This window comes from Arthrobacter sp. Y3221159 (assembly GCF_059089885.1).
In genome coordinates, this window is record NZ_JBNHFC010000016.1 from 1 (window position 1) to 105,076 (window position 105,076).

100 protein-coding genes, 7 tRNA genes, 1 other RNA gene, 3 pseudogenes and 1 riboswitch are annotated in these 105,076 nt (G+C 66.2%); of the genes and pseudogenes, 80 read left to right on the forward strand and 31 right to left on the reverse strand.

The genetic code is table 11. The annotated features are described in order from the left end of the window. The first annotated feature begins 522 nt into the window (after nt 1-522). The 5 genes from AC5RT3_RS15680 to AC5RT3_RS15700 all read left to right on the forward strand — a co-directional run bounded on the left by AC5RT3_RS15680 (nt 523) and on the right by AC5RT3_RS15700 (nt 2,936). On the forward strand, nt 523-942 hold the full coding sequence (locus AC5RT3_RS15680) for a DUF3052 domain-containing protein (RefSeq protein ID WP_494050666.1): 420 nt from the start codon (nt 523-525) through the stop codon (nt 940-942). Further along, entirely contained in the window at nt 939-1,433 is a 495-nt protein-coding gene (locus tag AC5RT3_RS15685; RefSeq protein ID WP_494050665.1) for a peroxiredoxin, read from the forward strand. Before AC5RT3_RS15680 ends, AC5RT3_RS15685 begins: the two co-directional genes overlap by 4 nt. Nucleotides 1,434-1,439: 6 nt before the next feature. Next, the gene (locus tag AC5RT3_RS15690; protein WP_494050664.1) at nt 1,440-2,360 is read left to right on the forward strand and encodes an NAD-dependent protein deacetylase; all 921 of its coding nucleotides are present in this window, start codon (nt 1,440-1,442) and stop codon (nt 2,358-2,360) included. Nucleotides 2,361-2,467: 107 nt separating this feature from the next. Next, nucleotides 2,468-2,543: transfer RNA gene (locus tag AC5RT3_RS15695), tRNA-Val, on the forward strand. A gap of 102 nt (nt 2,544-2,645) precedes the next feature. Continuing rightward, a complete protein-coding gene (locus AC5RT3_RS15700) occupies nt 2,646-2,936 on the forward strand; it encodes a hypothetical protein (RefSeq protein WP_494009437.1) in 291 nt (96 codons plus the stop codon). Between the two features lie 184 nt (nt 2,937-3,120). Here AC5RT3_RS15700 and AC5RT3_RS15705 read toward each other — a convergent pair whose 3' ends face one another. After that, nucleotides 3,121-3,846, reverse strand: coding sequence for a FadR/GntR family transcriptional regulator (locus AC5RT3_RS15705; RefSeq protein WP_494009436.1), 726 nt, complete (start codon nt 3,844-3,846; stop codon nt 3,121-3,123). Between the two features lie 191 nt (nt 3,847-4,037). On the opposite strand from AC5RT3_RS15705, the gene gnd reads away from it, so the two are divergent. After that, nucleotides 4,038-5,474, forward strand: coding sequence for an NADP-dependent phosphogluconate dehydrogenase (gene gnd / locus AC5RT3_RS15710; protein WP_494050663.1), 1,437 nt, complete (start codon nt 4,038-4,040; stop codon nt 5,472-5,474). A 103-nt stretch (nt 5,475-5,577) separates the two neighbouring features. Next, nucleotides 5,578-6,411: an oxidoreductase gene (locus AC5RT3_RS15715; protein WP_494050662.1), complete on the forward strand. Its 834-nt coding sequence runs from the start codon at nt 5,578-5,580 to the stop codon at nt 6,409-6,411. On the opposite strand, the gene epsC is transcribed toward AC5RT3_RS15715, so the two are convergent. The 3 genes from epsC to msrA form a co-directional block, all read right to left on the reverse strand. Continuing rightward, nucleotides 6,412-6,996 carry a serine O-acetyltransferase EpsC gene (gene epsC / locus AC5RT3_RS15720; protein WP_009372911.1) on the reverse strand — a complete coding sequence of 195 codons (585 nt, stop codon included), beginning with the start codon at nt 6,994-6,996 and terminating at the stop codon, nt 6,412-6,414. It abuts the gene before it with no gap. Between the two features lie 39 nt (nt 6,997-7,035). Then, entirely contained in the window at nt 7,036-7,971 is a 936-nt protein-coding gene (cysK, locus tag AC5RT3_RS15725) for a cysteine synthase A (protein ID WP_494009433.1), read from the reverse strand. 64 nt (nt 7,972-8,035) lie between these two features. Then, nucleotides 8,036-8,560 carry a peptide-methionine (S)-S-oxide reductase MsrA gene (msrA, locus tag AC5RT3_RS15730; RefSeq protein ID WP_494050661.1) on the reverse strand — a complete coding sequence of 175 codons (525 nt, stop codon included), beginning with the start codon at nt 8,558-8,560 and terminating at the stop codon, nt 8,036-8,038. A gap of 100 nt (nt 8,561-8,660) precedes the next feature. On the opposite strand from msrA, the gene AC5RT3_RS15735 reads away from it, so the two are divergent. Both AC5RT3_RS15735 and AC5RT3_RS15740 read left to right on the forward strand, forming a co-directional pair. Next, on the forward strand, nt 8,661-9,596 hold the full coding sequence (locus tag AC5RT3_RS15735) for a Nif3-like dinuclear metal center hexameric protein (protein WP_494050660.1): 936 nt from the start codon (nt 8,661-8,663) through the stop codon (nt 9,594-9,596). Nucleotides 9,597-9,682: 86 nt separating this feature from the next. Then, nucleotides 9,683-10,420, forward strand: coding sequence for a zinc ribbon domain-containing protein (locus AC5RT3_RS15740; protein WP_494124628.1), 738 nt, complete (start codon nt 9,683-9,685; stop codon nt 10,418-10,420). Nucleotides 10,421-10,432: 12 nt separating this feature from the next. Here the strand turns inward: AC5RT3_RS15740 and AC5RT3_RS15745 are convergent, their stop codons facing one another. Next, nucleotides 10,433-11,197 carry a YaaA family protein gene (locus AC5RT3_RS15745; protein ID WP_494050658.1) on the reverse strand — a complete coding sequence of 255 codons (765 nt, stop codon included), beginning with the start codon at nt 11,195-11,197 and terminating at the stop codon, nt 10,433-10,435. A 56-nt stretch (nt 11,198-11,253) separates the two neighbouring features. Here AC5RT3_RS15745 and rnpB point away from each other — a divergent pair. From rnpB to AC5RT3_RS15770, 5 genes are all read left to right on the forward strand, one after another. After that, nucleotides 11,254-11,643, forward strand: an RNA gene (gene rnpB, locus AC5RT3_RS15750) — RNase P RNA component class A. A 44-nt stretch (nt 11,644-11,687) separates the two neighbouring features. Beyond that, complete coding sequence (locus tag AC5RT3_RS15755) at nt 11,688-12,230, forward strand: TspO/MBR family protein (RefSeq protein WP_494050657.1); 543 nt, start codon at nt 11,688-11,690, stop codon at nt 12,228-12,230. 245 nt (nt 12,231-12,475) lie between these two features. Beyond that, the gene (locus AC5RT3_RS15760) at nt 12,476-13,954 is read left to right on the forward strand and encodes a glyceraldehyde-3-phosphate dehydrogenase (RefSeq protein ID WP_494050656.1); all 1,479 of its coding nucleotides are present in this window, start codon (nt 12,476-12,478) and stop codon (nt 13,952-13,954) included. A 71-nt stretch (nt 13,955-14,025) separates the two neighbouring features. Further along, nucleotides 14,026-14,235 carry a hypothetical protein gene (locus AC5RT3_RS15765; RefSeq protein ID WP_494050655.1) on the forward strand — a complete coding sequence of 70 codons (210 nt, stop codon included), beginning with the start codon at nt 14,026-14,028 and terminating at the stop codon, nt 14,233-14,235. Nucleotides 14,236-14,348: 113 nt separating this feature from the next. Beyond that, nucleotides 14,349-15,146: an HNH endonuclease family protein gene (locus AC5RT3_RS15770; protein WP_494050654.1), complete on the forward strand. Its 798-nt coding sequence runs from the start codon at nt 14,349-14,351 to the stop codon at nt 15,144-15,146. 29 nt (nt 15,147-15,175) lie between these two features. Here the strand turns inward: AC5RT3_RS15770 and def are convergent, their stop codons facing one another. The 3 genes from def to orn form a co-directional block, all read right to left on the reverse strand. Continuing rightward, nucleotides 15,176-15,748 (reverse strand): peptide deformylase, encoded by a 573-nt coding sequence (gene def, locus AC5RT3_RS15775; protein WP_494050653.1) that lies wholly within the window; start codon nt 15,746-15,748, stop codon nt 15,176-15,178. 122 nt (nt 15,749-15,870) lie between these two features. Then, nucleotides 15,871-15,943: transfer RNA gene (locus AC5RT3_RS15780), tRNA-His, on the reverse strand. Nucleotides 15,944-16,072: 129 nt separating this feature from the next. Continuing rightward, nucleotides 16,073-16,702 carry an oligoribonuclease gene (gene orn, locus AC5RT3_RS15785; RefSeq protein ID WP_494009423.1) on the reverse strand — a complete coding sequence of 210 codons (630 nt, stop codon included), beginning with the start codon at nt 16,700-16,702 and terminating at the stop codon, nt 16,073-16,075. 158 nt (nt 16,703-16,860) lie between these two features. On the opposite strand from orn, the gene mptB reads away from it, so the two are divergent. Further along, nucleotides 16,861-18,417 (forward strand): polyprenol phosphomannose-dependent alpha 1,6 mannosyltransferase MptB, encoded by a 1,557-nt coding sequence (gene mptB / locus AC5RT3_RS15790; RefSeq protein ID WP_494124629.1) that lies wholly within the window; start codon nt 16,861-16,863, stop codon nt 18,415-18,417. Here mptB and AC5RT3_RS15795 read toward each other — a convergent pair. Beyond that, nucleotides 18,410-19,123 carry a DNA alkylation repair protein gene (locus AC5RT3_RS15795; protein ID WP_494124630.1) on the reverse strand — a complete coding sequence of 238 codons (714 nt, stop codon included), beginning with the start codon at nt 19,121-19,123 and terminating at the stop codon, nt 18,410-18,412. The two genes, mptB and AC5RT3_RS15795, sit on opposite strands and share 8 nt — an antisense overlap. Before the next feature lie 80 nt (nt 19,124-19,203). On the opposite strand from AC5RT3_RS15795, the gene AC5RT3_RS15800 reads away from it, so the two are divergent. Then, nucleotides 19,204-20,106, forward strand: a complete 903-nt coding sequence (locus tag AC5RT3_RS15800; RefSeq protein WP_494124631.1) for an aldose 1-epimerase family protein — start codon at nt 19,204-19,206, stop codon at nt 20,104-20,106. Between the two features lie 27 nt (nt 20,107-20,133). On the opposite strand, the gene AC5RT3_RS15805 is transcribed toward AC5RT3_RS15800, so the two are convergent. Together AC5RT3_RS15805 and AC5RT3_RS15810 are read right to left on the reverse strand one after the other, a co-directional pair. Next, entirely contained in the window at nt 20,134-20,916 is a 783-nt protein-coding gene (locus AC5RT3_RS15805) for an alpha/beta hydrolase (protein WP_494124632.1), read from the reverse strand. Beyond that, nucleotides 20,913-21,986 carry a LacI family DNA-binding transcriptional regulator gene (locus tag AC5RT3_RS15810; protein WP_494124633.1) on the reverse strand — a complete coding sequence of 358 codons (1,074 nt, stop codon included), beginning with the start codon at nt 21,984-21,986 and terminating at the stop codon, nt 20,913-20,915. The genes AC5RT3_RS15805 and AC5RT3_RS15810 overlap by 4 nt, the downstream gene beginning before the upstream one ends. A 169-nt stretch (nt 21,987-22,155) precedes the next feature. Between AC5RT3_RS15810 and AC5RT3_RS15815 the strand changes: the two genes are divergently transcribed. From AC5RT3_RS15815 to AC5RT3_RS15825, 3 genes are read left to right on the forward strand one after another with little or no spacing between them, the layout of a single operon-like run. After that, nucleotides 22,156-23,325 carry a Gfo/Idh/MocA family protein gene (locus AC5RT3_RS15815; protein ID WP_494124634.1) on the forward strand — a complete coding sequence of 390 codons (1,170 nt, stop codon included), beginning with the start codon at nt 22,156-22,158 and terminating at the stop codon, nt 23,323-23,325. Next, entirely contained in the window at nt 23,325-24,539 is a 1,215-nt protein-coding gene (locus tag AC5RT3_RS15820; RefSeq protein ID WP_494050645.1) for a dihydrodipicolinate synthase family protein, read from the forward strand. Before AC5RT3_RS15815 ends, AC5RT3_RS15820 begins: the two co-directional genes overlap by 1 nt. Then, the gene (locus tag AC5RT3_RS15825; RefSeq protein WP_494124635.1) at nt 24,536-25,375 is read left to right on the forward strand and encodes a sugar phosphate isomerase/epimerase family protein; all 840 of its coding nucleotides are present in this window, start codon (nt 24,536-24,538) and stop codon (nt 25,373-25,375) included. The genes AC5RT3_RS15820 and AC5RT3_RS15825 overlap by 4 nt, the downstream gene beginning before the upstream one ends. Nucleotides 25,376-25,495: 120 nt before the next feature. Here AC5RT3_RS15825 and xylB read toward each other — a convergent pair whose 3' ends face one another. Together xylB and xylA are read right to left on the reverse strand one after the other, a co-directional pair. Continuing rightward, nucleotides 25,496-26,914 (reverse strand): xylulokinase, encoded by a 1,419-nt coding sequence (gene xylB / locus AC5RT3_RS15830; protein ID WP_494124636.1) that lies wholly within the window; start codon nt 26,912-26,914, stop codon nt 25,496-25,498. 3 nt (nt 26,915-26,917) lie between these two features. Beyond that, complete coding sequence (xylA, locus tag AC5RT3_RS15835; protein ID WP_494124637.1) at nt 26,918-28,105, reverse strand: xylose isomerase; 1,188 nt, start codon at nt 28,103-28,105, stop codon at nt 26,918-26,920. Between the two features lie 178 nt (nt 28,106-28,283). Here xylA and AC5RT3_RS15840 point away from each other — a divergent pair, with 178 nt between their 5' ends. After that, on the forward strand, nt 28,284-29,453 hold the full coding sequence (locus tag AC5RT3_RS15840; RefSeq protein WP_494103390.1) for an ROK family protein: 1,170 nt from the start codon (nt 28,284-28,286) through the stop codon (nt 29,451-29,453). A 56-nt stretch (nt 29,454-29,509) separates the two neighbouring features. Here the strand turns inward: AC5RT3_RS15840 and AC5RT3_RS15845 are convergent. Next, nucleotides 29,510-29,582: transfer RNA gene (locus AC5RT3_RS15845), tRNA-Arg, on the reverse strand. Between the two features lie 216 nt (nt 29,583-29,798). Between AC5RT3_RS15845 and AC5RT3_RS15850 the strand changes: the two genes are divergently transcribed. From AC5RT3_RS15850 to ettA, 3 genes are all read left to right on the forward strand, one after another. Continuing rightward, entirely contained in the window at nt 29,799-30,359 is a 561-nt protein-coding gene (locus AC5RT3_RS15850; protein WP_494124638.1) for a single-stranded DNA-binding protein, read from the forward strand. 118 nt (nt 30,360-30,477) lie between these two features. Continuing rightward, nucleotides 30,478-31,050, forward strand: coding sequence for a DUF6993 domain-containing protein (locus AC5RT3_RS15855; protein WP_494124639.1), 573 nt, complete (start codon nt 30,478-30,480; stop codon nt 31,048-31,050). A 49-nt stretch (nt 31,051-31,099) separates the two neighbouring features. Next, a complete protein-coding gene (ettA, locus tag AC5RT3_RS15860) occupies nt 31,100-32,782 on the forward strand; it encodes an energy-dependent translational throttle protein EttA (RefSeq protein WP_494050639.1) in 1,683 nt (560 codons plus the stop codon). 64 nt (nt 32,783-32,846) lie between these two features. On the opposite strand, the gene AC5RT3_RS15865 is transcribed toward ettA, so the two are convergent. Continuing rightward, complete coding sequence (locus AC5RT3_RS15865; protein ID WP_494050638.1) at nt 32,847-33,827, reverse strand: acyl-CoA thioesterase; 981 nt, start codon at nt 33,825-33,827, stop codon at nt 32,847-32,849. Between the two features lie 63 nt (nt 33,828-33,890). On the opposite strand from AC5RT3_RS15865, the gene AC5RT3_RS15870 reads away from it, so the two are divergent. Then, entirely contained in the window at nt 33,891-34,550 is a 660-nt protein-coding gene (locus AC5RT3_RS15870; RefSeq protein ID WP_494050637.1) for a DUF8185 domain-containing protein, read from the forward strand. A 22-nt stretch (nt 34,551-34,572) separates the two neighbouring features. Here the strand turns inward: AC5RT3_RS15870 and AC5RT3_RS15875 are convergent, their stop codons facing one another. Continuing rightward, complete coding sequence (locus AC5RT3_RS15875) at nt 34,573-35,025, reverse strand: globin (protein WP_494050636.1); 453 nt, start codon at nt 35,023-35,025, stop codon at nt 34,573-34,575. A gap of 2 nt (nt 35,026-35,027) precedes the next feature. Next, nucleotides 35,028-35,714 carry a mechanosensitive ion channel family protein gene (locus tag AC5RT3_RS15880; RefSeq protein WP_494124640.1) on the reverse strand — a complete coding sequence of 229 codons (687 nt, stop codon included), beginning with the start codon at nt 35,712-35,714 and terminating at the stop codon, nt 35,028-35,030. A 66-nt stretch (nt 35,715-35,780) separates the two neighbouring features. Here AC5RT3_RS15880 and AC5RT3_RS15885 point away from each other — a divergent pair, with 66 nt between their 5' ends. After that, entirely contained in the window at nt 35,781-36,767 is a 987-nt protein-coding gene (locus AC5RT3_RS15885) for an NAD-dependent epimerase/dehydratase family protein (protein ID WP_494124641.1), read from the forward strand. On the opposite strand, the gene AC5RT3_RS15890 is transcribed toward AC5RT3_RS15885, so the two are convergent. Beyond that, on the reverse strand, nt 36,764-37,237 hold the full coding sequence (locus AC5RT3_RS15890) for an OsmC family protein (protein ID WP_494124658.1): 474 nt from the start codon (nt 37,235-37,237) through the stop codon (nt 36,764-36,766). The genes AC5RT3_RS15885 and AC5RT3_RS15890 overlap by 4 nt on opposite strands. A 24-nt stretch (nt 37,238-37,261) precedes the next feature. Next, nucleotides 37,262-39,814: an aminopeptidase N gene (gene pepN / locus AC5RT3_RS15895; RefSeq protein ID WP_494124659.1), complete on the reverse strand. Its 2,553-nt coding sequence runs from the start codon at nt 39,812-39,814 to the stop codon at nt 37,262-37,264. Nucleotides 39,815-39,973: 159 nt separating this feature from the next. Here pepN and AC5RT3_RS15900 point away from each other — a divergent pair, with 159 nt between their 5' ends. The 3 genes from AC5RT3_RS15900 (at nt 39,974) to AC5RT3_RS15910 (ending at nt 42,516) form a co-directional block, all read left to right on the forward strand. Further along, nucleotides 39,974-40,990: a hypothetical protein gene (locus tag AC5RT3_RS15900; protein WP_494124642.1), complete on the forward strand. Its 1,017-nt coding sequence runs from the start codon at nt 39,974-39,976 to the stop codon at nt 40,988-40,990. 78 nt (nt 40,991-41,068) lie between these two features. After that, on the forward strand, nt 41,069-41,563 hold the full coding sequence (locus AC5RT3_RS15905) for a ribose-5-phosphate isomerase (RefSeq protein WP_494050632.1): 495 nt from the start codon (nt 41,069-41,071) through the stop codon (nt 41,561-41,563). Then, the gene (locus AC5RT3_RS15910; protein WP_494124643.1) at nt 41,563-42,516 is read left to right on the forward strand and encodes an Fpg/Nei family DNA glycosylase; all 954 of its coding nucleotides are present in this window, start codon (nt 41,563-41,565) and stop codon (nt 42,514-42,516) included. The genes AC5RT3_RS15905 and AC5RT3_RS15910 overlap by 1 nt, the downstream gene beginning before the upstream one ends. A 164-nt stretch (nt 42,517-42,680) precedes the next feature. On the opposite strand, the gene AC5RT3_RS15915 is transcribed toward AC5RT3_RS15910, so the two are convergent. Further along, nucleotides 42,681-42,754: transfer RNA gene (locus tag AC5RT3_RS15915), tRNA-Gly, on the reverse strand. A 141-nt stretch (nt 42,755-42,895) separates the two neighbouring features. Between AC5RT3_RS15915 and AC5RT3_RS15920 the strand changes: the two genes are divergently transcribed. The 6 genes from AC5RT3_RS15920 (at nt 42,896) to AC5RT3_RS15945 (ending at nt 48,145) form a co-directional block, all read left to right on the forward strand. Then, a tRNA-Pro gene (locus AC5RT3_RS15920) sits at nt 42,896-42,970 on the forward strand. Nucleotides 42,971-43,052: 82 nt separating this feature from the next. After that, nucleotides 43,053-44,444 (forward strand): trigger factor, encoded by a 1,392-nt coding sequence (gene tig / locus AC5RT3_RS15925; RefSeq protein WP_494103175.1) that lies wholly within the window; start codon nt 43,053-43,055, stop codon nt 44,442-44,444. Between the two features lie 231 nt (nt 44,445-44,675). Beyond that, nucleotides 44,676-45,299: an ATP-dependent Clp protease proteolytic subunit gene (locus AC5RT3_RS15930; protein WP_494009452.1), complete on the forward strand. Its 624-nt coding sequence runs from the start codon at nt 44,676-44,678 to the stop codon at nt 45,297-45,299. Between the two features lie 38 nt (nt 45,300-45,337). Then, complete coding sequence (locus tag AC5RT3_RS15935) at nt 45,338-45,997, forward strand: ATP-dependent Clp protease proteolytic subunit (RefSeq protein WP_494009401.1); 660 nt, start codon at nt 45,338-45,340, stop codon at nt 45,995-45,997. A 177-nt stretch (nt 45,998-46,174) separates the two neighbouring features. After that, nucleotides 46,175-47,455, forward strand: coding sequence for an ATP-dependent Clp protease ATP-binding subunit ClpX (gene clpX, locus AC5RT3_RS15940; RefSeq protein ID WP_009372875.1), 1,281 nt, complete (start codon nt 46,175-46,177; stop codon nt 47,453-47,455). Nucleotides 47,456-47,530: 75 nt separating this feature from the next. Next, nucleotides 47,531-48,145, forward strand: coding sequence for a mycothiol-dependent nitroreductase Rv2466c family protein (locus tag AC5RT3_RS15945; protein ID WP_494050629.1), 615 nt, complete (start codon nt 47,531-47,533; stop codon nt 48,143-48,145). A gap of 323 nt (nt 48,146-48,468) precedes the next feature. Here AC5RT3_RS15945 and valS read toward each other — a convergent pair whose 3' ends face one another. Further along, nucleotides 48,469-51,090: a valine--tRNA ligase gene (gene valS, locus AC5RT3_RS15950; RefSeq protein ID WP_494124644.1), complete on the reverse strand. Its 2,622-nt coding sequence runs from the start codon at nt 51,088-51,090 to the stop codon at nt 48,469-48,471. Nucleotides 51,091-51,267: 177 nt separating this feature from the next. On the opposite strand from valS, the gene AC5RT3_RS15955 reads away from it, so the two are divergent. Beyond that, nucleotides 51,268-52,026 carry an SDR family oxidoreductase gene (locus AC5RT3_RS15955; protein ID WP_494050627.1) on the forward strand — a complete coding sequence of 253 codons (759 nt, stop codon included), beginning with the start codon at nt 51,268-51,270 and terminating at the stop codon, nt 52,024-52,026. A 21-nt stretch (nt 52,027-52,047) separates the two neighbouring features. Here AC5RT3_RS15955 and AC5RT3_RS15960 read toward each other — a convergent pair whose 3' ends face one another. After that, the gene (locus tag AC5RT3_RS15960; RefSeq protein WP_494124645.1) at nt 52,048-53,064 is read right to left on the reverse strand and encodes an endonuclease/exonuclease/phosphatase family protein; all 1,017 of its coding nucleotides are present in this window, start codon (nt 53,062-53,064) and stop codon (nt 52,048-52,050) included. Between the two features lie 367 nt (nt 53,065-53,431). Between AC5RT3_RS15960 and ileS the strand changes: the two genes are divergently transcribed. The 4 genes from ileS (at nt 53,432) to ndk (ending at nt 59,080) form a co-directional block, all read left to right on the forward strand. Beyond that, on the forward strand, nt 53,432-56,758 hold the full coding sequence (ileS, locus tag AC5RT3_RS15965) for an isoleucine--tRNA ligase (RefSeq protein ID WP_494124646.1): 3,327 nt from the start codon (nt 53,432-53,434) through the stop codon (nt 56,756-56,758). 3 nt (nt 56,759-56,761) lie between these two features. Beyond that, complete coding sequence (locus AC5RT3_RS15970; protein WP_494050624.1) at nt 56,762-58,120, forward strand: bifunctional folylpolyglutamate synthase/dihydrofolate synthase; 1,359 nt, start codon at nt 56,762-56,764, stop codon at nt 58,118-58,120. A gap of 2 nt (nt 58,121-58,122) precedes the next feature. Next, on the forward strand, nt 58,123-58,587 hold the full coding sequence (locus AC5RT3_RS15975) for a DUF4233 domain-containing protein (RefSeq protein WP_494050623.1): 465 nt from the start codon (nt 58,123-58,125) through the stop codon (nt 58,585-58,587). A gap of 79 nt (nt 58,588-58,666) precedes the next feature. Beyond that, a complete protein-coding gene (gene ndk, locus AC5RT3_RS15980) occupies nt 58,667-59,080 on the forward strand; it encodes a nucleoside-diphosphate kinase (protein WP_494050622.1) in 414 nt (137 codons plus the stop codon). A gap of 71 nt (nt 59,081-59,151) precedes the next feature. On the opposite strand, the gene AC5RT3_RS15985 is transcribed toward ndk, so the two are convergent. Beyond that, nucleotides 59,152-59,820, reverse strand: coding sequence for a vitamin K epoxide reductase family protein (locus AC5RT3_RS15985; RefSeq protein ID WP_494124647.1), 669 nt, complete (start codon nt 59,818-59,820; stop codon nt 59,152-59,154). Nucleotides 59,821-60,258: 438 nt separating this feature from the next. Between AC5RT3_RS15985 and AC5RT3_RS15990 the strand changes: the two genes are divergently transcribed. The 13 genes from AC5RT3_RS15990 to AC5RT3_RS16050 all read left to right on the forward strand — a co-directional run bounded on the left by AC5RT3_RS15990 (nt 60,259) and on the right by AC5RT3_RS16050 (nt 73,784). Next, entirely contained in the window at nt 60,259-63,600 is a 3,342-nt protein-coding gene (locus AC5RT3_RS15990) for an Rne/Rng family ribonuclease (protein ID WP_494124648.1), read from the forward strand. Between the two features lie 151 nt (nt 63,601-63,751). Continuing rightward, nucleotides 63,752-63,849, forward strand: a riboswitch (TPP riboswitch). Between the two features lie 7 nt (nt 63,850-63,856). After that, entirely contained in the window at nt 63,857-65,407 is a 1,551-nt protein-coding gene (gene thiD / locus AC5RT3_RS15995) for a bifunctional hydroxymethylpyrimidine kinase/phosphomethylpyrimidine kinase (protein ID WP_494051327.1), read from the forward strand. A gap of 262 nt (nt 65,408-65,669) precedes the next feature. Further along, a complete protein-coding gene (rplU, locus tag AC5RT3_RS16000; RefSeq protein WP_142045052.1) occupies nt 65,670-65,978 on the forward strand; it encodes a 50S ribosomal protein L21 in 309 nt (102 codons plus the stop codon). Between the two features lie 58 nt (nt 65,979-66,036). Next, nucleotides 66,037-66,300: a 50S ribosomal protein L27 gene (gene rpmA, locus AC5RT3_RS16005; RefSeq protein WP_009372867.1), complete on the forward strand. Its 264-nt coding sequence runs from the start codon at nt 66,037-66,039 to the stop codon at nt 66,298-66,300. A 115-nt stretch (nt 66,301-66,415) separates the two neighbouring features. Beyond that, nucleotides 66,416-68,005, forward strand: a complete 1,590-nt coding sequence (obgE, locus tag AC5RT3_RS16010) for a GTPase ObgE (protein ID WP_494124649.1) — start codon at nt 66,416-66,418, stop codon at nt 68,003-68,005. Then, nucleotides 67,995-69,146 carry a glutamate 5-kinase gene (gene proB / locus AC5RT3_RS16015; RefSeq protein WP_494124650.1) on the forward strand — a complete coding sequence of 384 codons (1,152 nt, stop codon included), beginning with the start codon at nt 67,995-67,997 and terminating at the stop codon, nt 69,144-69,146. Before obgE ends, proB begins: the two co-directional genes overlap by 11 nt. 26 nt (nt 69,147-69,172) lie before the next feature. Further along, the gene (locus AC5RT3_RS16020) at nt 69,173-70,549 is read left to right on the forward strand and encodes a glutamate-5-semialdehyde dehydrogenase (protein ID WP_494050617.1); all 1,377 of its coding nucleotides are present in this window, start codon (nt 69,173-69,175) and stop codon (nt 70,547-70,549) included. Between the two features lie 80 nt (nt 70,550-70,629). Then, complete coding sequence (locus AC5RT3_RS16025) at nt 70,630-70,860, forward strand: hypothetical protein (protein WP_494009386.1); 231 nt, start codon at nt 70,630-70,632, stop codon at nt 70,858-70,860. 13 nt (nt 70,861-70,873) lie between these two features. Further along, nucleotides 70,874-71,530: a nicotinate-nucleotide adenylyltransferase gene (gene nadD / locus AC5RT3_RS16030; protein ID WP_494050616.1), complete on the forward strand. Its 657-nt coding sequence runs from the start codon at nt 70,874-70,876 to the stop codon at nt 71,528-71,530. A gap of 7 nt (nt 71,531-71,537) precedes the next feature. Continuing rightward, complete coding sequence (locus AC5RT3_RS16035; RefSeq protein ID WP_494050615.1) at nt 71,538-72,872, forward strand: hypothetical protein; 1,335 nt, start codon at nt 71,538-71,540, stop codon at nt 72,870-72,872. Nucleotides 72,873-72,911: 39 nt separating this feature from the next. Then, the gene (gene rsfS, locus AC5RT3_RS16040; protein WP_479771346.1) at nt 72,912-73,313 is read left to right on the forward strand and encodes a ribosome silencing factor; all 402 of its coding nucleotides are present in this window, start codon (nt 72,912-72,914) and stop codon (nt 73,311-73,313) included. A gap of 115 nt (nt 73,314-73,428) precedes the next feature. Beyond that, nucleotides 73,429-73,501, forward strand: a tRNA-Ala gene (locus AC5RT3_RS16045). Nucleotides 73,502-73,711: 210 nt separating this feature from the next. Further along, nucleotides 73,712-73,784, forward strand: a tRNA-Ala gene (locus AC5RT3_RS16050). Between the two features lie 81 nt (nt 73,785-73,865). Here the strand turns inward: AC5RT3_RS16050 and AC5RT3_RS16055 are convergent. Continuing rightward, nucleotides 73,866-75,188, reverse strand: a complete 1,323-nt coding sequence (locus AC5RT3_RS16055) for a class I SAM-dependent methyltransferase (RefSeq protein WP_494050614.1) — start codon at nt 75,186-75,188, stop codon at nt 73,866-73,868. Between the two features lie 116 nt (nt 75,189-75,304). On the opposite strand from AC5RT3_RS16055, the gene AC5RT3_RS16060 reads away from it, so the two are divergent. The 6 genes from AC5RT3_RS16060 (at nt 75,305) to AC5RT3_RS16085 (ending at nt 82,227) form a co-directional block, all read left to right on the forward strand. Then, on the forward strand, nt 75,305-76,387 hold the full coding sequence (locus AC5RT3_RS16060; RefSeq protein ID WP_494050613.1) for an FAD-dependent oxidoreductase: 1,083 nt from the start codon (nt 75,305-75,307) through the stop codon (nt 76,385-76,387). Between the two features lie 62 nt (nt 76,388-76,449). Beyond that, a complete protein-coding gene (locus AC5RT3_RS16065) occupies nt 76,450-77,616 on the forward strand; it encodes a class I SAM-dependent methyltransferase (RefSeq protein WP_494050612.1) in 1,167 nt (388 codons plus the stop codon). Between the two features lie 185 nt (nt 77,617-77,801). After that, a complete protein-coding gene (locus AC5RT3_RS16070; protein WP_494051326.1) occupies nt 77,802-79,004 on the forward strand; it encodes an ROK family transcriptional regulator in 1,203 nt (400 codons plus the stop codon). Between the two features lie 116 nt (nt 79,005-79,120). Continuing rightward, nucleotides 79,121-80,473: an extracellular solute-binding protein gene (locus AC5RT3_RS16075; RefSeq protein ID WP_494050611.1), complete on the forward strand. Its 1,353-nt coding sequence runs from the start codon at nt 79,121-79,123 to the stop codon at nt 80,471-80,473. 3 nt (nt 80,474-80,476) lie between these two features. Next, nucleotides 80,477-81,358, forward strand: coding sequence for a carbohydrate ABC transporter permease (locus AC5RT3_RS16080; RefSeq protein ID WP_494050610.1), 882 nt, complete (start codon nt 80,477-80,479; stop codon nt 81,356-81,358). Further along, the gene (locus AC5RT3_RS16085) at nt 81,355-82,227 is read left to right on the forward strand and encodes a carbohydrate ABC transporter permease (protein WP_494050609.1); all 873 of its coding nucleotides are present in this window, start codon (nt 81,355-81,357) and stop codon (nt 82,225-82,227) included. The genes AC5RT3_RS16080 and AC5RT3_RS16085 overlap by 4 nt, the downstream gene beginning before the upstream one ends. A 7-nt stretch (nt 82,228-82,234) precedes the next feature. Here the strand turns inward: AC5RT3_RS16085 and AC5RT3_RS16090 are convergent, their stop codons facing one another. Further along, complete coding sequence (locus AC5RT3_RS16090; protein WP_494050608.1) at nt 82,235-82,438, reverse strand: hypothetical protein; 204 nt, start codon at nt 82,436-82,438, stop codon at nt 82,235-82,237. A gap of 139 nt (nt 82,439-82,577) precedes the next feature. Here AC5RT3_RS16090 and AC5RT3_RS16095 point away from each other — a divergent pair, with 139 nt between their 5' ends. From AC5RT3_RS16095 to metE, 8 genes are all read left to right on the forward strand, one after another. Continuing rightward, nucleotides 82,578-83,585 (forward strand): AAA family ATPase, encoded by a 1,008-nt coding sequence (locus AC5RT3_RS16095; protein WP_494124651.1) that lies wholly within the window; start codon nt 82,578-82,580, stop codon nt 83,583-83,585. A 7-nt stretch (nt 83,586-83,592) separates the two neighbouring features. Further along, nucleotides 83,593-84,489 (forward strand): DUF58 domain-containing protein, encoded by an 897-nt coding sequence (locus AC5RT3_RS16100; protein ID WP_494050606.1) that lies wholly within the window; start codon nt 83,593-83,595, stop codon nt 84,487-84,489. Then, nucleotides 84,479-84,949, forward strand: a complete 471-nt coding sequence (locus AC5RT3_RS16105) for a hypothetical protein (protein ID WP_494050605.1) — start codon at nt 84,479-84,481, stop codon at nt 84,947-84,949. Before AC5RT3_RS16100 ends, AC5RT3_RS16105 begins: the two co-directional genes overlap by 11 nt. Next, nucleotides 84,940-85,950: a vWA domain-containing protein gene (locus tag AC5RT3_RS16110; protein ID WP_494050604.1), complete on the forward strand. Its 1,011-nt coding sequence runs from the start codon at nt 84,940-84,942 to the stop codon at nt 85,948-85,950. Before AC5RT3_RS16105 ends, AC5RT3_RS16110 begins: the two co-directional genes overlap by 10 nt. Next, nucleotides 85,947-86,936 carry a VWA domain-containing protein gene (locus AC5RT3_RS16115; protein WP_494050603.1) on the forward strand — a complete coding sequence of 330 codons (990 nt, stop codon included), beginning with the start codon at nt 85,947-85,949 and terminating at the stop codon, nt 86,934-86,936. Before AC5RT3_RS16110 ends, AC5RT3_RS16115 begins: the two co-directional genes overlap by 4 nt. Next, entirely contained in the window at nt 86,933-87,691 is a 759-nt protein-coding gene (locus tag AC5RT3_RS16120; protein ID WP_494124652.1) for a hypothetical protein, read from the forward strand. The genes AC5RT3_RS16115 and AC5RT3_RS16120 overlap by 4 nt, the downstream gene beginning before the upstream one ends. A 400-nt stretch (nt 87,692-88,091) precedes the next feature. After that, a complete protein-coding gene (locus tag AC5RT3_RS16125; RefSeq protein ID WP_494050601.1) occupies nt 88,092-89,054 on the forward strand; it encodes a methylenetetrahydrofolate reductase in 963 nt (320 codons plus the stop codon). A gap of 114 nt (nt 89,055-89,168) precedes the next feature. Beyond that, nucleotides 89,169-91,499 carry a 5-methyltetrahydropteroyltriglutamate--homocysteine S-methyltransferase gene (gene metE / locus AC5RT3_RS16130; RefSeq protein WP_494124653.1) on the forward strand — a complete coding sequence of 777 codons (2,331 nt, stop codon included), beginning with the start codon at nt 89,169-89,171 and terminating at the stop codon, nt 91,497-91,499. 128 nt (nt 91,500-91,627) lie between these two features. Here metE and AC5RT3_RS16135 read toward each other — a convergent pair whose 3' ends face one another. Together AC5RT3_RS16135 and AC5RT3_RS16140 are read right to left on the reverse strand one after the other, a co-directional pair. Next, nucleotides 91,628-92,134 (reverse strand): DUF2004 domain-containing protein, encoded by a 507-nt coding sequence (locus tag AC5RT3_RS16135; protein WP_494009368.1) that lies wholly within the window; start codon nt 92,132-92,134, stop codon nt 91,628-91,630. Between the two features lie 45 nt (nt 92,135-92,179). Further along, nucleotides 92,180-93,097 (reverse strand): LysR family transcriptional regulator, encoded by a 918-nt coding sequence (locus AC5RT3_RS16140; protein ID WP_494009367.1) that lies wholly within the window; start codon nt 93,095-93,097, stop codon nt 92,180-92,182. 476 nt (nt 93,098-93,573) lie between these two features. Between AC5RT3_RS16140 and nrdH the strand changes: the two genes are divergently transcribed. From nrdH to AC5RT3_RS16205, 13 genes and pseudogenes are all read left to right on the forward strand, one after another. Next, a complete protein-coding gene (nrdH, locus tag AC5RT3_RS16145) occupies nt 93,574-93,819 on the forward strand; it encodes a glutaredoxin-like protein NrdH (RefSeq protein ID WP_013601222.1) in 246 nt (81 codons plus the stop codon). Between the two features lie 109 nt (nt 93,820-93,928). Beyond that, nucleotides 93,929-94,399, forward strand: a complete 471-nt coding sequence (gene nrdI / locus AC5RT3_RS16150) for a class Ib ribonucleoside-diphosphate reductase assembly flavoprotein NrdI (RefSeq protein WP_494051325.1) — start codon at nt 93,929-93,931, stop codon at nt 94,397-94,399. A 20-nt stretch (nt 94,400-94,419) separates the two neighbouring features. Next, nucleotides 94,420-96,540, forward strand: coding sequence for a class 1b ribonucleoside-diphosphate reductase subunit alpha (gene nrdE / locus AC5RT3_RS16155; protein WP_494051324.1), 2,121 nt, complete (start codon nt 94,420-94,422; stop codon nt 96,538-96,540). A gap of 88 nt (nt 96,541-96,628) precedes the next feature. Further along, a complete protein-coding gene (gene nrdF / locus AC5RT3_RS16160; RefSeq protein ID WP_494050598.1) occupies nt 96,629-97,603 on the forward strand; it encodes a class 1b ribonucleoside-diphosphate reductase subunit beta in 975 nt (324 codons plus the stop codon). 93 nt (nt 97,604-97,696) lie between these two features. Then, nucleotides 97,697-98,050, forward strand: a complete 354-nt coding sequence (locus AC5RT3_RS16165; protein WP_494124654.1) for a hypothetical protein — start codon at nt 97,697-97,699, stop codon at nt 98,048-98,050. A 9-nt stretch (nt 98,051-98,059) separates the two neighbouring features. Continuing rightward, nucleotides 98,060-98,524, forward strand: a pseudogene (locus AC5RT3_RS16170) (ATP-binding cassette domain-containing protein); the annotation flags it as partial. After that, nucleotides 98,517-98,759: a hypothetical protein gene (locus AC5RT3_RS16175; protein ID WP_494051366.1), complete on the forward strand. Its 243-nt coding sequence runs from the start codon at nt 98,517-98,519 to the stop codon at nt 98,757-98,759. The pseudogene AC5RT3_RS16170 and the gene AC5RT3_RS16175, both read left to right, overlap by 8 nt. Beyond that, nucleotides 98,732-98,962: a hypothetical protein gene (locus tag AC5RT3_RS16180; protein WP_494051365.1), complete on the forward strand. Its 231-nt coding sequence runs from the start codon at nt 98,732-98,734 to the stop codon at nt 98,960-98,962. Before AC5RT3_RS16175 ends, AC5RT3_RS16180 begins: the two co-directional genes overlap by 28 nt. Beyond that, entirely contained in the window at nt 98,959-99,420 is a 462-nt protein-coding gene (locus AC5RT3_RS16185; protein WP_494124655.1) for a hypothetical protein, read from the forward strand. The genes AC5RT3_RS16180 and AC5RT3_RS16185 overlap by 4 nt, the downstream gene beginning before the upstream one ends. Then, nucleotides 99,417-100,028 carry a hypothetical protein gene (locus AC5RT3_RS16190; protein WP_494050595.1) on the forward strand — a complete coding sequence of 204 codons (612 nt, stop codon included), beginning with the start codon at nt 99,417-99,419 and terminating at the stop codon, nt 100,026-100,028. The genes AC5RT3_RS16185 and AC5RT3_RS16190 overlap by 4 nt, the downstream gene beginning before the upstream one ends. Then, nucleotides 100,025-100,660: a hypothetical protein gene (locus AC5RT3_RS16195; protein ID WP_494050594.1), complete on the forward strand. Its 636-nt coding sequence runs from the start codon at nt 100,025-100,027 to the stop codon at nt 100,658-100,660. The genes AC5RT3_RS16190 and AC5RT3_RS16195 overlap by 4 nt, the downstream gene beginning before the upstream one ends. Before the next feature lie 19 nt (nt 100,661-100,679). After that, nucleotides 100,680-101,069 carry a hypothetical protein gene (locus AC5RT3_RS16200; protein WP_494050593.1) on the forward strand — a complete coding sequence of 130 codons (390 nt, stop codon included), beginning with the start codon at nt 100,680-100,682 and terminating at the stop codon, nt 101,067-101,069. Between the two features lie 79 nt (nt 101,070-101,148). Further along, a pseudogene (locus AC5RT3_RS16205) lies at nt 101,149-101,796 on the forward strand (PspA/IM30 family protein); the annotation flags it as partial. A 411-nt stretch (nt 101,797-102,207) separates the two neighbouring features. Here the strand turns inward: AC5RT3_RS16205 and AC5RT3_RS16210 are convergent. Then, on the reverse strand, nt 102,208-102,723 hold the full coding sequence (locus tag AC5RT3_RS16210; RefSeq protein WP_494050591.1) for a hypothetical protein: 516 nt from the start codon (nt 102,721-102,723) through the stop codon (nt 102,208-102,210). A 65-nt stretch (nt 102,724-102,788) separates the two neighbouring features. Between AC5RT3_RS16210 and AC5RT3_RS16215 the strand changes: the two genes are divergently transcribed. Then, nucleotides 102,789-103,073 carry a hypothetical protein gene (locus tag AC5RT3_RS16215; protein WP_494050590.1) on the forward strand — a complete coding sequence of 95 codons (285 nt, stop codon included), beginning with the start codon at nt 102,789-102,791 and terminating at the stop codon, nt 103,071-103,073. A 73-nt stretch (nt 103,074-103,146) separates the two neighbouring features. On the opposite strand, the pseudogene AC5RT3_RS16220 reads toward AC5RT3_RS16215, so the two are convergent. The 3 genes and pseudogenes from AC5RT3_RS16220 to AC5RT3_RS16230 form a co-directional block, all read right to left on the reverse strand. Further along, nucleotides 103,147-103,509 (reverse strand): annotated as a pseudogene (locus AC5RT3_RS16220) (AMIN-like domain-containing (lipo)protein); the annotation flags it as partial. Between the two features lie 340 nt (nt 103,510-103,849). Next, nucleotides 103,850-104,128 carry a hypothetical protein gene (locus AC5RT3_RS16225; protein WP_494124656.1) on the reverse strand — a complete coding sequence of 93 codons (279 nt, stop codon included), beginning with the start codon at nt 104,126-104,128 and terminating at the stop codon, nt 103,850-103,852. Between the two features lie 572 nt (nt 104,129-104,700). After that, on the reverse strand, nt 104,701-104,856 hold the full coding sequence (locus tag AC5RT3_RS16230) for a hypothetical protein (protein WP_494124657.1): 156 nt from the start codon (nt 104,854-104,856) through the stop codon (nt 104,701-104,703). Nucleotides 104,857-105,076: the final 220 nt, after the last annotated feature.

Genomic DNA, 105,076 nt, shown 5'->3' on the forward strand with positions numbered 1-105,076 from the left:
GGACTCAACCCACTCGGCAGTCTCTTCCGGATCACGATCAGGCAGCTGGTTAGTCAACCCGCTGAGGATATGGGAGGTATCTTCTCCTGCAGCCACGTCCAACCTCTCTTTGCGCGCATGAATCGGCGCACTCAGGCCAGGCAGGGTGACTGCCCGGCGTATATACGCCGTGTGCGACGTATCGGTTACAACAGCCCGGTCATGTGTGCCGGGCAGGGTCCTAGAGCTCCTATGTCTGCACGGAGTTACAAGGTTGTTGTCCCGCAGGCATAGTTGTCACCAGCCACTCTAGCCCTCACCGCAAGGCGATGCGTAGCCGCAGGGTGGGCACTTCAGTTGTATTTCGCCGTCATACTGGTTCTGTGACGAAAAGCCGCTGCAAAGCGGGCGGCCGCACCCATGTGACGCAGAATATGCCGCACGGCGGGGGCGGCAGCTTGAAGCGCAGGCACAAAGGGTGTTGGCTTGGGGAGTAATGGAAATCACTATGCGCACTGCATATCTAAGGCATTGGAGGAACACGTGAGCGAGGCCGACGCCGCCACTTCGGTAAATGTGGCGGAAAAATTGGGTTTCAAGAACGGGGATCTGATTCAGGAGTTCGGTTACGACGACGATGTCGATTTCGACTTGCGTGACGATATAGAGGACCTCACCGGTTCGGAGTTGCTGGACGAGGATGACCACGAGGTTGCGGACGCCGTCATCTTCTGGTGGCGCGATGGCGACGGCGACCTGGTGGACAGCCTCATGGATTCGCTGACGACGCTGAGCGAGACCGGCGTCGTCTGGCTGCTGACCCCCAAGTCCGGCCGCGACGGCTACGTCTCACCGGCGGACATCCAGGAAGCCGCGCCCACCGCCGGCCTGCACGTCACCACGTCCGCAGGTGTGTCCAAGGACTGGAGCGCCAGCCGCCTGGTGAGCAGGAAGAACAAGTGACGGCAGCGCTTGCCGCTGCCTCTGCTGCTGTCCCTGCGGTTGGCGGGACAGCCCCTGACTTTGAGCTGTCAAACCAGTATGGCGAGCCGGTCCGGCTTTCGTCGTTCCGGGGCCAGAACGTGGTCCTGGTTTTCTATCCCTTCGCCTTTTCGGGCATTTGCACCGGTGAGCTGTGCGAGATCCGGGACAACCTGGCTGTGTTCGAGGACGCGGACGCCACGGTCCTGGCAGTATCGGTTGACAGCAAGTTCAGCCTCCGGGCCTACGCTGAGCAGGAAGGATACGGATTCGACCTGCTGGCGGACTTCTGGCCCCACGGCGGCGTCGCTTCCTCCTACGGGGTTTTCGACGAGGAGACCGGAATGGCCAGGCGCGGCACGTTCATCATCGATGCGGCCGGAACAATCCGGTACACCGTGGTGAACCCGAGGGGCCAGGCAAGGGACTTCGAGGAGTACCGCGCGGCACTTGCCGGCCTGGCGGAGGCCTGAGCTGCCATGGAAGGGCAGCGGCACGGGGTAGGCCTGACGGGCTTTGCCAGCATGCCGCCTGCACCCCATGCCAGCCCCTCCGGCGAAGACCTTGAGGTCCTGGGCAGGATCCGTGACCTCCTGGGCGGAATGCGCTTCGCGCTGCTGACGGGCGCCGGGCTCAGCACTGATTCGGGCATCCCCGACTACCGGGGCCCGGGCTCGCCGCCCCGGACCCCCATGACGTATCAGGAGTTCATTCGCGATGCAGCGAACCGGCAGCGGTACTGGGCGCGGAACCACATCGGCTGGTCGCATCTCCGGCACGCGGATCCGAACCCGGGGCACTTTGCGGCCGCCCACCTCGAACGGCGGGGTTACCTCACGGGCCTGATTACGCAGAACGTGGACCGCCTGCATGAGGATGCCGGCAGTGCGAATGTCATCGACCTTCACGGCAGGTTCGACCAAGTGGTCTGCCTTGACTGCGCCCGCACCTATTCGCGGAAGCTCCTGGCCGGAATGCTGGGGGAACTCAATCCGGACTTCCTGGAGCGCGCGGCGGCCACGGGGCTTGTGGAAATGGCGCCTGATGCCGACGCCACCGTCGAGGACAGGGCGTTGATCAGCAGTTTCGTGGTCGCTGCCTGCCCGGCATGCGGCGGAACCCTGAAGCCGGATTTCGTCTATTTTGGCGAGAACGTTCCTAAGGAGCGGGTGGAGAAGGCCTACGCGATAGTGGACGAGGCCGCCGCGCTGGTGGTTGCGGGTTCCTCACTGACCGTGATGAGCGGTCTGCGGTTCGTGCGGCACGCGGCCAAGGACGGCAAACCCGTGGTGATCATCAACCGGGGCGAAACCCGCGGGGACGACAAAGCCACCATCAAGCTGGAAGCGGGCGTTTCGGAGTCGCTCACCTGGCTTGCCGGGAACCTGCCACCGCTTTGACATGCGGGCTCGTGCTTGCGGCCCCTGTGCCGATTCGCGTTTGGGGCTCCGCGTCAGGTAGAGTCTATGTTCGTTGGTTGCGGCGGAAACGCCGGATTCAGCACCTTGGGTCTTTAGCTCAGCTGGTAGAGCGCCACGTTTACACCGTGGATGTCATCGGTTCGATCCCGGTAGGACCCACCAGAAAAACCCCGTGTTTCCGGCCTTTCCAGGCCTATGGAGATGCGGGGTTTTGTCGTTGGCGGCACAGCCGGAATGTCAGACCCCCGCCGTAGCTTTTCAGTCATGGAACACGTGATAGTCCGCAGGGGCGGGGATGGAATGCCGACGGCGGTGGTCTGCCGGGGGCGGGAATGGTCCGTGGGTGCCGAGCCGGTGAGATGGTTCGAGCGGATCAATTGGTGGGAAACCCATCGGAGGATGCCAAGGGGTAGAAGCCGGGTGGATGTGGAGGTCCTGCAAGTCCAGGTGCGCTTGGGAAGCAATAGGAATTCCGCCCTGACCACCATGGTGCTGGAACGTGACGGACTCGGGGGCGGCTGGCGCCTGCGGGAGTCCCTGGCCGGCGCGGCCTAGCACCGGTCCTAAGGGAAGGGCCTGCCTGCGGGCATTGGAAAACCCTCCACCGCGACTATTGGGGGATGCCGCGGTGGAGGGTCTGAAATGAATATACCGTGAACTCCAGGAAACAAAAAGTTACTACTGAATGTGTCTGGAGCGTTACCTGGGGCCGATTACCTGGCGTTCGGGGGCAGGGCCGTCAGCGGCGGACCGGGATGAAGACGCGCGGCTGCTCGGTCCAGGTGTCCGCCATTCGGGCCATGGTCCGGCGAAGGATCCGGTCGGATCCCTCCCTCGCGGCTGCGGCGTCGCCCCTTGCGATCGCTTCCGCCACGTCCACATGCCACTGCAGGGCAGCCTCGTTGGGGTGGTCGGGCATGAGGCCATGTACCGTTCGGCCGGTAAGGGTCTCCGCCACCTGGCCCATCAAGTTGGCGAACATCTCGTTGCCGGAGCCGGAGAGCAGCAGGGAATGGAACTGGATGTCCAGGTCCAGGAAGCGCGGCACTTCGCCGCTGTGACCGGCATCGCGCATGGCATAGGCCACGTCCACCAGCTCGAGCCTTAGCGGGGCGGGCGCGTTCTGGGCGGCGAGCTCGGCCGCGGCAGGTTCAACGGCCGCCCGCAGTTCGGCGAGGGAACGAAGCTGCGCGCCGCGGGCATCACTGGCCAGCCGCCACCGGATGACCTGCGGGTCGAAGGGGTTCCAGCGGCTGGGCGGCAGGACCCTGATGCCCACCCGCTTTGTGGTTTCCACCAGCCCCAGTGATTGCAGCACGCGGACTGCTTCGCGGATGACGGACCGGGAAACCTTGAGTTCGTCTTCGAGCTGCTCGGCGAGCATGACATGGCCAGCAGGCAGCTCGCCTGCAATGATGCGGGTGCCGAGATTTTCGATGGCACGGTGGTGCAGGCTGCTGGTCATGCCGTTAAGCCTAGTGGGAACGGGCCGGGGGCCAGGCTCGAGGCGGCGGGCGGCGACAAAAAGCGTTCCATTATCGGGTTGCCCCTTTCCTGTTACCTCCAGAATATATATGCTTTATTCCGACCCTGGTCATGGCGGCGGTTTCGACGAGGCTGCCGCCATTCGTCCTGAAGCAATGAATTGGAGTTTTGATGTCTGCACACATCGGTGTCACCGGCCTTGCGGTGATGGGTGCCAACCTGGCCCGTAACCTCGCGCGGAACGGCTTCACCGTCGCCCTGCACAACAGGTCCGTGGAGAAGACCGACGCGCTGCTGGAGCGGTACGGATCCGAAGGTGACTTCATCCGCACCGAAACCCTCCAGGAACTGGTCGACTCGCTGGAGAAGCCCCGGCGCGTGCTGATCATGGTCAAGGCCGGCAAGCCGGTGGACTCGGTCATCGAACAGCTCGAGCCGCTGCTGGAACCGGGCGACATCATCATCGACGCCGGCAACTCCCACTATGAAGACACCCGGCGGCGGGAAGCAGCCCTCGCCAAGAAGGACCTGCACTTCGTGGGCGTGGGTGTCTCCGGCGGCGAGGAGGGCGCGCTCAACGGCCCGTCGATCATGCCGGGCGGCTCCAAGGAGTCCTACAAGGCCCTCGGCCCGCTGCTCGAAAAGATTTCCGCCAAGGTTGACGGCGAGCCCTGCTGCGCATGGGTGGGCACCGACGGCGCCGGCCACTTCGTTAAGATGGTCCACAACGGCATCGAATACGCGGACATGCAGGTCATCGGCGAGGCGTTCGACCTGCTGCGGTCCGGAGCCGGGATCGAGCCCGCCGAGCAGGCGAAGATCTTCTCGGAATGGAACAAGGGCGAGCTCTCCTCCTTCCTGATCGAAATCTCCGCAGAAGTCCTGGGCCACGTTGACGCCAAGACCGGCAAGCCGTTCGTCGACGTCGTGGTGGACGCTGCGGGACAGAAGGGCACCGGCCGCTGGACAGTCATCTCCGCCCTCGAGCTCGGTTCCCCGGTGTCCGGCATCGCCGAGTCCGTCTTTGCCCGTGCACTCTCCTCGCAGGCCGGCCAGCGCAAGCTGGGCCAGGAACTGCTGGAAGGCGGGGAATCCGCCGTCGAGATCCCGGAAACCTTCGTCGAGGATGTCCGCCAGGCGCTCTACGCCTCCAAGCTGGTCTCCTACGCCCAGGGCCTGGACATGCTGACTTCGGCAGCCAAGGAATACGGCTGGGACCTTAAGCTGGACGAGATCGCGTCCCTGTGGCGTGCAGGCTGCATCATCCGTGCGGAACTGCTCAAGGACATCACCAAGGCCTACGCCGCGGACGAGAAGCCGGCCAACCTGCTGTTCGCCCCGGCCTTCACCAAGGCCATCGCCGATGCCCTGCCGGCGTGGCGGCGCGTGGTTGCCACGGCAGTCCAGCTCGGAATTCCCGTCCCGGTGTTCTCCTCCTCGCTGGCCTACTACGACGGCCTCCGCCGCAAGCGCGTTGCCGCCGCCCTGATCCAGGGACAGCGCGACCTGTTCGGTGCGCACACCTACGGCCGGATCGACGCCGAAGGCACGTTCCACACCCTGTGGGGCGAGGACAAGTCCGAAATCGAAGCGGTGGACACCCACTAATACCCGCCCGCTCCGGCCACGGCCGGTGGTTCGCAGATAATCTGGGAACCACCGGCCGTTGCCGTCTCCGGAGCGTGCCGCCGCCCAGCACGGGGGAGTCCAGATGTCCCACCCAATCGCGATCGTGACCGGAGCGTCCGCAGGGATCGGCTTCGAGGCCGCCCGGAAGCTGGCCGGAAAAGGCTTTACCGTCTATGCGGGCGCCCGAAGGGTGGACAGGATGGCGCCGTTGCGGGACGCCGGCGTCGGGGTGGTTGAACTGGACGTCACGGATGATCGGTCGATGCGTGCCGCCGTCGGGCGCGTGCTTGCGGAGCGGGGACGGGTGGACGTGCTGGTGAACAACGCCGGCTATGGTTCGTACGGCGCCCTGGAGGAGGTGGACCCGGGGGAGGGGCGCCGCCAGTTCGACGTCAACGTCTTTGGGCTTGCCCGGATGACGCAGCTGGTGCTTCCCGCCATGAGGCAGGCGGGACGGGGCCGGATTATCAACGTCTCATCCATCGGCGGAAAGTTCTACGAGCCGCTGGGCGCCTGGTACCACGCAACAAAGTTCGCCGTGGAGGGCATGAGCGATTCGCTGCGCCTGGAACTGAAACCCCACGGCATCACTGTGTCCATTATCGAGCCCGCCAGCACGCGGACCGAATGGGGAGGCGTGGCCGCGGAGGGACTGAAGGCCAGCAGCGGTGCAGGGCCCTACGATGCGCAGGCGCGGGACATGGCGGCGGCACTGGCGTCCACCCACCGGCCGGCGGTGTCCACTCCGCCGGCGGTCATTGCGGAAGCCATTTTGCACGCCGCCACGTCCGCGCATCCGAAAACCCGCTATCCGGTGGGCAGGGGAGCTGGCACCATTACCGCCTTGCGGCGGGTTCTGCCGGACCGCCTCTATGACGTGGTTGTCCTGGCGGTCCTGAAGAGGGTGGGCGGATAGTCAGATCCGGTATTCGATGTCGTACTCGGCCGGGTCCACCGCCGGCTTGGTTTCCCGCTGCGCGTCGCGGTGCCGCCATTTGGCGGGAACGCCCGTGACGATTGACTCAGGCGGCGCATCCTTGACCACGACGGCGTTGGCGCCCACGGCGCTGTCCCGTCCGATGGTGATGGGTCCAAGGATCTTCGCTCCGGCGCCGATGGTGACGCGGTCGCCAATAGTGGGATGCCGCTTGATCCGCGCCAGGGAGCGGCCGCCCAGGGTCACGCCGTGGTACATCATGACGTCCTCGCCAATTTCCGCGGTCTCACCAATGACCACGCCCATGCCGTGGTCGATGAAGAACCTGCGGCCGATGGTGGCGCCGGGGTGGATCTCGATGCCGGTCGCGAACCTGCCCAGCTGGGAGATCAGCCGGGCCGGGAACCGGAGGGCCGGATTTTGCCACAGCCGGTGCGTCAGCCGGTGGATCCAGATGGCATGCAGGCCGGAGTAAGCGAAAAAGTTCTCAAAAGAACCTCGAGCCGCCGGGTCATGGGACCGGGCGGCGTCGAGGTCTTCCTTCAGTCTTGCGAAAAAGCCCACAAAGTTCTTTCTACAGGAAACGGGCGGAAAGCGGCCTGATCAGCCCCGGATGTCGTCATAGAGGACGGTGGAGATGTAACGCTCGCCGAAGTCGCATACGACGGCGACGATCAGCTTGCCCTTGTTCTCGGGCCGCTTGGCCAGCTCCAACGCTCCCCAGACGATGGCGCCGGAGGAGATGCCGCCCAGGATGCCTTCCTTGACGCCAAGTTCACGGGCAACACGCACGGAGTCCTCAAGCGTGGCATCCAGGACCTCGTCATAGACGTTGGTGTCGAGGATCTCGGGGACAAAGTTGGCGCCGATGCCCTGGATCTTGTGCGGGCCGGGCGCGCCGCCATTGAGGATGGCCGAGTCCTTGGGTTCGATGGCCACGATCTGGACGTCGGGCTTGCGCTCCTTCAGGACCTGTCCGACGCCGGTGACCGTTCCGCCGGTTCCGACGCCGGCAACGAAGATGTCCACCTTGCCGTCGGTGTCGGCCCAGATCTCTTCGGCGGTGGTGTTGCGGTGGATCTCCGGGTTGGCCTCGTTCGCGAACTGGCGTGCCCAGATGGCGTTCTCCGTGTTGGCCACGATCTCCTGTGCCTTCTCCACGGCGCCGCGCATGCCCTCGGAACCGGGGGTCAGGACGATCTCGGCACCGAAGGCGCGCAGCATGACCCGGCGCTCGGTGGACATGGTCTCGGGCATGGTGAGGACCACCTTGTAGCCGCGCGCAGCACCCACCATGGCCAGGGCGATGCCCGTGTTGCCGGAAGTACCTTCCACGATGGTGCCGCCCGGCTTCAGGGCCCCGGACTTCTCGGCGGCGTCGACGATGGCCACGCCGATGCGGTCCTTGACGCTGTTGGCAGGGTTGTAGAACTCCAGCTTCACGGCGACGGTGGCTTCCAGCCCCTCGCTGAGCCGGTTGAGCTTGACCAGCGGAGTGCCGCCAACCAACTGCGTTACATCGTCATAGATCCGTGCCATGTACATACGCCTATCTCTGAAGGGTGGATACTGAGGTCAGCCTAACGAGGCACCGTAACCCTGGCTAAGCGTTAAGCCACGCAGAGTAATATTTCCTGGCCTTGGCCAGCTTGGGGTTGATGATCACCTGGCAGTACCCCTGCTCGGGATGCTTGGCGTAAAAGTTCTGGTGGAACTCCTCTGCCACGTAAAAGCGCGGAAGCCGGCTGACCTCGGTGACGATCGGGTCCCGCCACAGCTCCTGGTTCCGTTCGATCGCCTCCTCGAACAGGATCTTTTCTTCCGTGGTCTCGTAGAACATCGACGAACGGTACTGCGTGCCGACGTCGTACCCCTGCCGGTTCAGCGTGGTGGGGTCATGGAGGGCGAAGAACATGTCAAGGATGACCTCGGCCGGAATGATGTCCTCGTCGAAGGTCACGGCCACGACCTCGGCATGGCCGGTTGCTCCGCTGCAGACGGAGTAATAGTCGGGGTGGGGGTCGTGCCCGCCGGTGTAGCCGGACACCACTGAGGTGACGCCCCTGGTCTTCTGGTAGACAGCGTCAAGGCACCAAAAGCAGCCTCCGCCCAGAACAAAAGTTTTCATGACCTCTTCAATGGTTGGCGCGCCCGGATGATTCCCCGCCCGGGCGCGGCACCCGTCACGGTACGGGGGTGGCGATGGCGGATGGGGTAAAACTAAGACTATGGAACCTGTGGACACCGACGTTACCGGCCCCGAAGACCACAACGACCGGAATCACGACGGCGACGCCCCCTCGGACACGCCGGCGGCGGCCGGTACGGAGGCTCCAAGCCTGGGCGACCTGCTGCTGGCGGTGGAGGAGCTCTGGCCCGAGTCCCTGGCCGAGGACTGGGACGAGGTGGGACTGGTGGCGGGCCACCCGTCCACTCCGGTCACCAAGGTGATGTTCGCGGTGGACCCCACGCTGGAGGTCATCGAGGAAGCCGTGGAGTGGGGCGCCGAACTCCTCATCACGCACCATCCGCTCCTCCTCAAGGGTGTTACATCGGTTGCCGCCACGACCGCCAAGGGAAGGGCAGTCCACCGGCTCATCGAGTCGGGCACGGCACTCCTGACGGTGCACACCAACGGTGATTCCGCCGTCGGAGGCGTCTCGGACGTGCTCGCAGACGCCCTCGGCCTCCAGGACGTGGCACCCCTCACGGTTGCCGCCAACGGACTGCCGGAAGAGGGGATTGGCCGGGTGGGCGAACTGGCGGATGCCATGACCCTGGGTGAGTTTGCCGCCCGGGTCTTTGAGATCCTGCCGTCCGTGGCCGGCGGCGTTCGCGTGTCCGGCGATAAGGACGGCCTGGTGCGGCGCATTGCCGTCTGCGGCGGCGCCGGTGACTCGCTGTTCAACGAAGTCCGGGCCAGCAACGCCGATGTCTACGTCACGGCCGACCTCCGCCACCACCCGGCATCCGAAGCCCGGGAGTCGGCGCTGAACGGGCGCCCGTACCTCGTGGACGTCTCGCACTTCGCCAGCGAATGGCTTTGGCTGCCGGCGGCTGCGGCCGCCCTGGGCAATGTCCTCGCGGACCAGGGCCACGACGTCGAAATCCAGGTCAGTACCACCAACAGCGATCCCTGGGACTTCATACTCACTCCGGGCTAAGCCAGCGGAGCAAGCCAGGCGCTAGAGTCGAGGAAGCGCCGGCAAGGTGCCCGGCTCCGGCCGGAAGGGAACAAGCGGAGGTAATAGTGGCGAAGGCAGCACCGGCGGAACAGTTGAAGTTGCTCGAACTGCAGGGGCTGGATGCCAGGCTTAGATCGCTCGCCAACCGTCGCCGCGAACTTGAAAACGATCCACGGATCAAGGACCTCGAAGCCGCCCTTTCGGTTGCCAACGGGGAACTTGGTGCAGCCAAGGTGGCGGTCCACGACGCAGAATCCGAATTGAAGCGTGCCGAGGCGGACGTGGAACAGGTGGCCACCCGCATCGAACGGGACGAGGCAAGGCTCAACAGCGGCACCGGCCTGTCCAAGGACCTTGTGGCCCTCCAGAAGGACATTGCCTCGCTGAACAAGCGCCGCTCCGACCTGGAGGATGTGGAACTGGAAGTCCTGGAAAGGCTGGACACCCTTCGGGCCCGCCAGGCAGCCCAGCAGGTCATCGTGGACGATATCCAGGGTTCTTTCGGCAGCATCCGGGCAGAACTGGACGAGGCCATCGCCGGAGTCGACGCGGAAGCCGCCGAGGTCCGGGCCAAGCGCGATGAATTCGCACAGGGACTCGACGCCCCACTGCTTGCCGTCTACGAGAAGACGCTGGCGAAGCGGGGCGTGGGTGCGGCCCGGCTGTTCCACGGGATGTCGGAGGCCTCGGGCATGAAGCTCAGCCCCGGCGACCTCGCCGAGGTCAAGGCAGCTTCCGCCGACGACATCGTCTTCTGCCCCGATTCCGGCGCCATCCTGGTGCGTTCGGAGGAGTGGGCCTGACCTGCCGGGCTTTCAGCCCTGGAGGATGATGTTCAGCGCGTGCGGTTTCCGGGCAGAGCCAGTAACCAGCTCCGCACCCCACTTCTCCTGCGCGGCGCCAAGGAGCTGCTCGGGGGTCGCGGGGGCCTTTCCGCGGCGCACCAGCAGGTGGCGGGCAAGCTCACCGCGTGTGTGCTTGGCAAAGTGGCTGACCACCTTGCGCACGCCGCCGGTTTCCGTGAAGACATTGACCGTGACTGTCCGGGCGGGCGGCGGGGTCCACGCGGCGGCGTAGGTGCTTGACCTGCAGTCCACCAGGAGGTGGCCCTCCACGGCCGCGGCCAGTGCGTCCGCCAGGAGTGGCTTCCAGAACGGGGCAAGCCTGCCGACGTCGGGCAGTGCCGTCCCCATCGAGAGCCGGTAGGCGGGCACGCTGTCGCCGAAACGCAGCGCTCCCCAAAGCGCTGAGATGACCAGCACCGATTCGTCGGCCTTGCGGCGCTGGGCCGGGGTGAGGCTCCGGTAGCCGAGGGCGTCGTACAGGACCCCGGAATAGATGGTGTGTGCTGGTGCCGCCGGCTCCGCGCGGAGCCGGGTGTTGCGGCGGACGTCGTCGCTCAGCGACGGCCCCACGCCCAGCAGCGCAAGGGCGTCCTCGTGTGCGCTGACGGTCCCCAGCGCCTCGAGGACTTTGGCGCGGTAGGGGTTGAGGGCGGGAAAGCCCAGGGACTGCCAGTCGACGGCGGCACCGCGGACAGCCGGCGTCTTGCCTTCGGAAGGGGGAAGCAGAATAAGCACCGTCCGATACTACCGGCGGCGGAAAGGACGCCCCGCGCCGGTAGACTGGTTGAGGATGGGACAGCCAGACGGCCGCGCGCCACGCAAGTGGCTCGAGGAACGTCCGGGCTCCACAGGGCAGGGTGGTGGGTAACGCCCACTCGGGGTAACCCGCAGGCAAGTGCCACAGAGAACAGACCGCCCGCATCCCTTGTCCCTGGACGGGGGAGAGCGGGTAAGGGTGAAACGGTGGTGTAAGAGACCACCAGCTTCCCGGGTGACCGGGAAGGCTAGGTAAACCCCACCCGGAGCAAGGCCAGACAGGACACGTTCGAGGGCTGCCCGCCCGAGTGTCCGGGTAGGCCGCTGGAGGGTACCGGCAACGGTACTCGTAGATGGATGGCCGTCGCCCCGCTTTCGGCAACGGAAGCGGGGAACAGAACCCGGCGTATCGGCTGTCCCGTCCATCAAACCGGTTTGACCTTGGAAGTTTTGTTGGTGATCCTAAACCGTGCCCGCAAATACTGATCGCCACCCGGCCAGCCAACCGGCCCGGGGCGCCGCTCCCGGCCGCGCCAGGCAGGCGCTTGCCCTGCTGGGCTTCCTTGCCCTTTCCCTGGCCGCGTGGGCGCTGGCCTCGATTCCCATCATCCTGCATTCGGCCGGCTGGTTCGCGGAGTCAGTCAAGGCGCCGTGGATGCCGCCGGGATGGATGTTCCGCTCCATGTGGATTGCGCTCTACATCGGCGTCGCCGTTGCCGCCTGGCTGGTCTGGCGCAAAGGTGCCCTGACCAGGGGGACGCTGGCCGGCTATATCGTCCAGCTGGTGCTTAACGCAGGGTGGCCGCTGACGTTCTTCGGACTGTATCCCGTCCTGGGGACCGCTGCCCTGTGGGTGGCGTTCGCCGTCATCGCCGGCCTGGCGGTGTCCCTGGTGTTCCTGATCCTGCGTTTCGGCCCGGTGAGCGCAGGTGCCGGCTTGCTGGTGCTGCCCTACTTCTCATGGGTGGTCTTTTCCGCCAGCCTCAACCTCTACTCGGCGCTGCACAACTAGCTGCCCCGTCGTGTGAGTGATTTCACGCGCCTGCAGCCTGTTGCGCACCGCGGGCCAACTTAGAATAGATACCGGACGTAGGGGTTCTTCCGCCGGGAGCTGCGTTCGCAGCCGGCGGTTTTTCTTTGCACACGATCCATGCGCCTGGGGGCCGAACCCTGCAGGCGTGGGTGCCCCTGGACATCATCCGGTGGCCGACATCCGCGTACGAGGACGTATGCGGCTGAACCGAGGAAGGTATTTCTGTGAGCCAGACGTCAGATTCTTGTCTTGATACATGGATGGGCCGGGAGGCCCTCGCCGAGGCCATGATTCCGGTGATCGGCCGGCTGTATCGCGAAAACAACGTGGTGACCAGCATCCATGGCCGGAGCCTGATCAACAAGTCCACCATGAACATCCTCAAGGCGCACCGCTTCGCGCGCCGGATGAGCAAGGACGAATTGCTCCTTGAAGAGACTGCCCCGCTGCTGAACACCCTGGCCGGGCTTGAGCTGGGCGCGGCCGCGATCGACATTGCCCGCCTGAACCAGAAATTCAAGGAAGAGGGCGACGGCGCCACCCTGGAGGAGTTCCTCCGCGCCGAGCTCGCCGAGATCGTGGGCAAGCGCGGCGCTGACGAGCGCACCAGCACCGACGTCGTGCTGTACGGCTTTGGCCGGATCGGCCGGCTCCTGGCCCGCCTCCTGATCGAAAAGGCCGGTGGCGGCCACGGCCTGCGCCTGCGTGCCATTGTGGTCCGCCGCGGTTCCGACAACGACCTGGCCAAGCGCGCCAGCCTGCTGCGCCGTGACTCCGTGCACGGCTCCTTCGAAGGCACCATCCGCGTCGACGAGGAAGCCGACACGATCACCGCCAACGGCGTCCGGATCCAAGTGATCTACTCGAACGATCCGGCCACCATTGACTACACCGCATACGGCATCAAGGACGCGCTGCTGGTCGATAACACCGGGCGTTGGCGCGACGCCGAAGGCCTGTCCCAGCACCTGCAGAGCAAGGGTGTTGCCCGGGTGCTGCTGACCGCGCCGGGCAAGGGCGAGCTGAAGAACATCGTCCACGGCATCAACCACGGCACCATCGAGGACACCGACCAGATCGTGTCAGCGGCGTCCTGCACCACCAACGCCATCACCCCGGTCCTGAAGGCCCTCAACGACAAGTTCGGCGTGGTCCACGGCCACGTGGAAACCGTGCACTCCTTCACCAACGACCAGAACCTGATCGACAACTTCCACAAGGGCGACCGGCGCGGCCGCTCCGCGGCGCTGAACATGGTGATCACCGAGACCGGTGCCGCCAAAGCAGTTGCCAAGGCACTGCCGGAACTGCTGGGCAAGCTCACGGGCAGCTCCATCCGCGTTCCCACGCCGGACGTATCGCTGGCCATCCTGAACCTCACCCTGGAGAACGGGACCACCAAGGACGAGGTGAACAACTACCTCCGCGAAATGTCGCTGCACTCGGACCTGCGCAAGCAGATCGACTACATCGATTCCCCCGAGGTGGTCTCCACCGACTTCGTCGGTTCCCGCCGCGCCGGGATCGTGGACGGCCTGGCCACCGTCTCCACTGACAAGAACCTCGTAGTCTACGTCTGGTACGACAACGAATTCGGCTACAGCTGCCAGGTGGTCCGCGTGATGGAGGAGATGGCCGGCGTCAACCCGCCGTCCTACCCCGCCAAGGAAAGCGCCAAGGCGCTGGCGGCCATCGCCGTCTAGCCATTTGCAGGTCACGCTAATTCCCGGCTGGTTCTCTGGAATCAGCCGGGAATCAGGACCACACTAATGGCATGGAAAAAGATTCGACACTCCAGCACGACACCACCCTGGAACACGCCCTTGATGTCGCCAAGGCCAACCACAAGGAAGCCCTCCGTCTCCTTGAGGGGGCACGCGCGGCATACAAGACAGGCGACGTCGGCGAGGACAGGGTACGCCAACTCGAGGGCCTCCTGGCCATTGCCGAAGAGGACCTCCGGCGGGTGATGCGGGAGCAGTAACCGCCCCCGAATGATCCGTCACCCGCCCTCCACACTGTGGAAACCGGCGAGGGGGAGCAGACGTTGTCCTAGGTTGGTGGGATGGATGACGTCAGCCCCCGGCAGGGAAAGCCGTGACCTTGAGCTGGTCCGCCTACCGGCGGGCACGCCGCCGCTCCCGGCAGGCCTGGGCCATATTGGCCGTGGCCGCTGTTTCCGTTGTTGCGGCCCTTGCCTGGTTCTTTGCCGCGGGCCAGTTCGCCCTCGCGGAACCGCCGCTGGCAGGCCCTTCCGAAGCGCCCGTTTTCGATCCCGCCTGGATGAAGCCGGTGGTACCCGTCAACCCGGTCCCCGGCGGACGCGCCCTTGATGCCCTGGAGGTGCTGCCCGTCAAGGGCCGGGCAGCCAAGGAGGGCTACAACCGGGAAGCCTTCGGCCAGGCCTGGGCTGATGTCGACCGGAACGGATGCGATACCCGCAACGACATCCTCCGCCGCGACCTGGCGGACGTTGTCTTCGCCGAAGGCTCAAGTTGCCGGGTGTCGGCCGGCCGCTTCCACGAACCCTACACCGCGCAGCACGTCGATTTCCGCCGCGGCCAGGACAGCAGCCGGGCAGTGCAGATCGACCACGTCGTGGCCCTCGCGGACGCCTGGCAAAAGGGCGCCCAGCGGTTGACTCCGGGCCAGCGCCAAAGCCTTGCCAATGATCCCTTGAACCTCATCGCCGCGGACGGGCCGGCCAACCAGCAGAAAAGCGCGGGCGACGCCGCCACCTGGCTTCCCGCAAACAAGTCCATCAGGTGCCATTACGCAGCACGCCAGATTTCCGTCAAGGCCGCCTACAGCCTCTGGGTGACCGACGCGGAGAAGGACGCGATGAAGCGCGTCCTCGGCTCCTGCCCGGACCAGCAGACGGTGCGGGCGCGCTGACACGCGACACATCCGGTACCCGCGGCCGGCTAGTGTCCGAACGGGTCCGGATCCACCCCCGGCATCCAGGTCAGGCCTGGCGCACCCCAGCCGTTCTTCTTGGCCTGTTTCATCGCCTTGCGGGAGTAGCGGTCCATAAGCCGGTTGACGTAGAGCTTTCCGTCCAGGTGGTCGTATTCGTGCTGGATGACCCTGGCGAACCAGCCGGTGGCCTCGAACTTGACTGGCTGCCCGAATTCGTCAAAACCCTCCACCCGGGCCCATTCGGCACGCTTGAGGGGATACACCTCCCCGGGGAAGGACAGGCAGCCCTCTTCTTCCTCGTCCGGGTCCGGAGCGGCACCGGAGATTTTGGACAGCGTCAGGACGGGGTTGACCAGCACGCCGGTGGGTGGAGCACCGTCGTCGTTTGCGAACTTGTAGACAAAGATCCGCTTGCCGACGCCGATCTGGGGGGCCGCGAGGCCCACGCCGTTGGCGGCATCGTTTGTTTCGAACATGTCGGCAATCAAGGCGCGCAGGACGTCGTCGAACACCTCAACCTCGGAGGCCCGGCGGTGCAGCACGGGTTCTCCCCAGATGGTGATTGGCAAAACGGTCATGTCAGTGGTCCTTCGGCTTGCGGCCCTGGCCGAGGACCGGGGCGATGCTGCAACAACAAAGGAGGCCGTACCGGATATCCGGTACGGCCTCCTTCTTGGACGGCCACCTGCCGTCCCGTGAGGGTGAGCGACGGGGGTTGAACCCGCGACCTCCTGGACCACAACCAGGCGCTCTGCCAACTGAGCTACGCCCACCATGTTTCCCGCAGAATGACCGGTTTCCCGGTCCCCTGGAAAGGCAACTCAAATAGCTTACCTGCTCTTCCGGGGTGCTTTGTCCACTTTTGGCCTTTTCGGGAAAAATTCCTGGAAACGTGGCGCAGATTACGCTTCCGGCAGCCCGGCCGTTTCCCCCGCCGTGATGCGGCGGGCAATCTGCTGTGCCGTTGCGCTGTCCGGTCCGGGGGCGGGGACGAACACCGCCTCGCGGTAGTAGCGGAGCTCATCGATGGAATCCTTGATGTCCCCCAGTGCCCGGTGGCCGCCCTTTTTCGCGGGGGACTGGAAGTAGGCACGCGCGTACCAGCGGCGGGACAGTTCCTTGATGGTGCTGACGTCTATGACCCGGTAGTGCAGGTGTTCCACCACAGCGGGCATGTCCCGGGAGAGGAACACCCGGTCAGTACCCACCGAGTTCCCGCCCAGCGGAGCCTTCCGCGGGTCCGGCACCCATTCCGCGATGTACTCCATGACTGCGGCCTCTGCCTCGGCCATGGTCTTGCCGGACGGAAGCTCCTTAAGGAGGCCGGACTTGGTGTGCATATCCCGGACGAAATCGTTCATCTGGGCAACAGCGGCATCATCGGGCTTAATGACCACGTCCACGCCGTCGCCAAGGATGTTCAGTTCGGAGTCGGTGACCAGGGCCGCCACCTCGATCAGGGCATCGTTCTTGATGTCCAGTCCGGTCATTTCACAGTCGATCCAGACGATTCGTTCGTTAGAGATAGGCACCGGACCAGCCTACCGTTACACCTCCCGCCAGCCGGCCGGTGCTAGGATTTCGGGTACGCGGCGGGTCGCCCTGCTGTCGGACGAAAAGCGCCCCCGGACGGCTGTGCCGCCTGCCGGACACGAGCCGCGCAAATGCAAAAAGATTGGACGATCCTGACATGACGGCGCCTTTGCCCGCGGCGGGGGAGCTGGCGGCCGACGCCACTGCCGAAGCGGGCACTGCCGGCATGGACAATCCCCGCTCCCCGCTCCTTGCCGGCTTCATTGGCTCCATGTTCCTGCTGGTCGGCTCGCTTGGCGTGGGCTGGCTGGCCCCCGTCTCGGAACTGCGCCGGATGCCGCTGTTCATCTGGATGCGTGCCGAGGCAGCGGGAGTGGCCCTGTCCATCGTGCTGCTGGCCGTGGGTGCCATGCTGCTGGTGCGGGCCTGGCTGCGGCTTGGGCAGATAGTCCACGTCTGGGGAGCCGAGGCGCGCAGCGCCACCCTGAAGGCGGTGGTGGCCTGGGGGCTGCCCATGATGTTCTGCGTGCCGCTGTTCAGCCGTGACGTCTATGCGTACATCGGCCAGGGCCGGCTCATGGTGGAAGGCTTCAACCCGTACGAGAACGGTATCTCCGCCCTGTCCAACTACTTCCAGCTGGGCGCGGACAAGATGTGGACGGAAGCTCCCGTTCCCTATGGCCAGCTGTTCCTATGGATTGAGCAACTGGTGGTGTGGTCCACGAACGTCCAGCCGGAAGCCAGCGTGATGCTCTTCCGGCTGGTGGCGCTGGCCGGTGTAATCCTCTGCGTCATCTACGTGCCCAAACTTGCCGAACTGCACGGGATCAACCCGCACCGTGCCCTGTGGCTCACTGCCGCAAACCCGCTCTTCCTGACCAACTTCATCGCAAGCGTCCACAATGATGCGCTGATGATTGGCCTGGCGCTGGCCGGCCTCTACTACTCAGCCACCCGGCGGGTGCTCCGGGGCGTCGTGCTGGTGACCCTGTCCATCGCGGTCAAGCCCATCACCATCGTGTTCCTCCCGTTCATCGGTCTGCTCTGGGCCGGCCGGGAGGCGGGCTGGGCGCGGAAGTTTGTGTTCTGGGCCCTGACCGGCGGGCTGAGCCTGGCCCTGCTGACCCTGATGGCCTTGGTCAACGGCTTCGGTTTCGGCTGGATCAACGGACTCTCTGCCCCCGGCAGTATCTCCATCTGGTACGCGCCTGTCGGGCTCATTGGCATGGTGGTGGCGTCCCTGGCCAACTCCTTCGGCCTCGACGGGTCCGTGCCGGCAGGCTGGGTGGTCAACGCCGGAAAACTGCTGGCTGTGGCGATCGTCGGCTGGCAAATTTTCCGGGGCGACTATGACCGCCTGATGCGGCGGCTGACACTGGCGCTCGCGGCCGTGGTCCTGCTGGCCCCCATCATCCAGGCCTGGTACGTGGTGTGGCTCATCCCGCTGTTTGCCGTCACCGGCATCCGGAACGACTGGCAGGTCAAGGCACTCTACTTTGTGGTGTCCTTCTTCATGATCTACGCCATCTCCGACCAGCTGGAGGTCTTCCCCTACCTGCAGACCGAGGACCTGGGCTTCGCGCTCGCCCTGGCACGGGTTGCCGCGGCCGTCACCGGGCTGCTGTTCGGGCTCTACCTGATCTTCTGGGATCCGCAAACCAGGCGGCTTTTCCGCAAAGCCGGCGGGCCCGTCTTCGAGCGGCCCGTTATCTAGCGGAGCTGTCCTGACCGATCCGCCGCAGAGCCTCCCTGAGTGACAGGGGACTCATCCGGGAGGAATGCTCCGCAACGAAGGCCGCTACCCATTCCGGCGCCGTCTTCGCATACTCCCGCAGCGCCCAGCCGATCGCCTTGCGGATGAAGAATTCGGGGTCCGAAAGGTTCGGTTCAATGACCTGCGTGAGCAAAGCAGTGTCGGTGGCTTCCTTTGCCTTGAGCTGGGCGGTAATGGAAGCCCGCCTGATCCAAAAATCGGCGTCCCTGCTCCAGCTTTGGAGCACGGCTGTCATCTCCGGCCGGTGCGCCTGCAGCAGGCCGCAGAGCCGGCCGGACACCCCGTCCGCAAAATCCCACCACGCCCCGCTGCGGATGATTTCCTCGTACACCGGCAGCATCTGCAGGTCTCCGGCAACCAACCGGCCGGCGGTAAGGTCAATGGCTGCGTACCGTTCCTCACGGACGCCCGCGGTGCGCCACAGCTCCAGTACGGTGCCACGGAGCTGCTTCGCGGAGGCGAAGGGAGCGGCGGCAACAGCTGACGCCACCACCCGCCGGACTTCCGGCACCCGCACGCCCAGCGAGGGCTGGCTGGACTTCATGTACGCCTGCATGCCGGCTCCCCGGACAGGATCTGCCCGCTCCCGAAGGGCGTCCCGGATCAGGCGGAGGACAGCTCCGTTGATCCGTTCCGCGACGCCCATGCGGCCACTCTAGCCTGCAGGTCGCCGGGCCGGTGTGCTGTAGGCTGGTGAGCGCTAACAAACCACTTCCGGAGCTCACTATGGCCGCCACTGAATTCACCATCTCCTCGGGCCCCTACACAGCCCTGATCACCGCACGCGGCGGAGCCCTCCGCGGCCTCCGGCACGGCGGGCGGGACCTTGTGGTGGGCTTTGGCGCCGACGGCCCCATTCCGGACTACCGCGGCGTCATCTGCGCGCCCTGGCCCAACCGCCTCGCAGACGGCAGATACACCTACGCCGGGCAGGACTATATGGCGCCAGTCAATGAGCCGGTAAGGGGGTCGGCGCTCCATGGCCTCGCCACGGCCCGGGTGTGGGAAGTCCTGGAGGCCACCGGACGTGCAGTGACCCTGGGTTTCCGTGTGGAACCTGGGCCGGCATTTCCTTCGCAACTGGACTTGACGGCTGTGTATGCCCTCTCGGCGGACGGGCTGCGCTGCAGCGTAGAGGCCGTCAACACGGGCAAGGTCGCCGCACCCTACGGTGTGTGCCCCCACCCCTACCTGGTGGCCGGGTCTTCACCCCTGGACGACTGGTCAATCGAAATTCCCGCGGCGGAGTTCCTTGAGGTGACACCGGACCGGTTGCTGCCCGTGGGGATGCGGAGTGTTGACCAGCATGAGTTCGACTTCCGGACGCTGCGCCGCGTGGGGCCGCTGAAAATAGACCACGCCTTCACCGGCATCGCCCGGGACAACGATGGGCTGGCGCGCGTGCGGGTGACGGACCCGGGAGGAACGGGAGTTGAACTGGCCTGGGGCCCCGAGTGGCCGTGGGTCCAGGTCCATACGGCGGATAAGCCCACAGGTCCGGACAGGCTGGGCCTTGCCGTGGAGCCGATGACCTGCCCGCCGGACGCCTTCAACTCGGGCCGGGACGTGGTGCACCTGATGCCGGGCGGTTCCCACTCGGCATCGTGGACTATCCGTGCCACGGGTTGACCGCGGCTGCCCGGCGGGCATAACCGGCTAGTCGTTCCCGACGGTGGCTGCTGCCAGTGGCGCCGCTCCGGCCGGCGCTGCCCAGCCTGCCCGTGCCAGCCAGTCCGCGCAGAGGGAGGGCCAGTGTGCCGTTCCCGGTTCTCCGCCCGCCAGGCCCAGGCCATGGCGGCCCTGCGGGAAGACATGCAGTTCCGCCGGGACGCCGGCTGCCATCAGCGCGCCCGCATAGCGGAGGCTGTGGCTGACCGGAACCGCCGAGTCATCGGCCGTGTGCCATAGGAACGCCGGCGGAGTCACGCTGCTGACCTGCACGTCCGGGGACAGTGCCGCGAGGACGTCCGACGGCGGTGCGCCGCCAAGGAGGTTGTCCACCGAGCCCTGGTGCACTTCGTGCGTCAGGGACACGACGGGGTAGCAGAGCACGCTCAGTTCCGGGACGGCTGCGGGGACGTCCAGCCGGGGGCTGCCGGTGGCAGTGGCCGTGGACAGGGTGGCGGCCAGGTGCCCGCCGGCAGAAAACCCGAGCACGCCCACCCGCTCCGGATCCACAGGCAGGCCGTGAGCGCCGCTGCGGATGTACAGCATGGCCTCCTTGGCGTCTTCAAGGGGTGCCGGATGCCGGTCCGGGGCCACCCGGTACCGCAGCACGAAGGCGTGGATGTCCAGCGAAGCCAGCCACTCCGCCACAGGCTCCGCCTCATGGTCCGCCTGCCTGGCGTATCCGCCGCCCGGAAGTACCAGGAATGCCGGCCGGGCGCCGCCCCCGCTTCCTGCGGCAGGTACTTCCGTCAGATCGATCGCCATGCTCATGCCACCTCGGTGCTGCGGCGCAGCGCGACCTCGCCGGTGATGGGCTGCGGCAGCTCGTCGTCGTCGCCTGCCAGGGGCGCCGTCGCCCGGGTGGCGAGCCGGCCGATCTCCTCCAGCGGCAGGCGCACGGTGGAGAGGGCCGGACGGAAATCCCGAAGGGTCTCGATATCGTCAAAGCCGGCGATGGTTGCGTCGCGGGGGATCCGCAGTCCCTCCGCACGCAGCGCCGCCGCCGCCCCAATGGCCATCACGTCGTTCACGGCGAAGATGCACATCTTCGGGCCGGCCGGTTCCCCCGTTCCGGTGCTGCCGCCCTTGATCCGCGCTGCCAGCTTCAGTCCCGCCTCGTAGCCGCCGGCCCGGTTGAATGAACTGCGCAGGATTTCCGCCGGTGCCCGTCCTGCCTTGGCCAGTCCCTCCTGGAAGCCGTGGATCCGGTCGTCAGAGGTCAACAGCCCCTCCGGTCCGCCGATGATGACGAAGTCCCCGCCCCAGTAGGCGGCGAGTTCGGCGGCCAGCGCCCCGGCGAGTTCCTGGTTTGGTACCGCCACCACGTGGTAGCCCTCCTGTGCCGACGCACCCACCACCGGATGCCCGACGACGGCCACGCGCCCGCCGTTGCGGCAGTACCTGTCCAGCTCCGCCGCCAGCTCCGCGTTGTCCTCCTGGTCCTCGGTCCGTGACGACCGTGAGCCGGCGATCACGATGGAGTCGGCGCGGCGGGCGGCAAAGGCCGCCACGGCTTCCTTCTCCTCGGCGGGTGCACCGCCGGTGGTGGCCAGCAGGACCATTTTGCGCTGCTCCCGGGCCGCCTCCTGGACCCCGCGGGCGATGGCGGCGAAGTAGGGGTCGGCAATGTCGTGGACGATCAGGCCGATGAGGCCGGAGCTGGACTTTGCCAGGCCCTGGGCCTGGGCGTTGGGGATGTAACCGAGCGAATCGGCCGCCTGGCGGACGCGGTCCGCGATGTCCTTGCCGGGCTTGCGTGCCGAGCCGTTGAGGACGCGCGATGCGGTGGCGGGGGATACCCCGGCCAGCCGGGCCACCTCGGTGAGGGTACTTGCAGCCACAGCATCTCCTGGGTGTCGTGGACCAATAAAGCGGTTACCACATTATGGCGCAGAAAGTTCCAAGCGGAAAGCGCTTGCCAATGCGCGCATTGGCGTGCATCATTGAGGAAGTGGGAATGCGCTTTCCCAACAGGACTTGAGTAAAACGCTCACTCACCGTGGAGGACACATGGGCTTCGAAACGAAAACGATCCGCATCGCCATGAACGGCATCACCGGCCGGATGGGCTACCGCCAGCACCTGCTGCGGTCCATCCTTCCCATCCGTGACGCCGGCGGCTTCACACTGGAGGACGGTACCCGGGTCCAGGTGGAGCCCATCCTGGTGGGACGCAACGAGGCCAAGATCCGCGAGCTTGCCGAGAAGCACAAGGTTGCCGAGTGGAGCACCGACCTCGACGCCGTCATCAACGACCCCACCGTGGATGTTGTCTTCGACGCGTCCATGACCAGCCTCCGCGCCGCCACCCTGAAGAACGCAATGCAGGCGGGCAAGCACATCTTCACCGAAAAGCCCACCGCGGAAACCCTCGAGGAAGCCATTGAACTGGCCCGCATCGGCAAGGAAGCAGGCGTCACGGCCGGCGTCGTCCACGACAAGCTGTACCTGCCCGGCCTCGTCAAGCTCCGCCGCCTCGTGGACGAAGGCTTCTTCGGCCGCATCCTCTCCATCCGCGGCGAATTCGGCTACTGGGTCTTTGAAGGAGACATCCAGGCCGCCCAGCGCCCGTCCTGGAACTACCGCAAGGAAGACGGCGGCGGAATGACCACGGACATGTTCTGCCACTGGAACTACGTCCTGGAAGGCATCATCGGCAAGGTCAAGAGCGTCAACGCCAAGACCGCCACCCACATCCCTGCCCGCTGGGACGAGGCCGGCAAGGAATACAAGGCCACCGCGGACGACGCCTCCTACGGCATCTTCGAGTTGGAAACCCCGGGCGGCGACGAGGTCATCGGCCAGATCAACTCCTCCTGGGCCGTCCGGGTCTACCGTGACGAACTGGTGGAGTTCCAGGTGGACGGCACGCACGGTTCAGCCGTCGCCGGCCTGAACAAGTGCGTCGCCCAGCAGCGCGCCCACACCCCCAAGCCCGTCTGGAACCCGGACCTGCCCGTCACCGAATCCTTCCGTGACCAGTGGCAGGAAGTCCCGGCCAACGCCGAACTGGACAACGGCTTCAAGCTGCAGTGGGAAGAATTCCTCCGCGACGTCGTCGCCGGCCGCGAACACCGCTTCGGCCTGCTCTCCGCCGCCCGCGGCGTCCAGCTCGCCGAGCTCGGCCTGCAGTCCAATGAGGAACGCCGCACCCTCGACATCCCGGAGATCACCCTCTAATGACCTCGCTCATCCTTCCCTCCTCCGACGGCGGCACCCGCGAGTACCGCCTCCAGGCTGCCACCACGTGGGCCCGCCCCACCGCTCCGCTGACGGCCCGGCGTGCTTACGCCGCAGCGCACGTCATTCCCGAAGTCCTTGCCGACAACACCCCCGGGGCTCCGGCCCGGCTCGACTGGGATGCCACCATGGCCTACCGGCACGAGCTGTGGTCCTACGGCCTCGGCGTTGCCGATGCCATGGACACCGCCCAGCGCGGCATGGGCCTGGACTGGGCAGCCACCCAGCAGCTCATCAAGTGCACCGGCGTGGAAGCCGCCTCAGTGGTCTCGGCAGGCAACGCAGCAACCGCCGGCAAGTCCGTGCGCGATCTCGTGGCGTGCGGCGCCGGCACCGACCAGCTGGACATTGACTCCCTGCCGGCCGGGGACGCGGGCATCAAGGCTGTCCTCGCTGCCTACCGCGAGCAGATCGCGGTGATCACCGAAGCCGGACCCAAGGTCATCCTCATGGCATCGCGGGCGCTGGCCAAGGTGGCCGCCGGCCCCGAGGACTACGTGAACGTGTACTCCGCCCTGCTGCAGGAAGTGGACCAGCCCGTCATCCTGCACTGGCTGGGAACCATGTTCGACCCCGCGCTCGCCGGCTACTGGGGCTCCAACGATGTGCCTGCCGCAACCGAAACGTTCCTGAACCTCATCAAGGACAACGCGGACAAGGTCGACGGCGTGAAGGTCTCGCTGCTGGACGCCAGCCACGAGGTGGCCCTGCGCGCGGCCCTGCCCGAAGGTGTCCGCCTCTACACCGGTGACGACTTCAACTACCCGGAGCTCATCGACGGCGACGGCAGCCACCACTCGGACGCGCTGCTGGGCATCTTCGCGGCCATCTATCCGGCCGCCTCGGTGGCCCTGCAGAACTACGACGCCGGAAACGCTGCCAGGGCGCGCGAAATCCTGGACTCCACCCGCGAGCTGGGCAAGCACATCTTCAGCGCCCCGACGTTCTACTACAAGACCGGCATCGCGTTCATGTCGTGGCTCAACGGCAAGCAACCCGGCTTCCAGATGGTGGGCGGCCTGCACTCCGGACGGTCCGTCTGCCACCTGGCCAAGACCTTTGAACTGGCAGACCAGGCGGGCCTGCTGAAAGACCCCGCCCTGGCCGCCTTCCGGATGTCTGATTACCTGCGCATCAACGGGGTGGGAGTATGAGTGATTTCTCGCGCCTGTCCATCAACAGCGCCACCACCAAGAAGTGGACCCTCGCCCAGGTCGTTGAGGGCTGCGTCAACGCCGGCATTCCCGCCATCGGCCCCTGGCGGGACCGCGTGGAGGAGGCTGGCCTGGACAAGGCCGCACGCCTGATCAAGGACGCGGGCCTGCGGGTTTCCTCCCTGTGCCGGGGCGGCTTCCTCACCGCTGCCGATGCCGAAGGCCAGGCTGCCGCCCTCGCGGACAACCGGGCCGCCATCCTGGAAGCCGTTGCCCTGGACACCAGGGAGCTGTTCCTCGTGGTGGGCGGGCTGGCACCGGAGGAGAAGGACGTGGTGGCCGCGCGCCAGCGCGTGGCAGACCGCCTTGCCGACCTCGTCCCGTTCGCTGAGGAGAACGGTGTCCGCCTGGTGCTGGAGCCGCTGCACCCGATGTACGCCGCGGACCGTGCGCTGATCTCCACCCTCGGCCAGGCCCTGGACCTCGCCGCCCCGTTCGACCCCTCCACGGTGGGCGTCGCCGTCGACACCTTCCATGTCTGGTGGGATCCGGAACTGAAGGCGCAGATCGAACGCGCCGGCCGCGAGAACCGGATCGCCTCCTACCAGGTGTGCGATTTCAACATGCCCATCGCCGCCGATCCGCTGCTCTCCCGCGGATACATGGGCGACGGCGTGGTGGACTTCGCCACCATCGGCACCTGGGTGCGCGATGCCGGCTACACCGGAGACATCGAAGTGGAAATTTTTAACCAGGAAATCTGGGACACGGACGGCAACATCGTCCTGTCCACGGTGAAGGAGCGCTACGCGGAGCTTGTCCTCCCGTACGCCTGACACAGTCCGGATGCCTGGATAGACCGCGGGCTCCTGCTACGTCACGGCAGGAGCCTGCGCCCCACAGAAAAGACCCGGACCGCGCATACGGCGCGGTCCGGGTCTTCTTTTGGGTGGAGGTCAGGCGTACAGTGCCGCGCAACTGCGGTAACGGGCCAGCACACCGCCGTCGTCCTTGCCCGCGGGAAGGACGACGGCGTCTGCCGCCCATTCCGGGTAGCGTCCCGCCAGTGCCGCCGCGGCCTGGCGGGCGGCGCCGTCGGCAACATATTCGCCCGGCTGCGGCAGCACAACATCAAGTCCCAGCAGCTGCGGTGCAACCTCCTGCACCGCGCCAGACTGGGCTCCGCCGCCCACCAGCAGGACCTGCCGGGCCGAGACCCCCTGGCCCTGCAGTGCAGCAAGCCCGTCGGCCAGTGAGCAGACAACGCCCTCGACGGCGGCGCGTGCCATGTTCGCCGGCGTGTAGTTCGCGCGGGTGATGCCATGCAGCGATCCGGTGGCGTCCGGCAGGTTGGGTGTGCGCTCGCCGTCGAAGTAGGGAACCAGGGTCAGGCCGCCCGCTCCGGGTGCCGCGGACAGTGCCAGCCGGTTGAACTCCGGCAGGTCCACTCCCAGCAGCGCAGCTGTGGCGTCGAAAACGCGCGTTGCGTTCAGGGTGCAGACCAGCGGCAGGTAGTGCCCTGCGGCGTCGGCGAAGCCGGCAACCAGCCCGGAGGGGTCCGCTGCCGGTGTTTCCGAGATGGCAAAGACCGTGCCGGAGGTGCCCAGCGACATCACGGCGTCACCCAGCCGTGCCCCGGTGCCGAGGGCAGCCGCAGCGTTGTCCCCGGCGCCGGCTGCGACGAGGGCACCCTGTGGAGTCCGGCCTGCCGCTTCGAGCGGGCCGAGGACCCTGGGCAGCACCGGCACGCGGCCGAGCGAGGCTGCCAGGACCTCCGGCAGGTAGCGGCCCTCCGCCGTTGAGTAGTACCCCGTTCCCGAGGCGTCGGAACGGTCGGTGGCCAGGGCCTTCAGCCCTTCCTCGCCGCTGCCGGGGCCGTAGCCCATCAGCCGCCAGGACAGCCAGTCGTGCGGAAGGCAGACGGCGGCCACCCTGGTGGCGTTTTCCGGTTCGTTCTCCGCCAGCCAGTGCAGCTTGGTCAGGGTCAGCGAGGCTACCGGCACCGTACCGGTGGTTTCTGCCCAGTAGCGGGCGCCGGCGGCAGTGTCGCCGTCGCCCGCCGTCTTGATCAGGTCAGCGGCGGCTCCGGCGCTGCGGGTGTCGTTCCAGAGCAGGGCGGGGCGGACCACCTCCCCGCCGCTGTCCAGGCAGACCATGCCGTGCTGCTGGCCTCCCACGGAGACCGCGGCAACATCGTTAAGCCCGCCCGCCCGGGCGATGGCTTCCTCGAGTGCTGTCCACCAGTGCTCCGGGTGGACTTCGGAGCCGTCCGGATGGGCGGCACGTCCCTGCCGTACCAGCGCTCCGGTGTCCGCGTCGCGGATCACCACCTTGCAGGACTGGGTGGAGCTGTCGATGCCTGCTACGAGGGCCATGGCCTAGCGGGAGCCCAGGACGTGTTCGATGGCGAGCTGGTTCAGCCGGACGAAGGCGAAGGAACGCTCGGCGGCCTTGTCGGCGTCGAAATCCTCGAACGCGGCGGCGTCCTTGAGGAGGTCCGCGGCGGTTTCGCCCTGGGCAAGTGTGGCTTCGCCGAGTTCGAAGACACCGGAGGCCGCGAGGGCTTCCTGGACCTCGGAGTCTGCGCGGAAGGCGGTGGCACGTTCCTTGAGGAGCAGGTACGTGGCCATGTTGGCCTTGGCTGACTCCCAGACGCCGTCGTAGCCGTCAGTGCGGGACGGCTTGTAGTCGAAGTGGCGCGGGCCGTCGTACTTGGGTCCGCCGCCCGGGAAGCCGTTCTCGAGCAGGTCCACGGTGAAGAAGGCGCTGGTGAGGTCGCCATGGCCGAAGACAAGGTCCTGGTCGTACTTGATGCCGCGCTGGCCGTTGAGGTCGATGTGGAAGAGCTTGCCGGCCCAGAGGGCCTGCGCGATGCCGTGGGTGAAGTTCAGCCCGGCCATCTGTTCGTGCCCGGTCTCGGGGTTCAGGCCCACGATGTCGCCGTGCTCGAGCTGGGCGATGAACGCCAGTCCGTGCCCGACGGTGGGCAGGAAGATGTCGCCGCGGGGCTCGTTGGGCTTGGGCTCAAGCGCGATGCGCAGGTTGTAGCCCTTGTCCTTGATGTAGGCGGCGGCGGTGTCCACGCCTTCCTTCATGCGGTCCAGGGCGGCGGAAAGGTCCTTGGAGCCGTCATATTCGCTGCCCTCGCGGCCGCCCCACATGACGAACGTTTCGGCGCCGAATTCGGCGGCGAGGTCGATGTTGCGCAGGACTTTGGACAGGGCGAAGCGGCGGATGGAACGGTCGTTGGAGGTGAAGCCGCCGTCCTTGAAAACCGGGTGGCTGAACAGGTTGGTGGTGACCATGGGCACCTTCAGGCCGGTTTCTGCCAGTGCTGCCCGGAAGTTCTTCAGGATCAGGTCCCGCTCTGAAGCGGTGGCTTCGAAGGGAATCAGGTCATTGTCATGGAAGGTGATGCCGTAGGCGCCGAGCTCACTGAGGCGGTGGACGGCTTCCACCGGGTCAAGGGCGGCGCGGGTGGCGACGCCGAACGGGTCCGCACCGGTCCAGCCAACGGTCCAGAGGCCAAAGGTGAACTTGTCGGCGGGGGTGGGGGAGAGGGGCATTGATCCGTCCTTGCACTCGTGCCGCAGTAGCGCGGCAATTAGTTCATTGCCTAAACTATATGCAGCGCCGTAGGCTGGGGTCAAGAGGTCCGGCCCCCTGCCGGAGAAAAATTTTCGAGGAGGTTCCGTGGCAACGGCATCCGCTTTGCCTGCAACCGGGGCTGGCGCGCCCGGCAGCATGGGAGACGTGCGCCGGAGCAATACGGCGCTGGTGCTGGGGGCTATTGCCAAGGCGCCGGCCGGTGTCCGGCCCAGCCGGGCCCAGCTCGCCACTGCCACTGGGTTGACCAAGGCGTCGGTGTCAAGCCTCGTCCTGGACCTGTTGGACGCGGGGCTCCTCCACGAAGCGGGGCAAAGCCAGCAAGGACGTGGACGCCCCGGCGTCGGCCTTGAACTCAATCCCGCCCGCGCTGTCCTGGGCATGGAGATCAACGTCGACTACATTGCGGCGGGGCTGGTTGACCTGAGTGGAAACCTCCTGGTCCATGAAGTGCGGGAGCAGGACAACCGGTCCGCGGGTACAGGGCCTGTGCTGGCGGCGCTGGCGGACCTGGCCGGAACGGTTCGGGCGGCGGCGAAGCGCGGGGTCGAGGTTCTGGGTGGAGGGCTCGCGGTGCCCGGTCTCGTGGACCCCGCTGCGGCACACATCCTGACCGCACCAAACCTTGGGTGGACGAACGTGTCCCTGGACCCCGGCGTGGTGCTGCCGGACGCGCCCCTGGGCGTGGCGCTTTTCAACGAAGCCAACGCAGCAGCCCTGGCCGAGGTAAGGCACCGGCCAAAGGACGGCTCCGACTTCCTGTTTGTTTCCGGCGAAGTTGGTGTCGGTGGCGGGCTGGTCATCGGTTCCGAGCTGTTCACGGGCCCGGAGGGACATGCCGGGGAAGTGGGGCACGTGGTGGTGGAACCCGACGGTACCCGCTGCTCCTGCGGGGGAACCGGGTGCCTGGAAACGGTGGCCGGCCAGGACGCGATCCTTGCCGCCGCGGGTATCGCAGCCGATACCCGGACGCGGTCTGCGTCGATGGCCCTGCTGGTGCAGGCGCTGGAGGCGGACGAACCCGCGGCGTCGACGGCCGTGGACCGTGCAGGCCTGTATCTCGGTGTGGCACTGGCTTCGACCACCCGGGTAGTGAACATCGGCTCCGTGGTGCTCGGCGGCCACTTCGCCTTGCTCGATCCGTGGCTGCGGGCACCGCTGCTGGCAAGCCTCGGCACGTACGCCCCCGGCAGGTTCTCCCCTGAGCAGGTGACCCTTTCGGTCGTTGGGGAGTCAGGGGCGCTCCTCGGCGCTGCCGGCAGCGTTGTCCGCTCACTGATCGAGGCGCCGCACCTGCTGCAATCCTGATGTGCTGCTTAACGCACGACGCCCCCGGTTCCGGGAACCGAAGGCGTCATCTGGCGTGCCCCAGGAGGGAATCGAACCCCCGACCGGCGGATTAGAAGGCCGCTGCTCTATCCCCTGAGCTACTGAGGCGGGTGCGTCCGGAGCTGAACTCTGGCGCCTCGAAAAGTTTACATTGCCGGGACTGCCCGTGGCGCCGGTCGGTCCCGGCGTGGCCGACTTCCCCTCTACAGGCGGTGCGAAGGCAGGGTTGTCCACATAGGAGCTGCCTGCCCTCGTCCTGTCCTCGCGCCGGCGGCAAGCTGGTCTTGCCTGCTAGGGCACCACCATTGACGACAGGACGAAGAGATGAGCGACACCATTACGATCCGGGGCTTTGTTGCCACCGAGATCACAAGCGGCACCACGCCGGGGGGAACAGCCACTGCCTCCTTCCGCATAGCTTCCACCACCCGTCGGCGTGACAGGGAAACCGGCGTCTGGTCTGACAGCCACACGAACTGGTTCCTGGTCCAGGGCTACCGGCACCTTGCGGGCAGCATCGGCTGCAGCATCAGGAAGGGCCAGCCCGTCATCGTGGTAGGAAAGCTCAAGATCCGCAGCTGGGAAAGGGACGGCAGGGTCTACTATTCACACACCATCGATGCCGATGCCGTGGGTCATGACCTCATGTGGGGCACGGCCAACTTCACCCGTTCTTCCACGAAGCCGGCGCTCTCGCTTGTAGAGCACGGGAACCCTCCCGGACCGGCACACAGCATTGACCCGGATGGCCCGCTCGACGAACCCGATGATGGGGACGAAGACGTGGATGGCGGTGATCCTGCCGCTAGCTACGTGGAGGACGGCGACGGCAACCTTGTACCACTCAATCTGGAAACGGGGGAGCTCGCCGAATCAGGAGTCTAGCTATCCCCATCAACGCGCCCACCAGGTTCCTGGGCGGGCAGGGTACCGGCACCCCCCGGCCGCGCCCTGTCCGCCCAGGCTGCAAACCCGGCCAGGCAGCCCGTGGCAGAATGACAGCATGCGGCTTATCCCTGACCACCGGCAGATTAACTGGGCCGGCGGCTCACCAGCTGCTCCCTCAGCCTCCTTCCGCTTCAGCTCGCTGCCGCTTCGCATCGTTGCAGCCGCGGCGGTCCTGGTCCTGCTGTCCGCATGTACGTCCGGCTCCCCCACTGAATCTGCCGGGCCCGCCACCGGCAATGAAGAGTCAACTGTGCAAACTGCTCCCGCCGGAGACAGCGGAGCAGGCGGCCAGGCGCTCGCGGACACCTCGGCAACGCCCTCAGCCAATCCCGAAGCTGTGGCCACCGAAACAGTCAAGCAGACCGTCACCACCGTGCTGACCCAGCTCGCGTCGGCGGCGCCCAAGCCGGCCACCGCCCAGGTGACTGACGCCCTGACCGGCGCCGGCATCGCACCCGCGGTCCTTCAGGTCTCCCAGAGCCGTACCCCCACCGGCCTGGAGGCGGATGCCATCGAAGCGGCGGTGCTGCAAGGCAAGGACTGCGTCATCGGCCAGGTCAGGGAAGGGGCAGTGACGGTCACCGTCCTGCCCGTGCTGGCGAACGGCAAGTGCTTCGTCGGCTCCTGAGTCTGCCGCAAATATGAGTTAAGCCCGCCAACCCACTAGATTTGGAACCATGGCGGAATTTATCTACACAATGACCAAGGCCCGAAAAGCCGTTGGCGAAAAGCTCATTCTTGACGACGTAAGCATGTCGTTCTTCCCTGGCGCCAAGATTGGCGTTGTAGGCCCGAACGGTGCCGGTAAGTCCACCATCCTCAAGATCATGGCCGGACTGGACACCCCCTCGAACGGCGAGGCCCGGCTCAGCCCCGGCTACAGTGTGGGCATCCTGTTGCAGGAACCCCCGCTGAACGAAGAGAAGACCGTCCTGGGCAACGTCCAGGAAGGCGTGGGCGAGATCTACGGCAAGATCCAGCGCTTCAACGAGATCTCCGAGGAAATGGCCAGCCCGGACGCTGACTATGACACCCTCCTCGAGGAGATGGGCAAGCTCCAGGAAGCCATCGATGCCGCCGACGCCTGGGACCTGGATTCCCAGCTCGAACAGGCGATGGACGCCCTCCGCTGCCCGCCCGCCGACGCTGACGTCACCAACCTCTCCGGTGGTGAGCGCCGCCGCGTCGCCCTGTGCAAGCTTCTCCTCCAGAAGCCGGACCTCCTGCTCCTCGACGAGCCCACCAACCACCTGGACGCTGAAAGCGTGCTGTGGCTCGAACAGCACCTGTCCAGCTACCCGGGCGCCGTCCTGGCCGTGACCCACGACCGTTACTTCCTCGACCACGTGGCGGAATGGATCGCAGAGGTGGACCGCGGCCACCTGTACCCCTACGAGGGCAACTACTCCACCTACCTGGAGAAGAAGCGCGCCCGCCTGGAGATTCAAGGCAAGAAGGACGCCAAGCAGGCCAAGCGCCTGGCCGAGGAACTCGAGTGGGTCCGCTCCAACGCGAAGGGCCGGCAGACCAAGTCGAAGGCCCGCCTCGCCCGCTACGAGGAAATGGCTGCTGAGGCCGACCGTACCCGCAAGCTTGACTTCGAAGAGATCCAGATTCCGCCGGGACCCCGCCTGGGCGGCCTGGTGCTGGAGGCCAAGAACCTCCAGAAGGGCTTCGAGGACCGGGTGCTCATCGACGGACTGTCCTTCAGCCTGCCGCGCAACGGCATTGTCGGCGTCATTGGACCCAACGGCGTGGGCAAGACCACCCTGTTCAAGACCATCGTGGGCCTGGAGCCGCTCGACGGCGGCGACCTCAAGATCGGTGACTCCGTCAAGATCTCCTACGCGGACCAGAGCCGCGGCGGCATCGACCCCAACAAGACGCTGTGGGAGGTTGTGTCCGACGGACTCGACTTCATCCAGGTGGGACAGGTGGAAATGCCGTCCCGCGCCTACGTGGCCGCTTTCGGCTTCAAGGGTCCGGACCAGCAGAAGAAGGCAGGCGTACTCTCCGGCGGTGAGCGCAACCGGCTGAACCTCGCGCTGACCCTCAAGCAGGGCGGAAACCTGCTGCTCCTCGACGAGCCCACCAACGACCTCGACGTCGAAACCCTCAGCAGCCTGGAGAACGCGCTGCTCGAGTTCCCGGGCTGCGCCGTCGTCGTATCCCACGACCGCTGGTTCCTGGACCGGGTGGCCACGCACATCCTGGCCTACGAAGGTGACGACGAAAACCCCTCCAAGTGGTACTGGTTCGAGGGCAACTTCGAATCCTACGAGGAGAACAAAGTGGAACGCCTGGGCCCCGATGCCGCCAAGCCGCACCGAGTGACCCACCGCCGCCTGACCCGCGACTAAGAGTCAGGCGCAAAAGAGGCCGGCATCCGTTGGGATGCCGGCCTCCTGCGTATCGTCGCGCCTGTTAGTCCCGGCCGGCTTTGCGGATCTGGTGCTCCAGGACCTTGGACTGGAAAGCCCCCACCACCTTGCTCTTCACATCCGTGGGAACCCGGACCATGCCCTCCTGCGCCACCGAGGCAACGTGCTGCCCGGCCTGGTTGAAGATCTTGCCGGTGGCCAGCCCGCGGGCGCCCTGCGCACTGGGTGACTCCTGGACGTAGAGCAGCCATTCGTCAACGCGGGCGGGCCGGTGCCACCACATCGCGTGGTCAAGGCTGGCGACGTTCATTCCCGGCGTCATCCAGCTCAGGCCGTGCCGGCGCAGGATGGACTCGAGGAGCGTGTAGTCGCTGGCGTAGGCGAGGGCCGCCCTGTGCAGGTTGGCGTTGTCCGGCATGGGCCCGAACGTCTTCATCCATACGGCGTTGCGGGCTTCCCGGTCGCCTTTGGCAGAGATGTACAGCGGCGGATCCACGTGCCGGATATCGAAAGGCCGTTCGTAGGCGTAGTGCCGCGCCACAGGGTTGTCGAACTTGCCCAGCAGGTCAGCGGTGGAGGGCAGGGACTCGGGGTCCGGGATCCCGGCGGGCATAACCGACTCGTGCTCGACGCCCTCGTCATCGCCCTGGAAGGACGCGATCATCGACAGGATGGGCACTCCGTCCTGGTAGGCGTGGACCCGGCGGGCGGAAAAGGAACGGCCGTCCCGGAGGCGCTGCACTCCGAACGTGATGGGCTTGTTGGCATCGCCGGGCCGCAGGAAGTACCCGTGCATGGAATGGACATACCGCTCCGGGTCCACCGTGCGGATGGATGCGATGAGTGACTGTGCCAGGACCTGGCCCCCGAACACCCGGTGGTGGGGCTGCTGCTGTGATGGCCCAAGGAAGATATCCTCGTCCGTCCGGGCTCCCTCCAGCTGGCCCAGGTCAAGCAGTTTGATCAGCGACAACGTGGGGTCACCGTTCGGCGGCGCCAGGAGTCCGGCTTCGGCTTCAGTCATGGTTTGACTCTAGACGGCGCCCCCGCACTGCTCAACCGCGGTCCAGCCGGTAGTGTTCTTGGTGTGTCTGATCTCCTCACCTCGTCCTTCCGCTTCGCTGATCCCCGCGATCTTGCCGACCTGAAGACCTACGCCACGCGCGCCAAAGCGATCGACGACGGCGCCATCCGGCTGCAGGCCGCGGGCACCGTCCTCGCTGCGTACGTGTGCGTGCTGCGGCCCCGCCTGCTGGGTGAATCCACCCCCACCATCCTGGGGCTGCGCACCATGGCGCTGGCAGCGCCGTCGGAAACGGACGTCACAGTGACGTTGTCGGCTGTGCTGGACCGCCTGGCCAGGGCCGGGGAGGACGACGTCGAGCTGCCGGTTCCGCCCACCACCGTCACCGAGTCCTGGACGGGCGTGGGCGCGCCCCGCGGCGGCTGGGAGCTGCTGGGTGCGCGAAGCGATGCATCCCTGCGGGAAGCAGCCGAGGCGGGGATCACCGAGGTGGCCGGGATCGTGCCGGACAAGCCGGGCGCGATGATCGTGAACAACGCGAGGGCCGCCGTCTGGGGCAGGGAGCTGGACGGGTCCGGGCTGCCGGCGGGGGCCGCCTTCGCAGCCCTCGCCCTGGGTTTCCTCGCGGACGGCGACCAGAAGCTGTACCGCGCCGGCCGGTGGTTCCGGCTCTCCGGCAGCCGCGGACACGTCCTTGCCCGGACCGGAAGCGGGCTGCTCTAGCGGCAGGTGCGGCCGGAACCGCCTACTGGCCGGACGGGCTGTTGATCATGGACAGCGCTGCCCGCTCCATGTAGTCCCAGAGGGTGCCTTCATACAGGGGCGGCAGCTCCAGGGCATCCACGGCCTTGCGCATGTGGAACAGCCAGCGGTCCTTGGCCTCGGGCGTTACCTTGAACGGCATGTGGCGCATCCGGAGGCGGGGGTGGCCGCGCTCCTCCCCGTAGGTGGTGGGACCTCCCCAGTACTGCTCCAGGAACATCAGGAACCGGCGCTTTGCCGGCCCCAGGTCCTCTTCCGGGTACATCGGGCGCAGCAGCGGATCGGTCGCCACGCCGTCGTAGAAGACGTCGATGAGCTTGACGAACGTGTCGTGTCCGCCCACGGCGTCGTAGAAGTTGTCCGTGTAGCCGGGCTGGCTGAAGGGATCGTTCTGCATCAGCTGGCGTGGCCGCTGGGGCTCAACAGGAATCGTCATGGCTATTCTCCGGCTTTCTGGTTGGTCTTCGTGTTCTCGGCTCCATGGTCCGAACCCTGATCGGTGGTGCCGTCCGGCCCCTCGTGCAGCGGCACGTAATTCCCCTGCGACCGGTTGCCCACCCGCAGGATCTCACCGTTGCGCAGGTACCAGATGGCGCCGTCGTCGGAGCGGAGACGCGTGATGCGCAGGCCCATCGACTCAACCACGCCCACTACCTCGCTGGTCTCGATGACGTCGCCGATCCCGTACTGGTCCTCGATAGTGATGAAGATGCCCGCCAGGAAGTCGCGGATCAGCTGCTGGGCGCCGAAGCCGATGGCCACACCCAGGATGCCCACGCTGGTGAGCAGCGGGGCGATGTTGATGTCCAGGTTCTGCAGTACGTACATGCCCGTGATGACCACCACCAGCACGCCCACCACGCTGTTGAGCAGGGAACCGATGGTCTCGGCGCGCTGCACGCGCCGTTCATGGTCCAGCGCCCGCAGCGCGGGGGCCACCCACTTGAACTTGCGGTTCTTGAAGAAGTTGCTTCCGGACGCCACCCGCCCGGTGATGCGGGAAATAACGAATGTCGCCACCAGCCAGACGGCAACGCCCACGCCGAGGCTGATCACGATCCCAGTGATACTGATGCCGCCCGGATCGGACGCAGCGGACGGCAGGACTGACAACATACTGACCATAGGTGGAAAAAACTCCTTGAAGCGTGGCTCTGTTCTCCTTTAACCCTAGCCCCGTAGCGTGGAGCAATGCGCATCCTTGTCCTCGGCGGAACCGCCTTCCTGTCAGCAGAAATCGTCCGCCAGGCTGTCGCCGCAGGCCACCGGGTTGCTTGCCTGGCGCGCGGAGCTGCGGATGCGCCGCCGCGGGGTGCCGAATGGATCAGGGCGGACCGTTCACTGGGCGCGAAAGCCTACGACGGCGTGTCGGGGGATTGGGACGCCGTCATCGACGTCGCACGGAACCCGGCCTTCGCCCGGGACGCGCTGGCGTGCCTCGCGGACCGGGCAGCCCACTGGACCTTTGTCTCCAGCTGCTCCGCCTATGCGGACCACTCGGTACCCGGGGCAACGGAGGATGCGGCACTCCTGCCGGCGCTGGATCCCGGGGTGGAGCCGACTGCTGAAAACTACGGCGAATCGAAGGTGGCCATCGAGGACGCCACCCTTGCCGGCGCCGGCGGCAGGGCCCACCTCTGCCGCGCCGGCCTGATCGGCGGCCCCGGCGATGGCTCGGACCGCTACGGCTACTGGCCGGCCCGCCTGGCCAGGGACAATAAACCGGTCCTCGTCCCGGACATCGGCGGGCACCCCACCCAGGTCATCGACGTCCGCGATCTCGCCGGCTGGATTCTGCTGGCCGCAGAACACCGCATTACCGGTGCATTGAACGCCGTGGGGGACACGTTGCCGTTCCACGGGTACCTCGAGGCAGCGCGGGAAGCTGCCGGCCACGGTGGGCACGTTGCCAGGGCCGGCGGAGAGTGGCTGGCGCAGCAGGGCGTGGAGTACTGGTCCGGCCCGGACTCGCTGCCGCTCTGGCTCCCGCCCGGCCATGACGGCTTCATGGCCCGCAGCAACCAGGCCGCCAAGGCCGCAGGACTGGTCCTGCGGCCTTGGCGGGAAACCCTTGAGGACACGCTGCTCGATGAACGCAGCCGGGGCCTGGACCGGCCACGCAAAGCCGGACTTGCACCGGCTACCGAGGCCCGCCTGGTGGGCAGCCTCGCAGGCTAGCCGGCCAGCGTGACCGGTTCGTGCTCCACGGGGAAGTTCACGCTCCGGGCAATGAAGCACACCTGGTTGGCCTCATGGTGGAGCCGGGCAGCCAGCTCCGCCTGGCCGCCGTCGGCAAGCGTGACCCGGGGACGCAGTGTCACCCGTTCGAACTGGCCGCTGCCGTCCCGGTTCAGCCGCAGCATTCCCGTAGCCTCGTCGCGGTAGTCCGTCACCACCACGCCGTGCTTGACTGCCACATGCAGGTAGGAAAGCATGTGGCACTGCGCCAGCGCGGCAAGGAGCAGTTGTTCGGGGTTGTACCGTTCCCGGTCACCGTGGAACGTCGGGTCGGCGGATCCCTTGAGGACAGGCAGCGCGGGGATGATGATGTCGTGGTCCCGCGAATATCCGCGGTAGGACGTTGTCCCGTCACCCAGGTTGCCGGTCCATTGCACCGCCAGTTCGTAGTGGTGTTCGGAAAGGCCCATCATTCACCTCCGGCCGGTGTGCTGCTACACATCCGCGGCCCTCGCTCGAAGGGCGCGCGCGACGCCGTCGCGGTTTTCCAGCATCATCCGCCGCAGCGCCGCGCTTCCGGGCGGCAGGGCTGCGAGGAAGCCGTCCGTGCGGTCGATGGTGGCCTGCCTGGTCAGCAGCGCCGGGTAGAGTCCGACGACGATCTGCTGGGCCAGTGCGTGCGTCCGGCTCTCGACGATGCCCGGCACTGCCTCGAAGTACTTCTCGGCGTACGGTTCCAGAAGCGCCCGGTCATGGACGCGCATGAAGCCGGTCACCGCAGACCCCTGCAGCGCGTTGGAAAGCTCGCCCTTGAGCACGATCGACTCCCACGCCGCCGCTTTCGCTTCGGGGGTGGGGATGGCCGCCTTGGCCAGGGCTGCGGCGTTCTGCCCGCTGGATGTGTTGTCGCGCTGCAGTTCGGCGTCGATCCCGTCCTGCCCCATCCGGCCGCCGGCCACCAGTGAAGCCACCAGCTCCCAGCGCAGGTCCTGGTCCACGGCCAGTCCCTCCAGTACCACCGAGCCGTCCAGCAGCCCGGCCACCTTGTCCAGCTGCCCTTCGCTGCTGGCGAGCAGTGCAAAGGACTTCACGAACTGCAGCTGCGCGTCGGAACCGCCGGGGACCTCGGACGCCAGCCCCCACAGCCGGTCGGCCGCTGCCACGGTTGCTGCTGCCCGGTGTTCTTCCGCAACGTAGAAGTTCAGCGTGGTGGCCAGCTGGCGGAGCTGCACCAGGATCACCGAGGAATCGGACTCGGCGGCCACGTTGGCCAGGATCAGCTCGACGTACTTGCGCGCCGGGGTTTCGCCGTCGCGGGCTGCGTCCCACGCGGAATTCCAGACCAGGGTCCGCGGCAGGCTCGAGGCGAAGTCCTTCAGATGCGCTGTCGCCGTGGCGAGGGACTTCGGGTCCAGCCGCACCTTGGCGTAGGCGAGGTCGTCGTCGTTGACCAGGATCAGGTCCGGCTGGGCCAGGCCCACCAGGCCGGGGACTTCCGTGCGTTCGCCGTCGACGTCAAGCTCCTCGCGGTGCACCCGCTCAAGCTTTCCGGCGCCGTTCAGGTTGTAGAGGCCTACGGCGAGCCGGTGGGGACGGATGGTGGGCCATTCCTCCACTGCGGACTGCACGATCGCGAAGGACCGCAGGGTGCCATCGGGGTCCGTTTCCAGTTCCGGCCGGAGGGTGTTCACGCCTGCGGTTTCCAGCCATTGCCGCCCCCAGTCGTCCAGGTCGCGGCCGCTGGCCTTCTCCAGTTCCACCATCAGGTCGCTCAGTTCGGTGTTCTGCCAGGAATGCTTGGCGAAGTACTCCCGCACGCCCGCCATGAACTGCTCCGGCCCCACCCAGGCCACCAGCTGGCGGAGGACGGACGCGCCCTTGGCGTAGGTGATGCCGTCGAAGTTCACCTCGACGTCCTGCAGGTCGTTAATCTCGGCAAAGATCGGGTGGGTGGTGGGCAGCTGGTCCTGGCGGTACGCCCAGGATTTCTCCACCGAGGCGAACGTGGTCCAGGCGCTCGTGAAGGACGTTGCTTCCACTGCGGCGAGGTGCGACATGTACTCCGCGAAGGATTCGTTAAGCCACAGGTCGTTCCACCACCGCATGGTCACCAGGTCGCCGAACCACATGTGGGCCAGCTCGTGCAGGACGGTAATGGCACGCCGCTCAACCTGCGCCTCCGTGACCTTGCTGCGGAAGACGTAGCCCTCCAGGATGGTCACGGCACCGGCGTTCTCCATGGCCCCGGCGTTGAATTCAGGCACGAACAGCTGGTCGTACTTTTCGAAGGGGTAGGGGCAGCCGAATTGTTCTTCGAAGAAAGCGAACCCCTGCCGGGTCAGCTCGAAGATGTTGTCCGCATCCAGGTACTGCATGAGCGACTTCCGGGCAAAGACGCCCAGCGGGATGACCCGGCCGTCGGAACTGGATACTTCGCTGCGGACCGACTGGTAGGGGCCGGCGATCAAGGCTGTGACATAGGAGGACAGCCGGGGTGTGGGGGCGAACGCCCAGACCGAACGGGCCCCGCCGTCGTCGCCGGGCGCTGCGGGGGATGGCTGGGGAGTGGGGGAGTTGGAGATGACGTCCCAGTGCGACGGCGCGGTGACGGTGAACGCAAAGGTTGCCTTGAGGTCCGGCTGCTCAAAGACGGCGAACATCCTGCGGGAATCGGGAACCTCGAACTGGGTGTACAGGTAGACCTCGTTGTCCACGGGATCCACGAACCGGTGCAGGCCCTCGCCGGTGTTCATGTAGGGCGCATCCGCCACGACCGTGAGCTCGTTGTGCTCCTGGAGGTCCGGCAACTGGATGCGCACCCCGTCGGCCATGGCGGCAGGGTCGAGGGCGTGCCCGTTCAGGGTGACACTGTGCACAGTGCGGGTCACGGCGTCGATGAAGGTGGATGATCCCGGCCTTGCGGAGAACTTAACGGTGGTGGTGCTGCCGAAGACCTCCCCGCCCTTGGTCAGGTCCAGGTGGATGTCGTAGGAGTCGACCGTGATCAGATCAGCGCGCTCACGGGCTTCGGCGCGGGTCAGGTTCATGCCTGGCAAGTGGACCTCCAGAGAAGTTGCGGCTGCGGAGGTGGGGGTACCCAGCTCCGGCACTGATCATTCTTGCATTGCCCGGCCCGGTAGGTTGCCCGGGTCACACCCGCGTGCTGCGCAGGCACGGCGGCGGCCGGTGCGGAGTAGCGTTAAGGCATGGGAAAGTTCCTGGATTCGGTGGATGCCAAGGCCCTTCGCTTTGCCGTCGGGTTTCCGGTTGTCCTGGCCGGTGCGTTCATTCTCTGCGCGTTGCTGCTGCGGCGAGACCTTCCCGAGCCGCTCGCCATCCGCTGGACGGACGCCGGCGGCGCGGCCTTCGCCCCGTTCGGCGCCTACGTTGGTGCGGGCGCCCTGATGATCGTGGTGTTCGGCTGGCTCGTCCTCTGCCAGGCCGTGCCGCTGGGGCGCCCGGTGGTGATGCGGCGGATCATGATGGGCGCCGGGCTTTTCCTCACGCTGTTCATCACTAGTGCCCTCGCTGCCGGCCTGGTTGGCCAGGCCGGCCTGGCGGACGCCCGCGAATCGCGGGTGGACCTGACCGTCCTTGCCCTCGGCAGCGGCGCCGCGGTGTCCCTCGGCGTGATCATGGGTTTCGTCTACAAGGCGGACCAGCAATGGTCCCCGGACGACGACCGGGCGCTACAGGCCGCCATCGCCACGGAGCTCGACCCGGACCTGACCCGGGACAGCATGCGCCTGTGGGTCCATGCCAGGAGCTCCGTCTTCGTCATGATCGGCATCGCCTCGCTGTTCCCGGCGGCGCTGATCGCCATCGCCGTGCCGTGGCTTGGGGTCCTGCTCGTGGTCCTGGCCTTCTTCGGGGCAGCGTTCCTGTTTGCCCGGGTCAAGGCGGACCGCGGCGGCCTGAAAGTTTTGCTGGCCGGCGTGGTGCCGGTGATGGACATCCCGGCAGGCTCCATAACTGCCGCCAGCGCGGCGGATGTCCGGGCGGCTGACTATGGCGGCTGGGGCTACCGGAAGCACGGCGAAACCGCCGCGATGCTGGTCAGCAGCGGACCCGCCGTCGTCGTGCGCAAGGCGGACGGCCAGCGCCTCGCCGTCAGCAGCGGCAGCCAGGCTTCCGCGGCCCGGCTCGCAGAGGTCCTGACCCGGGTGGCCGCCAGGGCGCGCAGGGGCGGCGGGCCCCAGCAGCCCGGCCCTGCGGAGGCCTAGTATCCTTGTCCGTGTCATTCCACCGGCCGGTGCCTCCCGGCCCGGCCGCCAGCGCCGCCAACTGAACGGATTCTGCTCGTGACCTCTACCCCTGCCTTCCCGCGGGTCCACATCGCCACCGACCACGCGGGCATGGAGCTCAGTGCCCACCTGGTTTCCCACCTGACCGCCAAGGGCTATGAAGTGGTGGACCACGGGCCCAAGGTCTACGACGCACAGGACGACTACCCGTCCTTCTGCATCAACGCGGCCCTCGCGGTGGTGGCGGACCAGCAGGCAGGTGTCCACGCCCTCGGCATCGTGCTGGGCGGATCCGGCAACGGCGAGCAGATCGCAGCCAACAAGGTCAAGGGCGTCCGCGCAGCCCTGGCCTGGAACCACTCCACGGCCACCCTGGCCCGCGAGCACAACGACGCCAACGTGGTAGCCGTGGGCGGCCGCCAGCACACGGTGGAGGAAGCCACGGAGCTCATCGAGGCCTTCCTGTCCGAGCCTTTCAGCAACGACGAACGGCACGTCCGCAGGATCGGCAAGATCGCTGCCTACGAGGCCACCGGCGAGGTCATCGAGTAGTGCCGGAGGGGCATTCCGTACGGCGCCTGGCCCGCCAGTTCGGCGACGTTTTCGCGGGCCGGCGGCTTGCCGTGTCCAGCCCGCAGGGCAGGTTCAGCGGGGGAGCGGCGCTCCTGGACGGGCATACGCTGCACACCGCCGAAGCCCACGGGAAGCACCTGTTCCTGCACTTCGACAACTCCCTGGTGCTGCACGTCCACCTTGGCCTGTACGGCGCCTGGAGCTTCGGCGGCGACCGCACCTTCACCGGGGCCTCCAGCATTGGAGCGCCCCGCAGGGTGGGGGAGCAGGAAACCTTTCCGGACGGGGATGACGACGCCGATGCCGCCTATGCCGGCCCACCCGCCCCGGTGGGTGCGGTCCGGGTCCGGCTCGCCAGCAGCCACGGCTGGGCGGACCTGCGCGGCGCAACAACCTGTGAAACCATCACCGCTGCGGAAGCAGACGCGGTGCTGGCCAGGCTGGGGCCGGACCCACTCCGCAACCGCCGCGGCGACGCCGGACGGTTTGCCGCCAACCTGCAGCGCAGCAAGACACCCGTGGCTGCGCTGCTGATGGACCAGAAAATCATTGCCGGCATCGGCAATGTCTACCGGGCCGAGGTTCTGTTCCGCCTGCGCCTGCACCCGTGGCTGCCAGGCTCCGCCGTAACGGACACCGCCGCGCGCAAGCTGTGGCGCGACGTCGTCGCCCTCATGAACGACGGCGTGGCCGACGGCCGCATCATCACCACGCCGCCAAAATACTGGACCCTCGATGGAACGACGGCCGCCAAAGCGGCCGCGGCCGGTTTGCCGGTCCCGCCCAGGAGCAGCAGTTTCCCCTCCCGCGAGGACGCCCATTTCGTGTACAAGAGGCACGGCCTGCCCTGCCGGGTATGCCGCACCATCGTGCTGATGGCCGAACTGGCCGGACGCAACCTCTACTGGTGCCCCAACTGCCAGCAGGAGTAGCAAGGGCCTGCTGGCGCCCTTCCGGGGCACTTCGACACGGACACTCCGGCCGCCGCCGGGAATTTATGACACCCTGCCGCCAAAGTGCCCAGGACGGCGCGGGGGTTATGGCGCGGGGGTTATGGCTTAACGCAAAAGGACCCCGGTTGGGGGTCCTTTTGCTGTGGAGGGGACGACGGGAATCGAACCCGCGTAATCAGTTTGGAAGACTGAGGCTTTACCATTAAGCTACGTCCCCGAAGGAAGATCCATTTGCAACATTAGCAGTTGGAAACTCCGGGCTGGCTGTCCAAGCCGGATATAACTAAACCTAATCCATGGGCTACGTGTCAAATGTGCAAACACGGCGCGTATCACCGTAGACTTGCCTGTGCACTAACGGGGTGTAGCTCAGCTTGGCTAGAGCGCCTGCTTTGGGAGCAGGAAGTCGCAGGTTCAAATCCTGTCACCCCGACTCTGCGGCCCGGACCACACGGCCTGGACAAAAACATTGCGTTTGCAGAAACCCATCCCACAAACCCAGGAGTACTTAGACCGTGAAGAGCGCTGTCGAGAACCTCACCCCCACGCGGGTCAAGCTCAACGTTGAGGTTCCCTTTGAGGAACTGAAGCCCAGCATCGACTCGGCTTACAAGACTGTTGCTTCGCAGATCCAGGTCCCTGGCTTCCGTAAGGGCAAGGTTCCCGCCAAGCTCATCGACCAGCGCGTCGGCCGCGGCTACGTCCTCGAGACCGCCATCAACGAAGGCCTCAACGGCTGGTACCAGGCTGCCGTGCAGGAATCCGGCATCCGCCCGCTGAGCCGCCCCGAGGTTGAAATCACCGAGGTTCCGGACCCCTCCGCCACCGACGGCGGCCTGAAGTTCGCTGCCGAGGTCGATGTGCGCCCCGAGATCGAGCTCCCGGACTACGCCGGCATCAAGGTCGAGGTTGCCGCTGCCGAGTCCTCCGAAGAAGACGTGGACAAGGCCCTGGACGAACTGCGCGGCCGCTTCGGCACGCTGAAGTCCGTTGACCGCCCGGCTGCCGACGGTGACTTCCTCACCATCGATATCACCGCCACCATCGACGGCGAAGAGGTTGACTCCGCGTCCGGCCTGTCCTACCAGGTTGGCTCCGGCACCATGCTCGAAGGCCTGGACGAGGCCGTCACCGGCCTCAGCGCCGACGAGGACGCCATCTTCAACACCACCCTGGTCGGCGGCGACCACGCCGGCGAAGAGTCCCAGGTCAAGGTTGTGGTCAAGGCCGTCAAGGAGCGCGAGCTGCCTGAGGCCAACGACGACTTCGCCCAGCTGGCCTCCGAGTTCGACACCCTGGCCGAACTCCGCGAGGACCTGGCCAAGCAGGCCGCCGACTCCAAGATCGTGGAGCAGGGCGTCGAAGCCCGCGACAAGGTCCTGGACAAGCTCGTCGAACTCGTCGAGGTGCCGGTTCCGGACTCCGTCGTCGAAGAGCAGCTCGAAGCCCACTTTAAGGAGGGCAACGGCCACGGTGAAGGCGAGCACGACACCGAGGAGCACCGCGAAGAGGTCCGCGCCAACACCGCGCGCGCCTTCCAGAACGAGATCATCCTCGACGCCATCGCCGAGAAGGAAGAAGTCAACGTCAGCCAGAACGAGCTGATCGACTACATCGTCTCCACCGCCAGCCAGTACGGCATGGACCCCAACCAGTTCGCCCAGATCATCGATCAGAGCGGCCAGGTCCCCATGATGGTTTCCGAGGTCCGCCGCCGCAAGGCGCTGGCCGTTGTCCTGGGCCAGGCCGAAGTGACCGACACCGACGGCAAGGCCGTTGACCTCAGCGACTTCGTCCGCCCGGGCGGCGAAGAGGCTCCCGCGGCCGAGGCTGCAGACGCCGAGGCTGTGGAGGCGGAGTCCGCCGAGACCGCCTCCGAGGACGACAAGGCCGAGGCAAAGGCCTAGTCTTTCACGACGCATGAAACGGCCCCTGGATCACTCGATCCGGGGGCCGTTCGCGTCCCGCCCGGGTCCGGGCGCATCCCGTTCGCCCAGCGTGCGCCGTCAGCGAACAGCCGTCGGGGCGCGAACAAATTGTCGGTGAAACCGGTTAGTGTCCAAGTAGTGATTTTCAGTGATGTCACCGTCACCAGCGAGAGGTAAGTAAACATGTCACAGCACCCAGAGGCCCCCCGGATGGCGACCGTCGATCCCGCGGCCCAGGACAACTACATTTACAACCGCCTGCTGAAGGAGCGGATCATCTGGCTTGGCTCGGAGGTGCGCGATGACAACGCCAACGCAATCTGCTCCCAGCTGCTCCTCCTGTCCGCCGAAAACCCGGACAAGGACATCTACCTGTACATCAACTCCCCGGGCGGCTCCGTGACGGCTGGCATGGCCATCTACGACACCATGCAGTTCATCCCCAACGACGTCGTCACCGTCGCCACCGGCCTCGCCGCCTCCATGGGACAGTTCCTGCTGTCCTCGGGCACCAAGGGCAAGCGCTACGCCACCCCCAACGCCCGCGTCCTGATGCACCAGCCTTCCGGCGGCATCGGCGGCACCGCGTCGGACATCAAGATCCAGGCGGAACTGATCCTCCACATGAAGAAGGTCATGGCGGAACTGACCGCCGAGCAGACCGGCCAGACCGTGGAAACCATTCTCAAGGACAACGACCGCGACAAGTGGTTCACCGCCACGGAAGCCCTCGAGTACGGCTTCTTCGACAAGATCGCCGCCCACGCCGGCTCCGTCTCCGGCGGCGGCGGAACGTCGAACGGCTCCGGCAGCCATTCAGCATCCGAGAACTAAACCGGCACCACGAACACTCAGATCAGGAGCAACAGAAAATGAACTACAACTTCGGGTGGTCCGCCGGTAATCTTCCGTCCAGCCGCTACGTCCTGCCCCAGTTCGAGGAGCGCACCCCTTACGGCTTCAAGCGCCAGGACCCCTACACCAAGCTCTTCGAGGACCGCATCATCTTCCTCGGCGTGCAGGTGGACGACGCATCGGCGGACGACGTCATGGCCCAGCTGCTGGTCCTCGAGTCCACCGACCCGGACCGCGATATCACCCTCTACATCAACTCGCCCGGCGGTTCCTTCACCGCCATGACGGCGATCTACGACACCATGCAGTACATCCGCCCGGAGATTCAGACTGTCTGCCTGGGGCAGGCTGCCAGTGCGGCAGCGGTCCTCCTCGCGGCCGGAACGCCGGGCAAGCGCCTGGCCCTTCCCAACGCCCGCGTACTGATCCACCAGCCCGCCCTTTCCGGCGGCCAGGGCGGACAGGCCTCGGACCTTGAGATCCAGGCCGCGGAAGTCATGCGCATGCGGTCCTGGCTCGAGGACACCCTGGCCCGCCACTCGGGCCGGACGTCCGAGCAGGTCAACAACGATATTGAGCGTGACAAGATCCTCACCGCGGACGAAGCCCAGGCCTACGGCCTGATCGACCAGGTCCTGGACTCACGCAAGATCAAGCCTCAGGCAATTACGAGGTAGCAGTACGTAAAGCGCCGGTGCGGGCCAGTTCATTTGGCCCCACCGGCCTTTTCCTTCCACCCTAGGGAGCTAATGTGACCTAGAGTGGATGTTGTCACAAACCGGTCCTCGCAGGCTGGTGATGATTCCAGCGACGGTGCAAGGCTGCTCGGCAGCAAGATACTAAGGGGTTCACATATGGCTCGGATTGGCGAGAGCACGGATCTGCTGAAGTGCTCTTTCTGCGGAAAGAGCCAGAAGCAGGTGCGCAAGCTCATTGCCGGGCCCGGGGTGTACATCTGCGATGAGTGCATTGAATTGTGCAACGAAATCATTGAAGAGGAACTCGCGGAGGTCGCCGACCTGGGCAGCTTCGAACTGCCGAAGCCCCGCGAAATCTTCGACTTCCTGCAGGAATATGTGATTGGCCAGGAGCCTGCCAAGCGTTCCCTGGCCGTCGCCGTCTACAACCATTACAAGCGCATCCAGGCCGGGCACGCACCCAAGTCCGGAAGCCTGGCGGACGGCGGACACCACGACGACGTCGAAATCGCCAAGTCCAACATCCTCCTCATCGGCCCCACCGGCTGCGGCAAGACTTACCTCGCCCAGACCCTCGCCCGGCGGCTGAACGTACCGTTCGCGGTTGCCGATGCCACCGCCCTGACGGAGGCCGGCTACGTGGGTGAGGACGTGGAGAACATCCTCCTCAAGCTCATCCAGGCCGCGGACTACGACGTCAAGAAGGCCGAACAGGGCATCATCTACATCGACGAGATCGACAAAATCTCCCGCAAGAGCGAAAACCCGTCCATCACCCGCGACGTCTCGGGTGAGGGCGTGCAGCAGGCGCTCCTGAAGATCCTGGAGGGCACCGTCGCCTCGGTACCGCCCCAGGGCGGCCGGAAGCATCCGCACCAGGAATTCATCCAGATCGACACCACCAACGTGCTGTTCATTGTGGCTGGCGCGTTTGCCGGCCTGGAGGAGATCATCGGCTCCCGGTCCGGACGCAAGGGGATCGGGTTCGGTGCACCGCTCAACGAAGCCAGCAAGAAGGTGGACTCCTACGGCGAAGTCATGCCCGAGGACCTGCTCAAGTTCGGCCTCATTCCTGAATTCATCGGCCGCCTCCCCGTGATTACCACGGTGTCCAACCTGGACCGCGAGGCGCTGATCCAGATCCTCTCCACGCCGAAGAACGCCCTGGTCAAGCAGTACCAGAAGATGTTCCAGATCGATGGCGTGGAACTCGTCTTTGACGACGCCGCCCTGGACGCCATCGCGGACCAGGCGCTGGAACGCGGCACCGGCGCCCGCGGCCTGCGGGCCATCCTGGAGGAAGTCCTGCTGCCGGTCATGTTCGACCTCCCCAGCCGGGAGGACGTGGCCAGCGTGGTCATCACCGCGGACGTTGTGCTGAAGGGCGCGGAGCCCACCATGATTCCGCATGCGGCCAAGCGGCGTAAGTCCGCCTGACGTCACGCATAATTCCTAACACCCCTGCCAGCCGTGGTTGCCGCGCGGGCAGCGGCCAACACCGAAGGATCCGCTATGTCTGAAACCGTAAAGAACAGGGCCGACTTCTGGTTCGATCCGCTGTGCCCCTTCGCCTGGATCACTTCCCGGTGGATCGGGGAAGTCGAGGGCGTCCGCGACATCGAAACGGTGTGGCACGTCATGAGCCTCGCCGTGCTCAATGAGGGGCGGGACCTGGAGCCCTCCTACCGGGAATCCATGGACAACGCCTGGGGCATGGTCCGCGTCATCATCGCCGCCCAGCAGGAGCACGGGCAGGAAACCGTCAAGGCCCTGTACGACGCCATGGGCACCCTGATCCACGACGGTGGCGAAAAGGACCGCAGCCTCGTCATCACCAAGGCGCTGGCGGAATGCGGGCTGCCCGCCTCCCTGGCGGAAGCCGCCACTACCGACGCTTACGACACCCAGCTCCGTGCAAGCCACGAGGAAGGCATTTCGCTGGTGGGCCAGGACGTGGGCACCCCGGTCGTGTCCTTCAACGGCACGGCATTCTTTGGCCCAGTCCTCACCCGCATTCCGCGGGGCGAGGAGGCCGGCAGGCTCTGGGACGCCACCACCGTCCTGGCCGGCTACCCGCACTTCTTCGAGCTTAAGCGCAGCCGCACGGAGCGCCCGGAATTCGACTGAACCGCCCCATGCGGCAGCGGAAAGGGCCGCGGGTAAACTACTCGTTTGTAGTTCTCCCGGGGCCCTTGCGCATGCCTCCGGCCGGGACAACAATGGTTCTTACCCACTTCGAAAGAAGCGGGACGCAGGAACCAAAGATTCAGTGACATGTATCTGACGCAGCCTTTGGCAAAGCCAGATACAAGCTACCAGTGACGAGGTAGGAAGACCTGAAAGTCCAAGGATCCTGCCAGACCATCAAGTCGTCACCAGATGGCCGAAAAGTCGAAGCCCCACCAACGGCAAAACGCTGATGGGGCTTCCCCTTTGCCCGAAATCGGGTGCTAGGCCTTGGCGGGCTCGTCCGTGACGGCGAGGTCCACGCCGCTGACCGTCAGCTCCCCGTCGCCCGCCACAAGGGCGATCTCCCGGGCGTTGGACGCCGCTTTCAGGTCGGACAGGCCGGCCTGCAGCTGCGCGGTCAATGCCTCAGGCGCCGTGATGGTCGCGGACAGCACCTCCGTGCGCTGCTTGACCTTCGCCTCGGACTTGGCCTTGCGGACACCGCTCAGTGCGAGTCCCACGGTGGCCAGCATGGTGGTGTCCCCGCCGGGAACCTCCAGCCCCGTGGGCCACTCGGCGCGGTGGACTGAACCATTGCGCCACCAGCTCCACACCTCTTCGGTGGCGAAAGGCAGGAACGGCGCGAACAGCCGCAGCAGGGTGTCCAGGGTGGTGGCCAGGGCCGCCAGCACCGAAGCCTGCTCGGCCTCGCCGGCCGCGCCGTACGCACGGTCCTTGACGAGTTCAACGTAATCGTCGGTGAACTGCCAGAAGAAGCTCTCCGTGATCTGGAGCGCCCGGGCGTAGTCGTAGTTGTCGAACGCCTTGGTGGACTCCCGCACAACCTCGCCGAGCTGGGCCAGCAGCGCCCGGTCCAGGGGATTGGTGAGCACGGCCAGGTCCGCACGAACAACCGAGTTTTCCGTGGCCCCCAGGTTGAGGACGAACTTGGAGGCGTTGAGCAGCTTGATGGCCAGGCGGCGGCCGATCTTCATCTGGGCGATCTCGTACGCAGTGTCGGCGCCGAGACGGGCGGAGGCTGCCCAGTAGCGGACGGCATCGGAACCATACTCGTCCAGGACGTCGGTGGGAACCACCACGTTGCCCTTGGACTTGGACATCTTCTTGCGGTCCGGGTCCAGGATCCAGCCGGAGATCGCAGCGTGCTTCCACGGCGCGTTCTTCTGCAGTGCGTCGGCACGCACCACCGAGGAGAAGAGCCAGGTCCGGATGATGTCATGGCCCTGCGGGCGCAGGTCGAACGGGTAGACCTTGGCGAAGAGGTCCTCGTCGCGGCTCCAGCCGCCCACAATCTGGGGAGTCAGCGAGGACGTGGCCCAGGTGTCAAAGATGTCGGCGTCGCCGGTGAAGCCGCCCGGCACATCGCGCTGGGATTCCTCGTAGCCCGGTGCGGCGTCGGCCATCGGGTCCACTGGAAGCTGCGCATCCGAGGGAACGATGGGTGCGTCGTAGTTTGGGTTGCCTGCATTATCCAGCGGGTACCAGACGGGGATGGGCACGCCGAAGAAGCGCTGCCGGGAGACCAGCCAGTCGCCGTTGAGCCCCGAAATCCAGTTCTCGTAGCGTGAGCGCATAAAGGAGGGGTGGAAGTCGATCTCGTGGCCGCGCGAAATCAGCCGCTCGCGGCGGTCCTCGTCGCGGCCGCCGTTGCGGATGTACCACTGCCGGGAGGTGACAACCTCGAGCGGTTTGTCGCCCTTCTCGTAGAAGTTCACCGGGTGCATGATCTTCTTCGGCTCACCCTCCAGGAGGTCCGCGGCGGCCAGGAGCTCCACCACGCCTTCCTTGGCGCTGAAGACCGTCTTGCCAGCGATCTTCGCGAAGGCCTCACGGCCGGCGTCGGTGGTGATCCACTCCGGGGTTTCCCCGACAATCCGGCCGTCGCGGCCCACGATCGCGCGGGTGGGCAGCTGGAGTTCGCGCCACCAGGTAACGTCCGTCAGGTCGCCGAAGGTGCACACCATGGCGATGCCGGAGCCCTTGTCCGCCTTAGCGAGCGGGTGGGCCTTGACCTCAACCTCGACGCCGAAGACGGGGGAAGTGACCTTCTTGCCGAACAGCGGCTGGTACCGTTCGTCGTCAGGGTTGGCCACGAGCGCCGCGCAGGCAGCCAGGAGCTCGGGACGGGTGGTCTCGATGTAAATCTTTTCCCCGTCCTCGGTGAAGAAGGGGTAGCGGTAGTAGGCGCCGGGCACTTCGCGGTCTTCGAGTTCGGCCTGCGCCACGGCGGTCCCGAAGGTGATGTCCCACAGGGTGGGGGCCTCGGCCATGTAGGCGTCGCCGGCAGCGAGGTTGGCCAGGAAGGCACGCTGGGAGGCGGCGCGCGAATTGTCGTCGATGGTCCGGTACGTCAGTTTCCAGTCGACAGACAGGCCCAGTGTCTGGAACAGGTTCTCAAAGACCTTCTCGTCCTCGACTGCCAGTTCTTCACACAGTTCGATGAAGTTCCGGCGGGAGACCACGTCGAAGTCCCGCTGGTTCTTGGCCGGCTGGGCCGGCGGGCGGTAGTCCGGGTTGTAGGGGATGGCAGGGTCGCAGCGGACGCCGTAGTAGTTCTGCACCCGGCGTTCGGTGGGCAAGCCGTTGTCGTCCCAGCCCATGGGGTAGAAGACGTTCTTGCCGGTCATGCGCTGGTAGCGGGCCAGCACGTCGGTCTGGGTGTAGGAGAACATGTGCCCCACATGCAGCGACCCCGAAGCGGTGGGCGGGGGAGTGTCGATCGAGTAGACCTGCTCCCGGGTGGTGTCGGGGTTGAACTTGTAGGTTCCCTCGGCCAGCCAGCGCTGCGTCAGAGCAGCTTCGAGGCCCTCGAGGGCCGGCTTGTCAGGAACGTTGATGGGGGCGGTGGTGGGCGTGTCTGTACCCTGCGTGTCTTCAGCCATTGGGCAATTCTTTCATGCTCCGTTGCATCGCACAGAACCGCGGCGGACCAGCATGCCGCCCATGGGTGCCAAAGGAGCCGGCTTCGTGTAAAACGGATCTACGATCCGCCGGCGGACGACGACGGCTGCCGGGTCCTGACGGACAGGCTTCGGGCAGCGGGCGGCTAGGGTGGTGCCATGACTGACGATGTGCACAAGAAAGCAGCTTTGGTGACCGGCGCGAGCAGCGGGATCGGGGAAGCCGCCGTGCGCGCCCTGGCATCCGGCGGATGGACAGTCTTTGCCGTCGCCCGCCGGGCGGACCGCCTTGAGGCACTGGCGGCCGAAACCGGAGCAATCGCTATTCCTGCTGATATTTCCGTGGACGAGGACGTGTCCCGGCTGCTCAGCCGGGTCACCGAAGCAGGCGGCATCGACACCCTCATCAATATCGCCGGTGGTGCCAGGGGCGCAGACAGGATCGCGGAGGCCAGCACGGAGGACTGGGACTGGATGTACCGGGTGAATGTCCTGGGCACCATGAAGCTGACCCGCGCCTTCCTGCCCATGCTGCGTGCAAACGGGGAGGGAACGGTGCTGAACCTCACCTCCACCGCCGGCCTTGCAGCGTACGAAGGCGGCGGGGGCTACAACGCCGCAAAATACGCCCAGCGTGCCATGACCGAGGCGCTGCGGCTCGAAGAAGCCGAACACAACGTCCGCGTCATCGAAGTTGCGCCGGGACTGGTCCACACCGAGGAATTCGCCCTCAACCGGCTCGGAAACCGGCAGGCTGCGGACAAGGTCTATCAGGGAGTGGAGAAGCCCCTGACGGCCGGGGACGTGGCGGACGTGGTCCGGTACGCTGTCAGCGCCCCCCACCACGTCAACCTGGACCAGATTGTCATCCGGCCGGTGGCCCAGGCCTCCAACTACAAGCTCATCCGGAAGGGCTAGCCCGGGCGGGCAGGACCAGGCCTACTTCACCCGGACCGCCAACGTGGCCAGGACGGCGGCGTGGTCCGTGCCCGCCACCCGGCGGACCGAGTAGTTCGAACCCGTGATGTCCGGGCTCGTGACCAGATGGTCCAGCGTCACCCCGGGAAGGTAGAAGCCGCGCATCGGCCAGGTGGGGACCAGGCGGCTGCCCGCGGCTGCGGAGACGTCCACCAGTGGCCTTGTCCCGCCGCCCCCTGCCAGCAGTTCCCGGAACTCCCGGTGGTCGAGGGTGGCGTTGAAATCGCCCGCCAGCAGGAGCGGTCCCGCCCCGGCGTCGATCCGGTCCAGTGCCGCCAGGTCGCTGCGCCATTGGGCCAGGCCGTCATCCACCGGTGCGAGGGTATGGACGGCCACCACCCGCAGGGCCGCTTCCTGCCCCGCAGCCGACAGGTCGACGCTGACCACGGGCATCGTGAACGGGCTGTCGGGCACAACCCCCACCTCCCGGAGCGGAAGCGAGGAAAAGATGGCAGCGCCCCCGGCCCTGCGCCCGGGATGCTCTACCTGTTGGGGGAGCAGGCCTGGCAAGCCTGCCGCGGACAGCCTGTCCGCCAGTTCCCGGGTGTATTCCGCCACCACCAGCAGGTCCACCTGGTGTTCCTCCACCAGGCCCACGATGCCGGCCGCGTCCGCCCTGCCCAACTCCGCATTGATGGCCATGGCCTTCACTTCCACCACCGGCTGGCCGGCGTGGGCAGTTTCGGGCACAGCCGTCGCCGGGGGAAACAGCCACAGCACCTGGACACCGAGGAGCGCCGCGGTCACCAGTTGCAGCGGCCTGCTGCGCGCGGGAATGGACAGCAGGAAGGCCACGGCGGCCGGCACCGTGAACCAGGGAACAAAGGCCAGCAACTGCACGGCCAGCACAGGCCAGTCAGCGGGAATCGCGCGCAGCAAGCCAATCAGGGCAACGGGAGCGGCGGCGGCTGCCGAGGCCCAGCGGAATGCCCGGGCGCCACGAAGCCGGGCGGGCGGGACCGGGGCCGCGTCACTCATGCCTCCGATTGTAGGGACTGCCGGCGGGAAGCGGGCGTGCTGAATGGAAACCTTCGCCCGATGGATAGTAGAATCGAAACCGGCTATGACCCGGCAATCACCGGTGAGCTTCCGGAAGAACACGCGGACGGGCTTGTCGAACCTGGCATCCCCGGTACGCGCCAGTAGAACCGGACGGGTAAGCCCGTCACAGCAGTAATGAGTGGCCGTCGTCGCGTACGTTCCTTCCGGAACGCGCAACGCGGTAAGTGAGGTGGTACCGCGGTGAGCGTGGAGTCCGGCGGACAACACGGAAGCCGTCCTCGCATCCTGAACGGAACAGAAGGCGCAAGCCGGCAGTTCGCCAAGCTCAACCCAGGATGTCGACATGACGTATTACCCCAAGGCCTCAGCCAGTACTTCCACCAGCGCGTCGTCCGTCGGCGGTGCCGCTGTGTCCGCCTCCGTGAGGTTCCCGGAGATCGAAGAGCGCATCCTGAAGTACTGGGACCAGGACGGCACCTTCCAGGCCAGCATCGACCAGCGCAGCGCCGACGCCCCCGGCGGTGAACCCGGCAGCAACGAGTTCGTGTTCTACGACGGCCCGCCCTTCGCCAACGGACTGCCGCACTACGGCCACCTCCTCACCGGCTACGCCAAGGACCTGGTGGGCCGGTACCAGACCCAGCGCGGCAAGCGCGTCGAGCGCCGCTTCGGCTGGGACACCCACGGGCTCCCCGCCGAACTGGAAGCCATGAAGCAGCTGGGCATGACCGACAAGACCCAGATCGAAGCCATGGGCATCGACAGGTTCAATGACGCCTGCCGGGCATCCGTCATGAAATATGCCGACGAATGGCGCAGCTACGTCACCCGCCAGGCACGCTGGGTGGACTTCGACAACGACTACAAGACGCTCAACGTCGAGTACATGGAGTCGGTCCTCTGGGCTTTCAAGCAGCTGCACGAGAAGGGCCTGACCTACAACGGCTACCGCGTGCTTCCATACTGCTGGAAGGACGAGACGCCGCTGTCCAACCACGAGCTCCGCATGGACGACGACGTCTACAAGAACCGGCAGGACCAGACCGTCACGGTCACGTTCCCCATCACCGCCGGGCAGTCGGACCTGTCGAAGCAGCTCGCGGGCGTCCAGGCGCTCGCCTGGACCACCACGCCCTGGACCCTGCCCACCAACGCCGCGCTCGCCGTCGGCCCTTCCATCACCTACGCCGTACTGCCGGCCGGTCCGAACGGCATCAAGGCTGCGTCCGCGGACGCGCCCGTCACCGGCAGCTTCCTGCTGGCCGCCGACCTGGTGGGCAGCTACGCAAAGGACCTGGGCTATGACGGCTTCGAAGCCGCGCAGGCCGCCGTGGTGTCCACCCACACCGGCGCAGAGCTGGAGGGCCTGGCCTACGAGCCGCTGTGGCATGACTTTGCCGACAACGAAAAGTACGGCATGGAGAACGCCTGGCGCTTCCTGGCGGCCGATTACGTCACCACCACCGACGGCACGGGCATCGTGCACCAGGCCCCCGCCTACGGCGAGGACGACCAGAAGGTCTGCGAGGAAGCCGGGATCCCGGTGATCCTGTCCGTGGATGAAGGCGCCAAGTTCCTGCCCCTGTTCAAGCACGGCGACCTCCACGACATCGTGGGCCTGCAGGTCTTCGAGGCCAACAAACCCATCACCCAGGTCCTGCGCGCCCAGGGCCGGCTGGTCAAGCAGGCAAGCTACGAGCACAGCTACCCGCACTGCTGGCGGTGCCGCAACCCGCTGATCTACCGCGCCGTCTCCTCCTGGTACGTAGAGGTCACCAAGTTCAAGGACCGGATGTCCGAACTGAACCAGGAGATCAACTGGATCCCCGGCAACGTCAAGGACGGGCAGTTCGGCAAGTGGCTGGAAAACGCCCGTGACTGGTCCATCAGCCGCAACCGCTACTGGGGCAGCCCCATCCCGGTGTGGCAGTCCAGCGACCCCGAATACCCCCGCACCGACGTCTACGGCTCACTGGCGGAAATCGAGGCCGACTTCGGCCGGCTGCCCCTGAACAAGGACGGCCAGGTGGACCTGCACCGCCCGTTCATCGACGAACTCACCCGTCCCAACCCGGATGATCCGCGCACGCCCGAAGAAGGCCAGTCCGTCATGCGCCGGGTGGAGGACGTCCTGGACGTCTGGTTCGACTCCGGCTCCATGCCCTACGGCCAGGTGCACTACCCGTTCCAGAACGAAGCCTGGTTCGACACCCACAACCCGGCAGACTTCATCGTCGAATACATCGGGCAGACCCGCGGCTGGTTCTACATGCTGCACATCCTCTCGACGGCCCTGTTCGACCGGCCTGCATTCCGGAACGTGATCAGCCACGGCATCGTGCTCGGGTCCGACGGGCAGAAGATGTCCAAGAGCCTGCGCAACTACCCGGACGTGTCCGAAGTACTGGACCGCGACGGGTCGGACGCCATGCGCTGGTTCCTGATGTCCAGCCCCATCCTGCGCGGCGGCAACCTGATCGTCACCGAGCAGGGCATCCGCGACGGCGTCCGGCAGGTCATCCTGCCGCTGTGGAACGTGTACAGCTTCTTCACGCTCTACACCAATGCCGCCAACGACGGCGCCGGCTATGACGCTCAGCTGCGCTACGACGGGTACACGGACACCCTGGACCAGTACCTGCTCGCCAACACGGGCGAGCTGGTGCGGAACATGACGGGGCAGCTGGACACCTACGACATCTCCGGTGCGTGCGACGGGCTCCGCAGCTACCTGGACATGCTCACCAACTGGTACGTCCGCCGCAGCCGCCAGCGCTTCTTCGACGAGGACCGGGACGCCTTCGACGCCCTGTACACCGCCCTGGAGGCTGTCTCCCGTGCCGCCGCATCGCTGCTGCCGCTGGTCACCGAGGAAATCTGGCGCGGGCTCACCGGCGGCCGCTCCGTGCACCTGGCGGACTGGCCCGACGCCGCACTGTTCCCGGCCAACCCGGACCTGGTCCAGGCCATGGACCGGGTGCAGCAGATCTGCTCCACCGGTTCGTCCCTGCGCAAGGCAGCGAACCTGCGTGTCCGCCTGCCGCTCCAGGAACTCACCGTGGTGGCACCCGGTGCCGATGCGCTGGAGGGCTTCGCCGCCGTCGTCGCGGACGAACTCAACATCCGCTCGGTCCGGCTGCTGGACGCCGCCACTGCTTCCCCCGAGGAGTTCGGCATCCAGCAGAAGCTGGTGGTCAACGCCCGCGCTGCCGGACCCCGCCTGGGCAAGAACGTCCAGGTGGCCATCAAGGGATCCAAGTCCGGTGACTGGTCCGTGGATGATGCCGGCGTCGTGACCGCGGGTGGGCTCCAGCTGGAACCCCAGGAGTACACTCTGGAGACCGTCGTGGCAGAATCCGACCGCGGTTCGGCGTCCGTCGCAGTGCTTGCGGGCGGCGGCTTCGTGGTCCTCAACACCGAGGTCACACCGGAACTCGAGGCCGAAGGCCTGGCACGCGACATGGTCCGCGCCATCCAGCAGGCCCGCAAGGACGCCGGACTCAACGTCAGCGACCGGATCCGCACCACGGTGACGGCACCGCAGAACGTGGTGGACGCCCTGCTGGGGAACGCGGACCTGGTCAAGGGTGAAACGCTGACCGTGGACCTTGCTGCGGAACCTGCCGACCTGGCCGAACCCGCCGTCGCCGTCGAAAAAGTGGAGGCTTAGGACATGACCGATCACTTCTCAGTGGAAAGTGTCTACGCCGAACTGCTCGGCCGGGCACCGGAAAACAAGATGGAACCCCGGCTGGCTCCGCTCTTCCGGGCCATGGAGGTGCTGGGCGAACCCAACAAGGCGTACCCGATCATCCACGTGACGGGCACCAACGGCAAGACCTCCACCTCCCGCATGATCGAAGCCGTGCTCCGCGCACACGGGCTGAGCACGGGCCGCTACACTAGCCCGCACCTTTCCAAGGTCACCGAGCGCATCAGCATTGACGGGCATCCGGTCGCTGACGAGACGTTCGTCCGGATCTGGGACGAGATCCGCCCCTACCTGCAGATCGTGGACGCCGAACTGGAAGCGGAGGGGCAGCCGCGCCTCACGTACTTCGAGTGCCTTACCATCCTGGGCTTCGCTGTTTTCGCGGACCAGCCGGTCAACGTGGCCATCATCGAGGTGGGCCTGGGCGGCATCACCGACGCCACGAACGTGGGCGACGGCCAGGTCTCGGTCGTCACCCCGATTTCGCTGGACCACACCGATCTGCTGGGGGACACCCCCGGCGACATCGCACTGGAGAAGGCCGGAATCATCAAGCCGGGCGGCTACCTGGTGAGCGCAGCGCAGCCGCTGGACGCCGCGCAGGTGCTCCTCGAGAAAGCCAAGGACGTGGGCGTGCCGTTCCGCTTCGAGGGCGTGGAGTTCGGCGTCGAGTCCCGGAGCGTGGCGGTCGGCGGCCAGATGGTCACCATCCAGGGCATCGCCGGCCGGTACCCGGACCTGCTGGTGCCCCTGCACGGCGCCCACCAGGCCCAGAACGCGGCCGTGGCGGTGGCCGCGCTGGAGGCATTCTTCGGCGGGGAAAAGGAACTCAACTTCGAGGTGCTGCAGGAGGGCTTCGCCGCGGTGACGTCCCCCGGCCGGCTGGAAGTGGTGCGCACTGCGCCCACCATCATTGTGGACGCCGCCCACAACCCGGACGGCATCAAGGCGTCAGCCGCCGCACTGCAGGAAGCCTTCACGTTCACCCGCCTTGTTCCCGTGGTGGGCGTGCTCAAGGAAAAGGACGCCGAGGAGATCCTGCGCCAGCTCAAGGAATCCCTGGGTGGCGTTGCCGAGGAATACTGCTTCACGCAGTCGAACTCGCCGCGCGCCGTTCCGGCCGCCGAACTCGCCGAACTGGCCGTTGACCTCGGCTTCGGCGAGGACAACGTGCACATCGCCGAGAAGCTGGACGACGCCCTTGAATGGGCCGTGGAGCGGGCCGAAGCCAATGACGACCTCTCCGGCGGCGTCCTGGTGACCGGCTCCATCACGCTGGTGGCGGAAGCCCGCATCCTGCTCGGAAAGACGGAGGCGTAAGGATGGCCCGGCTCACCAAGGCACAGCGGCAGTGGCGGCCAGGCATGCCCAGGAAGCGCCGCTCCACCAAGGTCATGTTCGCCTCCACGGTGCTGCTCCTGGAAGCATTCGTGATGTTCTTCGCCACCCTGGCGGTATTCGGCCTGCGCCGCGGCGAGTTTCCGCCGGCGCTGATCCTGGGCGTCGGCATTGGCCTGAGCGTGGTCATGGTCCTGGCCTGTGCAGTCCTGTCAAAGCCCTGGGGCATCGGGCTCGGCTGGATACTGCAGATCGTGCTGATCCTGACCGGCATCTTCGAACCCGCCATGTTCCTCGTGGGGGCCTTGTTCGCACTTGCCTGGTGGTACGGAATCAGGACCGGCATCCGGCTGGACCGCGAAGCCGCCCAGCGGGAGCGCGAGCAGGCCGAGTGGGAAGCGGCCCATCCGGACCAGGCCGCCGGGCCCGGCCAGCCGCAGACCCCCTGAACCGGACTGAACCGACCGGACCCTGCCGGCGGGTCCCCGTAGACTTGTCCCGAAACCCCACCAACGCATTGGAGCAGTTGTGACCACTGAGCGCACCCTCGTCCTGATCAAGCCCGACGGCGTCGCCCGTAACCTCACCGGTGCCATCCTGGCCCGCGTCGAAGCCAAGGGATACACCCTTGCTGAACTGAAGAAGGTGGATGCCACCCGCGAACTGCTCGAGCAGCACTACGAGGAGCACGTTGGCAAGCCGTTCTATGAGCCGCTGGTTGAATTCATGCTCAGCGGGCCCGTGGTGGCGGCCATCTTCGAGGGCCACCGCGTCATCGAAGGCTTCCGCTCGCTGGCCGGCACCACCGATCCCACGACGGCGGCCCCGGGCACCATCCGCGGCGACTTCGGCCGGGACTGGGGCCTGAAGGTCCAGCAGAACCTGGTGCACGGCTCCGACTCCACCGATTCAGCCGAGCGCGAGATCAAGATCTGGTTCTAAAGGACCTGAACGAAGCAAAGGGAAGGCCGGTGTTCATCAGAACACCGGCCTTCCCTTTGCTGTCGTTGCGGCTAGAAACCTGACGTCCCGGCGAACACCTGGATGAACGAGAAGAAGATGCTGGCGGCCACGGCCACGTAGAGCAGGGCCACGATGATCCAGCCGGAATCAGCCACCAGGCGGGCAGCGCCAGTGCGGATGGGGATGATTCCGGCGCTGATGTTCCGGATGGTCACCCAGATGAAGAGGGGGATCATGGCGGCCCACACGATCATGCAGAAGGGGCACAGGATGTGGATGTCGTAGAGGGCCTGCGACCACAGCCACACCACGAAGGCGAATCCGAGCGTGACGCCCGTCTGCAGGCCCACCCAGAACCAGCGGGCAAAGGTGGCGCCGGACAGCAGTGCCATGCCCACGGTGATGATGACGGCGAACGCCACGATCCCGATAAACATGTTGGGGAAGCCGAACAGGGAGCTCTGCCACGTCTTCATCACATCCCCGCAGGAAATCCAGGGATTGACGTCGCATACCGTGGTGTGGTTCGGGTCCTGGAGCACTGCAAGCTTTTCCAGGACCAGCGTTCCCGAGGCCAGCCAGCCGACGGCGCCGGTGATCACCAGCAGCCAGCCGAAAGGCTGGTTGCGGGCCATGAAGGGCACGGCCGCGGAACTGCTGTCCGGGCCGGTGGTCCGGTCCGGGGCTTCGGTGCCGCTGGCGGGGGAGATGCTGGGCATTGGTTTGGCGTCCTTTTCGTCCGGTGCTCCTTAGCCCGATTGTAACGCCGCGGGCTGGAAGCCATTCCCAGGAAAAAGGGGCAGCAGCCTCCGCCTCCGCCGTGATTTAGTCCGGATGTGAGAGAATGAACCTGGCTGGAAGCCGATCCACATTCGGACTCCGGTCCGGTGGACTGTTCTCAAGACCGCCAATGATGAGCAGGGCAGGCTTCGAAGGCTGACGGCACTCCCGCGACTCCATTGGACGGCACCTGGTTGTGGCATGTAGAACAACGGGTTTCAGGACATCCCCCGGCTCCCACGGGCTGCCGCACCCCAATGCCGGTGCGAACCTGGGAGTATCCACTTGACTTCTGTCAACGCCTGCGGGTTTTGACAATATGTGCCCCAATGGGTGCCGGATGTGGCGGTGCGTCAGGGGCAGGAGTGTAGCTGCATATGGAAAACGAGCAAGACCTGGCCGTTAACGGCGATGCGCCGGCCTCCGAGGCCCCCGTCGCACCCAAGAGGACCCGCCGCAAGGCGGTAACGAAAACCGACGACGCCGGTACTGCCGCGGAAGGCATCGTTCCGGCCGACCCCGCCACCGCGGAGAACGTTGAGGCTGCGGCCGAGGAAACCAAGGCGCCGGCCCGCCGCACCCGCGCCCGTAAAAAGGTTGACGCCGCGGAGCCCCTCCCGGCCTTCGCCGGGGATGCCGCAGAGACTGGAGCCGCTGCGGCTGACACCGCGGAGGGCGCGCCTGCTGCCCCGGAAACGGAAGTGGCAGAGAAACCCGTCCGCCGCCGTCGGGTTGCCACCCGGAAGGCAGCTGCCCCGGCAGCCGAAGCTGCAGCAGCGCCCGCTGCGGAAGCTGCTCCGGCGCAACTGGAGTCGGCAACTGCTGGCGAGGCAGTAGAAACCGGTGCCCCCGCCGCAGCATCTGCCGAGGAGCAATCACCTGAGGCAGCGCCGGAAGAGGCACCGGCAGCCCACGACGCCGGCCGGGCGCCGTCGGACGCGGCCGCTGCAGGCGACGCGCCGCAACACGCCGCTGCAGGGGAGCCCGCCGAAACGGAGGAGCCTGCGAAGGAAGCTGCCAGCGCCTTTGCCTCACTGTTCCTGGAACCGGCTTCCCCCACTTCCGTACTGTTCCAGGCCCCGGACCTGAGCACTGTGGTGCGCCCGGCTCCGGCCGTCCCGGAGGATGTGGAAGAGGACGACGCCGAGGACGGCGACGCCGACGATTCCGCCGGCCGCCGCAGGCGCCGCAGCCGCGGCCGCCGCAGCCGCAGCCGCCTCGAAGATCGTGACGCGGAGGCTGCCACTGACGGCGAAGCCGGCGACGACGCCGAAGCGGAGGGCGACGAAGCGTCCGCCCTCCTGGAAGAGGGCGTCACATCCCGCCGGCGGCGCCGGCGGCGCCGCGGCGACCAGGACCTCGAACTGACCGGCGGCGGGGACGACGATCCCCCCAACACCGTCACCCGTGTCCGCGCCCCGCGCGCGGTGACCGAGCAGGCCGCCAGCAACCGCGTGACCAGCGTCAAGGGTTCCACCCGCCTGGAAGCGAAGAAGCAGCGCCGGCGTGAGTCCCGCGATACCGGCCGGCGCCGCACCGTCATCACCGAGGCGGAGTTCCTGGCCCGCAGGGAATCCGTGGACCGCCAGATGATCGTCCGCCAGCGCGACGACAGAATCCAGATTGCCGTCCTCGAGGACGGTGTCCTCGCCGAGCACTTCGTCTCCAAGACCCAGCAGGACTCGCTGATCGGCAACGTCTACCTGGGCAAGGTCCAGAACGTGCTGCCCTCCATGGAGGCAGCATTCGTGGACATCGGGCGCGGCCGCAACGCCGTCCTGTACGCCGGTGAGGTGAACTGGGAGGCCGTCAACCTCGAAGGCAAGCAGCGCCGGATCGAAAACGCGCTCAAGTCCGGCGACACCGTCCTGGTCCAGGTGACCAAGGACCCGGTGGGTCACAAGGGCGCTCGCCTGACCAGCCAGATCTCGCTGCCCGGCCGCTACCTCGTGTACGTTCCCGGCGGGTCCATGACGGGCATCTCACGCAAGCTGCCCGACGTCGAACGCAACCGCCTCAAGCGCATCCTCAAGGACCGCCTCCCGGAGCAGGCCGGCGTCATTGTGCGCACCGCGGCCGAAGGGGCGTCCGAGGAAGAGCTGACGCACGACATCAACCGGCTCCGCGCCCAGTGGGAAGGCATCGAAAGCCAGTCCACCTCCACCAAGGTGCTGGCCCCCGAACTGCTGTACGGCGAACCGGACCTCACCATCAAGGTGGTCCGCGACGTCTTCAACGAGGACTTCTCCAAGCTGATCGTGTCCGGTGAAGAGGCCTGGGACACCATCGAGGCCTACGTCACCTACGTTGCCCCGGACCTGGTGGGCCGGCTCGAGAAGTGGACCAAGGACCAGGACATCTTCGCCGCCTGGCGGATCGACGAGCAGATCCACAAGGCCCTGGAACGGAAGGTCTTCCTGCCGTCCGGCGGTTCCCTGGTGATCGACCGCACCGAAGCCATGACCGTGGTTGACGTCAATACGGGCAAGTTCACGGGCAGCGGCGGCAACCTTGAGGAAACCGTCACCAAGAACAACCTCGAAGCAGCCGAGGAAGTGGTGCGCCAGCTCCGCCTCCGGGACATCGGCGGCATCATCGTCATCGACTTCATCGACATGGTCCTTGAATCCAACCGGGACCTGGTGCTGCGCCGCCTGGTGGAATGCCTGGGCCGCGACCGCACCAAGCACCAGGTTGCCGAAGTCACGTCCCTGGGCCTGGTCCAGATGACCCGGAAGCGCATGGGCACCGGGCTCCTGGAGGTCTTTGGCGAGCAGTGCGAGGCCTGCGCCGGACGCGGCGTCGTCACCCACGACGACCCCGTGGAGCACCGCCGCGCCAACATCGTTGCTGCCGAGCACCACGTGCAGCGCACCGACAGCCGGCCGGAATCCCGTGCCGAAAGCCACCGGAACGAGGGCCAGCGGACCGACAGCAGCCAGCCCGGGGGACGCCCGGATCGCAAGCGGCGGCGCGGACGCGGCGGCCAGCAACCCGATGCTGCGCCGGCGCCCGCTGTGCATGTCCACACGGTCCACCCGGACCCGGCCGACGCCGAGCGCCACGCCAAGGCTGAAGCCACCAGGCTGGCCCTTGCCAACATCGCGGCGGCCGCGCATGCGGCGCACCTGCACGACGACGAGGTCGCGGCGGCCAGGCAGGCCCAGTCGGCCCAGCCCGCGGCGCCTGCCGTGGAAGAGAAGCACGACGCCGGTACCCCGCCACGGCCTGCGGCTGTCCTGACCTTCGGCGGCGAGAAGGTTGCCCTGCCCTTCGTGGAGCACGCGGAGGAGCAGCAGCCCCGCCCTGCCCTCACCCTGGACAGGCTCGCGGAAGCCTTCGCCCACCTGGGCGAACCGGCGCCTGCCGCCGAAACCCCCGCGGAAGAACAGGAAGCCACGCGGCCCGAGGCGGTTCCGGCACAGGCGGAACAGCCGGCTGCCCCTGCGGAAGCTGAGAAGGACTGGTCTGACCACACGGTGGACCAGTCCCGCCAGCGGCGGCCGCGGCGCAACCGCAGCGCTAGCCGCGCCCAGGGTGCCGCCAACGAAACCAGCGTGCAGCAGCACGAGAACGTTCCGGCACCCAGCGCCGGACACAGCCATGCTGCCAAGGCCCCGGAACCCGCATCGGCCTCGCAGGAACGCAAGGAAGGCGCGCCCAAGCCCGCCGAGGCGCCCATCATCCTGGGCGTGGGGGTTCCTGCCTCTGAGCTTTAAGCCCAGGCAGGGCCACTGGGTAACCCGGGAAGTCCCCGTCTCGTGGACCGTTCCCCTCCGTATTCCGGGGGGAACGGCCCATAAGGCGGGGACTTTCCTGCATGCGGTGGCTGTCACTTTTCCCGGGCTCCCAGGTCAGCGGCTAGGCTGGGTAACCGACACGGGGTGCCGCGCGAAGGGCCGGCTGAGATCCAGACCCGTTGAACCTGTCCGGCTAGTACCGGCGAAGGGATGTCCTTTGTCTTCGACCCTCTTTATGCCCGCGGAAACTTCCCAGCCCGACGCAATCCCGGATGCGACCGTCCAGGCCGCGCCCGCCCAGCCAGCGCTGCGCCGGGACGTGCCGCGCGTCCTGTCCATTGCCGGTTCGGACCCGTCCGGCGGCGCCGGCATCCAGGCGGACCTGAAAAGCATTGCGGCGCACGGCGGCTACGGCATGGCTGCCATCACCGCCCTCACCGCGCAGAACACCCGCGGCGTGGCTGCCGTCCACCTGCCGCCCGCGTCCTTCCTCGCCTGCCAGCTGGATGCCATCAGTGACGACATCAGCATCGACGCCGTCAAAATCGGCATGCTGGGCGACGCCGGGGTGATCGCCACGGTCCGGACCTGGCTGGAGAAGGTGCGTCCCGCCGTCGTGGTCCTTGACCCGGTAATGGTGGCCACCAGCGGTGACCGGTTGCTCCAGGAATCCGCCGAGGCAGCGCTCCGCGATCTGCTGCCGCTGGCCCACCTCATCACCCCGAACCTGGCCGAACTTGCCATGCTCGTGGGCGAAGAACCCCGGGATTCCTGGGCCGGGGCCCTGGAACAAGGGCGAAAGCTGGCCGATGCCACCGGAGCAACCGTGCTTGTGAAGGGCGGCCACCTGTCAGGTGCGCAATGCCCGGACGCCCTGGTCAACACCGCCGGCCTGCTGCGGGCGGAGGTCATCGAGGTACCGGGGGAGCGGGTGGCCACCAGGAACAGCCACGGAACGGGGTGCTCGCTGTCCTCTGCAATGGCCACGGTGCAGGCTCGGCGGGGGGACTGGGAGGCGTCGCTGCGGGAAGTGAAGCCCTGGCTGGCGGGGGCGCTCGCGGACTCCGCCCGGCTTGAGGTAGGAGCCGGCAACGGGCCCGTGCACCACTTCCACCACCTGCGGGCAGTTCCGCAGCCGGGGTCATTCGAAGCCCTGCTCTGGACTGAAGCTGAAGCGGACCTGGACGCCATCTACCGCCTGGACTTCATCCGCGGCCTGGTCTCGGGCAGCCTGCCGGAGAAGGAATTTGCCTATTACCTGGCCCAGGACGCCATCTACCTGAACGGCTACTCCCGCGTGCTGGCACGGGCAAGCGCCTTGGCCCCCACGGAGGCGGAGCAGCTGTTCTGGGCCGGATCCGCGCAGCAGTGCCTGGAGGTTGAGTCCGAGCTGCACCGATCCTGGCTCAGCACGCGCCCCGTCCAGGCCGAACTTGGCCCCGTGACAAAGTCCTACGTCGACCACCTCACGGCGGCCTCCGCGTCGGGCAGTTACGCGGTGCTCGCCGCGGCCGTCCTGCCGTGCTTCTGGCTGTATGCGGAGGTGGGCAAGACCCTCCACGCCCAGTTCCTCGCCGCGGGCGAACCGGCCGGCCACCCGTACGCGGAGTGGCTCCGGACGTACGCTGACGAGGATTTCGCCGAAGCGACCCGGAAGGCCATTGCCATTGTGGATGCGGCCGGGCGAAGCGGCTCGGACGCCGAGCGGGCGGACATGGTCACGGCCTTCAAGCAGTCCTGCCGCCTGGAAGTGGACTTTTTCGACGCGCCGCGGCTGCACGCCTGAGCCTGTGGCGCCCGTCCCGCCGGTACCATGGTTGGTGCGCGGCCCCGCTGTCCGGCCGGCCTGTGGTTCCTATCACAGCCGGCGCGCAGGAGCCAGCCTCATTTGCGGCCGAAGACAAAATTAGCGTAGTCTAGTTCTTCGGTGCTTACGCCAACACTTGGGTTATGACCCCACGGCGTTGAGGCACAGCGAGAAGCCAGCCTGTTAGAGCCGGTTCCGCACGCAAATTTAGTTAGAAACGTCGAGAGAAGTGAGTTCCCAAGTGGTGTACGCGATTGTCCGCGCAGGCGGCCGCCAAGAGAAGGTTTCCGTCGGAGACTTCGTTACCCTGAACCGCGTCGCCGGTGGGGCTGGCAGCACCATTCAGCTGCCCGCACTGCTCCTGGTTGACGGTGACAAGGTCACCTCTGCCGCTGCTGACCTGGCCAAGGTAACTGTTACAGCTGAGATCCTGAACGACCTCCGTGGTCCGAAGATTGTGATCCAGAAGTTCAAGAACAAGACCGGTTACAAGAAGCGCCAGGGTCACCGCCAGGAACTGACCAAGGTCAAGATCACTGGTATCCAGTAACCTTCGTTACTGTTCAGGTTTTTAGCAGATCCCCAGAACTTAGAGGCAGGCATTTCAAATGGCACATAAAAAGGGCGCGAGCTCCACTCGCAACGGTCGTGATTCCAACGCTCAGTACCTCGGCGTAAAGCGCTTCGGCGGCCAGGTTGTTTCCGCCGGCGAGATCATCGTCCGCCAGCGCGGCACCCACTTCCACCCGGGCGCTGGCGTGGGCCGTGGCGGCGACGACACCCTGTTCGCACTGACCCCGGGCGCCGTTGAATTCGGTACCCGCCGCGGTCGCCGCGTCGTCAACATCGTTGCTGCTGCAGCTGCAGAGTAACAACCAGCATCAAAGCGGTGGAGCGGGCCTGATGGCCCGCTCCACTGTTCTTTTAACCGCATTACAATCGTGATGGCGCTTTCGGCGCCGCGAAAACAGCACTGAGGAGATTTACGTGGCCAGCTTTGTAGACCGGGTAGTACTGCACGTATCCGGCGGTAGCGGCGGCCACGGGTGCGTCTCCGTCCACCGGGAGAAGTTCAAGCCCCTCGGCGGGCCCGACGGCGGCAACGGCGGCAACGGCGGCGACGTCATCCTGCGCGTGGACCACCAGACCACCACCCTCCTGGACTACCACCACGCACCGCACCGCCACGCCACCAACGGGGGCCCCGGCATGGGTGACTGGCGCGGCGGCAAGAACGGCGAAACCCTCGTGCTGCCTGTGCCCGACGGCACCGTGGTCAAGTCCAAGGACGGCACCGTCCTGGCCGACCTCGTTGGCGAAGGTGCCGAGTATGTGGCCGCGGCCGGCGGCATTGGCGGCCTGGGCAACGCTGCCCTCGCATCCCAGAAGCGCCGTGCGCCGGGCTTCGCGCTGCTCGGCATCGAGGGTGAGTCCCGGGACATCGTCCTGGAACTGAAGTCCATCGCCGACATCGCGCTTGTCGGGTTCCCGTCAGCGGGCAAATCAAGCCTCATCGCCGCCATGTCCGCCGCCCGCCCCAAAATCGCCGATTACCCGTTCACCACCCTGGTGCCCAACCTGGGTGTTGTGCAGGCAGGGGACGTCCGCTTCACCATTGCCGACGTTCCCGGGCTGATCGAGGGCGCCAGCGAAGGCAAGGGCCTCGGCCACAACTTCCTGCGCCACGTGGAGCGCTGCGCCGCGCTGGTCCACGTCCTTGACTGCGGCACCCTGGAATCGGACCGCGACCCCCTCAGCGACCTCGCCATCATCGAGGCCGAGCTCGAAAAGTACGCCGTGGACATGAGCTACGCCGGCCAGGACGGCGAAGTGGTTCCGTTGAACCACCGGCCTCGCCTGGTTGCCCTCAACAAGGTGGACCTGCCGGACGGCAAGGACATGGCGGAATTTGTCCGGCCGGAGCTGGAATCCCGCGGGTACCGGGTGTTCGAGGTGTCCGCCACCAGCCATGAAGGCCTCCGCCAGCTCGGTTTTGCCATGGCAGAAATCGTCAAGGCTGCCAGGGACGCAGTGGCAGCTGCGCCGCCCAAGGTGCAGCCTGCCGTGCTGCGGCCCCGCGCCGTCAACGAAACCGGCTTCCGGATCCGCCGCGAGGAAAAGAACCTCGAGCCGCTGTTCCGCGTCCTGGGCGAAAAGCCCGTGCGCTGGGTCAAGCAGACCGATTTCACCAACGAGGAAGCCATCGGCTACCTCGCCGACCGCCTGGCGAAGCTCGGCGTGGAAACGGAACTGTTCAAGCAGGGCGCCAAGCCCGGCGACACCGTGGTGATCGGCGAGGATGACGGCGTCGTCTTCGACTGGGAGCCCACCATGATGGCGGGCGCCGAACTCTTGGCCTCGCCACGCGGCACGGATGTCCGTTTTGCCGATATCGGCGACCGGCCCACCCGCAACCAGAAGCGTGAGGAACAGCAGGAACGCAAGGATGCCAAGGCCGCCGCGCGCGCTGAACTCGAAGCTGAGCGTAAGGCCGGCATCTGGACTGAGTCCGTGAGCAGCCGCCGCGTTGCCAAGCCGCTCAAGGAGAGTGGACTGGACGCAGACAATGAGTTCTAGGGCTGCCGCCACGGAACCGGTCACCGGTTCGGTGGACAGGAGTGTGCTTGCCAACGCCCGGCGGGTGGTGGTGAAAGTCGGTTCGTCGTCGCTGACGAGCATCAAGGGCGGCATCTCGGAGGAATCGCTCGTCGCCCTCGCCGACGCCCTGGCCGCCAAGCGCAACGCGGGCACGGAACTGATCCTGGTGTCCTCCGGTGCCATTGCCGCCGGGCTGGCCCCGCTGGGCCTTGCCAAGCGGCCGCGGGACCTTGCAACCCAGCAGGCCGCGGCCAGCGTGGGGCAGGGACTGCTGATGGCGCGCTACACGCAGGCCTTCGGCGCGCACGGCGTGACGGTCAGCCAGGTTTTGCTCACCGCTGAAGACCTGATGCGCCGCAGCCAGCACACCAACGCCTTCCGGGCCCTTAACCGGCTCCTGAACCTGGGCGTGGTTCCGGTCGTCAATGAAAACGACACCGTGGCCACGCACGAAATCCGGTTTGGTGACAACGACCGCCTCGCGGCCTTGGTGGCCCACCTGGTCCGGGCCGACGCGCTGGTGCTGCTGTCCGACGTTGACTCGCTCTACGACGGCCCGCCGTCGCTCGGGGCGAAGCGGATTCCCCTGGTCGAAGGCCCGCATGACCTCGAAGGCGTCACCATCGGCAAGGCGGGCAAAGCCGGCGTCGGCACCGGCGGCATGATGACCAAGGTGGAGGCCGCTACCATGGCCGCCGGTTCCGGCATCCACGCCCTGGTCACCTCCACGCCCAACGCGTCCGCCGCCCTGAATGGCGAGGACGTGGGCACCTGGTTCACGGTCAACGGGGCGCGCAAGCCTGTGCGTCTCCTCTGGCTGGCGCACGTGGCGTCCGTGCAGGGCCGCCTGGTCCTCGACGACGGCGCGGTGCGGGCCGTCCGGCACCACCGCACCTCCCTGCTGCCGGCGGGCATTTCAGCGGTGCACGGGGATTTTGAAGCGGGCGACGCCGTCGAGATCGCAGGTGCCGACGGCACCGTGGTGGCGCGCGGGCTGGTGAATTACTCGTCCGTGGAATTGCCCCGCATGCTCGGCCGGTCCACCCGGGACCTTGGGGAGGAACTGGGCACCGGCTACGACCGCGAAGTTGTTCATGTTGACGACCTGGTTCTGGTCTGAGCCGCGGGCTCGCCTAAACTGGGAACATGACTGAGGCCCTGATTTCCAACACTGCTGACAATTCCGTAGACGCTGCCGCTGCCGGTGCGCAGCCGGTCACGCCTGCAGCAGCGCCGGAATCCGCTTCGGTTCCGCTCTCCGATGCGGACGTCCAGGCCGCAGTCCACGCCATCGCGGATCGCTCACGCACCGCCGCCCGCCGGATGGCCATGGCCAACCGTGCCTGGAAGGACCGGGCGCTGCGGGCAGTGGGCGCCGCCCTGGAGGAGAACGCCCAGGCAATCCTGGCCGCCAACGCCAGGGACGTCGCCGCCGGCAAGGCCAACGGCACCTCTGCTGCCATGCTTGACCGCTTGACCCTGACCGAGGCCCGTATCGCCGGGCTGGTGGCAGCACTGGAAAACCTGGCCAACCTGCCGGACCCCGTCGGCAACGTGGTCCGCGGCCAGACCCTGCCCAACGGCCTGCGCCTGCGCCAGGTGAATGTCCCCATGGGCGTGGTGGCCGCCATCTACGAAGCCCGCCCCAACGTCACCGTTGACATCGCCGGCCTGGCCCTCAAGAGCGGCAACGCCGTGATCCTGCGCGGCGGCAGCGCTGCGGAGGCCACCAACGAGGTGCTGGTGCGGGTGCTGCGCGAGGCCCTCGAATCCGTGGGCCTGCCTGCCGACGCCGTGCAGACCGTGGACCCGTACGGACGCGCCGGCGCCAACGTCCTCATGCGGGCCCGCGGCAGGGTGGACGTCCTGATTCCCCGCGGCGGCCGCGACCTCATCCAGACAGTGGTCAATAACTCCGCCGTCCCCGTCATCGAGACGGGGGAGGGCAACGTGCATATCTTCATTGACGAATCAGCCGGCGAAGAGATGGCCGTGGAGATCCTGCTCAACGCCAAGACCCAGCGGCCCAGCGTCTGCAACACTGTTGAAACGCTCCTGGTCCACTCCGGGTCCACCGTGCTGCCCGCCGTCGCTGCCGCCTTGAGCAAGGCCGGGGTACGGCTGCACGCGGACGACCGCATCCGCGCCGCCCTGCCTGACTCCATCGAGTCGGAACCGGCGACGGATGAGGACTGGGGCACGGAGTACATGAACCTCGACCTGGCGGTGGCCATGGTGGACAGCCTCGATGAGGCCGTCAGCCACATCCGTGCCTGGTCCACCGGCCACACCGAGGCCATCCTCACCAACAACCTGGCCAACGCTGAACGGTTCATCGCCGAAGTTGATTCGGCAGCCGTCATCGTCAACGCGTCCACGCGGTTCACCGACGGCGGGGAACTGGGGCTGGGTGCCGAGGTGGGCATTTCCACGCAGAAACTGCATGCCCGCGGTCCGATGGGCCTGACCGAACTCACCACCACCAAGTGGATCGTGCAGGGCGAGGGCCAAGTCCGCGGGTAGCAACGCGGTAACATAGACCAGACGCCAGAAAGCAGCGGACTTTTCCGCTGCCACCAACCTTTGAAACTCTAGGGGAGAACATGCTGCTCCAGCAGATCGCCATGACCGTCGCCGAAGGCGAAGAACACGAACTCGCGCCGTTGTGGGCTGAGCCGTGGGTCTTCGGCGTGGTCATCTTCGCCATCTTCCTGGTGCTGATGTTCGTCACACTCTCCTATAAGAACCTGGGCAACCGCCACTCTGCCACCGAAGAGCACGCGGATCCGCACCGCCAGCACCCGAACAAGCACGATCACGGGCAGGGCCACTAACATCTCCCGCGTTTTGCGCCACAGCGGCCCCCACCGCAGGCTGCGCCTGGGCGTGATGGGTGGGACATTCGATCCCATCCATCACGGCCACCTGGTTGCAGCCAGCGAAGTTGCCGCCGAGTTCGACCTGGACGAGGTGGTTTTCGTCCCCACCGGCCAGCCGTGGCAGAAGTCCCACAAGCAGGTCAGCGAGCCCGAACACCGGTACCTCATGACGGTCATCGCCACGGCCTCGAATCCGCGGTTTACCGTGAGCCGGGTGGACATCGAGCGTCCCGGCCCCACCTACACCATTGACACCCTCCGTGACCTGCGCGCGCAGCGTCCGGACGCGGATCTCTTCTTCATCACCGGGGCGGACGCCCTGGCCCAGATCCTGTCCTGGAAGGACATCGATGAACTGTGGTCGCTGGCCCATTTCGTTGGCGTCACCCGGCCGGGCCATGTGCTGGACGGCATGGGGCGGGACGACGTGAGCCTGCTCGAAGTGCCCGCCATGGCCATCTCGTCCACAGACTGCCGGGCCCGGGTAGCGGCACACGACCCCGTCTGGTACCTGGTGCCGGACGGCGTGGTGCAGTACATCGCCAAGTACGGTCTCTATGCCCAGGTGCCGGCGGGCCGAAACCAGCCATCCGCCGAAGCACGTGAACCAGCCAGTACTGAATGAGTTCTCAATGAGTCAGGAACAGCCCCCCATCCGCAGCCGCCGGGAACTCCGGAAGGCAAGGGATGCCCAGCAGGCGACCGTGTCCACAGGCCCGGAGCTGCTGGCCCCTGCCACTGACCGGCAGCCTGCCACGCTGCCCGGCACCAAGCGCCCGGCCGGCCCGGGCCCTGATGCGAGCCTTCCTGCTGCCGCCGGGGAGGCGGCTTCCGCCAAGACTGCCGAACCGGCCTCCATGCAGCGGTCATCCCAGATCCGGGCTCGGGACCGCGCAGCCTTGCGCACCATCAAGGAGCTCGAAGAAAAAGAAGGCCAGCTCGCCGCCGGTGGTCCGCCCACCCGCCGCCAGCTCCGCCTGCAGCAGCTCAAGGAACAGGCGCTGACCGCCGCCAACCCCATCGTGCCGCCTGCCGTGGGTCCTTCGGCCGGTGCCTCCGGACCCGCCGCCGCTACTGACGGGAAGGAGGAGGCAGCACAAGGCGCTGCCTTGCCCGCCGCAAAGACCCCGCCTGCCGCGAAGACCCCGCTCGCCTCGAAGAACCCGCCCGCCGCCGCAGGAGGGCCGGTTGCCCCTGCCCGTTCGGGCGGCCCTGAGGGAATGACGGTCGAGCAGGCCCTTGCCGCCAGGGCCCTGATCGCGGAGCAGGCCAGGAACCAGATTGCCAAAATGGAGCACATTGCCTCCACGGATCCGGAAGCGGTGGACCCCGATATCCTGGCGGAGCAGATTGCCCTCGCCGAACGCGCCGCCGTCATGAACCGCCGTGCCCTGGCCAAGCAAAAACTCGCCGAACAGGCCGGCACGCCACCGGTCCCGGGGAAGGATCCGGCCTCCAAAGACACCGCTTCCCGGGTGCGGCCCGGCCCGTCAACAGCCAGTAACCTGGCCATGGTCACTCCGCTTGAGTTCGTGCAGGTGCCCGGCGTTGACCGCCCCGTGATGAAGCCCCCGGCCACTTCCCACGTTCCCGTTGCAACCCGCCCCGGTACGAAGGTCCAGCCTGCCGGCACCGGGAAGCAGCGGCGTCCGGCCAGCCGTTCCAACCAGGCTGCGGCGGACAGCGCATCCGGCCGATCGCAGGTCATCGCCCGTGCCGAGGCTGCCGCCCGCGCGGCCACCCGTCCCAAGGCTGTTGTCTTCCCGGAAGACCAGTCCGAGGGACTCGTCGAGGAACTGCCCAGGGTCCCAGCCAGCTCGGCCTACGGGCTGGACCCCCTGGACGCTGCCACCGCCGGGCTGGCCAGGGCAAAGCGGAACCGGGTACTGCAGCTCTGCATCCTGCTTTTCGGCATCGTGGCCCTCGTCTCCGGCATTTTCCTGATCGTCAGCGGCATGTCCAGCTGACCGGCGAGCCCCCCACACTTTTAATCAACAAGGAGTCCCGTGACTGCATCGAATTCATCCATCACCATAGCCCGCACCGCCGCAAAGGCAGCCGCGGACAAGATTGCCCAGGACATCGTGGCCCTTGACGTCAGTGAGCGGCTGGCGCTGGCAGACGTGTTCCTCATCGCCTCCGCGCCGAGCGAACGCCAGGTCAACGCCATTGTTGACGGCATCGAGGAAGAGCTGGCCAAGCAGGACCTGCGGCCGGTGCGCCGTGAAGGCCGCTCGGGTGGCCGCTGGGTCCTGCTGGACTACTCCGACATTGTGATCCATGTCCAACATGAAGAGGATCGGGTGTTCTACGCACTAGAGCGTCTCTGGAAGGACTGCCCCGTGGTGGACCTCCAGCTCGGTGATGACGCCTCCGCGAAGGCAGCGGCAGCTTCCGAAGGCGAGTAGCCGCCGCACCAGCACGGCGAATATTCCGGATTTGGAATTTTCGGAATTGCTGTTCTAAGATATTGGAGTTGCTTCGGGGTACACCCGGAAAAGCTTGCAAGAGCAGCAACAATCCGGGGCTGTGGCGCAGCTGGTAGCGCACCTGCATGGCATGCAGGGGGTCAGGGGTTCGAGTCCCCTCAGCTCCACCGGGCAAATCCGCCGGAATCGTATGATTCCGGCGGGTTTTTTGTTTTTTACCTGGGTGTACGCGGACTCCGGATGCGGTCCCCAGGACGGGTTTCATACCCCCTCAGCAGCCCCCGTACCCCCAAGATTTCCCCGATTTGGCGCAGCCGCAAAAGTGCATTAAGCTGGTCAGGTTGCTCCGGGGAATTCGACCGGAACGGCAAGAGTTCGGGGCTGTGGCGCAGCTGGTAGCGCACCTGCATGGCATGCAGGGGGTCAGGGGTTCGAGTCCCCTCAGCTCCACGCAATCCTCCATCAGGAGAAAAAGAAGAGGAACCATCCGTCAAGGATGGTTCCTCTTCTGCTTTAAGGACAGAGTGGGTGTCAGAGCCAGGCTGTCCGGCGCAGTGGAGGTTCCTCCCCGCCCGGCCGCTGCACCAGGACCTGGTTCACTCCGGTCAGGTTGTTCTCAAAACCCAGAGCACTGGAAGCCATGTACAGCCGCCACACCCGGGCGCGGCCCAGCCCGGCGAGCGCGGCTGCCTGGTCCCAGTTCTCTTCCAGCCGCCGGACCCATGCGCGCAGCGTCAAGGCATAGTGCCGGCGCAGCGCCTCCACGTCCAGGACCTCGAAACCGGCGGACTCCAGGGCTGTGACCATCTCGCCGAGGCTGATCATTTCACCGTCAGGAAAGACATACCGGGGGATGAACGAATCCGGGTCCGGGTTTGTGGGACCGGCGTTCCAGGAAATGGCGTGATTGAGCAGGCGGCCGCCGGGCCGCAGCAGCGCAAACAGTGCCGCCGCGTAGCCGGGGGTCTGTTCACGCCCCACATGCTCAGACATGCCGATGGAACTGATTGCGTCAAACGGCCCGTCTGGAATGTCCCGGTAATCCTGGACCCGGATGTCCACCTTGTCCGTCAGCCCGGCGTCGGCTGCGCGCTTCCGGGCCAGCACGGCCTGTTCCGCCGAAAGCGTTACGCCCACCACGGTGGCACCGTACTTTCCCGCCGCCTGCAGTGCGAAACTGCCCCAGCCGCAGCCCACGTCCAGCACGCGCATTCCGGGTTTCAGCTCCAGTTTCCGGCAGACAAGGTCCAGCTTCGCTTCCTGGGCGGCGTCCAGCCCCTCCACGAGGCGGGCACCTGTGGCCGGGCCCCGCGTAGCCCCGGTATCCCCTGGCCAGACGGCGCATGAGTAAACCATTGATGGTCCCAGCACCAGGGCGTAGAAGTCGTTGCCGACGTCGTAGTGGTGTGAGATGGCGGCCGAGTCCCGGCGGCGCGAGTGCAGCCTGCCTTTGCGCTGGATCCGTGCCTCCTCGGGCGGTGGCGCCGGATTGGGGCCCACGGCCCCCAGCCGGATGGCGGTGCGGACCAGGGACCAGAGTTCAGCGGGGGTGGGCGGCCGGAACGGGCCGGGTTCGGCGAACTTTCCGGCCGAACTCAACGCCGAGAACGCCTCAAAGACGTCCCCGGGCGCATCGATCTCGCCGGCAACGTAAGCCCTGCTGAGCCCCAGCTGCCCTGGTGACCAGAGCATCCGGCGCAGGGCCCGGCGGGAACGGAATTCCAGGACGGGTGCCCCCTCTGGGCCGGCTTCGGAGCCGTCCCAGGCCTTCAGGCGCAGTGGTATCTGGTCCGTTCCCAGCACGATGCCCATTGCCCTGGCCAGTTTTGCTGCCGCACCGTGGTCTCTCGTCATGGTGGCTGCCTTCCTGTACAGCCCGGGCCGCCCCGGGTGACCTTGCCGTGCCCTTCCGGGCCGGTCCCTTGGGCCTACCCTAAAGCCGGAACCCCCCGCCGGACTATCATGGGGGAGTGAATTCTGCCCGGGTCGACGTCGTCGTGATCGGAGCGGGCCAGGCGGGGCTCTCAGCCGCCTACCATCTGCAGCGCCGCGGGCTCCACTACGTGGTGCTCGACGCCGAAGAAGGACCGGGAGGTGCCTGGCGGCACCGGTGGAGGAGCCTTCGGATGGCCAGCGTCAACGGGATCAGCGACCTTCCCGGCATCGCGAAGCCCGCCGTTGACCCCTCCGAACCGAGTTCCGAATTCCTGACCCGCTACTTCCGGGATTACGAGGAAGAACTGGGCCTTGCCGTCCGGCGCCCCGTGAAGGTCCGCTCGGTCAGCCGTGAAGACGATGGCCCGGCGGGCAGGCTGGAGATTTCCACTTCCGACGGCGAGTGGGCGGCAAAGGCGGTCATCAACGCCACGGGCACCTGGACCCGGCCGTTCTGGCCCATCTACCCGGGGCAGTCCACCTTCCGCGGCACGCAGCTCCACGTGGCGGACTACGTGGCCGCCGAGCAGTTCGCGGGCCTGCACGTCATCGTCGTGGGCGGCGGGATCTCCGCCGTCGGACTTTTGGACGAAATTTCGCGGGTGACCTCCACCAGCTGGTTCACCAGGCGGGAACCGGTGTGGCGGGATGCGGAGTTTGACTCTCGGGCGGGACACGACGCGGTGGCGCTTGTGGAGGAGCGGGTCCGCAAGGGGCTGCCGCCGCAGAGCGTGGTGTCGGTGACGGGGCTGATCTGGACGCCCGCCCTCCGGGCTGCGGCGGCACGCGGCGCGCTGGAGCGGCAACCCATGTTCACGGCGATCGAGCCGGACGGCGTGCGCCTGGCAGACGGGAGTCTCCTGAGAGCCGACGTCATCCTCTGGGCCACGGGATTCCGCGCGGAGCTTGAGCATCTGGCGCCGCTGCACCTGCGCGGTCCCGGCGGCGGAATCGTCATGGACGGGACACAGGTGGCCGCCGAACCGCGCGTCCACCTGGTGGGTTACGGGCCGTCGTCGTCCACCATTGGTGCCAACCGGGCAGGCCGTGCGGCCGTGGCCGCCATCCTGAAACTGCCCGGAATAGCTCCCGCAGCGGAGACGGTAACGTGGGGCTGACCCCGCTCGCAGGCACAAAAGAGCGCAGGCCGGGGCCCCAGGACCAGCAGAAAGCAGCATCAGTGGCAACCAACCGTCTCGAGGATGTCTTCCAATTGCTCCGGCGGCGGCCCGACGTCGAGGCCCCCAACCTCCAGGCGTGGGACGCCACGGACCGGCTGCTGCTGGACACTGCCCGGGAGCATGTTGTCCCGGGCAGCCAGGTGGCTGTCATCGGTGACCGCTACGGCGCACTGACCCTCGGCGCGCTTGCGGTGCTGGAGCCGGCAGCCGTCCGCGTGCACCAGGACCTGATCACGGGGGAGCGGGCGCTGCGCCTCAACGCGGCGGAGTGGCTGGCTTCTGGGCACGACGGCGGCACCGCCACGGTGCCGGCCTTTGAGCAGGTGCCACTTGGCCCCGGGCTCCTGGCAGACGCGCACGCCGTGCTCCTGCAGCTGCCGAAGACCCTGGCGGAGCTGGAGGAGATTGTGGCTGCGGTGGCCCGGCATGCGCCCGCAGGAGTGATCCTGCTGGCCGGGGGCCGGGTGAAACACATGTCCCTCGGTATGAATGCTGTCCTGGAAAGATACTTCGATTTGGTCCAGCCGCAGCTCGCCCGGCAAAAGTCCCGTGTCATCCTTGCCACCGGTGTGAAGGCAACCGAAGAACCGGAGCGCTTTCCCGTTGTCGGGCATATTGCCGAACTGGACCTGGAGGTCGCCGCGCACGGGGCCGTCTTTGCCGGCCCGAAACTGGACATCGGCACCCGGTTCCTGCTGACCTTCCTGCCGGCCATGAAACCGGCCCGCCACGCTGTTGACCTCGGCTGCGGAACGGGCATCCTCGCCGCCATGTACGCCAGGAATTCACCCGGATCCACCGTGACCGCCACGGACCAGTCGGCCGCTGCCGTGGCCTCCGCCCTGGCCACTGCCCGCGCTAACGGCCTGCAGGAGCGCATCCGCGTCCTGCAGGATGACGCGCTCAGCACCATGGAGGCAGGCAGCGCCGACCTGGTGCTGCTCAATCCGCCGTTCCACGTCGGGGCCGGCGTGCATGCCGGTGCCGGGCTGAAAATGATTGAAGCCGCAGGGCGGGTGCTGGCTCCGGAAGGCGAATTGTGGACCGTGTATAACCGGCATCTGCCCTACCTGCCGGCGCTGGAGCGCCAGGTGGGACCCACTGAGGTCAAAGGGCAGAACCCGAAGTTCCTGGTGACCCGGAGCATCAAGCACAAGTTCCGGTAAAGGTACGCAAGGTCCGGTAAATGTATGCGCAAAGTAGGCCGCACCGCCGTCGCGCCCTATGGGGCTGCGTCCACGCGTAACGTACGATTCAAGCAGCACCACAACCACGTGGCCGAAGAAGTTTAGGGGACACCGTGACCGAGATCCGCCAATCCTCACCGAGGCGCGGAACAAACCTGCCCCGGATGGGCGACTTCAACCTCACGGTGATCCTCGACGCCATCCGCAGGTCCTCGGGCGGACTCAGCCGGGTTGAACTCGCGCAGATCGTGGGCCTGTCTCCGCAGACCATTTCCAACATTTCCCGCCGGCTGCTTGACCAGAACCTCATCGTGGAGGCCGGCAAGGAAGGCACCGGGCCCGGAAAACCGCGCACCATCCTCCGCCTCAACCCCCGCGGCATGTACGCCCTGGGCGTCCACCTTGATCCGGCCGTGACAACCTTCGTGGTCCTTGACCTGGTGGGGGCCGTTGTCCGGCACTCCCGGATCCGGACGCCGGGAGGAAATGATCCGTCCGCTGTGATCAGCACCATCGCGGCCGAGATCGCCCAGCTTGTGGAGGACTCCGGGGTAGACCGGGACCGGATCGCCGGCCTCGGGGTCGCGGCGCCGGGTCCCATCGACCTGGACAACGGGAATGTGGTGGACCCGCCGCTCCTGCCGGGCTGGGACCGCGTGGAGCTGCGCAACGCGCTGTCGGACGCCACGGGCTACTCGGTCCTGATGGACAAGGACGTCACCAGCGCGGCTGTCGCTGAAACATGGGCCGGCGGGCCCAGCGGGGCCGGCAGCTTTGTCTTCATGTACATGGGTACCGGCATCGGCTGCGGCATCGTACTCAATGACGAAGTGGTGCGGGGAACGTCCGGCAATGCCGGCGAAATCGGCCACATCGTGGTGGACCCGGACGGGCCCCAGTGCGACTGCGGGTTGCGCGGCTGCGTGAAATCCTCCTGCATCCCCCAGGTCCTCGTGGCGGAAGCCGAGGCTGCAGGGATCCTGGACAGCTCCCGTTCCGGGAACAGCGGCGCCGAAATCCAGCAAAGCTTCGCCAGGCTCTGCGAACTGGCCGACGCCGGTGACCAGCGCGCCGCAGCCATCATCGACAAGTCCGCCGTGCTGGTTGCCCGGGCGGTATCGGTGGTCACCAACACCCTTGACGTGGAGCGGGTGGTCTTCGGCGGCCCCTTCTGGAGCGGCATGGCAGAACGTTTCCTGGCGAAGGTCCCGCCGGTGCTGGACGCCAACAGTGCGGCCCGGCTGATCCACCCCATCGAGGTGGTGGGCACCGGGGTGGGGGAGGACGTGGGTGCCATTGGCGCCGCCTCGCTGGTGCTTGAACACACCCTTGCCCCCCGCGCCCAGCGGCTGCTCCTGGAGAGCTGATCCGACGCATTGGACCAGTGCCTTGATTGCGGCATCCGACCCATCTAGCATGTGCTTATTGCCGCGGCTGGGGCCCGCTGACAACGGGGTCCGCAGCATTAACTGAATGGAGCACCATGCGTCGCCGGGCCCTGAAAAACGTGTCATTATTCGCTGCGGCACTGGTTGCTTTGGCGGCCTGCAGTCCGGGTACTCCGGATGAGGGGTCCAAGACCCTGAAAGTCGCCTACCAGAAGACGGATTCCTTCACCGCGCTGGACACGATGTTCCAGGCAGCCAAGGAGGAGTTCGAAGCGGCGAACCAGGGCGTCACGGTTGAGCTTCAGCCCATCCAGGGCAACGACGATGATTACGGCACCAAACTGGCCCTCGCCCTGCGCTCGCCGTCCACCGCGCCCGACGTGTTCTACGAGGACACGTTCAAGGTCCGCTCGGACGTCGACGCCGGCTACCTCCTGAAGCTTGACTCCCACCTTGAGGGGTGGGAGGACTGGGACAAATACGACGACGCCGCCAAGGCAGCGGGCCGCGCGGACGACGGCGGCACGTACGCGGTGCCGCTCGGCACCGATACCCGGGCCATCTGGTACAACAAGAAAGTCCTCGCGGCCGCAGGCATCAGTGAGCCCTGGCAGCCGCGCAGCTGGCAGGACATCCTCGACGCCGCCAGGAAGATCAAAGCCAACGATCCCTCGGCCATCCCGTTCAACATGTACGCGGGCAAGGGAACCGGCGAGGGCACCGTCATGCAGGGGTTCTACGAGCTGCTCTACGGCACCGGATCCAGCCTCTACGACGAGGAATCCAAGAAGTGGGTAGTCGGTTCGGCCGGGTTCAAGGACTCGCTGGGCTTCCTCAAGACGCTCTATGACGAACAGCTGGCCGTCACGCCCGCGGAGGCACTGGACGCGAACGTCTGGAAGAAGGTGTTCGGCGAATGGTTCCCCAACGGAAAGCTGGGCGCCACCGTGGAAGGCTCCTACGCGCCGTCGTTCTGGCAGGAGGGCGGCAGCTACGCCTGGCCCGGCTACGAAGAGGACATGGGAGTGGCCCCGTTCCCCACCCAGAACGGTGACGCTCCCGGCTCAGTCAGCATGTCCGGCGGCTGGACCCTGGCCGTGGGCGCCGAAACCAAGGAGCCGGACCTGGCGTTCAAGTTCCTTTCCACGGCGCTGAACCAGAAGAACTCCCTGGCTTTCACCGTGGAGAGCTCGCAGATCGCCGTCCGGACGGACGTCGCCGCGGACCCCGGCTACCAGGGTGCGAACCCCTTCGTGAAGGATGTCTCTGAGCTTGTAAAGGTCACCCGGTACCGGCCGGCCACGTCTGATTACCCCCGGATCTCCGCTGCGGTCCAGGAGGCAACCGAGGCGGTCATCACCGGCAGCCGGACGCCCGAGCAGGCCGCCGCCGACTACGATGCAGCAGTCACGGATATAGTGGGCGGCGACAAGACCGTCCGGAAGTAGCCTGTGCTGCTGAGCCACCGGGCACGGCAGCTGGTCCGCTACCTGCCGGTCCTTCCTGCCGTCCTGCTCCTGCTGGTGTTCCTCGCCGGCCCCGTGCTCTGGGCCTTCCAGGCCTCGCTGACCAACGCCGGACTGACCGGCCGCAGCGCGAGGAATCCTGAATGGGTGGGCCCGGAAAACTACCAGCGGCTGCTCACGGACCCTGTCTTCCCGCTCTCCCTGTGGCTCACGGTCCTGTTCGTGGGAGGATCTGCGGTGCTTGGCCAGAACCTGCTGGGCCTGGCCATCGCAGTACTGATGCGCCGGGCACGCCCTGCGGTCTCGTCCGTCGTTGGAACGGCCGTGGTGGCCGCATGGGTGCTGCCCGAAATCGTGGCTGCCTTCGCCGCCTACGCGTACTTCAGCAAGGACGGGACGCTCAACCAGCTGCTCGGGAGCCTGGGTTTCGGCAGGCCGGAATGGCTGTATGCGTTCCCGATGGTGGCCGTGATGCTGGCCAATGTGTGGCGTGGCACGGCCTTCTCCATGCTCGTGTACAAGGCCGCACTCAACGACGTTCCCACCGAGGTAACGGAGGCCGCCCAGATGGACGGCGCCCGGGGCTGGCAGCGGCTGGTCTTCATAACGCTGCCCATGATCCGGGGCAGCATCGCCACCAACCTGATGCTGATCACGCTGCAGACCCTGGCGGTGTTCACCCTTGTCTGGGTGATGACGGCCGGCGGACCGGCCAACGCCAGCACCACGCTGCCCATCCTCGCCTACCAGGAGGCCTTCAAGTTCGGTGATATCGGGTACGGGACGGCAGTGGCCTCCGTGCTCATCCTGATCGGCGCTGTGTTCGGCGTGGTGTACATCCGGCTGCTGAAGGAGCCGCGGACATGACCGCCCCGGCCAGGACGCTGCCGCCCCGCGGGGTGCAGGCGCTGCCACCCCGCCGCAGGCGCGGCACCACCCCGGCGGACCTGGTCCTGCTGCTGGTGGGGGCGTGCTTCCTGCTGCCACTCCTGTGGCTTGTCCTGGGTTCCCTGGACCCGCAGGCCGGACACGAAACCAGGGTTCCGCGGCAGCCCGGGCTGGAGAACTTCGCCGCCGTCCTGACCCCGGAACTGCTGCTGCAGCCGCTGTGGAACAGCATGGTGCTGTCCGCCGGGACCGGGGCCGTCACGCTGGTGGCCGCCGTGCTTGCGGCGTATCCGCTGTCCCGTTACCGGTCCCGGTTCAACACGCCGTTCCTGTACGCGGTCCTGTTCGGCACCTGCCTGCCCATCACGGCCATCATGGTTCCGGTGTACGGACTGTTCGTCCAGCTGGAACTGCTGGACTCCATGCCGGCCACCATATTCTTCATGGCCACCACCACACTGCCCATGGCCATCTGGATGACCAGGAACTTCATGGATGGCGTGCCGGTGTCCCTGGAGGAGGCCGCCTGGGTGGATGGTGCCTCAAGGATGACGGCGCTGCGCACCATCGTGCTGCCACTCATGCGCCAGGGCCTTGGCGTCGTCTTTATCTTCGTGTTCATCCAGGCGTGGGGGAACTTCTTCGTCCCGTTCGTGTTGCTGCTGTCCGAGACGCGGCAGCCCGCCGCCGTGTCCATCTACAGCTTCTTCGGACAGCACGGGGCAGTCGCGTACGGCCAGCTGGCCGCATTCTCGATCCTCTATTCACTGCCGGTCCTGGCCCTGTACATCATTGTGGCAAGGTGGTCCGGCAGTTCCTTCGCCCTTTCCGGAGCGGTGCGGGGCTAGGGTCTGCTCAGTCGATGTCCTCGACCACAACCCCGTAGGGAATGCTGTCATCGAGGTGGGCCTGGTGGCCGGTGGAGCCGGGGTTGTAGGTTACCCGGACCCCATGGAGCTTGTCTGCTGCGGACTGCATCAGGACAGGCCTTACAGTGCTGACGAACATCTCGCTCTTATCGGCAAGAAATTCCTTGTAACTGGCTGGAAGCTCAATCATGGCAAAAGGATAGACCTGCGCAGCCCTGATGGGGAGGGGTCCCCATTGCCGGAACCCCGGCCTGGGACTTGGATAGGATGGCGGCGGAGTGCAGCCGTCCGGCAGGCACGGCCGCGAACAGCCACCAGGGGGATTGACAGTGCTTCAAACCAGTGCGTCCGCGAGGATCGAACCGGCGGAGCTGGCACGGGCACAACAGGTGGCCGCCAGTATCTCCCGGAGCTTTGAAGCCAAGGTCGTGGGCCAGTCCCGGCTGCGGGAGTCACTGCTGGTGGGGCTGCTGACTGGTGGCCACATCCTGCTGGAAAGCGTCCCGGGCCTTGCCAAGACCACCGCGGCGCAAACGGTGGCTGAAGCGGTCAGCGCGGACTTCCGCAGGATCCAATGCACCCCGGACCTGCTGCCCAGCGACATCGTGGGAACGCAGGTCTACGACGCCGCCAAGGGGACCTTCATCACGCAGCTGGGTCCGGTCCACGCCAACATCGTCCTGCTGGACGAGATCAACCGCTCCAGCGCCAAGACCCAGAGCGCCATGCTGGAGGCAATGCAGGAGCGCCAAACCTCGATCGGCGGCCAGGACTACAGGCTGCCGTCACCGTTCCTGGTGCTCGCCACCCAGAACCCGATTGAGCAGGAAGGCACCTACCAGCTCCCCGAAGCCCAGATGGACCGGTTCATGCTCAAGGACGTGCTGGGCTACCCGTCCCAGGCCGAGGAAGCCGAAATCATCCGGCGGATCGACGCCGGCGTCTACACTCCGGAGCAGGCACCCGCGGCAGCAGCATCGCTGGATGCGGTGGCCGAAGTGCAGGAGATCGTCCGCCGCATCTACATCGACCCCGCCATCATCAACTACATCGTGGGGCTGGTCTTCGTCACCCGCAACGCCCACCAGTACATCGACCAGCGGCTCGCCGGATTCATCGAATTCGGCGCCAGCCCGCGTGCCAGCATCGCCTTCAGCCAGGCAGCCCGGGCCGTCGCCCTGCTGAACGGCAGGGACCATGTCATACCGGAGGATGTCAAGGCGCTGGCCCACCGGGTGCTGCGCCACCGGCTGATCCTCAACTTCGATGCGGTGGCCGAGCAGGTGCCCGTGGAATCGGTGATCGACGCCGTCGTCGCTGCCGTCCAGACCCCCTGAGGCCGGCATGGCCAGCCTCCTCCTGCGGGTGAAATCGAAGATGGCGATCTTCGCCCACCGCAAAGCTCGCGGCCTGCTCGACGGCGAGTACGGGTCAGTGTTCCGCGGCCGGAGCCTGGACTTTGACGATCTCCGCGCCTACGTGCCCGGAGACGAGGTCCGGGACATTGACTGGAAGGCGTCGGCGCGCCACGGCTCGCCGCTGATCAAACGGTACGTTGCGGTCCGCCGCCAGACGCTCCTGCTGCTCACCGATACCGGACGCAACATGGCGGCCGTCTCCCGGACGGGCGAGGCGAAGAAGGACATCGCCGTCATGGCACTCGGGGTGATGGGCTACCTGGCCCACCGGCATGGCGACGTGGTGGGGCTGGTCAGCGGCGACTCCTCCGGCACCCGTTCCATTCCCGCCAAGGCGGGCGAGGCCCATCTGGAGCGGCTTCTCCGGCAGGTGCACGGGGACTCCGGTATTGGGGCGGCACCCAGCAGGATCGAAGACCAGCTGGATCAGGTGGCCAGGACGGTGAAGGGGCGGAACCTGCTGTTCGTCGTCGCGGACGAAGTGGCCGCCACCCCTGCCCTGGCCGGGTTGCTGCGCCGCCTTCGCGCGCAGCACGAAATCCTATGGCTCACGGTGCGTGACGCGGAACTGGCGCCAAGGCAACCCGGCCCGGGCGGCGCCGTCGCGGACTTCTACAGCGTTGCCGACTCCACCCTTCTACCCGCGCACCTGGCACAGTCCGCATCCGTCGTGGCCGCGTACGGGAAGGCGCTCGCCGAGCGGGATGCCGCACGCAGGGAGATGCTGCGGCAGGCAGGCATCACGGAAGGCGAAGTGGGCGGCAGCCAGGACGTGGTCACCGCGCTGTTCGCGCTCCTGGAGAGGCACCGCCGTGCCGGCTGAACCCGACTTCTACGGGCCGCTCCAGTACAGCCCGGTATGGATGTGGGCCGGCGTGGCACTCCTGGCAGTGGCGGCAAGCTGGTACGTCTTCGTCTTTGCTGCGACCCGGCATCCGCGGACGGCAGCGCACAGCCCGCCCCCGGTACCCCTCACTGAGCTTCCCGCGCTCAAGGCGGCCTACCTGCAACGCATCGACGACGTGGAACGCGAGGCCGCGGCCGGCCACCGCGGCGTGCGTGCCAGCCATCAGGAGATCAGCCGCCTGCTGCGCAGCTTCATCCGGGACGCCTCAGGTGTGGACGCACTCCGGATGACCCGGCAGGACCTGGAGCGGCACCCGCTGCCTGCCGCCGCGTCCGCCGTCGGCGCGTTATATCCGGGTGAATTCGGCCAGGAGCCGTTGCCCCCGGTGGCCAACGCCGCTGCCAGGGCACGGGAGACGGTGAGCACATGGGGCTGATGTTCTGGTGGCTGCTGCCGCTGGCGGTGGTCGCCGCCGCTGCCGTCGGCATAGCCGCTTTCCGGGCCGGCACCAAGGGCAGCGGCCGACGTCGGCCCGCAGCGCACGCTGGCCGGCTCACCCTGCTGCCGGAATACCAGGCCGCGCTGCGCCGCCACCGGCGGTGGCTGGCGGTTGCTGCACTCGCCTGCGCGTCAGTCCTGGTGTCCACAGCTGTGGCGGCGGCCCGACCGGTTAGCCTCACAATGGTCCGGCCGGAACAGCACAACCGGGACATCATGCTGTGCCTGGACGCGTCAGGTTCCATGAGCAGCGCTGACGCGGCGGTGGTGGACACCTACGCGGGGCTGGCCCGCGGATTCGACGGCGAACGGATCGGACTGACCATTTTCGACAGCACGGCCATCCAGGTCTTTCCCCTGACTGATGACTACGGCTACGTCCAGGAACAGTTGCAGCTGGCGAGGGACGCGTTCGATGGAAAGCCCGGAAGCTCCGGGTTCCTCGACGGCACCTGGAGCGGCCGCGGCTCGTCCCTGATCGGTGACGGGCTGGCATCCTGCCTGAACAGTTTCCCGGAGCCGGACAACGGCGCCGGCGGTGCACCAGGCACTTCCCAGCGCTCGCGGTCGGTGGTCCTTGCCACGGACAACCTCCTGTCCGGCGAGCCCATCATGACGTTGGCGGAAGCTGCGCAGCTGGCGGCGGGCCGGGCCGTACGGGTCTACGCGCTGAACCCGGCTGACCTCGACTACGGCGCCGGTTCCGGCCAGCCCGGCGCCCAGCTCCGGACGGCCGCAGAATCCACCGGCGGAGCCTATTACGCGCTGGACAATCCGGATGCCATCCCGGGGATAGTGTCGGCGGTGGAGGAGACGGAGACAGCAGCAATTAAGGGTGCTCCGCGTGCCGTTGTCTCGGATGAGCCGGCGGTCCCGCTGGCGGCTGCGCTCCTGTCGGGGCTGGTCCTGTGCATCGCGTTATGGCGGTTGCGGCTATGAGCGGGCTGCGGATTCCCCTGAGGATGCCCTCGCGTGCCTGGCTGCGCCGCGGCCTGCTGGCAGCGCTCCTGCTCCTGGCCCTGGTCCGTCCGGGCCTGCCCGGCGGTACAGCCCAGGCGGCGACGTCGGACCTCAACGTGTTCTTCGTAGTGGACACCACCACCAGCATGATGGCCGAAGACCACGGGAACGGGACCCGGATGGACGGCGTGCGGCGGGACATCATGGCTATCGCGGCAGAGCTGCCGGGTGCACGCTTCTCCGTGCTTACGTTTGACACCGAAGGTCACATCCGGATGCCGCTGACCACCGACACCCTTGCCCTGGAAACGATCACGTCTGTCCTCGAGCCCCAGGTCACTGCCTACGCCAAGGGGAGCAGCATCAGCGCGGCCAGGCAGGTTCTCGCCGAACGCCTTGCCGCAGCACGCGACAGCCACCCTGAACGGCCGCGGCTCGTCTTCTACCTGGGCGATGGCGAGCAGACCAGCTCCGCTGCACCCCAGCCGCTGGGCCTGGGCAACGGCCTGGTGTCCGGGGGAGCGGTGCTCGGTTACGGTACCCCGGCTGGCGGACGGATGAAGGAGAACACAGGCATGGCGTCCGACGGCGGCGCCCGGGACTCCCGGTACGTCCGGGACGCGGAGGGGCGGGATGCAGTATCGGTCATCGACGAAGGCAGGCTCCGGGAGATTGCGTCGCAGCTGCAGGTGCCGTATGTGCACCGGGCTGCCGGCGATCCCGCTGCACCCATGCTGCAGCAGGCCCGCCCCGGCACCCCCGGGTCTTCCTCGAATGATTCCTCGCTGCCGGGAAGGACAGAGCTGTACTGGGTCTTCGCGGCCTGCGCGTTTGCCTTGGCGCTGGTGGAATTCAGCGTGGTCATTCGCAGGTTCCGCGCCCTGCAACCCGCCAAGGCACCCGGAGCCGCGGCGGGGAGCCGCATGGACCGGCGCCCCGGCGAAGCCAGGGAGGACGTTCGATGATTCCTTCCATTCCGGCACATGCCGCGTCGGAGGACAGCAGGATCCGGCTGCGCCGCCGGCGGCTTCTGCTGTGGTCCGCCGTACCGGTGCTGGTTCTAGTCGGCATCGCCGCAAAGCTCTTCAGCCTTGGGCTGCTTGCCGGCCAGGCCGCGGAAGCATATGCCGCCAAAGACGCTGCAGCTGTCAGAGCGGCAGCTGACGGGTTGAACCTGGCCAACGTCGTCGAACGGCACAAGGCTCCGTTCGCAGCCGGCGACGCCAAAGCCCTGGCCGGAGACTACCCTGCCGCCCGGATCCTCTTCCAGGACGCACTGGCCGGCGCGCCGGTCGGCTCTTTTGACGACTGCATCGTACGGGTCAATCTCAGCCTCGCTACTGAAATGATCGGTGACGGCAGGCTGCGGGCGGAGGACCCGTCGTCGGCCGCTGCCCTTTATGCGGAAGCCCTGGACGTGGCGGAGGCTGCGCCGGCGGGATGCTTTTCCGGGGCCCATGCCCGGGACGCCGGCAAGCAGCTGACCGAGGCTGAGCGTCGCCTGACCGAGAAACTTGCCGCCGCAGCGGAGCCGGCAGAGGCGCCGGGAGACCCGCAACAGGAGGACAGCTCCGAGGAGCAGCCTTCTCCGCGGCAAAGCCAACTGCAACAGCTTGAGGAGAATGCCCGGCAGGCGGAGCGCGAACGCAACGCGGCCCGCGAGCGGGATGACTACCTGCGCGATACCGGCGGGGACGCGGGGCCTGACCGACCCTGGTAGCGCTGCAGCAGGCGACAATCACTGTCCAGGTGTGGGCAGGGCCCGGGGGACGACTGCAGCCGGAGGCGAAAGCAGCCATCCAGGCGAAGAAAATTCCGTTTCAGCAATGAAACAAGGCGTAAGACTGCGTCTTAATTCGGAGGCCAACTTGAATGCTCGGGCGCCCGCTCCTAGAGTCTTATACAAGTTACCGCGGTAACGTGTCAGCGATCCTCCGTGCCGGAGGGTGTGGGTGCCCCCATGTGGGCCTGACATTTGCTCACGGACAACTTCATTTCAGGCGCAACAGTCGCGGCTGCGTCCTGCGGAGTTCTCCCGTGTGTTCCCCAAACTCAATTCATTGCCGACTGCCGTCACGTTTGTGGCTGCAGACCTCAATGGCCCAAAGCCAAGGACGCAAATGTCACCACCTAGCCTTATTGAGACACATCCGAATCTATCCGACGCCGCTCCGGTGGCGCTCTCCTACGAGCTGTTCCCGCCCCGTTCGCCGGCAGCCGCAGAGACGCTCTGGACCACCATCCGTGAACTCGAAACCACCGAGCCGGACTATGTCTCCGTCACGTATGGTGCCAGCGGATCCAACCGGGACACCGCCGTCGAGCTCATCAACCGGCTCCTGCTCGAAACCACGCTTCGGCCACTGGCCCACCTGACCTGCGTCGGAAACACGCCGCAGGAACTGGCGGGCGTCATCGGCCAGCTGCTGGACACCGGGGTGCGCGGCATCCTGGCCTTGCGCGGCGACCTGCCGAGCGACGGCCAGCATACGGACGGCTCGCTCCGCTATGCCCAGGACCTGATCGAGCTCATCCGCCGGGTGGAGCAGCGCCGTTCGGCATTACTTTGTGCCGGAAAGATCGCCGTTGGCGTGGCGGCTTACCCTGCGCGCCACCCCGAATCGCCGAGCGAGGAGCACGACGTCGAGGTGCTGCTCGCCAAGCAGCGTTCCGGTGCCGACTTCGCCATCACCCAGGTGTTCTTCCACGCGGATCAGTACGCCGACCTCCTCACCAGGGCTCGCCGGGCCGGGGTCACCATCCCGATCATCCCGGGTGTCATGCCTCTGACCAGCCTCCGCCGGCTCAACCGCCTGGGTGAACTGACCGGCGTGGAACCGGCTCCCGAACTGATGGCCAGGCTGGCGGCGGCCGACAGCGACCTGGAACGACTCCACATAGGCGTCGACGCCACCGTCGACCTTTCCAACGCAGCCCTCGATGCCGGGGCGCCGGGTATCCACATCTACACCTTCAACGAGCACCAAAGCGCGCTGGAGGTGTTGGACAAGCTCGCCCTTCCGCGACGCGGCCGTGCCGGCGTCAGCGCGGCCTCAACGGTCCGCAGCCAGCTCGCCAGCTAACGCAGCACGCTTGCCGGCCTGACAGCTGAACGCTGTCCGCGTCCGGCAGCTCCGCGCTGCCCTCTTTCTCCCTGTGCCTTCGATGCACAGCACTACGAACTTTAGGACTTAGCCGTGACTGAAAAGAACACTCCTTTCCCGTCCGCCTCACTCCTCGGCTACCCCCGCATCGGCCGCCGCCGCGAGCTCAAGAAGGCCATCGAAGCCTACTGGGCCGGCAAGATCGACGCTGCCGCCCTGGACGCCGCAGCCAAGGACATCCAGCTGACCATCGCAAAGCGTCTGCAGGAACTCGGCCTGACCGAGGCCGCAGCCGTCCCCGGCACCTTCTCCTACTACGACCAGGTCCTGGACGCCACCGCACACCTCGGTGCCGTGCCCGCCCGCTTCGGCCAGCTCCTCAACGCCGAGGGCCAGCTCGACATCGACGGTTACTTCACCCTGGCCCGCGGCAACAAGGAGCAGCAGCCGCTGGAAATGACCAAGTGGTTCGACACCAACTACCACTACCTGGTTCCCGAAATCGGTCCGGAGACCAAGTTCACGCTGGCTTCCACCGCCAAGGTGGACGAGTTTGCCCACGCCCTGGCCAACGGCATCGAGACCCGCCCCTACATCGTTGGCCCGGTCACCTACCTGCTGCTGTCCAAGGCCTCCGACGACGCCCCGGCCGGGTTCGCGCCGCTGTCCCGCCTCGAGGACATCCTGCCCGTCTATGTCCAGCTACTGGAGAAGCTCGCTGCCGCCGGTGCCAGCTGGGTCCAGCTGGATGAGCCCGCACTGGTCGTTGACCAGGACACCCCGGCCGCTGAAGTTGAAGCAGGGGTGGCACGGGCCTACGAGGTCCTCACCGCTGCCGCCAACCGCCCCCAGATCCTCGTTTCCACGCCGTACGGTTCCCTGGACAACCAGCTCGGTACCCTCGCGGCGACCAACGTCGAGGCCCTGCACATCGACGTCTTCAAGGGCGCCGTTCCGTCCGAGGCAGCCCTTGCGGGCCTGGGCAACAAGATCTTGGTTGCCGGTGTGGTTGATGGCCACAACATCTGGCGCAACGACCTCGCCGCTTCGGCCGCGAAGCTGGACGCACTGAAGGCTGCCGCCGGCAGGATCGCCGTCTCCACGTCCACCTCCACCCAGCACGTCCCGCACGACGTCGCCGAGGAAACCCAGCTGTCCGAACAGCTCCGCAGCTGGCTGGCGTTCTCCGACCAGAAGGCCGTCGAGGTGAAGACCCTGGCGTCCTACCTGGCGGATCCCGCCTCCGCGAAGGCCGCGATCGACGAGGCAACTGCCGTCATCGCTTCCCGCGCCACCGCCGACGGCGTGCGCCGCGCCGACGTGCGGGTCCGCACCGAAGCCCTGACCGCCGCCGACTTCACCCGCGCCGAGTACGAGGTCCGGGCAGCCGCCCAGGAGGAAGCGCTGGACCTGCCGCCGCTGCCCACCACCACCATCGGCTCCTTCCCGCAGACGTCCGAAATCCGCTCGGCCCGTGCCCGCAACACCAAGGGCGAGCTGAGCGACGAGCAGTACCAGCAGCTCATGAAGGATGAAATCAAGCGCGTGGTGGACCTGCAGGAAGAACTGGGCTACGACGTCCTGGTTCATGGCGAGCCCGAGCGTAACGACATGGTGCAGTACTTCGCGGAAAACCTCGAAGGCTTCGACGTGACGGTGCACGGCTGGGTCCAGTCCTACGGCTCACGCTGCACCCGCCCCTCCATTCTCTGGGGAGACGTCACACGTTCCGCCCCCATCACGGTGGAATGGGCGAAGTACGCACAGTCCCTGACCAGCAAGCCGATGAAGGGCATGCTCACTGGTCCGGTCACCATCCTGGCCTGGTCCTTCGTCCGCGACGACCAGCCGCTGGCGGAGACCGCCAACCAGGTTGGCCTGGCGCTGCGTGACGAGATCGCCGACCTCGAAGCAGCGGGCATCAAGGTCATCCAGGTGGACGAGCCTGCGCTGCGCGAACTCCTTCCGCTGCGCAAGGCCGACCACGCCGACTACCTGAAGTGGTCCGTGGACTCTTTCCGGCTCGCGACCGCGGGCGCCCAAGACGCCACCCAGATCCACACCCACCTCTGCTACTCGGAGTTCGGGGTGATCATCGACGCGATCGACGGCCTCGACGCCGACGTGACGTCCATCGAGGCGGCCCGCTCCCGCATGGAGGTTGTCCACGACCTTGAGTCGCACGGCTTTGGCCGCGGAGTCGGCCCCGGTGTCTACGACATCCACTCGCCGCGCGTACCGGGGGAGCAGGAAGTCACCGAACTGCTCAGCACCGCCGTGAAGCACGTCCCGTCCCGCCAGCTCTGGGTCAACCCTGACTGCGGCCTGAAGACCCGCGGCTACGCCGAGACCGAAGAGTCACTGCGCAACCTGGTCAAGGCAACCCAGACGGTCCGCGCGGAACTGCTGGAATCGGCCAAATAGGGAACTAAGAGAGCCCGCAGAGACTCAAGGTCCGGTGCGCCCAGCGCGCCGGACCTGAGAGGCGGGCGATCGGCCGGCTGGTCACCGAAAGGTGGCCGGCCGGCGTCGTGCTTTAACAAGCAGGTGTTTCAGGACTCCCAGAGGATCTCGTCGTCAACAACACCGTCCTCATCCGCGGAGGCCACCAGGACTTCGTCCGTGAAGTGCTCGCCGAGGGTGAAATCCAAAACGAAGTAGCGTTCGGGCTGGCCGGGGTAGATGCCCACATGCCCCAGTTTCAATGCTTTGAGGAACACGGCGTTGGTGAGCTGGCTGCGTTCCTCCACGCCGAAGACCTTCTGCAGGTGCTCGTCCTTGAGGGCATTGCAGTGGAAATGCAGGTACTCCTGCGGGCTGGTGCCTTCCTGCTCCAGTTCCTCGGCGATCATGTCCCGGACTTCGTCCACCAGTTCCGGCAGGAACCGCAGCCGGTAGTCCACCTTGCGCAGTGCGGCTTCGTCGAAGTGGTCGTGGGCGGTGATGTTCAGGTCGAGTTCCAGCGGATGGCCGCGCAGCTCATGCTTCGCGGCGATGGAGTGGTCCCTGCCGTGGTTGAGCTCTATCTCTCCAAAGTGCTGGCTCGCTACCTTGCTCATAGTCTCAACATAGACCCGAAGAGCAGTGCATTCCAGCATTCAGGCCTAATTCACCGACGTCCGCATCCCGGCCAGGGTCTCGGCCAGCAGGTCGACGAAGAGCTGCACCCGGGCGGTTTTCCTGTCGTTAATCAGCAGCGCGAAGACGTTGCGGGCCAGCCGGATCTCGGGAACGTCCAGGACCACCACGCCGGCAGGCTTGTTCCGCAGCGCGAGCTCGGGCACCAGTGCCGCCCCCAGCCCCGCGGCAGCCATTTCGAGGCTGGCGTGGAAGTCGTCGCTGTGCGCCACCACCCGGGGATGGAGGTTGCAGCCGGCGAAGAGCCGCTCGATCACCATGGCGTCGCTGGTCCCGGGATGGTGCATGATCCACGGCATCTCGGAGAGATGGTCCGCCGCCACCTTCGCGTCCGGCCGGAAACCCCAGCCGGCGGGCAGGACCACCCGGAAATCGTCGTCGCCGATCCATTGCCGGTTGATGGTGGCCGGCCAGGCCACGCCGGTCTGGCCAACCTGGAACACCACGGCAAGGTCCAGGTCGCCGCCGGTGCGCAGCCCCTGAATGGTCTGGCCTGGTTCGGCCACGGACACCCTGAGGTCGATGCCCAGGTTCTTCCACGCCGGATTCTTCAGGATCCGCGGCAGGACATATGTGGCAAGGCTGGGGAAGATTCCCAGCCGGAGCTCCTGGCTGGTGCTGTCCTGGGTCTTGGCGGCGGCAGCCATCAGCGCTTCGATGTCCGTCAGCACCTTGGCTGCGTGCCGGGTCATGACGACGGCGGCTTCCGTGGGAACCACGCTCCGCGCCGAACGCTGGAACAGGACCACCCCGGTGTCCCGCTCCAGGGCGGACATCTGCTGCGATACGGCCGAAGCCGTGTAGCCAAGGGTTGATGCGGCAGCCGCGAACGAGCCCAGCCGCGTGACCTCCATCAGGGTCTTCAGGTGTACCGGATTTACCACCAGCCCACACTACTCCGGGAGCAGCTGGCGAAGAAGCCGCCTCCCCTCTACAGGCAATTGTGCGGCTGCAGCTACTAGGGGTGGTGATGGGGGTCGGGTGCCTCCAGGCGTCAGTACAAGTGGCCGCCATGGCGTGTGCGGTTGGTCACCAAGGGGGTTCCGAAGGTCACTTCGGAGCCCCTTTTCGGCCCTTTCGCAGTCCGGCACGGAGGTCACGACACGCCGTCTTTCGCGCGACACGCTGGGCGTTAATTGTGCCTAACTACTCCACAGGGTGTGGATTCCGTCCGTGAAAAAGCCGTGATTCCGGACATTTTGAAGGGGCCTGCCTGTGGATTAACGGTGCATTAAATGACATACTTGTAATACATCATCTTGGGGTTCCAAAGAGGCGTCTGCACTACATGTAGTATCGACATACAGCTTGGACGGGGACACCGGGCCAGCGACGATTTCGACAAAAGGGGACAGCGACCATGACCGTAACGGTTTACACCAAGCCTGCTTGTGTTCAGTGCAACGCCACCTACCGTGCGCTCGACAAGAAGGGCATCACCTACCAGAGCGTTGACATCTCCCAGGACGCCGAGGCCCTCGAGCGCCTGAAGGCCCTGGGCTACATGCAGGCACCCGTTGTGGTCACCGACCAGGACCACTGGTCAGGCTTCCGCCCGGACAAGATCGAAGAACTGGCCCTCTCGGCCGTTTCCTCCGTGGCCTAGGAGCCCTGCTTTTCCTGCCGGCAACAATCAACCAGCTGAGGTGACTCCCACGGCAGCACCAACAGCACAGCAAGGCTACACGGCTTCGCAGATCCACGCGGCTCAGCGCGTGGAGGTGTCCCCGCCGGCCCGGCTCCTGAATAGCCCGGAACCAGTCCGGACAGACAGCCAGCTCATCTATTTTTCCTCGGCATCCGAGAACACCAGCCGCTTCGTCTTGAAGCTCGGCCGCGAGGTGGCCCGGATCCCGCTCTACTCCAGGGACGCACCCCTGCTTGCCACCCGGCCGTTCGTGCTGGTGGTGCCCACCTATGGCGGCACCGGGGGAGAGGGGTCCGTCCCAAAGCAGGTCATCCGGTTCCTGAACAACCCGCAGAACAGGCAGCTGCTCCGCGGCGTGATCGGGGCCGGCAACACAAACTTCGGGGACAACTACTGCCTGGCAGCGGACATCATCGCCGCCAAATGCCAGGTACCCCACCTTTATCGATTCGAACTCATGGGAACGCCGGAAGACGTTGCCAGGGTCAACCAGGGATTGGACACGTTTTGGACACGACTGTCGCAGACACAGAAGTAACCAGGGCCAAGAAGCCGGAGTTGCCGGCCGCCTACAAGGGCCTGGGCTATCACGAGCTGAACGCCATGCTGAACCTCTACGGACCCAGCGGCGAAATCCAGTTCGAGGCGGACCGTGAGGCCGCCCACCAATACTTCCTGCAGCACGTTAACAACAACACCGTGTTCTTCCATGACCTGGAGGAGAAGCTCGACTACCTGGTGAAGAACCAGTACTACGAGCGCGAAACACTGGACCAGTACACGATGAACTTCATCCGTGAACTGTTCAACCGTGCCTACAAGAAGAAGTTCCGCTTCGAGACCTTCCTGGGCGCGTTCAAGTTCTACACCTCCTACACGCTGAAGACGTTCGACGGCAAGCGCTACCTGGAGCGCTACGAGGACCGCGTCTGCATGGCGGCCATGCACCTGGCCCGCGGCAACGAGGAACTTGCCACCCGCCTGGTGGATGAAATCATTGACGGCCGCTTCCAGCCCGCAACGCCCACCTTCCTCAACGCCGGCAAGGCGCAGCGTGGCGAACTCGTCTCCTGCTTCCTGCTGCGCATCGAGGACAACATGGAGTCGATCGCCCGCGGCATCAACTCCGCGCTGCAGCTGTCCAAGCGCGGCGGCGGCGTGGCCCTGTCGCTGACCAACATCCGAGAGCACGGCGCGCCGATCAAGCAGATCGAAAACCAGTCCTCCGGCGTCATCCCGGTGATGAAGCTCCTCGAAGACAGCTTCTCCTACGCCAACCAGCTTGGTGCCCGCCAGGGCGCCGGTGCCGTGTACCTGCACGCGCACCACCCGGACATCTACCGGTTCCTGGACACCAAGCGGGAGAACGCGGACGAGAAGATCCGTATCAAGACCCTTTCACTGGGCGTCGTCATTCCGGACATCACGTTCGAGCTGGCCAAGAAGAACGAGGACATGTACCTGTTCTCGCCGTACGACGTCGAACGCGTCTACGGCGTGCCGTTCTCGGACGTCTCGGTCACCGAGAAGTACTACGAGATGGTGGACGATTCCCGGATCAAGAAGACCAAGATCAGCGCCCGCGAGTTCTTCCAGACCCTCGCGGAGATCCAGTTCGAGTCCGGCTACCCGTACATCATGTTCGAGGACACCGTGAACCGGGCCAACCCGATCGCCGGCAAGATCACCATGAGCAACCTCTGCTCGGAGATCCTGCAGGTCTCCACGCCGTCCCTGTACAACGAGGACCTCACGTACCAGACCGTCGGCAAGGACATCTCCTGCAACCTGGGTTCGATGAACATCGCCAAGACCATGGACTCGCCGGACTTTGGTGCCTCCATCGAAACGGCCATCCGCGCGCTCAGTGCTGTGTCGGACATGTCCTACATCAACTCGGTGCCGTCCGTGGCCGAGGGCAATGCGAAGTCCCACGCAATCGGCCTGGGCCAGATGAACCTGCACGGCTACCTGGCGCGGGAGCGGGTCCACTACGGCTCCGAAGAAGGCCTGGACTTCACCAACATCTACTTCTACACGGTGCTGTTCCACGCCCTGCGTGCGTCCAACAGGCTCGCCATCGAGACCGGCCAGAAGTTCGGCGGTTTCGAGAATTCCAAGTACGCGAGCGGTGAGTTCTTCGACAAGTACACCGAGCAGGAATGGCTCCCGGAGACTGAGCGCGTCCGCGATCTGTTCGCCGGCCACCACATCCCTACCCAGGATGACTGGCGCGAGCTGAAGGCTTCCGTCATGGAGCACGGCATCTACAACCAGAATCTGCAGGCTGTCCCGCCCACGGGGTCGATCTCCTACATCAACAACTCGACGTCCTCCATCCACCCGGTGGCCGCCAAGATCGAGATCCGCAAGGAAGGCAAGATCGGCCGCGTCTACTACCCGGCCCCGTACCTCACCAACGACAACCTGGACTACTACCAGGACGCGTACGAGATCGGCTACGAAAAGATCATCGACACCTACGCTGCTGCCACGCAGCACGTGGACCAGGGCCTGTCCCTGACGCTGTTCTTCAAGGACACCGCCACCACCCGCGACATCAACAAGGCCCAGATCTACGCATGGCGCAAGGGCATCAAGACGCTCTACTACATCCGCCTCCGCCAGCTCGCGCTGGAAGGGACCGAGGTTGAGGGTTGCGTCAGCTGCGCACTATGACAACCGTTTTAGGTTGATTACGACGGCGGGCAACCGCCCGCCGTCGTACGCTTTAACTTAGAGAACCACCCAACAATGAGGGGATGACATGACCGAGAAGGTCAAGCTTCTGAGCCACGTCGAGGCCATCAACTGGAACCGCATCCAGGACGACAAGGACGTGGAGGTCTGGAACCGGCTCGTCAACAACTTCTGGCTGCCGGAAAAGGTGCCGCTGTCCAACGACGTCCAGTCCTGGAACACCCTGACGCCGGCCGAGCAGCAGCTCACCATGCGCGTCTTCACCGGCCTGACTCTGCTGGACACCATCCAAGGCACCGTCGGCGCCGTCTCCCTCATCCCCGATGCGCTGACCCCGCACGAGGAAGCCGTCTACACGAACATCGCGTTCATGGAATCGGTGCACGCCAAGAGCTACTCGTCCATCTTCTCCACACTGGCCTCCACCAAGGAGATCGACGAGGCGTTCCGCTGGTCCACCGAGAACGAGAACCTTCAGAAGAAGGCCCAGATCGTCATGGACTACTACCAGGGCGATGACCCCCTGAAGCGCAAGGTGGCCTCCACGCTGCTGGAGAGCTTCCTGTTCTACTCGGGCTTCTACCTGCCCATGTACTGGTCCTCGCGCGCCAAGCTCACGAACACGGCCGACCTGATCCGCCTGATCATCCGCGACGAGGCCGTCCACGGCTACTACATCGGCTACAAGTTCCAGCGCGGACTGGAGACGCTTTCCGAGGAGCGCCGCCAGGAGATTAAGGACTACACGTTCGAGCTGCTCTTCGAGCTGTACGAGAACGAGGTCCAGTACACGCACGACCTCTACGACGGCGTGGGCCTGGCCGAGGACGTCAAGAAGTTCCTGCACTACAACGCCAACAAGGCGCTCATGAACCTGGGCTACGAGGCGATGTTCCCGTCTTCCGTCACCGACGTGAACCCGGCCATCCTCTCGGCCTTGTCCCCGAACGCCGACGAGAACCACGACTTCTTCTCCGGGTCCGGTTCCTCGTACGTGATCGGCAAGGCCGTCAACACCGAAGACGAGGACTGGGACTTCTAAAGTCCGTCCTGTGGGATCGGAAGTGGCGATTCAGGACTGGAAAACCTGTGAGTTGACGACCTAGTTGGCACCACTGACAAGTTAATTGGCGCCGTGACAATCAAATCGGCGCGGCGCCAACTAAGTTTGGAAGGGCTTGACCTGCAGGGACGACATGAGCCCGCTCCTGGCCGCCAGCACCGGGGTGCCATGACGGCCTTTCAGCTGGAGGCTCACAACGCCGAGGTCACCACCCTCACGCAACTGGGCGCGCACGCGGAGTCCCTCGTGCAGGCTCTCTCGACCGTGCTGCAGGGCCAGCTGGCCTTCCAGATGGAGAAGCAGCTCGAAGATTTCCTCGTCCAAAACTTGGCATACACGTCCCTGGCCCTTGGATCGCGCGACGTTTCGTCTGTGAGTATCGGGCTACGCATGCCGGTCATAAATGACGGAGGCGACGGCAGATAGGCTGGGGCCATGACGTTGGGGGACGCGGCGGAGCCGCTTGTGCACATTCAAAACTTCCGGATGGATTTCGGGGACGCCACGGTCATCAAGGACCTGTCCTTCGATGTGAGGGCAGGGGAGACCTTCGGGTTCCTCGGCTCCAACGGTTCCGGGAAGACCACGACACTGCGGGCCCTGCTGGGCATCTACCAGCCAACGGCCGGGACCCTGCGCATCGGCGGGAAGACCTTCGAACCCCGTGACGGTGCCCCCCTCGGGTACCTGCCGGAGGAGCGCGGCCTCTACAAGAAGGAAGCCGTCCTGGACGTGATGGTTTACTTCGGCTGGCTAAAGGGCCTGTCCAATTCAGCGGCCCGGACCTGGTCCCAGGATTACCTGGAGCGGGTCGGCCTGGCCGACAAAGCCACGGCCCGGCTGGACAAGCTCTCCGGCGGCCAGCAGCAGAAGGTCCAACTGGGCGTGACCATTGTCCATCCTGGTCTTCGAGCCCGGGCCCTTCATCATCGGCGCGCTGCTGCTCCTGGGCGGGTTCACCCTGTTCACCGGCGTGCTCGTAGCCATCGGCGCGATCATGCCCACCGCGAAGGAAGCCGGTACCATCTTCGGCCCGCTCATGGCCGCGATGTTCATCCCCTTCTACGCCTACAGCCTGATCATCTCCGACCCGGAATCCCTGATCGTGTGCAGGTCTTCACCTACTTCCCGCTGACCGCACCGGTCACCGCCATGCTCCGCAACGGCTTCGGAACCCTCTCCGGCACGGAGGCCACCATCGTCATCGCCGAACTGTTCATCGTCGGGCTCCTCATCCTCCACCTCGCCGTCCACCTCTTCCGCTACGGCTCCATCGAATACGGCAAGAAGCTCTCTATCGCCGGGACCTTCCGCCGCAAAGAACCCGCCGCCAAATGATGATCCCGCGCAGGCTGCTCGTGCGGGTACTGGGCCTGGTCGCCACTGTCGCCCTCGTCACCGGGTGCTGGCTTGTGGAGCCCTCGCAGCCGCCTGAAAACGTGACGGCAGCGGATGTCACTGGCAGCTGGCACACGGACAACGGAGACGGGAAGAGGACTGACCTTGAGTTACGGCCGGACGGGACGCTCACGTGGTATGGAGTTCCTGACGGCCCCTTCGACGACTTTGCCGAAACAGCGAAACTCCGCTGGGAGAACCGAACCGACCACGTAGGTACGTGGTCGGTGGAGCAATCACTCATGTGGGCTCAGCCAGTGGTCAAGGTCTACTGCCAAATACCCGGAGGTGGACGGGTGTTTGAGCTGACTTTCGAGGGCCGAGGCCCGGACCGCAGACTCCTGTACTGGCTCGGGGACCCGGACATGGCCGACGACCGGCTGAAGTTCCGCCGGTGAGTGGCTGGAAGAGACGCCTTACCCGCCGCGAGGCCTGGGGGATCGGCCTCATCGTCGCTGCGGCTCCGTGCGTCTGGGCGTACCAGGCCATTTATGCGGCATACCGGGCAGCGGTCCGGGAGGGACTGCTCCTCTATATCGGAATTCCCGGGCACTCCATCGCCTCCTGGTTTCTGGTTGTGGCGCTCCTGTCCGGGGCCGTCGGGCTGTCGCTCCTGCTCCCGGCCTTGATCAGCCGGGTCCCCAAGAAGGTCGGCCGGCGCACCATCGGCTGGACCACCGGGGTGGCCGCCGCGGCCTGCGTTCCCTTTTTCGGCGTCTACTTTTTCTTCGCTGTCCTTGGCGCGTTCGGGGTGAGTGACACCGTGAAAGTCACCGCCGCGGACGGGACCTCGGTCCTTGTCACCCAGGATGGGTTCGACGGCGACATCGTCATCATCCACACGGAGCACGACGAGTACCACTACAAGCGGGTCCGGGACGCTCCCGAGATCTCCGGCTGGCCGCGGGTGGAAGATCAGGACTGCAGCTTGGAGACCTCCGGTGGACTTCAACTCACCTGTGGGGCAACCACTGTTCCGGTTGATCAGAAAGGAAGCCCAAAGTGAACCCTATTCACGAAGCGGCGCAGCCGGCCCACCCCCTCGAGTACTGGCTTTCCCCGGAACTCGCCCGAGTCACTCCGACGGAAGCCCCATCACGCCTCCGGCAGCTGGCTGATGCCCAGGGCACTCTGGCGGCGGCCTGGAGTGGCGCGATCGCCGGCGGACCTGTCCTGGCCGTGGCGGGCGTATTCTTCTCAGCCGTATATGGACACCCTGCCGCGGTATTGGTGCTCGGCCCCGTGGGTGTCGCCCTCCTGGTGCATGGCCTGATCGCCTGGAAGCGGGTCCGTGGCAGACTGCCCAATGCGGACAAAGTGCTCATCACACGAGGTCCTGGCAGCGCCCGCGGCGGCATCATCATAGTCGCCGTCCTGTCCGCCGCCATTGGCGCCGGTATGGCCACAACCCTCCCGACCGCCGTGGAGAACGGTACAAGCGTTGCAGTGATCGGAGCGTACCTTCTCATCGTCGCTCTCATGGGCGCGTGCATCGTAGCCCCCGCAACAGTGATGGGCCGGGCCCGGCAGTCCTTCCGTCGGCGGCTCCACACTGACCCGAACGTGCGGAAAGCCGTGGAAGAGGACCTGGCCACCTGGCGTGACCCCCACGGCAACGCCGGGTACGGGCCGCTCTAAGGTGACAGCGTTCAAGGCCATGTCAGAAGCAAAACGGCGATGGATCAGTACGCTCGCCTGGTTCCTGCTTGTCCTCGCTTCGCTGGTCCTGATCGGCTACGGCATATGGCACGCCGGCTGGCACATCTGGCTGCCACGTTCGACGGATCAGGAAGAGGTCTGGGTCGGTAACCGCTACATCTTCGCCGGATGCGCGCTGTCCCTCGCGGCCGCCACCTGGTCACACCTTCGAGGCAGCACCCTCTGGGTGACCGTCTGCGTCGGGCTGCCGGGGATTTTGGTGGGCTGGGCGACGCTGGATTCCCCGTACGACCTGAAGCGCCACGTGGCCGCCGCCGTTGCCTTCCCGCTGGCCCTGGCCGGGATCGCCGAGGTCATCCGTGTGCGCGGCCGCCGGCAGCGGGAGTAGTAGGGCCGAGGGGTGCGGGGTGTGGTCACCGCGCTGCCGTACACATAAAATTTGAATCATTCCCGATAGAAAGACCCCCGTGAAGCAGAGTATTTTCGCCCGCGTTGCCCAGCTCGCCAAGGCCAACCTGAACGCGCTCCTGGATTCCGCGGAAGACCCGCAGAAGATGCTGGACCAGATGGTCCGGGACTACTCGGCGAACATCCGTGAAGCCGAGGCAGCCGTTGCACAGACGATCGGCAACCTGCGCATGGCCGAGGACGACCACGCCAGGGCTGTGAACGACGCCAACTCCTGGGGCAACAAGGCCATCGCCGCCTCCCGCAAAGCCGACGAGCTCCGCGCCGCCGGGAACAGTGTGGACGCCGACAAGTTCGATGCCCTCGCCAAGCTCGCCCTTCAGCGCCAGATGACCGCCGAATCCACCGCCAAGGCACAGGCACCCGGCCTGGCGGCGCAGAACGAGGTCGTCGACAAGCTCAAGCAGGGCCTGGACCAGATGCGGGGCAAGCTCAATGAGCTGACCGCCAAGCGGAACCAGCTCGTCAACCGGGCCAGGGTCGCTGCCGCCCAGTCCCAGGTCCACGACGCCCTCAAGTCACTGGATGCCGGAGACCCGACCTCGGCCATCGGCCGGTACGAAGAGAACATCCGCCGCCAGGAAGCCACCGTCCGCGGACAGCAGGAACTCGCCGCCTCATCCCTGGACGCCCAGTTCGCATCCCTGTAAGACCTCGGAGAGCAGACCGAAGTGGAAGCCCGACTCGCCGCACTGAAGTCCATGGACCGGAAGGCCATCGACTACTAGGAACTCATCGCATAAGGCCCTGGCCCCTTACGGTCCGGAGCCTTACGCGTATGGAGTGCTCAACGCACGCGCGTTGCCCGAAACAGCTCTCTCACCCACTCGTAGATGCTGACGAGGATGCACACCAAACCGATGGCCAAAATCAGCACGCCGACCAGTGACAGCAACGTGTAGAGGTCCTCGTTGCTGCGGTAACTGCTCCTGGCTGGAACGGCCGCCGAGGGGTTCAAAAAGAACCCACCCGATCGGCAGCATGCCTAGGCCAATCAGGAAAACCCTGGCGTGGGCGTTTCGCAAAAACTTTTTGAGGCGGGCCTCAATGTTGGCCACTTAGCGGCGCTCCAGCCAGCGGGCGTACAGCTCGCCACTGTTCTTAAACAGCCACCCGGAGTAGGCCACGCCGCCGGTGATGCTCAGCTGTGCCGCGGCGATGAGCCCGGTAATGGGGAGCACCTCTGGAGACCTGCCGTTGGGTGTGAACAGGATCAAGGCGGCAGCGATCACGATGGCGCCGGCCACGGAGAATTTAATGACCTTGGGGTTGATTCGGATGCCCTGCTCGACGCGCGGGATGTCGGAGGCAGGCTTCGGGGTCTTTTTGGAGAACCGGACACCCAACGTCACCAGCCAGCCCAGTACTGAGAGCCCTGCACCAAGCAGGAACATGATCGTCCCCGTCTCCGGGTCCTGACCCACGAGTGCACTCAATGCAGCATAGACGGCGCCAGCTATCGCAATGATTGCCCCGTACCCCCAGGCAAAGAAGACCCACACCCGGCGCTGCGCATAGCCAAAAGCCTGTGCGCGCGGATCCATTGCCACCACAGCGGCATCCCCCAATGTCATGCCTCCACGTTAACAGCTGCGCGTCGCTCCGCGGTCCTGTCGGTGCCCGGGAGGACCATGGTCCTATGACGGCTCCAACTGTTGAGGCGGCGATCCACGAACTACTGGATCTCGCCTGGAATGTTGTCTACGACCTGCTTCAGGAGCGGGGCCTGCTCGGTGACGGGTTGGAAGTTCAGGAGTACACCGGGATCCATTCGTGGGTGGAAGACCTCACCCGCTACACCGTGGTTCACTCCCGGGAGGTTGCGGTCCTGTTCGTTGACACCCGGCCGGTGGACGCCATCGTCTTCCACCACGGCCTACTGGGCGCCGACGACCCGAAGAGTTTCTTCCGGCTTCAGATGTAGCCTCTGGACAGCCTGGCCGGACAGAAAAGGTGCCGCACCCCGGGTCAGCGGAGCGCGGCACCTTTCGTGCTCGTCACCAGGAGTGGGCGACGTCCACAATCAGCCGGGAACCGGACCCTGGGCCGTCCAAGGTGAAGACCCGGAAGGGCAGCCGGGCGCGGACGCCCAGGCCGATACTCGTGGAACCTTCGAAACTATTCGCATAGACCACTTGCCGGAATGTCTTGTAGCCGGCCACGTTGGACAGCTCAGCCTTCGCTGCCGGGTTGTAGGTAACGTTGCCGTTCTGGTCGTAGGAGGGTGCGTTCACGACGACCTGCAGGCGTGCGTTGCCGTAGACCGGGATTGTGAACGCGGTGCCGTCCTGGATGATTTCCGGGACGTAGCGGACCGTGTAGCCCTTCGCGGGGCCGTTGAGGTCAACCACCATCCGGTCGGCCGGCCGTGCCGGTATCGGAACTCCTCCGGCTAAGGCATGCGTTCGTCCTCAGGATCGAGACGGACAGGTCGGCCGCGGCGCAGGAGCTCCTTCGCCTTGTGGATGGTGAGCTAACCCGCCGTTCCGCGTCCTCTGGGGGCATTATTCCTCCCGTGCCAAGACCCGGTGATGACCCGTGCCCGGAAGCGGGCTAGGACCACCTGCTGCCCCGAGGATGTGGCGGCGGGTGATGGCGGCCCCGAGCAGGGAAGGCCGCCGCCGTGGGCCGGTTCCAGTGGTTGGGGGAACCGGCCCACGGTCGTCACGCAACACTCCTTCAGCTCTGGCGGGGATCACCTCACTGGGGCGCCGCAGTGTGCCGTTGGGGCAGCCGGATGGGGTCAGAGGGCTGCCTGTCGCGCGGGGTTAGGATCCACGAGCTGTCCTCCGTTGGCCGCGGCCTGCGTCGCCGCAGCTTCCCCACCAGCAGGGCGAAAGGCAACAGCAGCAGATACAGGATCCCGGCCGCTATCAGCAACAGTACGAAAAGGATCAGATACGGCAGGTAGATGAGGAAGATGCCGACCAGGACGGCAAGGTATCCGAGGCTGAATCCGAAGATCGTTTCGGCATTCAACGATTGCTCCTAAGGGTTATCCGGAGTGGTGGGTGGTGCTGCTGCCCCGGGCCCGTCGAAGGCTCACCCTCCGAGGGCGGGCAGCGGCACGGTGTCGGTGAAGTCGGGCGCCCCATGGCTTCACGTGGTGGTCCGTTCCTCCCGTTGCGGAAGCGACCCGTGTTGACCCGTTCCGTCTGCGGCGAAGGTGGAGGGCGGCGAAAGCGGTCAGGCCGATCCAGGCAAAGGCCGCACCGATGACAAGGAGCACTGCTGGAAGCGCGTCCACTGCGACTCCTCTCCTAGAACTGAAGGGTTCGGCCGTTTGCCCGGAAGGTGTGGGCTATTGGGCCTGGACGTAAGCCCAGGCTGAACCTTGGAGTTCGTAGGGGAGTGGGTGAGGCCCGCGCCCGCCCTCCAGGGGCAGACTTATGCGGTGTGCTGGGGTAGTTGGCGGCTGTCACAGCGGTCTCCGGCTGAGCTGATGCTGGGCCTGCTGCTGGACTTAGTTGAGGTATAGCGCGGAGGTTGTCCGGAGTCAATAGCGGCAGCCCATGCCCCTGAGCCAGCTCACGGGAACGAGCCCGTCAGCCTCATGCGGCGTCTGATATGTCTGGCATCTCTTCTTCTCGGGCTTCAGCTGGCGGCTGCCGGCGCGCCTTGGTCAAGACAATCAGCAACGTCAGGACGGTCACCATCCAGGCGAGGCCAGTGAGGAGCACCAAGCCGATCGCCATTAGGGGGTGCATGGCGAAAGTCTAGGACTCCGCCACAGGGCGGCCCGGGTGAAACTCCGCAGTGTCAGCGCCGGAATTTGCAGGAGATGGAACCTGCAGTTGGTGCTCACCACACAGAAAGGGTGCGCCCCGTTCTGAACTGGTCCCCGAAAGTTGGACTGGGTAAGTAAGAGCCTAAGCCGCGAGGGCCTGAGCACGGTATTGCACCGGGCTCAGGCCCTCGAGCTTTGTC

Bases quoted from the DNA above. Each gene is read 5' to 3' on its own strand.
- AC5RT3_RS15885 (WP_494124641.1), top strand. From the start codon at position 35,781: ATGCGCATCCTTGTCCTCGGCGGAACCGCCTTCCTGTCAGCAGAAATC.
- AC5RT3_RS15825 (WP_494124635.1), top strand. From the start codon at position 24,536: ATGAGTGATTTCTCGCGCCTGTCCATCAACAGCGCCACCACCAAGAAG.
- AC5RT3_RS16185 (WP_494124655.1), top strand. From the start codon at position 98,959: ATGATGATCCCGCGCAGGCTGCTCGTGCGGGTACTGGGCCTGGTCGCC.
- AC5RT3_RS15840 (WP_494103390.1), top strand. From the start codon at position 28,284: ATGGGAGACGTGCGCCGGAGCAATACGGCGCTGGTGCTGGGGGCTATT.
- AC5RT3_RS15975 (WP_494050623.1), top strand. From the start codon at position 58,123: ATGGCCCGGCTCACCAAGGCACAGCGGCAGTGGCGGCCAGGCATGCCC.
- AC5RT3_RS15795 (WP_494124630.1), bottom strand. From the start codon at position 19,123: ATGGGCGTCGCGGAACGGATCAACGGAGCTGTCCTCCGCCTGATCCGG.
- AC5RT3_RS16085 (WP_494050609.1), top strand. From the start codon at position 81,355: ATGACCGCCCCGGCCAGGACGCTGCCGCCCCGCGGGGTGCAGGCGCTG.
- AC5RT3_RS16120 (WP_494124652.1), top strand. From the start codon at position 86,933: ATGATTCCTTCCATTCCGGCACATGCCGCGTCGGAGGACAGCAGGATC.
- AC5RT3_RS16090 (WP_494050608.1), bottom strand. From the start codon at position 82,438: ATGATTGAGCTTCCAGCCAGTTACAAGGAATTTCTTGCCGATAAGAGC.
- AC5RT3_RS15875 (WP_494050636.1), bottom strand. From the start codon at position 35,025: ATGACGATTCCTGTTGAGCCCCAGCGGCCACGCCAGCTGATGCAGAAC.
- msrA (WP_494050661.1), bottom strand. From the start codon at position 8,560: ATGAAAACTTTTGTTCTGGGCGGAGGCTGCTTTTGGTGCCTTGACGCT.
- AC5RT3_RS15815 (WP_494124634.1), top strand. From the start codon at position 22,156: ATGGGCTTCGAAACGAAAACGATCCGCATCGCCATGAACGGCATCACC.
- AC5RT3_RS15935 (WP_494009401.1), top strand. From the start codon at position 45,338: ATGAACTACAACTTCGGGTGGTCCGCCGGTAATCTTCCGTCCAGCCGC.
- AC5RT3_RS16115 (WP_494050603.1), top strand. From the start codon at position 85,947: ATGAGCGGGCTGCGGATTCCCCTGAGGATGCCCTCGCGTGCCTGGCTG.
- AC5RT3_RS16055 (WP_494050614.1), bottom strand. From the start codon at position 75,188: ATGACGAGAGACCACGGTGCGGCAGCAAAACTGGCCAGGGCAATGGGC.
- AC5RT3_RS16020 (WP_494050617.1), top strand. From the start codon at position 69,173: ATGACTGAGGCCCTGATTTCCAACACTGCTGACAATTCCGTAGACGCT.
- thiD (WP_494051327.1), top strand. From the start codon at position 63,857: ATGCCCGCGGAAACTTCCCAGCCCGACGCAATCCCGGATGCGACCGTC.
- AC5RT3_RS15990 (WP_494124648.1), top strand. From the start codon at position 60,259: ATGGAAAACGAGCAAGACCTGGCCGTTAACGGCGATGCGCCGGCCTCC.
- gnd (WP_494050663.1), top strand. From the start codon at position 4,038: ATGTCTGCACACATCGGTGTCACCGGCCTTGCGGTGATGGGTGCCAAC.
- xylA (WP_494124637.1), bottom strand. From the start codon at position 28,105: ATGCCCCTCTCCCCCACCCCCGCCGACAAGTTCACCTTTGGCCTCTGG.
- AC5RT3_RS15985 (WP_494124647.1), bottom strand. From the start codon at position 59,820: ATGCCCAGCATCTCCCCCGCCAGCGGCACCGAAGCCCCGGACCGGACC.
- AC5RT3_RS16110 (WP_494050604.1), top strand. From the start codon at position 84,940: ATGGGGCTGATGTTCTGGTGGCTGCTGCCGCTGGCGGTGGTCGCCGCC.
- nrdH (WP_013601222.1), top strand. From the start codon at position 93,574: ATGACCGTAACGGTTTACACCAAGCCTGCTTGTGTTCAGTGCAACGCC.
- AC5RT3_RS15930 (WP_494009452.1), top strand. From the start codon at position 44,676: ATGGCGACCGTCGATCCCGCGGCCCAGGACAACTACATTTACAACCGC.
- AC5RT3_RS15865 (WP_494050638.1), bottom strand. From the start codon at position 33,827: ATGACTGAAGCCGAAGCCGGACTCCTGGCGCCGCCGAACGGTGACCCC.
- AC5RT3_RS16125 (WP_494050601.1), top strand. From the start codon at position 88,092: ATGTCACCACCTAGCCTTATTGAGACACATCCGAATCTATCCGACGCC.
- AC5RT3_RS16230 (WP_494124657.1), bottom strand. From the start codon at position 104,856: ATGCACCCCCTAATGGCGATCGGCTTGGTGCTCCTCACTGGCCTCGCC.
- def (WP_494050653.1), bottom strand. From the start codon at position 15,748: ATGACCGTTTTGCCAATCACCATCTGGGGAGAACCCGTGCTGCACCGC.
- AC5RT3_RS16210 (WP_494050591.1), bottom strand. From the start codon at position 102,723: ATGACATTGGGGGATGCCGCTGTGGTGGCAATGGATCCGCGCGCACAG.
- proB (WP_494124650.1), top strand. From the start codon at position 67,995: ATGAGTTCTAGGGCTGCCGCCACGGAACCGGTCACCGGTTCGGTGGAC.
- AC5RT3_RS15735 (WP_494050660.1), top strand. From the start codon at position 8,661: ATGGAACCTGTGGACACCGACGTTACCGGCCCCGAAGACCACAACGAC.
- AC5RT3_RS15890 (WP_494124658.1), bottom strand. From the start codon at position 37,237: ATGGGCCTTTCCGAACACCACTACGAACTGGCGGTGCAATGGACCGGC.
- mptB (WP_494124629.1), top strand. From the start codon at position 16,861: ATGACGGCGCCTTTGCCCGCGGCGGGGGAGCTGGCGGCCGACGCCACT.
- AC5RT3_RS16070 (WP_494051326.1), top strand. From the start codon at position 77,802: ATGGGCGACTTCAACCTCACGGTGATCCTCGACGCCATCCGCAGGTCC.
- xylB (WP_494124636.1), bottom strand. From the start codon at position 26,914: ATGGCCCTCGTAGCAGGCATCGACAGCTCCACCCAGTCCTGCAAGGTG.
- AC5RT3_RS16035 (WP_494050615.1), top strand. From the start codon at position 71,538: ATGAGTCAGGAACAGCCCCCCATCCGCAGCCGCCGGGAACTCCGGAAG.
- cysK (WP_494009433.1), bottom strand. From the start codon at position 7,971: ATGGCACGGATCTATGACGATGTAACGCAGTTGGTTGGCGGCACTCCG.
- clpX (WP_009372875.1), top strand. From the start codon at position 46,175: ATGGCTCGGATTGGCGAGAGCACGGATCTGCTGAAGTGCTCTTTCTGC.
- AC5RT3_RS15715 (WP_494050662.1), top strand. From the start codon at position 5,578: ATGTCCCACCCAATCGCGATCGTGACCGGAGCGTCCGCAGGGATCGGC.
- AC5RT3_RS16135 (WP_494009368.1), bottom strand. From the start codon at position 92,134: ATGAGCAAGGTAGCGAGCCAGCACTTTGGAGAGATAGAGCTCAACCAC.
- valS (WP_494124644.1), bottom strand. From the start codon at position 51,090: ATGGCTGAAGACACGCAGGGTACAGACACGCCCACCACCGCCCCCATC.
- AC5RT3_RS15690 (WP_494050664.1), top strand. From the start codon at position 1,440: ATGGAAGGGCAGCGGCACGGGGTAGGCCTGACGGGCTTTGCCAGCATG.
- ettA (WP_494050639.1), top strand. From the start codon at position 31,100: ATGGCGGAATTTATCTACACAATGACCAAGGCCCGAAAAGCCGTTGGC.
- AC5RT3_RS16100 (WP_494050606.1), top strand. From the start codon at position 83,593: ATGGCCAGCCTCCTCCTGCGGGTGAAATCGAAGATGGCGATCTTCGCC.
- AC5RT3_RS15805 (WP_494124632.1), bottom strand. From the start codon at position 20,916: ATGAGCATGGCGATCGATCTGACGGAAGTACCTGCCGCAGGAAGCGGG.
- AC5RT3_RS16025 (WP_494009386.1), top strand. From the start codon at position 70,630: ATGCTGCTCCAGCAGATCGCCATGACCGTCGCCGAAGGCGAAGAACAC.
- pepN (WP_494124659.1), bottom strand. From the start codon at position 39,814: ATGAACCTGACCCGCGCCGAAGCCCGTGAGCGCGCTGATCTGATCACG.
- AC5RT3_RS15945 (WP_494050629.1), top strand. From the start codon at position 47,531: ATGTCTGAAACCGTAAAGAACAGGGCCGACTTCTGGTTCGATCCGCTG.
- AC5RT3_RS16200 (WP_494050593.1), top strand. From the start codon at position 100,680: ATGTCAGAAGCAAAACGGCGATGGATCAGTACGCTCGCCTGGTTCCTG.
- AC5RT3_RS15700 (WP_494009437.1), top strand. From the start codon at position 2,646: ATGGAACACGTGATAGTCCGCAGGGGCGGGGATGGAATGCCGACGGCG.
- AC5RT3_RS15880 (WP_494124640.1), bottom strand. From the start codon at position 35,714: ATGGTCAGTATGTTGTCAGTCCTGCCGTCCGCTGCGTCCGATCCGGGC.
- AC5RT3_RS15970 (WP_494050624.1), top strand. From the start codon at position 56,762: ATGACCGATCACTTCTCAGTGGAAAGTGTCTACGCCGAACTGCTCGGC.
- AC5RT3_RS16215 (WP_494050590.1), top strand. From the start codon at position 102,789: ATGACGGCTCCAACTGTTGAGGCGGCGATCCACGAACTACTGGATCTC.
- rpmA (WP_009372867.1), top strand. From the start codon at position 66,037: ATGGCACATAAAAAGGGCGCGAGCTCCACTCGCAACGGTCGTGATTCC.
- AC5RT3_RS15850 (WP_494124638.1), top strand. From the start codon at position 29,799: ATGAGCGACACCATTACGATCCGGGGCTTTGTTGCCACCGAGATCACA.
- AC5RT3_RS15960 (WP_494124645.1), bottom strand. From the start codon at position 53,064: ATGAGTGACGCGGCCCCGGTCCCGCCCGCCCGGCTTCGTGGCGCCCGG.
- nrdF (WP_494050598.1), top strand. From the start codon at position 96,629: ATGACCGAGAAGGTCAAGCTTCTGAGCCACGTCGAGGCCATCAACTGG.
- AC5RT3_RS15820 (WP_494050645.1), top strand. From the start codon at position 23,325: ATGACCTCGCTCATCCTTCCCTCCTCCGACGGCGGCACCCGCGAGTAC.
- AC5RT3_RS15765 (WP_494050655.1), top strand. From the start codon at position 14,026: ATGGAAAAAGATTCGACACTCCAGCACGACACCACCCTGGAACACGCC.
- AC5RT3_RS15800 (WP_494124631.1), top strand. From the start codon at position 19,204: ATGGCCGCCACTGAATTCACCATCTCCTCGGGCCCCTACACAGCCCTG.
- AC5RT3_RS16075 (WP_494050611.1), top strand. From the start codon at position 79,121: ATGCGTCGCCGGGCCCTGAAAAACGTGTCATTATTCGCTGCGGCACTG.
- AC5RT3_RS15855 (WP_494124639.1), top strand. From the start codon at position 30,478: ATGCGGCTTATCCCTGACCACCGGCAGATTAACTGGGCCGGCGGCTCA.
- ileS (WP_494124646.1), top strand. From the start codon at position 53,432: ATGACGTATTACCCCAAGGCCTCAGCCAGTACTTCCACCAGCGCGTCG.
- AC5RT3_RS15900 (WP_494124642.1), top strand. From the start codon at position 39,974: ATGGGAAAGTTCCTGGATTCGGTGGATGCCAAGGCCCTTCGCTTTGCC.
- AC5RT3_RS15705 (WP_494009436.1), bottom strand. From the start codon at position 3,846: ATGACCAGCAGCCTGCACCACCGTGCCATCGAAAATCTCGGCACCCGC.
- AC5RT3_RS15955 (WP_494050627.1), top strand. From the start codon at position 51,268: ATGACTGACGATGTGCACAAGAAAGCAGCTTTGGTGACCGGCGCGAGC.